The 115,343-nt window shown below is 71.8% G+C and carries 98 protein-coding genes, 2 tRNA genes and 1 pseudogene (1 of these 101 only partly in view); 40 read left to right on the top strand and 61 right to left on the bottom strand.

Annotated features, from left to right (window positions below; genetic code table 11):
* The first annotated feature begins 5 nt into the window (after window positions 1–5).
* Window positions 6–245 (top strand): antitoxin, encoded by a 240-nt coding sequence (locus ACF1G2_RS28330; protein WP_391801006.1) that lies wholly within the window; start codon window positions 6–8, stop codon window positions 243–245.
* A 131-nt stretch (window positions 246–376) separates the two neighbouring features.
* On the top strand, window positions 377–1,660 hold the full coding sequence (locus tag ACF1G2_RS28325) for an SGNH/GDSL hydrolase family protein (RefSeq protein WP_391801005.1): 1,284 nt from the start codon (window positions 377–379) through the stop codon (window positions 1,658–1,660).
* An 83-nt stretch (window positions 1,661–1,743) separates the two neighbouring features.
* Here ACF1G2_RS28325 and mfd read toward each other — a convergent pair whose 3' ends face one another.
* The 3 genes from mfd to ACF1G2_RS28310 form a co-directional block, all read right to left on the bottom strand.
* Complete coding sequence (mfd, locus tag ACF1G2_RS28320) at window positions 1,744–5,274, bottom strand: transcription-repair coupling factor (protein ID WP_391801004.1); 3,531 nt, start codon at window positions 5,272–5,274, stop codon at window positions 1,744–1,746.
* Between the two features lie 244 nt (window positions 5,275–5,518).
* The gene (locus ACF1G2_RS28315) at window positions 5,519–8,092 is read right to left on the bottom strand and encodes an ABC transporter permease (protein ID WP_391801003.1); all 2,574 of its coding nucleotides are present in this window, start codon (window positions 8,090–8,092) and stop codon (window positions 5,519–5,521) included.
* The gene (locus tag ACF1G2_RS28310) at window positions 8,089–8,877 is read right to left on the bottom strand and encodes an ABC transporter ATP-binding protein (protein ID WP_391801002.1); all 789 of its coding nucleotides are present in this window, start codon (window positions 8,875–8,877) and stop codon (window positions 8,089–8,091) included. The genes ACF1G2_RS28315 and ACF1G2_RS28310 overlap by 4 nt, the downstream gene beginning before the upstream one ends.
* Before the next feature lie 241 nt (window positions 8,878–9,118).
* On the opposite strand from ACF1G2_RS28310, the gene ACF1G2_RS28305 reads away from it, so the two are divergent.
* On the top strand, window positions 9,119–10,738 hold the full coding sequence (locus tag ACF1G2_RS28305; RefSeq protein ID WP_391801001.1) for an MFS transporter: 1,620 nt from the start codon (window positions 9,119–9,121) through the stop codon (window positions 10,736–10,738).
* Here ACF1G2_RS28305 and ACF1G2_RS28300 read toward each other — a convergent pair.
* From ACF1G2_RS28300 to ACF1G2_RS28290, 3 genes are all read right to left on the bottom strand, one after another.
* Window positions 10,726–11,661, bottom strand: a complete 936-nt coding sequence (locus ACF1G2_RS28300; RefSeq protein ID WP_391801000.1) for a cellulose-binding protein — start codon at window positions 11,659–11,661, stop codon at window positions 10,726–10,728. The two genes, ACF1G2_RS28305 and ACF1G2_RS28300, sit on opposite strands and share 13 nt — an antisense overlap.
* Window positions 11,662–11,767: 106 nt before the next feature.
* Window positions 11,768–14,500 carry an SUKH-4 family immunity protein gene (locus tag ACF1G2_RS28295; RefSeq protein WP_391800999.1) on the bottom strand — a complete coding sequence of 911 codons (2,733 nt, stop codon included), beginning with the start codon at window positions 14,498–14,500 and terminating at the stop codon, window positions 11,768–11,770.
* 7 nt (window positions 14,501–14,507) lie between these two features.
* Window positions 14,508–15,503 (bottom strand): SMI1/KNR4 family protein, encoded by a 996-nt coding sequence (locus ACF1G2_RS28290; RefSeq protein ID WP_391800998.1) that lies wholly within the window; start codon window positions 15,501–15,503, stop codon window positions 14,508–14,510.
* A 244-nt stretch (window positions 15,504–15,747) separates the two neighbouring features.
* Here ACF1G2_RS28290 and ACF1G2_RS28285 point away from each other — a divergent pair, with 244 nt between their 5' ends.
* Together ACF1G2_RS28285 and ACF1G2_RS28280 are read left to right on the top strand one after the other, a co-directional pair.
* Complete coding sequence (locus ACF1G2_RS28285; RefSeq protein ID WP_391800997.1) at window positions 15,748–16,257, top strand: YwqJ-related putative deaminase; 510 nt, start codon at window positions 15,748–15,750, stop codon at window positions 16,255–16,257.
* Window positions 16,258–16,267: 10 nt separating this feature from the next.
* Window positions 16,268–16,759: an SUKH-3 domain-containing protein gene (locus ACF1G2_RS28280; protein ID WP_391800996.1), complete on the top strand. Its 492-nt coding sequence runs from the start codon at window positions 16,268–16,270 to the stop codon at window positions 16,757–16,759.
* Here ACF1G2_RS28280 and ACF1G2_RS28275 read toward each other — a convergent pair.
* On the bottom strand, window positions 16,756–18,084 hold the full coding sequence (locus ACF1G2_RS28275; protein ID WP_391800995.1) for a sensor histidine kinase: 1,329 nt from the start codon (window positions 18,082–18,084) through the stop codon (window positions 16,756–16,758). The genes ACF1G2_RS28280 and ACF1G2_RS28275 overlap by 4 nt on opposite strands.
* Before the next feature lie 154 nt (window positions 18,085–18,238).
* On the opposite strand from ACF1G2_RS28275, the gene ACF1G2_RS28270 reads away from it, so the two are divergent.
* The 8 genes from ACF1G2_RS28270 (at window position 18,239) to ACF1G2_RS28235 (ending at window position 24,650) form a co-directional block, all read left to right on the top strand.
* Window positions 18,239–18,970: a hypothetical protein gene (locus ACF1G2_RS28270; protein ID WP_391800994.1), complete on the top strand. Its 732-nt coding sequence runs from the start codon at window positions 18,239–18,241 to the stop codon at window positions 18,968–18,970.
* Between the two features lie 13 nt (window positions 18,971–18,983).
* Window positions 18,984–19,055 (top strand) — tRNA-Gln (locus ACF1G2_RS28265).
* Window positions 19,056–19,160: 105 nt separating this feature from the next.
* Complete coding sequence (gene glmU, locus ACF1G2_RS28260) at window positions 19,161–20,609, top strand: bifunctional UDP-N-acetylglucosamine diphosphorylase/glucosamine-1-phosphate N-acetyltransferase GlmU (protein WP_391800993.1); 1,449 nt, start codon at window positions 19,161–19,163, stop codon at window positions 20,607–20,609.
* A gap of 121 nt (window positions 20,610–20,730) precedes the next feature.
* Window positions 20,731–21,705, top strand: a complete 975-nt coding sequence (locus ACF1G2_RS28255; RefSeq protein WP_352188491.1) for a ribose-phosphate diphosphokinase — start codon at window positions 20,731–20,733, stop codon at window positions 21,703–21,705.
* 243 nt (window positions 21,706–21,948) lie between these two features.
* Window positions 21,949–22,554 carry a 50S ribosomal protein L25/general stress protein Ctc gene (locus ACF1G2_RS28250; RefSeq protein WP_391800992.1) on the top strand — a complete coding sequence of 202 codons (606 nt, stop codon included), beginning with the start codon at window positions 21,949–21,951 and terminating at the stop codon, window positions 22,552–22,554.
* 127 nt (window positions 22,555–22,681) lie between these two features.
* Complete coding sequence (pth, locus tag ACF1G2_RS28245; protein ID WP_391800991.1) at window positions 22,682–23,278, top strand: aminoacyl-tRNA hydrolase; 597 nt, start codon at window positions 22,682–22,684, stop codon at window positions 23,276–23,278.
* A 39-nt stretch (window positions 23,279–23,317) separates the two neighbouring features.
* Window positions 23,318–23,761 carry a hypothetical protein gene (locus ACF1G2_RS28240; RefSeq protein WP_391800990.1) on the top strand — a complete coding sequence of 148 codons (444 nt, stop codon included), beginning with the start codon at window positions 23,318–23,320 and terminating at the stop codon, window positions 23,759–23,761.
* Window positions 23,762–23,900: 139 nt separating this feature from the next.
* Window positions 23,901–24,650 carry an LPXTG cell wall anchor domain-containing protein gene (locus ACF1G2_RS28235; protein WP_391800989.1) on the top strand — a complete coding sequence of 250 codons (750 nt, stop codon included), beginning with the start codon at window positions 23,901–23,903 and terminating at the stop codon, window positions 24,648–24,650.
* A gap of 66 nt (window positions 24,651–24,716) precedes the next feature.
* Here ACF1G2_RS28235 and ppc read toward each other — a convergent pair whose 3' ends face one another.
* On the bottom strand, window positions 24,717–27,446 hold the full coding sequence (ppc, locus tag ACF1G2_RS28230) for a phosphoenolpyruvate carboxylase (RefSeq protein ID WP_391800988.1): 2,730 nt from the start codon (window positions 27,444–27,446) through the stop codon (window positions 24,717–24,719).
* Window positions 27,447–27,670: 224 nt separating this feature from the next.
* Between ppc and ACF1G2_RS28225 the strand changes: the two genes are divergently transcribed.
* The 3 genes from ACF1G2_RS28225 (at window position 27,671) to ACF1G2_RS28215 (ending at window position 31,249) form a co-directional block, all read left to right on the top strand.
* Window positions 27,671–28,657, top strand: coding sequence for an acyl-CoA desaturase (locus ACF1G2_RS28225; RefSeq protein ID WP_391800987.1), 987 nt, complete (start codon window positions 27,671–27,673; stop codon window positions 28,655–28,657).
* On the top strand, window positions 28,657–29,331 hold the full coding sequence (locus ACF1G2_RS28220) for a TetR/AcrR family transcriptional regulator (protein WP_383178713.1): 675 nt from the start codon (window positions 28,657–28,659) through the stop codon (window positions 29,329–29,331). The genes ACF1G2_RS28225 and ACF1G2_RS28220 overlap by 1 nt, the downstream gene beginning before the upstream one ends.
* A gap of 211 nt (window positions 29,332–29,542) precedes the next feature.
* Window positions 29,543–31,249: an FG-GAP repeat domain-containing protein gene (locus ACF1G2_RS28215; RefSeq protein WP_391800986.1), complete on the top strand. Its 1,707-nt coding sequence runs from the start codon at window positions 29,543–29,545 to the stop codon at window positions 31,247–31,249.
* Window positions 31,250–31,345: 96 nt separating this feature from the next.
* Here the strand turns inward: ACF1G2_RS28215 and ACF1G2_RS28210 are convergent, their stop codons facing one another.
* Window positions 31,346–32,188 carry a trans-aconitate 2-methyltransferase gene (locus ACF1G2_RS28210; protein ID WP_391800985.1) on the bottom strand — a complete coding sequence of 281 codons (843 nt, stop codon included), beginning with the start codon at window positions 32,186–32,188 and terminating at the stop codon, window positions 31,346–31,348.
* 131 nt (window positions 32,189–32,319) lie between these two features.
* Here ACF1G2_RS28210 and ACF1G2_RS28205 point away from each other — a divergent pair, with 131 nt between their 5' ends.
* Window positions 32,320–32,817 carry a MarR family transcriptional regulator gene (locus ACF1G2_RS28205; RefSeq protein ID WP_352188481.1) on the top strand — a complete coding sequence of 166 codons (498 nt, stop codon included), beginning with the start codon at window positions 32,320–32,322 and terminating at the stop codon, window positions 32,815–32,817.
* On the opposite strand, the gene ACF1G2_RS28200 is transcribed toward ACF1G2_RS28205, so the two are convergent.
* From ACF1G2_RS28200 to rsmI, 17 genes are all read right to left on the bottom strand, one after another.
* Window positions 32,776–33,549 (bottom strand): response regulator transcription factor, encoded by a 774-nt coding sequence (locus ACF1G2_RS28200; protein WP_352188480.1) that lies wholly within the window; start codon window positions 33,547–33,549, stop codon window positions 32,776–32,778. The genes ACF1G2_RS28205 and ACF1G2_RS28200 overlap by 42 nt on opposite strands.
* Before the next feature lie 311 nt (window positions 33,550–33,860).
* Window positions 33,861–35,021, bottom strand: a complete 1,161-nt coding sequence (gene galK / locus ACF1G2_RS28195; RefSeq protein WP_391800984.1) for a galactokinase — start codon at window positions 35,019–35,021, stop codon at window positions 33,861–33,863.
* The gene (galE, locus tag ACF1G2_RS28190; RefSeq protein ID WP_391800983.1) at window positions 35,018–35,998 is read right to left on the bottom strand and encodes a UDP-glucose 4-epimerase GalE; all 981 of its coding nucleotides are present in this window, start codon (window positions 35,996–35,998) and stop codon (window positions 35,018–35,020) included. Before galE ends, galK begins: the two co-directional genes overlap by 4 nt.
* Window positions 35,995–37,038 (bottom strand): galactose-1-phosphate uridylyltransferase, encoded by a 1,044-nt coding sequence (galT, locus tag ACF1G2_RS28185; RefSeq protein ID WP_391800982.1) that lies wholly within the window; start codon window positions 37,036–37,038, stop codon window positions 35,995–35,997. Before galT ends, galE begins: the two co-directional genes overlap by 4 nt.
* A gap of 136 nt (window positions 37,039–37,174) precedes the next feature.
* Window positions 37,175–37,864, bottom strand: coding sequence for a LuxR C-terminal-related transcriptional regulator (locus ACF1G2_RS28180; protein WP_391800981.1), 690 nt, complete (start codon window positions 37,862–37,864; stop codon window positions 37,175–37,177).
* A 179-nt stretch (window positions 37,865–38,043) separates the two neighbouring features.
* A complete protein-coding gene (locus ACF1G2_RS28175; RefSeq protein ID WP_391800980.1) occupies window positions 38,044–39,792 on the bottom strand; it encodes a PQQ-binding-like beta-propeller repeat protein in 1,749 nt (582 codons plus the stop codon).
* 45 nt (window positions 39,793–39,837) lie between these two features.
* Window positions 39,838–41,400 (bottom strand): PQQ-binding-like beta-propeller repeat protein, encoded by a 1,563-nt coding sequence (locus ACF1G2_RS28170; protein WP_391800979.1) that lies wholly within the window; start codon window positions 41,398–41,400, stop codon window positions 39,838–39,840.
* Window positions 41,401–41,416: 16 nt separating this feature from the next.
* A complete protein-coding gene (locus ACF1G2_RS28165) occupies window positions 41,417–43,267 on the bottom strand; it encodes a PQQ-binding-like beta-propeller repeat protein (protein WP_391800978.1) in 1,851 nt (616 codons plus the stop codon).
* Window positions 43,268–43,402: 135 nt separating this feature from the next.
* Window positions 43,403–45,211, bottom strand: coding sequence for an ABC-F family ATP-binding cassette domain-containing protein (locus ACF1G2_RS28160; protein ID WP_391800977.1), 1,809 nt, complete (start codon window positions 45,209–45,211; stop codon window positions 43,403–43,405).
* An 80-nt stretch (window positions 45,212–45,291) separates the two neighbouring features.
* Window positions 45,292–47,133 carry a protein kinase gene (locus ACF1G2_RS28155; protein WP_391800976.1) on the bottom strand — a complete coding sequence of 614 codons (1,842 nt, stop codon included), beginning with the start codon at window positions 47,131–47,133 and terminating at the stop codon, window positions 45,292–45,294.
* Window positions 47,134–47,292: 159 nt separating this feature from the next.
* On the bottom strand, window positions 47,293–48,597 hold the full coding sequence (locus ACF1G2_RS28150) for an acyltransferase (RefSeq protein WP_391800975.1): 1,305 nt from the start codon (window positions 48,595–48,597) through the stop codon (window positions 47,293–47,295).
* A gap of 127 nt (window positions 48,598–48,724) precedes the next feature.
* Window positions 48,725–49,654: a 4-(cytidine 5'-diphospho)-2-C-methyl-D-erythritol kinase gene (locus ACF1G2_RS28145; RefSeq protein WP_391801080.1), complete on the bottom strand. Its 930-nt coding sequence runs from the start codon at window positions 49,652–49,654 to the stop codon at window positions 48,725–48,727.
* Window positions 49,655–49,674: 20 nt separating this feature from the next.
* Entirely contained in the window at window positions 49,675–50,547 is an 873-nt protein-coding gene (gene rsmA / locus ACF1G2_RS28140; RefSeq protein ID WP_391800974.1) for a 16S rRNA (adenine(1518)-N(6)/adenine(1519)-N(6))-dimethyltransferase RsmA, read from the bottom strand.
* Window positions 50,548–50,563: 16 nt separating this feature from the next.
* Window positions 50,564–51,826, bottom strand: coding sequence for a ubiquitin-like domain-containing protein (locus ACF1G2_RS28135; RefSeq protein ID WP_391800973.1), 1,263 nt, complete (start codon window positions 51,824–51,826; stop codon window positions 50,564–50,566).
* A gap of 85 nt (window positions 51,827–51,911) precedes the next feature.
* Entirely contained in the window at window positions 51,912–52,781 is an 870-nt protein-coding gene (locus tag ACF1G2_RS28130; RefSeq protein WP_391800972.1) for a TatD family hydrolase, read from the bottom strand.
* 72 nt (window positions 52,782–52,853) lie between these two features.
* Window positions 52,854–53,324, bottom strand: coding sequence for a hypothetical protein (locus ACF1G2_RS28125; protein WP_391800971.1), 471 nt, complete (start codon window positions 53,322–53,324; stop codon window positions 52,854–52,856).
* 138 nt (window positions 53,325–53,462) lie between these two features.
* A complete protein-coding gene (gene rsmI / locus ACF1G2_RS28120; protein ID WP_391800970.1) occupies window positions 53,463–54,350 on the bottom strand; it encodes a 16S rRNA (cytidine(1402)-2'-O)-methyltransferase in 888 nt (295 codons plus the stop codon).
* A gap of 52 nt (window positions 54,351–54,402) precedes the next feature.
* Here rsmI and ACF1G2_RS28115 point away from each other — a divergent pair, with 52 nt between their 5' ends.
* On the top strand, window positions 54,403–56,145 hold the full coding sequence (locus tag ACF1G2_RS28115) for a dolichyl-phosphate-mannose--protein mannosyltransferase (protein WP_391800969.1): 1,743 nt from the start codon (window positions 54,403–54,405) through the stop codon (window positions 56,143–56,145).
* A 48-nt stretch (window positions 56,146–56,193) separates the two neighbouring features.
* Here the strand turns inward: ACF1G2_RS28115 and ACF1G2_RS28110 are convergent, their stop codons facing one another.
* Window positions 56,194–56,493 carry a hypothetical protein gene (locus tag ACF1G2_RS28110; RefSeq protein ID WP_391800968.1) on the bottom strand — a complete coding sequence of 100 codons (300 nt, stop codon included), beginning with the start codon at window positions 56,491–56,493 and terminating at the stop codon, window positions 56,194–56,196.
* 122 nt (window positions 56,494–56,615) lie between these two features.
* On the opposite strand from ACF1G2_RS28110, the gene ACF1G2_RS28105 reads away from it, so the two are divergent.
* The 3 genes from ACF1G2_RS28105 (at window position 56,616) to ACF1G2_RS28095 (ending at window position 59,652) form a co-directional block, all read left to right on the top strand.
* Complete coding sequence (locus ACF1G2_RS28105) at window positions 56,616–58,250, top strand: penicillin-binding transpeptidase domain-containing protein (protein ID WP_391800967.1); 1,635 nt, start codon at window positions 56,616–56,618, stop codon at window positions 58,248–58,250.
* 62 nt (window positions 58,251–58,312) lie between these two features.
* Window positions 58,313–58,804, top strand: coding sequence for a YbaK/EbsC family protein (locus ACF1G2_RS28100; RefSeq protein WP_391800966.1), 492 nt, complete (start codon window positions 58,313–58,315; stop codon window positions 58,802–58,804).
* Window positions 58,801–59,652: an EamA family transporter gene (locus ACF1G2_RS28095; RefSeq protein WP_391800965.1), complete on the top strand. Its 852-nt coding sequence runs from the start codon at window positions 58,801–58,803 to the stop codon at window positions 59,650–59,652. The genes ACF1G2_RS28100 and ACF1G2_RS28095 overlap by 4 nt, the downstream gene beginning before the upstream one ends.
* Before the next feature lie 9 nt (window positions 59,653–59,661).
* Here the strand turns inward: ACF1G2_RS28095 and ACF1G2_RS28090 are convergent, their stop codons facing one another.
* From ACF1G2_RS28090 to ACF1G2_RS28070, 5 genes are all read right to left on the bottom strand, one after another.
* Window positions 59,662–60,234 (bottom strand): GNAT family N-acetyltransferase, encoded by a 573-nt coding sequence (locus tag ACF1G2_RS28090; RefSeq protein ID WP_391800964.1) that lies wholly within the window; start codon window positions 60,232–60,234, stop codon window positions 59,662–59,664.
* Window positions 60,235–60,312: 78 nt separating this feature from the next.
* Window positions 60,313–61,488, bottom strand: coding sequence for a serine hydrolase domain-containing protein (locus ACF1G2_RS28085; RefSeq protein ID WP_391800963.1), 1,176 nt, complete (start codon window positions 61,486–61,488; stop codon window positions 60,313–60,315).
* A gap of 76 nt (window positions 61,489–61,564) precedes the next feature.
* Complete coding sequence (locus ACF1G2_RS28080; protein WP_391800962.1) at window positions 61,565–62,311, bottom strand: energy-coupling factor ABC transporter ATP-binding protein; 747 nt, start codon at window positions 62,309–62,311, stop codon at window positions 61,565–61,567.
* Complete coding sequence (cbiQ, locus tag ACF1G2_RS28075) at window positions 62,308–63,072, bottom strand: cobalt ECF transporter T component CbiQ (protein WP_391800961.1); 765 nt, start codon at window positions 63,070–63,072, stop codon at window positions 62,308–62,310. The genes ACF1G2_RS28080 and cbiQ overlap by 4 nt, the downstream gene beginning before the upstream one ends.
* Window position 63,073: 1 nt before the next feature.
* Complete coding sequence (locus ACF1G2_RS28070; RefSeq protein ID WP_391800960.1) at window positions 63,074–64,105, bottom strand: energy-coupling factor ABC transporter permease; 1,032 nt, start codon at window positions 64,103–64,105, stop codon at window positions 63,074–63,076.
* Between the two features lie 133 nt (window positions 64,106–64,238).
* Here ACF1G2_RS28070 and ACF1G2_RS28065 point away from each other — a divergent pair, with 133 nt between their 5' ends.
* A complete protein-coding gene (locus ACF1G2_RS28065; protein WP_391800959.1) occupies window positions 64,239–64,598 on the top strand; it encodes an SsgA family sporulation/cell division regulator in 360 nt (119 codons plus the stop codon).
* A gap of 38 nt (window positions 64,599–64,636) precedes the next feature.
* Window positions 64,637–65,557 (top strand): endonuclease/exonuclease/phosphatase family protein, encoded by a 921-nt coding sequence (locus ACF1G2_RS28060; RefSeq protein WP_391800958.1) that lies wholly within the window; start codon window positions 64,637–64,639, stop codon window positions 65,555–65,557.
* Between the two features lie 166 nt (window positions 65,558–65,723).
* Here the strand turns inward: ACF1G2_RS28060 and ACF1G2_RS28055 are convergent, their stop codons facing one another.
* Both ACF1G2_RS28055 and ACF1G2_RS28050 read right to left on the bottom strand, forming a co-directional pair.
* A complete protein-coding gene (locus ACF1G2_RS28055; RefSeq protein ID WP_391800957.1) occupies window positions 65,724–67,886 on the bottom strand; it encodes an MMPL family transporter in 2,163 nt (720 codons plus the stop codon).
* A gap of 110 nt (window positions 67,887–67,996) precedes the next feature.
* The gene (locus ACF1G2_RS28050) at window positions 67,997–68,569 is read right to left on the bottom strand and encodes a TetR/AcrR family transcriptional regulator (protein WP_391800956.1); all 573 of its coding nucleotides are present in this window, start codon (window positions 68,567–68,569) and stop codon (window positions 67,997–67,999) included.
* A gap of 197 nt (window positions 68,570–68,766) precedes the next feature.
* Between ACF1G2_RS28050 and ACF1G2_RS28045 the strand changes: the two genes are divergently transcribed.
* The gene (locus ACF1G2_RS28045) at window positions 68,767–72,117 is read left to right on the top strand and encodes a S41 family peptidase (RefSeq protein WP_391800955.1); all 3,351 of its coding nucleotides are present in this window, start codon (window positions 68,767–68,769) and stop codon (window positions 72,115–72,117) included.
* Here the strand turns inward: ACF1G2_RS28045 and ACF1G2_RS28040 are convergent.
* The 5 genes and pseudogenes from ACF1G2_RS28040 to ACF1G2_RS28020 all read right to left on the bottom strand — a co-directional run.
* Window positions 72,102–72,581, bottom strand: a pseudogene (locus tag ACF1G2_RS28040) (GNAT family N-acetyltransferase); the annotation flags it as partial. The gene ACF1G2_RS28045 and the pseudogene ACF1G2_RS28040 overlap by 16 nt on opposite strands.
* Before the next feature lie 96 nt (window positions 72,582–72,677).
* Window positions 72,678–72,866, bottom strand: coding sequence for a hypothetical protein (locus ACF1G2_RS28035; protein ID WP_352188447.1), 189 nt, complete (start codon window positions 72,864–72,866; stop codon window positions 72,678–72,680).
* 109 nt (window positions 72,867–72,975) lie between these two features.
* Complete coding sequence (locus tag ACF1G2_RS28030; RefSeq protein ID WP_391800954.1) at window positions 72,976–73,857, bottom strand: SDR family oxidoreductase; 882 nt, start codon at window positions 73,855–73,857, stop codon at window positions 72,976–72,978.
* A complete protein-coding gene (locus ACF1G2_RS28025; protein WP_391800953.1) occupies window positions 73,854–74,870 on the bottom strand; it encodes an alpha/beta fold hydrolase in 1,017 nt (338 codons plus the stop codon). The genes ACF1G2_RS28030 and ACF1G2_RS28025 overlap by 4 nt, the downstream gene beginning before the upstream one ends.
* Window positions 74,867–76,411 (bottom strand): flavin-containing monooxygenase, encoded by a 1,545-nt coding sequence (locus tag ACF1G2_RS28020; protein ID WP_391800952.1) that lies wholly within the window; start codon window positions 76,409–76,411, stop codon window positions 74,867–74,869. The genes ACF1G2_RS28025 and ACF1G2_RS28020 overlap by 4 nt, the downstream gene beginning before the upstream one ends.
* Window positions 76,412–76,602: 191 nt before the next feature.
* On the opposite strand from ACF1G2_RS28020, the gene ACF1G2_RS28015 reads away from it, so the two are divergent.
* The 6 genes from ACF1G2_RS28015 (at window position 76,603) to ACF1G2_RS27990 (ending at window position 82,091) form a co-directional block, all read left to right on the top strand.
* A complete protein-coding gene (locus ACF1G2_RS28015) occupies window positions 76,603–77,220 on the top strand; it encodes a MerR family transcriptional regulator (RefSeq protein WP_352188544.1) in 618 nt (205 codons plus the stop codon).
* 182 nt (window positions 77,221–77,402) lie between these two features.
* A complete protein-coding gene (locus ACF1G2_RS28010; RefSeq protein WP_391800951.1) occupies window positions 77,403–77,999 on the top strand; it encodes a hypothetical protein in 597 nt (198 codons plus the stop codon).
* 6 nt (window positions 78,000–78,005) lie between these two features.
* On the top strand, window positions 78,006–79,382 hold the full coding sequence (locus ACF1G2_RS28005; protein WP_391800950.1) for a peptidoglycan-binding protein: 1,377 nt from the start codon (window positions 78,006–78,008) through the stop codon (window positions 79,380–79,382).
* Window positions 79,379–80,068, top strand: coding sequence for an ABC transporter ATP-binding protein (locus ACF1G2_RS28000; protein WP_391800949.1), 690 nt, complete (start codon window positions 79,379–79,381; stop codon window positions 80,066–80,068). The genes ACF1G2_RS28005 and ACF1G2_RS28000 overlap by 4 nt, the downstream gene beginning before the upstream one ends.
* Window positions 80,065–81,345: an ABC transporter permease gene (locus tag ACF1G2_RS27995; RefSeq protein WP_391800948.1), complete on the top strand. Its 1,281-nt coding sequence runs from the start codon at window positions 80,065–80,067 to the stop codon at window positions 81,343–81,345. Before ACF1G2_RS28000 ends, ACF1G2_RS27995 begins: the two co-directional genes overlap by 4 nt.
* A 383-nt stretch (window positions 81,346–81,728) precedes the next feature.
* On the top strand, window positions 81,729–82,091 hold the full coding sequence (locus ACF1G2_RS27990; protein ID WP_391800947.1) for a hypothetical protein: 363 nt from the start codon (window positions 81,729–81,731) through the stop codon (window positions 82,089–82,091).
* A 59-nt stretch (window positions 82,092–82,150) separates the two neighbouring features.
* Here the strand turns inward: ACF1G2_RS27990 and ACF1G2_RS27985 are convergent, their stop codons facing one another.
* The 3 genes from ACF1G2_RS27985 to ACF1G2_RS27975 all read right to left on the bottom strand — a co-directional run bounded on the left by ACF1G2_RS27985 (window position 82,151) and on the right by ACF1G2_RS27975 (window position 85,451).
* The gene (locus ACF1G2_RS27985; RefSeq protein WP_391800946.1) at window positions 82,151–83,806 is read right to left on the bottom strand and encodes a sensor histidine kinase; all 1,656 of its coding nucleotides are present in this window, start codon (window positions 83,804–83,806) and stop codon (window positions 82,151–82,153) included.
* Window positions 83,803–84,558 carry a response regulator transcription factor gene (locus ACF1G2_RS27980; protein WP_391800945.1) on the bottom strand — a complete coding sequence of 252 codons (756 nt, stop codon included), beginning with the start codon at window positions 84,556–84,558 and terminating at the stop codon, window positions 83,803–83,805. The genes ACF1G2_RS27985 and ACF1G2_RS27980 overlap by 4 nt, the downstream gene beginning before the upstream one ends.
* A gap of 95 nt (window positions 84,559–84,653) precedes the next feature.
* On the bottom strand, window positions 84,654–85,451 hold the full coding sequence (locus ACF1G2_RS27975; protein WP_391800944.1) for an exodeoxyribonuclease III: 798 nt from the start codon (window positions 85,449–85,451) through the stop codon (window positions 84,654–84,656).
* Window positions 85,452–85,493: 42 nt separating this feature from the next.
* Between ACF1G2_RS27975 and ACF1G2_RS27970 the strand changes: the two genes are divergently transcribed.
* Together ACF1G2_RS27970 and ACF1G2_RS27965 are read left to right on the top strand one after the other, a co-directional pair.
* The gene (locus ACF1G2_RS27970) at window positions 85,494–85,988 is read left to right on the top strand and encodes a GNAT family N-acetyltransferase (RefSeq protein WP_391800943.1); all 495 of its coding nucleotides are present in this window, start codon (window positions 85,494–85,496) and stop codon (window positions 85,986–85,988) included.
* A 98-nt stretch (window positions 85,989–86,086) separates the two neighbouring features.
* Entirely contained in the window at window positions 86,087–86,992 is a 906-nt protein-coding gene (locus tag ACF1G2_RS27965; protein ID WP_391800942.1) for a trypsin-like serine peptidase, read from the top strand.
* A gap of 103 nt (window positions 86,993–87,095) precedes the next feature.
* On the opposite strand, the gene ACF1G2_RS27960 is transcribed toward ACF1G2_RS27965, so the two are convergent.
* The 9 genes from ACF1G2_RS27960 to galU form a co-directional block, all read right to left on the bottom strand.
* On the bottom strand, window positions 87,096–87,377 hold the full coding sequence (locus tag ACF1G2_RS27960; protein ID WP_391800941.1) for a pyrimidine/purine nucleoside phosphorylase: 282 nt from the start codon (window positions 87,375–87,377) through the stop codon (window positions 87,096–87,098).
* A 94-nt stretch (window positions 87,378–87,471) separates the two neighbouring features.
* Window positions 87,472–88,641: an amidase gene (locus ACF1G2_RS27955; RefSeq protein ID WP_391800940.1), complete on the bottom strand. Its 1,170-nt coding sequence runs from the start codon at window positions 88,639–88,641 to the stop codon at window positions 87,472–87,474.
* Window positions 88,642–88,734: 93 nt separating this feature from the next.
* Window positions 88,735–88,808, bottom strand: a tRNA-Ala gene (locus ACF1G2_RS27950).
* Window positions 88,809–88,903: 95 nt separating this feature from the next.
* Complete coding sequence (glpR, locus tag ACF1G2_RS27945) at window positions 88,904–89,959, bottom strand: gephyrin-like molybdotransferase receptor GlpR (RefSeq protein WP_391800939.1); 1,056 nt, start codon at window positions 89,957–89,959, stop codon at window positions 88,904–88,906.
* 142 nt (window positions 89,960–90,101) lie between these two features.
* Entirely contained in the window at window positions 90,102–90,725 is a 624-nt protein-coding gene (locus ACF1G2_RS27940; RefSeq protein WP_391800938.1) for a GNAT family N-acetyltransferase, read from the bottom strand.
* A complete protein-coding gene (locus ACF1G2_RS27935; RefSeq protein WP_391801079.1) occupies window positions 90,722–91,237 on the bottom strand; it encodes a molybdenum cofactor biosynthesis protein B in 516 nt (171 codons plus the stop codon). Before ACF1G2_RS27935 ends, ACF1G2_RS27940 begins: the two co-directional genes overlap by 4 nt.
* An 83-nt stretch (window positions 91,238–91,320) precedes the next feature.
* Entirely contained in the window at window positions 91,321–91,812 is a 492-nt protein-coding gene (moaC, locus tag ACF1G2_RS27930; protein WP_352187188.1) for a cyclic pyranopterin monophosphate synthase MoaC, read from the bottom strand.
* A 57-nt stretch (window positions 91,813–91,869) separates the two neighbouring features.
* Window positions 91,870–93,261 (bottom strand): gephyrin-like molybdotransferase Glp, encoded by a 1,392-nt coding sequence (gene glp, locus ACF1G2_RS27925; RefSeq protein ID WP_391800937.1) that lies wholly within the window; start codon window positions 93,259–93,261, stop codon window positions 91,870–91,872.
* 4 nt (window positions 93,262–93,265) lie between these two features.
* Window positions 93,266–94,192, bottom strand: a complete 927-nt coding sequence (gene galU / locus ACF1G2_RS27920; protein WP_391800936.1) for a UTP--glucose-1-phosphate uridylyltransferase GalU — start codon at window positions 94,190–94,192, stop codon at window positions 93,266–93,268.
* 105 nt (window positions 94,193–94,297) lie between these two features.
* Here galU and ACF1G2_RS27915 point away from each other — a divergent pair, with 105 nt between their 5' ends.
* On the top strand, window positions 94,298–94,912 hold the full coding sequence (locus ACF1G2_RS27915) for a 5-formyltetrahydrofolate cyclo-ligase (protein ID WP_391800935.1): 615 nt from the start codon (window positions 94,298–94,300) through the stop codon (window positions 94,910–94,912).
* Here ACF1G2_RS27915 and ACF1G2_RS27910 read toward each other — a convergent pair.
* Window positions 94,902–97,625, bottom strand: a complete 2,724-nt coding sequence (locus ACF1G2_RS27910; protein WP_391800934.1) for a penicillin acylase family protein — start codon at window positions 97,623–97,625, stop codon at window positions 94,902–94,904. The two genes, ACF1G2_RS27915 and ACF1G2_RS27910, sit on opposite strands and share 11 nt — an antisense overlap.
* Window positions 97,626–97,894: 269 nt before the next feature.
* Here ACF1G2_RS27910 and ACF1G2_RS27905 point away from each other — a divergent pair, with 269 nt between their 5' ends.
* The 6 genes from ACF1G2_RS27905 to mscL all read left to right on the top strand — a co-directional run bounded on the left by ACF1G2_RS27905 (window position 97,895) and on the right by mscL (window position 103,861).
* Window positions 97,895–99,415, top strand: a complete 1,521-nt coding sequence (locus ACF1G2_RS27905) for a potassium/proton antiporter (RefSeq protein WP_391800933.1) — start codon at window positions 97,895–97,897, stop codon at window positions 99,413–99,415.
* 528 nt (window positions 99,416–99,943) lie between these two features.
* A complete protein-coding gene (locus ACF1G2_RS27900; protein WP_391801078.1) occupies window positions 99,944–101,152 on the top strand; it encodes an MFS transporter in 1,209 nt (402 codons plus the stop codon).
* Between the two features lie 68 nt (window positions 101,153–101,220).
* Window positions 101,221–101,550, top strand: coding sequence for an FmdB family zinc ribbon protein (locus ACF1G2_RS27895; RefSeq protein WP_391800932.1), 330 nt, complete (start codon window positions 101,221–101,223; stop codon window positions 101,548–101,550).
* Between the two features lie 90 nt (window positions 101,551–101,640).
* Complete coding sequence (locus ACF1G2_RS27890; protein ID WP_391800931.1) at window positions 101,641–102,492, top strand: S-methyl-5'-thioadenosine phosphorylase; 852 nt, start codon at window positions 101,641–101,643, stop codon at window positions 102,490–102,492.
* A 163-nt stretch (window positions 102,493–102,655) separates the two neighbouring features.
* A complete protein-coding gene (locus tag ACF1G2_RS27885) occupies window positions 102,656–103,210 on the top strand; it encodes a hypothetical protein (protein ID WP_391800930.1) in 555 nt (184 codons plus the stop codon).
* 147 nt (window positions 103,211–103,357) lie between these two features.
* Window positions 103,358–103,861 carry a large conductance mechanosensitive channel protein MscL gene (gene mscL, locus ACF1G2_RS27880; RefSeq protein WP_391801077.1) on the top strand — a complete coding sequence of 168 codons (504 nt, stop codon included), beginning with the start codon at window positions 103,358–103,360 and terminating at the stop codon, window positions 103,859–103,861.
* 19 nt (window positions 103,862–103,880) lie between these two features.
* Here mscL and ACF1G2_RS27875 read toward each other — a convergent pair whose 3' ends face one another.
* The 9 genes from ACF1G2_RS27875 to ACF1G2_RS27835 form a co-directional block, all read right to left on the bottom strand.
* Entirely contained in the window at window positions 103,881–104,102 is a 222-nt protein-coding gene (locus ACF1G2_RS27875; RefSeq protein WP_391800929.1) for a hypothetical protein, read from the bottom strand.
* A gap of 28 nt (window positions 104,103–104,130) precedes the next feature.
* Complete coding sequence (locus tag ACF1G2_RS27870) at window positions 104,131–104,571, bottom strand: hypothetical protein (protein ID WP_391800928.1); 441 nt, start codon at window positions 104,569–104,571, stop codon at window positions 104,131–104,133.
* Entirely contained in the window at window positions 104,568–105,224 is a 657-nt protein-coding gene (locus tag ACF1G2_RS27865; protein ID WP_391800927.1) for a Rieske (2Fe-2S) protein, read from the bottom strand. The genes ACF1G2_RS27870 and ACF1G2_RS27865 overlap by 4 nt, the downstream gene beginning before the upstream one ends.
* Window positions 105,221–105,820, bottom strand: a complete 600-nt coding sequence (locus tag ACF1G2_RS27860) for a 4Fe-4S dicluster domain-containing protein (RefSeq protein WP_352187176.1) — start codon at window positions 105,818–105,820, stop codon at window positions 105,221–105,223. Before ACF1G2_RS27860 ends, ACF1G2_RS27865 begins: the two co-directional genes overlap by 4 nt.
* An 8-nt stretch (window positions 105,821–105,828) precedes the next feature.
* A complete protein-coding gene (locus ACF1G2_RS27855) occupies window positions 105,829–108,147 on the bottom strand; it encodes a molybdopterin oxidoreductase family protein (protein WP_391800926.1) in 2,319 nt (772 codons plus the stop codon).
* Entirely contained in the window at window positions 108,144–109,217 is a 1,074-nt protein-coding gene (locus ACF1G2_RS27850) for an MFS transporter (protein ID WP_391801076.1), read from the bottom strand. Before ACF1G2_RS27850 ends, ACF1G2_RS27855 begins: the two co-directional genes overlap by 4 nt.
* Before the next feature lie 82 nt (window positions 109,218–109,299).
* Entirely contained in the window at window positions 109,300–110,085 is a 786-nt protein-coding gene (pflA, locus tag ACF1G2_RS27845) for a pyruvate formate-lyase-activating protein (RefSeq protein ID WP_391800925.1), read from the bottom strand.
* 25 nt (window positions 110,086–110,110) lie between these two features.
* On the bottom strand, window positions 110,111–112,381 hold the full coding sequence (gene pflB / locus ACF1G2_RS27840) for a formate C-acetyltransferase (protein ID WP_391800924.1): 2,271 nt from the start codon (window positions 112,379–112,381) through the stop codon (window positions 110,111–110,113).
* 219 nt (window positions 112,382–112,600) lie between these two features.
* Entirely contained in the window at window positions 112,601–114,025 is a 1,425-nt protein-coding gene (locus tag ACF1G2_RS27835; RefSeq protein ID WP_391800923.1) for an MFS transporter, read from the bottom strand.
* Between the two features lie 177 nt (window positions 114,026–114,202).
* On the opposite strand from ACF1G2_RS27835, the gene ACF1G2_RS27830 reads away from it, so the two are divergent.
* Window positions 114,203–115,343 carry the 5' portion of a low temperature requirement protein A gene (locus tag ACF1G2_RS27830; protein ID WP_391800922.1) on the top strand. It continues 62 nt past the right edge of the window, so the window shows 1,141 of its 1,203 coding nt (coding positions 1–1,141); the start codon lies at window positions 114,203–114,205; its stop codon lies off the right edge, out of view.

Below are 115,343 nucleotides of genomic sequence, written 5' to 3'. Positions count from 1 at the left end.
GCTGTATGCCCCCTTTCGAAGGAGTCGCGCAGATCATGGGGATCATGGACAAGCTCAAGGGCATGATGGGCCAGCACCCGGACAAGGCCCAGCAGGGCGTCGACCGCACTGGCGACATGATCGACCAGAAGACCGGCGGCAAGCACGCCGGCCAGGTCGACCAGGCCCAGCAGAAGGCTCAGGAGTACATCGACAGGCAGCGGGGCCAGGACCCGCAGCGGGGACAGGACCAGCCCCCGACCTGAGGCTCCTCCACACACGTCCGGCCGTGGGGTACGCGTCACGCGCGCCCCACGGCCGCGGTGCGTCCCGGGCGTCCCGGCGCCGTCCGGGTCCGCACGGAATAACCGGAGTGCCTCTCCGATTGTCTCCCTACATGACGACCTCGACCCGGATCACAACGCCCTTACGACGTACCACCGTTGCCGCACTGACCGCCGCCGCGCTCACCGCCCTCGCCCTCCCCGCCGGCGGTGCGGTGGCCGCCGAGGCACGGCACGACAGCGGCCCGTGGCGCGGCGCCTGGGCCGCCTCGCCGCACGCCCCGGCCACGCCCTTCGCCCCCAACTGGTCCCGACAGGGCTTCTCCGACCACACGGTCCGCCAGGTCGTCCGGGTCACCACCGGCGGCACCAGGGCCCGGATCGAACTCTCCAACCGATACGGCACGACCCCGCTGCGGATCACCGGCGCAACCGTGGCCCGCACGGACAAGGGCGCCTCGGTGAAGGCCGGTTCCGTCCGGCACCTCTCCTTCGGCAAGGGCCGCTCGGTGACGATCCCCGCCGGAGGAACGGCATCCAGCGACGGCGTGCCGTTCACCGTGAAGGCGCTGGAGTCGGTGACGGTCACCCTCTACCTCGCCGCGCCCACCGGCCCGGCCACGTTCCACCACTTCGCCTCCGCCACCAGCTACCGCGCGACCGGTGACCACCGCGCCGACCGCGGCGGGACCGCGTTCACGGAGAGCAGCGGCTCCTGGTACTACCTCTCCGGCGTGGAGGTCGGCGGCGGCGCTTCCGCCCGCAGGGACGGCATCGTGGCGTTCGGCGACTCCATCACCGACGGCGTCGGCTCGGGCCCGGACGCGAACAACCGCTACCCCGACGAGCTGGCGGAGCGCTTCGCCGCCGCCGGGAGGCCGCGAAGCGTCCTCAACCACGGAATCGGCGGCAACCAGGTCACCAACGACACGACCTGGGCGGGCGAGAAGGGCATCGAGCGCTTCAAGAAGGACGTCCTCACCGAGCCGGGCGTGCGGACCGTCATCCTCCTCGAAGGCATCAACGACTTCGGCGGCAGCCTCGCGAGCGGGGTCGCCGATCCCACCCCCGAGGTCTCGGTCGAGCAGCTCGCCGCGGGCCACCGGGCGCTCGTCCGCGAGGCCCACGCCCGCGGCATCAGGGTCGTCGGCGCCACCCTGACCCCGGTCAAGGGCTCCTTCTACGACACCCCGGCCGTCGAGGCCAAGCGGGACGCCTTCAACCACTGGGTCCGCACCTCCGGCACGTACGACGCCGTGGTCGACTTCGACCGCGCCGTCGCCGACCCGGCCGACCCGGACCGGATGCTCCCCGCCTTCGACTCGGGCGACCACCTCCACCCGGGCGACGCCGGATACCGGGCGATGGCCGAGGCACTGGACCTCGACACGCTCTGAGCACGTGCGGGGCGGGGCTCGGCCCCCGCCCCGCAGGCCTGCGCGCCTGCTGTCCGCTGACCGCTGACTGCGGACCGCGGACCCTACGACCCGAGGATCGTGGTCAGGAACTCGCCCGTCCACGCCAGCAGTTCGCGTCCCACCACCGGCTTCCCGCCGATCTTCCCACTCGTCGGGCGCGGCACCAGGATCTGATGGACGGCCGGCTTGATGACCGTCCGCGGGTAGAGCCGCTTCAGCCGCAGCTCCTGGGACTCCCGCAACTCCACCGGCGCGAAGCGGATGTTCGGCCCCTGCAGCACGATCTCGCCGACACCGCAGGCACGGGCCAGCATCCGCAGACCGGCGACCAGGAGCAGGTTCTCCACCGGCTCGGGCAGCTTGCCGTAGCGGTCGGTCAGCTCCTCCCGTACCGCCTTGACGTCCTCCTCCGTGTTCGCGGAGGCGATCGCCCGGTACGCCTGGAGGCGCAGACGCTCGCCGGGCGCGTAGTCGTGCGGCACGTGGGCGTCGACGGGCAGCTCGATCTTGACCTCCAGCGGCGGCTCCTCCTCGACACCGCCCTCCAGCGAGGCCCGGTAGTCGGCGACCGCCTCGCCCACCATCCGTACGTACAGGTCGAAGCCGACCCCCGCGATGTGGCCGGACTGCTCGCCGCCGAGCAGATTGCCCGCGCCGCGGATCTCCAGGTCCTTCATGGCCACGTACATGCCCGCGCCCATCTCGGTGTGCTGGGCGATCGTCGCGAGCCGCTCGTGCGCGGTCTCCGTCAGCGGCTTCTCCGGCGGGTAGAGGAAGTACGCGTACCCGCGCTCGCGCCCACGGCCCACACGGCCGCGCAGCTGGTGCAGCTGCGAGAGCCCGAAGTTGTCGCCGCGCTCCACGATGAGCGTGTTGGCGTTGGAGATGTCGATGCCGGACTCGACGATCGTCGTCGAGACCAGCACGTCGAACTTCTTCTCCCAGAAGTCGACCACGACCTGTTCCAGGGCCGACTCCGACATCTGACCGTGGGCGGTCGCGATCCGCGCCTCCGGGACGATGTCCCGCAGCCGCGCCGCCGCCCGGTCGATCGACTCGACCCGGTTGTGGATGTAGAAGACCTGGCCCTCGCGCAGGAGTTCACGGCGGATGGCCGCGCCGATCTGCTTCTCCTCGTACGGCCCGACGAAGGTGAGGACCGGGTGCCTCTCCTCGGGCGGGGTGGTGATCGTCGACATCTCACGGATGCCGGTGACCGCCATTTCGAGCGTACGGGGGATGGGGGTGGCCGACATCGTCAGGACGTCGACGTTGGCCCGCAGCTTCTTCAGCTGCTCCTTGTGCTCGACACCGAAGCGCTGCTCCTCGTCGACGATGACCAGGCCGAGGTCCTTGAACTTCGTCTCGGAGGAGAACAGGCGGTGCGTGCCGATGACGATGTCGACGGAACCGTCCTTCAGGCCCTCCATCGTCGCCTTCGACTCCGTCTCCGTCTGGAAGCGGGAGAGCGCACGGGTGACGACGGGGAACTGCGAGTACCGCTCCGAGAACGTGCCGAAGTGCTGCTGCACGAGCAGCGTGGTCGGGACGAGCACGGCGACCTGCTTGCCGTCCTGGACCGCCTTGAACGCCGCGCGGACCGCGATCTCCGTCTTGCCGTAGCCGACGTCGCCGCAGATCAGCCGGTCCATCGGGACCGTCTTCTCCATGTCCTCCTTCACCTCGGCGATGGTGGACAGCTGGTCGGGCGTCTCCACGTACGGGAAGGCGTCCTCCAGCTCCCGCTGCCACGGGGTGTCGGGGCCGAACGCGTGCCCGGGGGCCGCCATCCGGGCGCTGTAGAGCTTGATCAGGTCGGCGGCGATCTCCTTGACCGCCTTCTTCGCGCGCGCCTTGGTCTTCGTCCAGTCCGCACCGCCGAGCCGGTGCAGCGTCGGGGCCTCGCCGCCGACGTACTTGGTGACCTGCTCCAGCTGGTCGGTGGGGATGTAGAGCCGGTCGCCGGGCTGGCCGCGCTTGGCCGGGGCGTACTCGACGAGCAGGTACTCGCGGGTGGCGCCCTGCACCGTCCGCTGGACCATCTCGATGTACCGGCCGACTCCGTGCTGCTCGTGCACGATGTAGTCGCCGACCTCCAGGGTCAGCGGGTCGATCGTCTTGCGCCGCTTGGCCGGCATCCGCTGGCCGTCCTTGCCGGCCGCCTTCTGGCCCGACAGGTCGGTCTCGGTCAGGACGGCCAGCTTGAGCGCCGGGTCGACGAAGCCGTAGTCGATCGAGCCGGTGGCCACATGGACCACGGACGGGGTCACCTCGGCCAGGTCCGCGTCGAGCCGGGCCGCGATCCCCTCGCCGCCGAGGACCTCGACCGTGCGGGTCGCCGGGCCGTGCGCCTCGGTGACGTAGACCGTGCGCCAGCCGTCGGCCAGCCAGCCCTTGGTGTCGGCGAGCGCCCGGGCGGTGTCGCCGCGGTACGCCTCCGGCGCGTGCATCCCGAGCTTCAGGGTGTCGTCGTCGAGCGTCTCGTCCGCCGCGAACGGGGAGACCGACCACCACATCATGTCGAGCTCGCGCGCCCGGTCCCGCACGTCCGCGATCCCCCACAGGGAGGCCGCGCCCACGTCGATCGGCGCCTCACCGCCCCCCGCGGTCGCCGCCCAGGACGCCTGGAGGAACTCCTGCGACGTCGCGACCAGGTCGGCGGCGCGCGTACGGACCCGCTCCGGGTCGCACACGACGGCCATCGAGCCCTTCGGCATGACGTCGAGCAGCAGCTCCATGTCGTCCACCAGGACGGGCGCGAGGGACTCCATGCCCTCGACGGCGATCCCCTCGGCGATCTTGCCGAGCAGCTCGCCCAGCTCGGGGTGTTCCTCGGCGAGCGCGGCGGCCCGCTGCCGTACGTCGTCGGTGAGGAGCAGCTCACGGCAGGGCGGGGCCCACAGGCCGTGTTCGGCGACTTCGAGGGAGCGCTGGTCGGCGACCTTGAAGTAGCGGATCTCCTCGACGTCGTCGCCCCAGAACTCGATCCGGAGCGGATGCTCCTCGGTGGGCGGGAAGACGTCCAGGATGCCGCCGCGCACGGCGAACTCGCCGCGCTTCTCGACCAGCTCCACACGGGAGTACGCGGCGGCCGCGAGCCCCTCCACGACCTCGTTCAGGTCGGCCGTCCGCCCGGTGCGCAGGGAGACGGGCTCCAGGTCGCCGAGGCCCTTGACCTGCGGCTGGAGCACGGACCGTACGGGCGCGACGACGACGGAGACCGGGCCGGCGGACGGGTCGTCGGTGGACGGGTGGGCCAGGCGGCGCAGCACGGCGAGGCGCCGGCCGACGGTGTCCGAGCGGGGCGAGAGCCGCTCGTGCGGCAACGTCTCCCAGGAGGGGTAGTCGACGACCCTGTCCGGGTCGATGAGGGTGCGCAGGGCGGCCGCCAGGTCCTCGGCCTCCCGGCCCGTCGCGGTGACCGCGAGGACGGGACGCCCGGCGTCACGGGCGAGCGCGGCCACCGCGAAGGGGCGCGCGGCCGGGGGGCCGACGAGGTCCACGTGCGTGCGGCGGCCGTCGGACGCGGCCTTCACCGCTTCGGCGAGGGCCGCGTCCTTGACGACGAGGTCGAGCAGACCGTGCAGGCTCATGGAGCTTTCCATCCCGGGTTCGGACTACGGGGGCGGGCAACGCGAACAGCCCGACACGTCACACGGGCCGGGTGTTCCCGGCGCCGTCGACGGGCCGGGTGCTCCCCCAGCCTACGACGTGGCCGGCAGCCCGGCGCGAGGGAATCGGCGCCCGCGCCGGGGGGAGAACGGCCGCGGCCCCCGGCGGACCATGTCCGCCGGGGGCCGGGCAGCCCGTGGGAGCACCCCCGTGGCGCCCTCGGGACTACTCGCTGGCGATCGCGTTCAGGACGTTCATCCGGCCGGCGCGGAACGCCGGGACCAGTGCCGCGAACAGACCCACGAACGCCGACCCGACGAAGACCGTCAGGATCGTCGGCCACGGGATCTCCAGGACGCCGAGACCCTCCAGGGCCAGCAGCTTCTGGGCCGCCGTGCCCCAGCCCATTCCCAGGGCGAGGCCGAGCAGGGCGCCGAAGAGGGCGATGACCACCGACTCCAGGCGGATCATGCGGCGCAGCTGACGGCGCGAGAGGCCGATCGCCCGCATCAGGCCGATCTCCCGGGTCCGCTCCACCACCGACAGCGCGAGCGTGTTCACCACACCGAGCACGGCGACGATGATCGCGAGCGCCAGCAGGCCGTAGACGATGTTGAGCAGCTGGCCGACCTGGTCCTTCAGGTCCTGCTTGTAGTCGGCCTGGTTCTGCACCTTGTACTGCGGGTAGGCGGCGAGCGAGTCCTTGAGGGCCGCGTACGCCTCCGTCTCCTTGCCGTCCACCGCCGTCGCGAACATGATCATGCTCCGCGGCTGCTTGGCGGCCGGCAGGTACCGCTCCATGGTGGTGATGTTGGTGTACATCACGCCCTTGTCGACGTTGTTCTCGTCCGAGGTGATCGCCGCGACCTTCAGCTTCGCGCTGTCGCCGCCCTTGAAGGCGACGGTCAGCACGTCGCCGACCTTCACCCCGTGCTCCGTGGCGTAGTCGCTGCCGACCGACATCGCGTTCGCCCCGTACGCGGCGGTCAGCTCGCCCGCCGTCGTGTCACGGCGCAGGTCCTGCGCGTACGACGGCTCCGCGGCGACGAGCCCCTTGTCCACGGCCTTGCCCGCGGGGTCGGTGATCTTCGCCTCGACCCACCGGTACTCGGTGACGTGGGTGAGGCCCGGCGTCTTCTCCAGGGCCGCCTGGGCCTGCGGCATGATCGGCTGCCCGTTGGTGGACTGCACGATGAAGTCCGCGCCGACCGAGCGGTCCAGCTCCTCGGTCGCCGAGGCGACCATCGACGAGCCGACCACCGACAGACAGGCCACCAGGGCGAGCCCGATCATCAGGGCGGCGCCGGTCGCTCCCGTACGGCGCGGGTTGCGCAGCGCGTTGCGCTCCGCCATCCGCCCGACCGGACCGAAGACCCTGAGGACGACGACACCGAGGGCCTTCACGACCCCGCCCGCGAGCAGCGGTCCGACGACGATGAAGCCGATGAGGGAGAGGAGGATGCCGAGGCCGAGCCAGAGGGAGCCGGCGGAGGCCTTCTCCGCCTGGGTCGCGGTCCACAGCGCCGCTCCGCCGCCGAGCGTGAGGAGCAGGCCGAGCCCGCCCCGGATCAGGCCGGCCCTGCCGTCGGCGGGGGTGCCGGCGTCGCGCAGGGCCGCCATCGGGGAGACCTTGCCGGCCCGGCGGGCCGGGATGTGGGCGGCGAGGACGGTGACGACGACGCCGAGCAGGAGGCTGACGGCGGGCGTCGTCCACTTCACGGTCAGATCCTCGGTGGACAGCTCCATGCCCATGGAGGACATCAGCTCCATCAGGCCGACGGCGAGTCCGACGCCGGCCGCGACACCGGCGATCGAGCCGACGACACCGAGGAGGACCGCCTCGACGAGGACGGAACGGTTCACCTGCTTGCGGCTGGAACCGATGGCCCGCATGAGGCCGATCTCGCGGGTGCGCTGGGCGACCAGCATGGAGAAGGTGTTGACGATGAGGAAGATGCCAACGAGGAAGGCGATTCCGGCGAAGCCGAGCATCGCGTACTTCATGACGTCGAGGAACCCGGCGACGTCCTCGCGGCCCGCGTCGGCGACCTCGGCCGCGGTCTGCAGCGTGTAGCCGGTGCCGACCGCCGCGGCGATGCCGCCCTTCAGCTTCTCGTCGCTGACCCCGGGCACGGCGTCGGCCGTGATCTGGGTGAACAGGCCTTCCTTGCCGAGGAGTTCGCGCTGCGCGGTGGCGGTGTCGAAGTAGACGACGGTGGCACCGGGGTTGGTGACCTTGAACTCGACGATGCCGGAGATCTTCGCCTTGAAGTCGCCGGTGACGGCGATGGTGCGCAGCTCGTCGCCGATCTTCAGCCCGTGCTTCTCGGCGGTGCCGGCGTCGACCATCACCTCGGTGGGGCCGCGCGGCTCGTGACCGGAGGCGATGTCCACCGAACGGAGCTCGTTGGCACTCCAGTTGGCGGCGATCGTCGGGGCGCCGCTGGTGGGTCCGACGTTCTCGTCGTCGGAGTCGACGACGGTGACGCTCAGCGAGATGACCGAGCCCTGGGCGGCCTTGACGCCCTCGGCCCTGCGGACCTGCTCCACGAGCGAGGCGGGCAGGGTCTCGGGGCGGCCGGACTGCGGGGTCTCGTCGTCGACCGCCGCGTCCTTCGGGCTGAGCGTGACGTCGGAGGCGGTCGAGGCGAAGAGCTTGTCGAAGGTGGTGTTCATGGTGTCCGTGAAGACGAGGGTGCCGCTCACGAACGCCACGGAGAGCAGGACGGCGACGGCGGAGAGCGCCATGCGGCCCTTGTGCGCGAAGAAGTTGCGCAGGGAGGTCTTGAGGACGGTCATGACGTCCGCCCGCGCGCGTCGAAGTCCTTCATACGGTCGAGGACGGCGTCGGCGGTGGGACGGAACATCTCGTCGACGATCCGCCCGTCCGCCAGGTAGAGGACGCGGTCGGCGTAGCTGGCGGCGACCGGGTCGTGGGTGACCATCACGATGGTCTGGCCGAGCTCGTCCACGGACTGCCGCAGGAAGCCGAGGACTTCGGCGCCGGCGCGGGAGTCGAGGTTTCCGGTCGGCTCGTCGCCGAAGATGATCTCGGGCCGGGCGGCCAGCGCCCGGGCCACGGCGACGCGCTGCTGCTGACCGCCGGAGAGCTGCGTGGGCCGGTGCCCGAGACGGTCGGCGAGACCGACGGTCGACACGACCCGGTCGAGCCACTGCCGGTCCGCCTTGCGGCCCGCGATGTCCATCGGCAGGGTGATGTTCTCCAGCGCGTTGAGCGTCGGCAGCAGGTTGAACGCCTGGAAGATGAAGCCGATCCGGTCGCGCCGCAGCTGCGTCAGCCGCTTGTCCTTCAGGCCGGTGATCTCGGTGTCGTCCAGGAAGATCTGGCCGCTGGTGACGGCGTCGAGTCCGGCGAGGCAGTGCATCAGCGTCGACTTGCCGGAGCCCGAGGGGCCCATGATCGCGGTGAACTGCCCGCGGGCGATGTCCACGTCGACGTGGTCGAGCGCGACGACCCGGGTCTCGCCGGCTCCGTACGCCTTGACGACCTGCCGCGCCCGCGCGGCGACGGCCGTCCCCCCTGCGGTCTCCCCGTGCTGGGGGATGGTCACAGCCGAAGTCACGGTATGTCTCCTATGTCTGGTACGGATCCGACTCGTGTCCGAGTCTGCGAGAAGGAGGGCGGCGGATCACTGGTGCTGGGCGCACTCTTCGCCCTGGGGTTTTCCGTAAGACCAAGCTAAAGACGGAGGGGGTCGCTCCTCGTCCTCCGCCGGAACGAACGGCCCCTGCCCTCTATGGGGGAGAGACCCCTAGGGGTTCTCCACCCGAGGTTCGAGTGGGAGGCTAGGCCGACGTAACTAGATGTACGACCCATCAGACGGAGGGGCCGGGGTGTCACGGACGACGACGCGACAGGCGGCGGCATCGGCGACGGCTCCGCGCGGGCGGGGCCCGGTGGTCGCCGCCCTGATGCTCGGCATGGCGCTCGCCGCGCTCGACGGCACGGTCGTCTCGACCGCCGTACCGCAGATCGTCGGCGACCTCGGCGGCCTGTCCGTCTTCTCCTGGCTGTTCTCCGGCTATCTGCTCGCCGTCACGGTCACCCTGCCGGTGTACGGAAAGCTCTGCGACACCTTCGGCCGCAAGCCGGTCCTCATCGCGGGAACGATCCTCTTCCTCATCGGCTCCCTGCTGTGCGCGGCCGCCTGGAACATGGGCTCACTCATCGCCTTCCGCGTCGTGCAGGGCCTCGGCGGCGGCGCGCTCCAGGGCACGATCCAGACGATCGCTGCGGACCTCTACCCGCTGAAGGAGCGGCCGAAGATCCAGGCGAAGCTCTCCTCGGTCTGGGCGACGGCCTCGGTCGCCGGCCCGGCGGCCGGCGGCCTCCTCGCCGGATACGCGGACTGGCGCTGGATCTTCCTGATCAACCTGCCGGTCGGCCTGGTGGCGCTCTGGCTCGTGGCCCGGTACCTGGTCGAACCGGAGCGGACGGCGCGGGCGGAGGGGGCGACGCCGGCGGCGGGAACGGCACCTGCGGAGGGGACGGTACGGGCGGCGCGCGGCGAGGGGCCGGTCACGCGGAAGGTGTCGGTCGACTGGGCCGGTGCGCTCACGATCTTCGCGACGGGGACGCTCCTGCTCACCGCCCTCGTCCAGGGCGGCGTCGCCTGGCCCTGGCTCTCCGCGCCCTCCCTCGGCCTCTTCACGGGCGCGCTCGCCCTCGCCGGAGTCACCGTCCTCGTCGAACGCCGGGCCGCCGACCCGATCATCCCGGGCTGGATCTGGCGCCGCCGCACGATCTCCGCGGTCAACCTTGCCCTCGGCGCCCTCGGCCTGCTCATGGTCGCCCCGACGGTCTTCCTGCCCACCTACGCCCAGTCCGTCCTCGGCCTCGGCCCGATCGCCGCCGGCTTCGTCCTCTCCGCGATGACCCTCAGCTGGCCGGTGACCGCCGCCCTCTCCAACCGGGTCTACAACCGCATCGGCTTCCGCCTCACCGCCGTCGTCGGCATCACCCTCGCCCTGCTCGTCCTGCTCGCCTTCCCCTTCCTCCCCTTCCCCGGAGAGCCGTGGCAGCCCGCCCTGCTGATGCTCCTCCTCGGCGGTGCGCTCGGCCTCTTCCAGCTCCCGCTGATCGTCGGCGTCCAGTCGACCGTCCCGTACGAGGAACGCGGCACGACGACCGCCTCGGTCCTCTTCTGCCGCCAGGTCGGCCAGAGCGTCGGCGCGGCCCTCTTCGGTGCGATCGCCAACGGCGTCCTCGCCTCCCGCCTGGGCACCGGCACCGATCTGGACAGCCTCGCGTACGCCCTGGACCACGCCGACGACACCCTGCGCCGCGCCGTCGACGCGGCCGTCGACTACGTCTACCTGGGTGCGGCGGGCGCCGCCGCGCTCGCCCTGCTCGTCCTGCTCACCCTGGCCCCGCGCCGCTTCCCGGTCCTGACGGAACACCAGGACCGCGGTCAGTCGGCCTGATCCCGGCCGCCGGCCCTCCCGTCGCCGTCGCTCTCCTTGTCGCCGCCCTCGGGGTCGTCCTCGGCGGCGCCCCGGCCCGTGAGCGACGCGAGCGCGGCACGGATGTGCTCCATGTGCGCGTGGATCTCCTCACGCGCCTCCTCGTGCTCCCGCACCACGCGCTCCGTCTCCCGCTCCACCCGCTCCCGCCGCGTCCCCGCCTCCACCAGGAGCTCCGCCGCCCGCGCCTCCGCGTCCTCCTGGCCGTGCCGGGCCTCCTCCTGCGCCCGCGCCAGCTCACGTTCGGCCTCGGCCACCCGCGACCGCGCCTCCACCACCAGCTCCTCGTGACGGGCGTCCAGCTCGGCCGCCCGGGACACCGCCGTCCGCTCGGCCCCCTCCCGTACCCCGGCCTGCTCCACGCGCTGGGCCTCCAGCAGCGCCGCCGTCCTGCACACCGTGTCGTCGAACACCACCTGCGCGGCCGCCCGGCGCGCAGCCGCCTCCTCGCGCGCGACCGACCGCAGCGCCTCGGCCTCCGCGCCCGCCTCCGCCAGCGTCTCGGCGGCCGCGGTCTCCGCCTCCGCGAGCAGCGCGTCCGCGTACTCCCGGGCTGACTCGGCCGCGGTACGCGCCGCCTCCTCGGCCTCCTCCGCCAGGGACTGCGCCTCCGCCTCGGCCTCGCGTACGAGACTCTCGTCCACCGCCTCCGCGAGCTCCAGGATCTTCCGCGCCCGACCGCCCAGCGACTCGAACCGCTGCGGTGCCAGCGCGTCGACCTCCGCCCGCAGCCGGACCGCCTCCTCCTCCATCTCCCTGGCGAGGACCGTCAGCCGGGCCGCGCGCTCCCATCCGGCGTCGCGTTCGCCGGAGAGCGCGGCGAGGTGGCGGTCGACCTGTCGCGGGCGGTATCCGCGCCCTCGTGCGACGACGGCGAAACTCATCCCTGACGCTCCTTCCATAACGGCTCAAAAGCCAGGATGCGCCATCAGACACGACAAAAGGCGCCCGACGTGTCGTACACGTCGGACGCCTTCGGTCACACGCGGCCTAGAGCAGGCCGTCCCACATCTGCTCCAGGAGCACCGACCACCAGTTCTCCGGCGACGCCAGCGCCGCCGGGTCCAGCATCGCCAGCTGCGCCTGGAAGTCGACCGTCCAACGACCCGCCTGCTCGGGGTTGAGCCCGAACCGCAGACGCCACATCCGGCCCAGCAGCGCCATCGAACGGGCGAACTCCGGCAGCCCGCTGTTCACGAACTGCGGGGCCACCGGCGCACCGCCCGGACCGGCCTCCACCGGCACGGCGACGATGTGCGCGGTCCCGTACTGGACACAGATCGCCCGCCCGAAGTCCGAGCCGACCACCAGGTACGAGCCCGCGTCCGACGCCGGCTGGACCTGACGCTGCGCCGCGAGCTCGGCCAGCGTCGGCACCACCGGCTGCGCCGGCTGCGCCCAGAAGAACGGACCGAAGTCGGCCGGCAGACCGGCCCATACGAGGGTCAGCGCGACGACCTCCGGCACACCCTGCCGGGACACCGCCCGCTGGTCGAACCGGCAGATACCGGGCCCGAAGGCACCCGCCATCTCCTGCGCGATCCCGTCCGGGGGGATCGGCGGAGCCGGCTGCACCGGCGGCAGCGGAGCACGCACCGGCGCCGGGCGCGCCGGACCGTCCGCGACCTGATGCAACTCACCCTGATGGGTCAGGAGTTGCCGCATGCCCTGCTGACGGCCCGCGTGATCCCGGCCGTACGGCGCGATGTTGGTGATCCGCGCCTGCGGCCAGGTCTCCCGGATCATCCGCGCGCAGTAACCGCCCGGCAGCTCACAGGACTCCAGCTCCGTGTGCAGTTCGAGCACCTGCTGCGGCGGCACGTTCATGGCGCGCAGCTCGTGCAGGATCTGCCACTCCGGGTGCGGAGTGCCCGGGGCGGACCGCCGGATGATCTGCGCCTCGGAACCGTCCGGCGCACGGTAGCGCAGCACCGCCTGGTAGCCGGGGCCGACGGTCGGCTGACCGGCCGGCTGCTGCGGGTACCCGTACGCCGGCGGGGCGCCCTGCACCGACGGCGGCGGCATCGGCGGAGCCGGCGGCCCGCCCGGACCGGGCTGCGCCAGCATCGTCGCCGCGTGGTGCACCCCACCGGGCGGAGTCCCGGGACCACCCGGGGCGCCGGGAGCACCGGGAGGCCCGGGCGGCGCCACGGGGGCACCGGGCGCACCGGGAGGCCCGGGCGGGGCGATGCCGCCCGGCCCGGGGTGGGCCAGCATCGTCGCCGCGTGCGCGACACCCGCACCGGCACCGTCGGACCCACCGGGCACACCGGGCGCACCCGGCGGCGCGGGCGGAGGCACCGGCGCACCGGGCCCGCCCTGGTTCGGGTGCGCCAGCATCGTCGCGGCGTGGTGCACGGGCTGCGGAGGCGTCGGCGGACCGGGAGGCCCGGGCGGCTGAGGCCCGTCGGGCCCGAGCTGCGACACCAGCTGCGTCGCCACGTACCCCCCGGCGGGCGCACCGGGAGCCCCCGGCGCCTGCGGCGGCGGAGGGGGATTCCCACCACCCCCGCGCCCGGCCCGCGGAGGCAGCGCGGCCTTGCTGGTCGCGGCATCCGCGATGTCCCCGGCCCCCGGAGCCCGCGGCGCGGGCGGAGGCGTGGGGGCGCCGGGCACACCCGGCGGAGGCGTGGGGGCGCCGGGCACACCCGGCGGAGGCGTGGCTCCGGACGCTCCGGGAGCCCCCGGGGCACCGGGCGGCGGACCGGCGGGCCCACCGGCCGGCGCACCCGTACCGCTCGGGCCGCCGCTCGACGCCGGGCCGCGCGGCGCGAACGGGTCGTCGGCACCGGGCGGCGGAGGGGCGCTCGGGTCGAGCGCCCGGGCGATCGCCGTCGGAGGAAGCGCACTGCCGCCCGACATCAGGGCCGTCGGAGCGTCCGCACCCACCACGGGAAGCGGCGTGTCCTCGTCGTCCGCGCCCGACAGCGGCGGCGCGAAGACCGTCGCGGGCAGCGGCACCGAACCGTCCGCACCGCCCGAACTCGCATTGGCGTCCGCCCACGGGCTGCTCGACGGCGTCTCCGCCGGAACGCCGTCCGAGGCCGTCGGCTCGTAGTCGGCCGACCGCCCCTCCGAACCGCCCACGGAATCGGCGGCCGCACCCGAAGGCGCCCCACCGGAAGCCATGGAACCGGAAGACACGGGATCCGAAGACGCGGGCCCCGAAGACACGGGTCCCGACGACACGGGCCCCGAAGACTCCGGCCCCGAGGACACCCCGCCGGAAGGCGCCCCGCCCGAAGAAGGCACGCTCACCGGATCCACCGGCGGGGCACCACCGCCCGTCGCCTCCGGCGTCGACGAACTCCCGCCCGCCTGCGACGCGTTCGGTCCCTTCGGCGGCAGACCCAGCTTGTCCGCCGCGTCCTGCAGCCATTCCGGCGGCGTCAACAGGAACGACGTCGCGTTCAGATCGACCCGCTCCGGCGGCGCGGGCGCCGCGGCACCCGCCTCGTCGGCGACGGACCCGTACTCCTCCTCGTACCGCCGGATCACCTCACCCACCGGCAGCCCCGGCCACAACGTCGCCTCGCCGCTGTCCCGGGCGATGACCAGACGCTGCAGACCACCGTCCGAGGTCGGGCCCTCCTCGCGGTCCTCCGCCCACACGACGAAACCCAGCCCGAACTCCCGTACCCGCACCTCCCGGTGCTGGTACGCCGGCACATCACCGTTGATCCATTCCTCGGCGCGCTCCTGCGCCTGCGCGAACGTCACCACAACCAGTTCACTCCCCCACCGGGACCACGGGCACAGCGCGCGCGAAGCCGCCGTCCACCATCAGGTTCGCCACCGTCTCCAACTCCGGCGGATTGCCGGCCAACCGCTGGAGGAACGCGTCGAAGTCCTCACCGCACGGCAGCAACAGCCGCTCCACGCGCTCCCCCACGCTCCACCCGGCCGCCGCCTCACCGGCGTCCCGCGCGTCGTCGTACGCGCAGAACCACACCGTCCCGACCCGGTCGCCCTTCACCTTCACCGCCAGGATCCCGCCCTGGACGAAACCCACGCCCAGGTAGTCCTTGGTCAGATGGTCACGCAGACACTTGTTCACGTACACGAGGTCGTTGACACCCGCCTCGTCGCGCACCGTGAAGAACGGCTGGTCGACCAGGAGACCGAGCTCCGCGTCCAGCGCCGCACCCACCGGCGCACAACCGCCCGCCGCCTTCAGGAAGGAGCGGTACGCGCCCGGCAGGCGGTACCCGAGATCCTCCTCCACCCCGAGCAACTGCTGCTCGGTCACCGACACCAGCCCCTTGGGCACCCCGAAATGCGCCGGCCGGGTCTCCTGCAGCGGACGCGTGCCCCGCTTCGTGTGATCGACGGCAGCCGTCGCGACACCACCGTGATGACGCAGCAACGCCTTCACCTCGACCGGGACCAGCTCCATCCGCCGACCGCCCGCCACGTGGTGCCAGGTCCAGCCGTGCGGCGTCGCCACCGACGGAATCGTGTCCCACAGCTCGTGCCCCGTCGCCGCGAGCGCCGCGTTCGCCGACACGTAGTCCGTCAGCCGCAACTCGTCGACACCGAAACCCTCGGGCGGATCGGCGATTTCCGCCGCCGCCCGGGCGTAAGGTGAGAAGTCCGGATATCCGTGTTCGTCCACCCGCACCCCTCTGGGGTGCCGGGAGGCGCGGACCGGGTCCGGAAAGTGCACGACCTGCCCGGCGTAAGCCGCGTTCGGCGGTGCGGCCTTCCCGAGCCGACCTGTCGTCATGGCGGTTGCCCCCTGCGCTGGCTGCTGGCTGATTCCGCACAGCCTATGCGCTGCCACAAGCCCACCACCCGGCCCGATGCGGCCACGACCACACTCCGTGACCAACTGTCACGAGCGGATGACGCACCGGCGATAGTTACGACACACCGACACCCCGTTTGTGTACCCCGCTTCCACATGAGGCGTCCCATTTGGCACTCTGTTCCAGCAACTCGGGGGATTGCAGGAGGGGAAGACACGCACCATGTACGCACCACCGACGCCCACGCAGGGTGACCCACGCCTCAACTGGAGCAGCACCGAGCCCTCCCACGCCCCGTTACTGCGCTTCCGCAGGGACGGCATCCTCCCCACCGTCGGCGCCGCGCTCTCCGTACGTGGCGAAACCCTCACCTGCACCGCGGGCCGCGGAGACCGACCGCCCACCCTGCATCCACTCGTTCAGGACTTTCTGGACACCCTCACCAGTGGACAGCGCGAACGCTTCACCGGGCGCTGCCCCGAAGCGATCCTGCTCTCCCGCCACCTGACCGCCACCGACGCGAGCCGCTCCAAGCGCGCCCAGCGCAAAGCACTCACCCACGGCGAAGCACGCCGCTCGCTCAAGCACGCCAAACTGACCGCTCGACGCATCCGCGAGGACGGCGACCCGCTGCACGGCAGCTACGCCGCCCCCTGCCGCTCCTGTACGGCGATGCTCGCGCACTTCGGTGTACGCACCGTGGACCCCACCTCGACTGTCGAGAACGGCTGACCGCACCTCCATGCCCGACCACCTGAGCACCACCCGGTTCCCGGTCAACGTCGACGCCGCCCTCCGCGAGGCGGGATGGCAGCCGGGCCGCTGGGACATCAAACTCGCCGAACAGTGGGCCGACGCCCTGCGCGCCCACGTCTCACCCGGCGGCCACCGGCACAGCGTCTTCCCCGCGGCCGTCGAGGCATGGGCCGAATTCGGCGGCCTCCACATCACGGCCCCCGGCGCCGGCCGCCAGATCGCCCCCGCGACCCTCCGCTTCGACCCCCTCGCCGGCCTGCACCTGGCCCGCACCCTGGCGGACCTCGGACGCGCGCTCGACACGGAGATCTCCCCCCTGGGAGAGGAGGTCGAACAGCAGGCGGTCCTCGCCATAGACCTGGAGGGCCGGGTCTACGGCCTGGACCACACCGGCGACTGGTTCCTGGGCCAGGACATCGACGCGGCACTGGCGACGCTGATCACCGGGGTACAACCGACACGACTGGTGACGGGCTAACGCTCCCCCAGCGGCAACACCGCTGACACCCTGAACCCGCCCGCATCCGTCGGCCCCGACACGAACACACCACCCAGCCGCGTCACCCGCTCACGCATGCCCACCAGACCGTTCCCCCCGCTCGGAAGATGCGCGTCCGCAGCCTCCGCGTCCGAAGGACCGTTCTCCACCTGCATCGCGACCTCGGCCTCCCGATGCGCCAGCCGGACCACGACCTTCGCCCCCGCCGCATGCTTGTGCACGTTGGTCAGCGCCTCCTGCACCACCCGGTACGCCGTCCGCTCGACCTCCGCCGCATACGCGCGCACCTCACCGAGCACCGTCAGCTCGACCACCGCACCCGCCTGCCGGGACTGCTCGACCAGACCCTCCAGCGCATCCAGACACGGCCCGTCCTCCGAAGCCGCCTCCGCCGCCGCGGCCGCCGCCCGGCCCACCGCCGCCAACGGAACCGGAGAATCCGAAGACCCCACGGCCGGCACCGCGTCCTCCCGCAGCACACCCAGCATCTCGCGCAGCTCCGTCAGCGCCTGCCGGCCCATGTCACCCACAAGCGCCGCGTTCTTCACCGCCTTCTGCGGATCCTTCAACGCGACCGCCTGCAACGCCGCCGCGTGCACCACCATCAGCGACACCCGATGCGCGACCACATCGTGCATCTCCCGCGCGATCCGCGTCCGCTCCTCCTGCCGCGCCCACTGCGCCCGCTGCTCCGCCCGGTCCGCGAGCAGCGACAGCTCCTGCTCCAGACTGTCGGCACGCTCCCGGAGACTCTCCATGAGCCGCCGCCGGGCCCCTATATAGAGACCGGAGAGAAGCGGAGGCGCGTTGAGGCCCAGCGTGAGGAAGACCGCGAGGACCGGCGCGTACCAGCTGCTGGGATCGGAACCCGGCTGATCGGCGTCGGCCTGCGCGAGGTCCTGGCGGACCCGCACCATCGTCACGACGAAGACGGCGACCGTCGACATACCGGCGAGCGCGGCCGTGATCCGCCGGGGCACCTCGGAGGCGGCGAGCGAGTACAGCCCGACGATCCCCATCAGATAGCCCATCTCGGCGGGCGTCACGGCGATCGAGACGAGAACGACGACGATCGGCCACCGCCGCCGCACGAGCAGCACGGAACCGACCATCAGCCCGAACAGCACCCCCACGGGCACGGGCAGCCCCGCCTTGTCGGCGAAGCCGACACCTTCGAGCCCGCACTCCAGCGCGGACACCGCCGCCAGCCCGACGTCGAGCACCGCACTGCGCCGTCTCCCCCACCACCACAGGCCACGGGGCGTCATGCCCGTCGCGTCCTGGTGTGCCCCCGTTGTGGTCATGCCCTCCAGCGTACGGGCGGGGGCGAATCATTTTCCGAAGACCACGGGACCCGGAAGAACCGCACGTCAACACCGCGCACACGCCAGTCCCTCGAACAGTTGAATCGCCCAGGCTTTCGACCCGGACGTCCGCATTCCGGACGATGGTGTTCGTATGACATCCACCACGGGCAGGTACGCGGACTTCGAGAGCCTGCGCGAACAGGCGATCGCGTTACGCCGCGAGGGCCTCAGCCGGCGCCAGATCCGCGACCGCCTCCGCGTCGACAACAACGACATCCTGAACCGCCTCCTGGAAGGAGAACCGGCCCCGGACTGGACGAAACGCCCCAACGCGAAGGACGACCTCCGGGCCCGCGCGCGCGAGATGCGCGCGCAAGAGTGGGATCACGAGCTCCAGGTGCGAGACGCCGTGCGCCGCAAGACCAAGGACGACGCCGCTCTTGAGGTCGGAGCGCTGTCCGCCCGGGAGCTCTTCCTCGTGGGCGTCTCCCTCTACTGGGCCGAAGGCTCCAAGGACAAGCCGTACGACCGTCGGGAGCACGTCATCTTCGTGAACAGCGACACCGACGTGATTCGGGTGTACGTCGCCTGGCTCGATCTCCTCGGAATCGAGCGGGAGTGCATGCGGTTCCGCGTCATGATCCACGAGTCGGCGGACGTGGCCGCCGCCGAGCTCCACTGGGCGGAGGTTGCGGGCATCGACACATCGCGTCTCAGCCGGACGACGCTCAAGAAGCACAACCCCAAGACCGTCCGCAAGAACGTCGGCGAGGCCTACCGAGGCTGTCTGGTCATCTCCGTTCTGCAGAGCGCTGAGCTGTACCGACGCATCGAAGGATGGTGGAGGGGCATCGCGTCCGATGCCCAAGCCCGGCTCGGGTAAGGTCTGGTGTAGATCCGCCGTGGGGTAGCGGCATCCCGCAGGCCTTTGGAGCCTTGAGACGCTGGTTCGAATCCAGCCGGCGGAGCACACCTCGGGTCCCGACCGGTCGGTCGGGACCCGCACTCATTTCTGCTCCAGAACCCCCCGGTATCCTGCGGGTGTCCACCACCCGAAGCCGAAGGGCATTCCCGTGAGCGCCAACCGCCCGGCCGCCGTCGTCGTCCTCGCAGCGGGTGAGGGCACCCGCATGAAGTCGAAGACCCCCAAGGTCCTGCACGAAATCGCCGGACGTTCCCTTGTCGGGCACGTCGTGTCCGCCGCGCGTGAGCTGGAGCCCGAGCACCTCGTCGTGGTCGTCGGGCACGCCCGCGAGAAGGTCACCGCGCACCTCGACGCCCACTACGCCGGCACCCGTACCGCCGTCCAGTACGAGCAGAACGGCACCGGTCACGCCGTCCGCATGGGGCTCGAGGAGCTGGGTCAGGCCCCCGACGGCACCGTCGTCGTGGTGTGCGGCGACACCCCGCTGCTGTCCGGGGAGACCCTGAAGGCCCTCGCCTCCACCCACGCCGCCGACGGCAACGCCGTCACCGTGCTGACCGCCGAGGTGCCGGACTCCACCGGCTACGGGCGCATCGTCCGTGACGCCGCGACCGGTGCCGTGACCGCGATCGTCGAGCACAAGGACGCGACCGACGAGCAGCGCGCGATCATGGAGATCAACTCCGGTGTGTTCGCCTTCGACGGCCGGCTGCTCGCCGACGCCCTGGGCAAGGTCCGGACGGACAACAGCCAGGGCGAGGAGTACCTCACCGACGTGCTGTCGATCCTCCGTGAGGCCGGTCACCGGGTCGGCGCGTCGGTCGCCGGTGATCACCGCGAGATCCTCGGGATCAACAACCGGGTGCAGTTGGCCGAGGCTCGCGCGCTGCTGAACCGGCGGCTGCTGGAGGCCGCGATGACGGCCGGTGTGACGGTGGTCGACCCGTCCTCGGTGTTCATCGACGTCACGGTGACGTTCGAGCCGGACGCGCTGATCCACCCGGGTACGCAGCTGCTGGGTGCGACGCACATCGGTGAGGACGCCGAGGTCGGCCCGAACACGCGCCTGAAGGACACGACGGTGGGCAAGGGCGCGCGGGTGGACAACACGGTCGCCGACTCGGCTGTGATCGGCGAGAGCGCGTCGGTGGGTCCGTTCGCGTATCTGCGTCCGGGCACGAACCTGGGCCGCAAGGCCAAGGCGGGTACGTATGTGGAGATGAAGAACGCGGCGATCGGTGAGGGTACGAAGGTCCCGCATCTGTCCTACGTGGGCGACGCGACGATCGGTGAGTACACGAACATCGGTGCGGCGAGCGTCTTCGTGAACTACGACGGTGAGGCGAAGCACCACACGACGATCGGGTCGCACTGCCGTACCGGGTCGGACAACATGTTTGTGGCACCCATCACGATCGGGGACGGTGCGTACACGGCTGCCGGGTCTGTGATCACCAAGGACGTACCGGCGGGTTCGCTGGCCGTCGCCCGTGGCCAGCAGCGGAATATCGAGGGTTGGGTGGCGCGGAAGCGGCCTGGCAGTGCTGCTGCGCAGGCGGCTCAGGCGGCTGCCGAGGAGCCTGCCGGCGAAAGCTGACCGGAAACGGGTGCGTCGAACTCGGCGTACCGTGATACGTGCACATAAATTCGGCTGGCTCGCACACGCGCACGGGAGCGTTGTGGTGGCGACCAGAGGACACGTCTGAGGAGACAGTGCTGTGACCGGGATCAAGACGACCGGCGAGAAGAAGCTGATGCTCTTCTCCGGCCGCGCCCACCCCGAGCTGGCCGAGGAGGTCGCGCACCAGCTGGGTGTCGGTCTCGTGCCGACCAAGGCTTTCGACTTCGCGAACGGTGAGATCTACGTCCGTTTCCAGGAGTCGGCTCGTGGCGCGGATTGCTTCCTGATCCAGAGCCACACGGCTCCGATCAACAAGTGGATCATGGAGCAGCTGATCATGATCGATGCTCTGAAGCGGGCTTCCGCGCGGAGCATCACCGTGATCATCCCGTCGTACGGTTATGCCCGTCAGGACAAGAAGCACCGTGGTCGTGAGCCGATCTCGGCGCGTCTGGTCGCCGATCTGCTGAAGACGTCGGGTGCGGACCGTATTCTCACGGTCGATCTGCACACGGACCAGATCCAGGGCTTCTTCGACGGTCCGGTGGACCACCTGTCGGCTCTGCCGGTGCTGGCGGACTACGTGGGCAACAAGGTCGACCGTACGAAGCTGACGATCGTGTCTCCGGACGCGGGTCGTGTGCGGGTGGCGGACCGGTGGTGCGACCGTCTGGACGCGCCGCTGGCGATCGTGCACAAGCGCCGTGACAAGGACGTCGCCAATCAGGTGACGGTGCACGAGGTCGTCGGTGACGTGAAGGGCCGGGTCTGTGTCCTGGTCGACGACATGGTGGACACGGGTGGCACGATCTGCGCCGCGGCGGACGCGCTGTTCGCGCACGGTGCGGAGGACGTCATCGTGACGGCGACGCACGGCATTCTCTCGGGGCCGGCTGCCGATCGTCTGAAGAACTCGAAGGTGAGCGAGTTCGTGTTCACGGACACGCTGCCGGTGCCGAGTTCGCTGGAGCTGGACAAGATCACGGTTCTGTCGATCGCGCCGACGATCGCGCGTGCGGTGCGTGAGGTGTTCGAGGACGGTTCGGTGACGAGCCTCTTCGAGGAGCACTGAGCCGTAGCCGGATCGACGGAGAGGCCCGCTTCCCTGCTGGGGGGCGGGCCTTTCCGTCTGCTCCGGGGAGTGCCTGGTGATCCAATTGGGTGGGGCGGCGGGTGGCGAGTAGACTGCCGTAGTTGCTCGGCGAGGGAGGCCGTACCGGTGAGGTGCGGCGGTCCGTTATCGACGCGCTCTTCGTAGCAGGCCAGTCGTGGCCGGGTAGCCACACTGTTCCGTTTCTGCTTACGAGGAGTGCATATGTCCGAGGTGAAGATCTCCGCCGAGATCCGTTCCGAGTTCGGCAAGGGTGCCGCCCGCGCCGTCCGCCGCGAGAACAAGGTTCCCGGTGTTCTCTACGGTCACGGCACCGAGCCGGTCCACGTGACCCTTCCGGGCCACGAGCTGCTGCTGGCGCTCCGTACCCCGAACGTCCTGCTGGCCCTGGACGTCGACGGCAAGAGCGAGCTGGCGATCCCGAAGGCCGTCCAGCGTGACGCGATCAAGGGCTTCCTGGTCCACGTCGACCTGCTGCTGGTCAAGCGTGGCGAGAAGGTCACGGTCGAGATCCCGGTCCAGGCCGAGGGCGAGCTGGCCGCCGGTGGCAACCTGCTGGAGCACGTGCTGAACACGCTCTCCGTCGAGGCCGAGGCCACCCACATCCCCGAGGCCGTCTCGGTCTCCGTCGAGGGCCTGGAGGCCGGTGCCTCCATCCTCGCCCAGGACATCGCGCTCCCGAAGGGCACGAGCCTGGTGACCGACGCCGACGCCGTCGTGCTGCAGGTCCTGGCCGCGCAGGCCGAGGAGCCGGCCGCCGAGGGTGAGGGCGAGGCCGGCGAGGCCGCCGCCGAGGGCGCCGAGGCCTGAGCCGTAGGCTCTGCCTGACGCGGACGGGGTGGTGGGCTGCGGCCCGCCACCCCGTTCCGCTGTTCCGCTGTTCCGCGCCCGGTGCGCGGACGATCCGAGTAGTACGCAGACGAGGAGACGCCCCACGATGACGGACGACGCGAACGCCCCCTGGCTGATCGTCGGTCTCGGCAATCCGGGCCCCGAGTACGCCGCGAACCGCCACAACGTGGGTTTCATGGTGGTGGATCTGCTCGCCGAGCGCATCGGCGGGAAGTTCAAGCGGGCGCAGAAGGCGCAGGCGCAGGTGGTGGAGGGCCGGATGGGTCCTCCGGGGCCGGCGAACCGGCGGGTGATCCTGGCGAAGCCGATGTCGTACATGAATCTGTCGGGTGGCCCGGTGACGTCGTTGCGGGATTTCTACAAGGTGCCGACGGCGCACGTCGTGGCGATCCATGACGAGCTGGACATCGATTACGGTGTGCTGCGCTTGAAGGTCGGCGGGGGCGACAACGGGCACAACGGCCTGAAGTCGATGACGAAGGCGATGGGCGCGGACTATCACCGGGTGCGGTTCGGTATCGGGCGTCCGCCGGGGCGGATGCAGGTCGCGGACTTCGTGTTGAAGGACTTCTCTTCGTCGGAGCGCAAGGAGCTCGACTATTTCGTGGACCGGGCGGCGGATTCCGTCGAGTGCCTGGTGGCGGAGGGTCTGGAGCGGGCGCAGTCGGCGTACAACTCCTGACGGTTCCCTCGTCGCGGTACGACTGTACGATCGCGGGTCATGACGCACGCCCGTAACGCCGCCATGGCCCTGATCGCCCTGCTGCTCCTCGTCGCCGGAGCCTGGTCGTCGTGGGGTACGGCGCAGCACGTCCTGCTTCCGAAGGGCCGTGAGCACGGCACGTTGACGGTGACCGGCTGCAACGACGAGACGTGCAGCGGCCGTTACGTCCCGGAGGGTTCGCCGTCGCCGCATGCCACGCTGACGATCGCCCGTTCGGTCGCCGCCGACAAGGGGCAGACGCTGCCCGTGGTGGTGAAGCCGGGGACGAGCGAGGCGGTGCGTACGGGCTGGGGCGGCGGTCTGCACGCCTGGCTGCCGCTGGGCGGGGCGCTGTTGTTGGCGGCGCCGCTCATCGGGGGTGGGCTGCGGCTGACGAGGACGGCGTGGTCGATGGCGGGCGTGGGCGGGGTGTTGTTGCTAGGGGCGTTCTTCGCCCTCTGACCGGCCATTTCCGGTCGTCGTGGCGTGATCCGTCCGGATCGTTATGAGCCTTTGGGTTAAGGGTGACTTAAACGTGCGGATAGGCTGCCTCCGCCACCTCCCACGGCGACCCTCTCAACTCCCAGATGGACGACTGCACATGCGACGATCCCTCATCCCCGCAGCCGCGCTTGTCGCGGCCATAGCGGGCTCCCTGGCTCTTGCCCCGGTGGCCTCGGCCTCCGACGGCCCGACGGTCCTTCCCCTGCACCAGGCGAAGGACCTTCCGCTGACCGCTTCCGGGTGGACCGGCGACAAGGAGAAGGTCTGTGGCGACATCCCCACGGGCCAGGACGGCTGGCACTTCGTGCTGCCGGGCAGCGGCAAGGGCGACAGCGCCGTCTTCACCAAGCTGACGGTGGAGTTCAAGCCGGGCGGCGTACAGACCATCACGGTCTTCGGCCCTCCGTCCGACAAGCACGCCTACGTCGGCTCCGCGCCGGGCGCCGAGCTCATCTCGGCATCGGCGGAGGTCAAGGGCACCTTCAAGAAGGAGTGGTTCAACCTCTCCCACACCTGCCCTGCCAGCACCACCCCGACGCCGACGGACACGCCGTCCGAGACCCCTTCGGGCACCCCCTCGGAGACCCCGTCCGAGACGCCGTCGGAGACGCCCTCCGGCACGCCGAGCGAGACTCCCCCGACCGGTACGCCGAGCGATTCCCCGTCGTCCTCGGAGTCCCCGTCGACGGGTGCGACCCCGTCCGCCTCCACCGGCAGCTCCGACGGTGACCTCGCCGAGACGGGCTCCAGCGCCCCCGTCGGCATCATCGCCGCCGTCGCCGTCGCCCTCGCGGGTGCCGGCTCCGTCCTGGTGATGCGCCGCCGCAAGGCGACCCAGCAGCACTGAGGCCGGTAGGAACGAAGTGCCCCCGTCGGTCCGGCCGACGGGGGCACTCGTGTCTGTGCGGCGGCGTCAGCCGGTGTTGCGCAGGCCCGCCGCCACGCCGTTCACCGTGAGCAGCAGGGCTCGGGCGAGCAGCGGGTCCGGGTCCTCGCCGCGCTCGGCGGCGGCGCGCTGGCGGGCGAGGAGGGCGACCTGGAGGTAGGAGATCGGGTCCAGGTAGGCGTCGCGGATGGAGAAGGTCTGCTGGAGCACCGGGTTGGAGTCCAGGAGCTTCTCGCCACCGGTGATCTTGAGGACCTCGGCGACGGTCAGCGCGTGCTCGGCCTCGATGGTGTCGAAGACGTGCTTGAGCTCGTCCGGCACGAGGGTGTCGACGTAGTGGCGGGCGATCCGCAGGTCCGTCTTGGCCAGCGTCATCTCGACGTTGGAGAGGAAGTTGCGGAAGAAGTGCCAGCGCTCGTGCATCTCGCCGAGGACCGCTTCGAGGCCGGCCTCGCGGAGGGCCTTGAGGCCGGAGCCGACGCCGAACCAGCCGGGGACGATCTGGCGGGACTGGGTCCAGCCGAACACCCACGGGATGGCGCGGAGTCCGTCGAGGGAGACGCCGGAGCCGGGGCGGCGCGAGGGCCGTGAGCCCAGGTGCAGGTCGGCGAGCTGGTCGACGGGGGTGGAGGCGAGGAAGTACGCCGGCAGGCCGGGGTCCTCGACGAGCTTGCGGTACGCGGTGTGGGCGGCCTCCGAGACGGTGTCCATGGCGGCGTCCCAGCGGGCGAGGGACTCGTCGGACTGGCGCGGCGCGGTGTGCAGGGCGGAGGCCTGCAGCGTGGCGGCGACGGTCAGTTCGAGGTTCTCCCGGGCCAGGGACGGGATGAGGTACTTGTCGGAGATGACCTCGCCCTGCTCGGTCACCTTGATCTCGCCCTCCAGGGTGCCCCAGGGCTGGGCGAGGATGGCGTCGTGCGAGGGGCCGCCGCCGCGGCCGACGGTGCCGCCGCGGCCGTGGAAGAGGCGGAGCCGTACGCCGTAGCGGTGGGCGACGTCGCGGAGCCGGCGCTGGGCGCGGTGGATCTCCCACTGGGAGGTGGTGATGCCGCCGAACTTGGAGGAGTCGGAGTAGCCGAGCATGACCTCCTGGACGTCGCCGCGGAGGGAGACGAGGCGGCGGTAGGAGGGGTCGGCCAGCATGTCGTTGAGGATGACGTCGGCGGCCTTGAGCTCGTCGGTGGTCTCCAGGAGCGGCACGATGCCGATCTTGGCCCAGCCGGCGTGCAGGTCGATGAGGCCGGCCTCGCGGGCGAGGACGGTGGCGGCGAAGACGTCGTCGGCGCCCTGGCACATCGAGATGATGTACGACTCGATGACCTCGGGGCCGAAGCGCTCGAAGGCCTCCTTGACGGTGGCGAAGACGCCGAGGGTCTTCTGTCCCGCGGCGTCCAGCGGTGCGGGCGTCGGGCCGAGGGGGCGGCGGGAGCGCAGTTCCTTGGCGAGGAGCTTCTGCCGGTAGTCGCGGGGCATGTCGGCGTAGCGCCAGGACTCCTCGCCGAGCCGGTCGAAGAGCTGGCCGAGGGCGTGGTGGTGGGCGTCGGCGTGTTCGCGGACGTCCATGGTGGCGAGCTGGAGGCCGAACGCGGACAGGGTGCGGATGGTGCGGTCCATCCGGCCGTCGGCGAAGAGCGCGCCGCGGTGCTCGCGCAGCGAGGTCTGGATCAGGGCGAGGTCCTGGACCAGCTCGGAGGTGCCGAGGTAGTCGCGGCCCTCCTGGTGCTTGGTGCCCTTGGCGAGGCGGTCGCGGGTGTTGACGAGCTTCTGGCGGATGCAGGTGGCCTTGAGCCGGTAGGGCTCCTCGGCGTTGAGCCGCTTGTAGCGGGGGCTGATCTCCGGCAGGGCGTCCAGGTCGCGCTGGAGGGAGGCGAGGAGCTCCTCGGTCGCGCCCGCGTAGCGGATGGAGTTGGAGAGGAAGCCGCGCAGCTCGTCGACGAGTTCGAGGGCGTCGGTGATGCCGTGCTCGTGCTGGAGGATGAGGACGTCCCAGGTCACCTGGGGGGTGACGTTGGGGTTACCGTCGCGGTCGCCGCCGATCCAGGTGCCGAAGGTCAGCGGGCGGGTGCCGGCGGGCAGCTCGACGCCGACGCGTTCCAGTTCGGCGGCGAGGTCCTCCAGGACGTCGCCGACGGCGCCGGCGTGCAGCTCGTCGAGGTAGTAGATGGCGTTGCGGGCCTCGTCGGCGGGCTCGGGGCGGACGACCCGGAGCTCGTCGGTCTGCCAGATGAGGTCGATGTTCTCGGCGAGCCGCAGGTCGTGGCGGCGTCGGTCGGCCTCGATGACCGGCGTCTCCAGGAGGGCGGCGATCCGGCGCAGCTTGTTGAGGACCGAGCGGCGGGCGGCCTCGGTCGGGTGCGCGGTGAAGACGGGCCGTACGTTGAGGTTCCGTACGGTGTCGCGGACGTGCTGCGGGTCGCCGTCCTTGAGCATGTCCGCAGTGCGGGCGAGGAGGCCGCCCTCGGCGGCGCGCTTCTCGCGCATCTCACGGCCGCGGTGGACCTGCTCGGTGACGTTGGCCAGGTGGAAGTACGTGGAGAAGGCGCGGACCAGCTTGGTCGCGGTCTCCAGGTCGGTCTCCCCCAGCAGCTCGGCGGCGGCCTCGCCGTCCTCGCGGGTGAGCGAGCGGACCTTCTCGACGAGGTCGAGGAGCTCGTGGCCCTCCTGGCGGACGAGTGTCTCGCCCAGCAGATCGCCCAGTCGGCGGATGTCGGAACGCAGCTCGGCGTTGTCGGTGGGGGTCTGGTCGGCACTGCTCACAGGTGCGGCTCCTTGCAGTGTTCGGGCACATCTGGAGGGGTACTGAAGGCTTGCGGACCGCGCTGTCCGACGCGAACAGGATAGGTGTCCATCCCTTGGACACTCGCTAGCCCCTCGTGTGCCCTCTTGCCGCGCGCCACGGCGCTGCCATACTTACGTCGCCGTAGGTTACGGTCCCGTAGGCTCGGCTCCATTCCCTCACCCTCACCCCCCAGGGGACGCCCATGACCTCCAGCCCCGAGGTTCTCGAACCCGCCGGCAAAGACCTCAAGGACCGCTCGGTTCCGCCCTCCGCCACGCTCGGCGGGGACAACAAGCGTTCGATCGAGCAGATCACGCTGCTGCTGTTCATCATGGTGCCGTTCCTGGCGCTGCTGGCCGCGGTGCCGCTGGCCTGGGGCTGGGGGGTGAGCTGGCTCGATCTGGGCCTGCTGGTGGCGATGTACTACATCGGCTGTCACGGCATCACGATCGGTTTCCACCGGTACTTCACGCACGGCTCGTTCAAGGCGAAGCGTCCGCTGCGGATCGCGCTCGCGGTCATGGGCTCGCTGGCGGTGGAGGGCCCGCTGGTGCGGTGGGTGGCGGACCACCGCAAGCACCACAAGTTCTCCGACGCGGAGGGTGATCCGCACTCGCCGTGGCGGTTCGGCGAGTCGGTGCCGGCGCTGATGAAGGGCCTGTGGTGGGCGCACATCGGCTGGATGTTCGACGAGGAGCAGACTCCTCAGCACAAGTACGCGCCGGATCTGATCAAGGACCCGGCGATCCGGGCGATCTCCCGCCAGTTCGTCTACTGGACCATCCTGTCGCTGGCGATCCCGCCGCTGGTCGGCGGTCTGGTGACGATGTCCTGGTGGGGTGCGTTCACGGCGTTCTTCTGGGGTTCGCTGGTCCGGGTCGCGCTGCTGCACCACGTCACGTGGTCGATCAACTCGATCTGTCACGCGGTGGGCAAGCGGCCGTTCAAGTCGCGTGACCGCTCGGGCAACGTGTGGTGGCTGGCGGTGCTGTCGTGCGGCGAGTCCTGGCACAACCTGCACCACGCGGACCCGACGTCGGCGCGCCACGGTGTGCTGCGCGGCCAGGTCGACTCCAGCGCGCGGCTGATCCGCTGGTTCGAGCAGCTGGGCTGGGCGTACGACGTGCGCTGGCCGAACGCCTCGCGGATCGAAGCCCGGCGCCGGGGCGAGCCTGTCGACGCGGCATGATGGAGAGCGTGGCGATCGACGGCAGTACCAGCGGCAGCGAGAACAAACCACGGCGTGGACGCCGGGTGAGGATGACGGGCGCGGAGCGCCGCGAGCAGCTGCTGGACATCGGCCGGACCCTCTTCGCCGCCAAGGGCTTCGAGGGCACGTCGGTGGAGGAGATCGCGGCGAAGGCCGGGGTCTCCAAGCCGGTGGTGTACGAGCACTTCGGCGGCAAGGAGGGGCTGTACGCGGTCGTGGTCGACCGTGAGATGCGGCAGCTGCTCGACATGGTGACGGGGGCGCTGACGGCGGGCCATCCGCGGGAGCTCCTGGAGCAGGCGGCGTTCGCGCTGCTGGACTACATCGAGCGGTACACGGACGGTTTCCGGATCCTGGTCCGTGACTCGCCGGTGGCGCAGTCGACGGGCACGTTCGCGTCGCTGATCAGTGACATCGCGACGCAGGTCGAGGACATTCTGGGTCTGGAGTTCAAGGCCCGGGGTTTCGATCCGAAGCTGGCGCCGCTGTACGCGCAGGCGCTGGTGGGCAGTGTGGCGCTGACGGGTCAGTGGTGGCTGGACGTCCGCAAGCCGAAGAAGGCGGAGGTGGCCGCGCATCTGGTGAACCTGGCGTGGCACGGTCTCGACGGTCTGGAGCAGAAGCCGCGCCTGATAGGGCACCGCAAGAGCTGAGTCCGGCCGCGGCTCCGGTCGGTCCCGGCAGCGTGGGCGGGGTGATCGCTGCCGGGGATATCCGTTGAGCTCCTGTCGGTGATCGGCGGTATGCTCCGCTCCACATCCGGGGGGGTGTTCGCCCTTCGTAAGCGCTTGCGCGCGGAGGTGTCGCGGACCCTGCCCCCGGTCCTATGTTTCTCTGATCCCTGGGGGGGATCTCTTGCGTTCTGTGCACACCAGGCGTGCGCGCCGCATCGCGGCATGCACCGCTCTCGTCCTCTCCGCGGGCGTGCTGCTCGCGACCCCGGCCTCGGCCGACCAGCCCGTGCCCGGGCCGGCCGTCGAGAAGCCGGCCCCTGTCTTCACCCCGCCGGCGCTCACGCGGCCCCAGCCGGACGGCCTGCGCGCGGGTACGGCCCAGGCCTCCGGTGTCGGTGCCTCTCCGCGGCTGTCGGACTTCGACGGCGACGGCATCAGCGACCTGATCTACCGCTCGTGGAGCGGCGACATCTACACCGCGACGACGACGGGCGCGGGCGGTCTCTTCGCCGGGAACCTGTCGGAGACCGCGAAGGACGTCATCCCGATCGGCAACCAGGACGGGGACGCCAGCGGTCCGGAGGTCCTGACGCTCACCGAGCAGGGCTCGCTCCAGCTGTACGCGGACGCCACGCCCACCGGTGCGTGGCACGCGTGGACGGGTGGCGGCTGGCAGATCTACAACAAGATCGTCGCACCCGGTGACGTGAACGACGACGGCCGTGCGGACCTGGTCGCCCGTGACCACAGCGGCAACCTGTACCTGTACTACGCCACCGGCAACCGCAACGCGCCGTTCTCGGCCCGTGTGCTGCTCGGTGGCGGCTGGAACATCTACGACCAGCTCCTCGGCATCGGCGACAACAACGGGGACGGCTGGGCCGACCTGATCGGCCGCGACACGGCCGGCACCCTGTGGTTCTACGCCGGGCGCGGTGACAAGAGCGCGCCGTTCGCCGCGCGGGTGAAGATCGGCAGCGGCTGGAACATCTACAACCAGATCTTCCCCGTGGGCGACGACAACGGCGACGGCAACGGCGAGCTGATCGCCCGCGACTCCGCCGGAACGCTCTGGTACTACGCGGGCAGGGGCGACGGCACGCTGGCGGCCCGGGTGCAGTCCAGCGACCCCGGCGGCTGGGACGGCGTGCCGCAGTTCGGCGGCGCGGGCAACAACCCGGTGGTGGGCAACAAGGAAGGCGTCCTCGCCCGGGACAAGGCCGGCACGCTGTTCTGGTACGGCAGCCGGACCACCGGCAAGCTCGCCGCGCGCGCCCAGATCGGCGACCCGGGCGGCTGGGCGGGTGCCGACTTCACGCACCTGTCCTCGCTGAACCCCGACGGCTCGTCCGACATCGCGCAGATCTTCCAGGGCGGGCTCTACGTCGAGGGCAACTACGTCGGCGGCGGCTGGAGCGGGTACAACACGCTCGTCGGGCCGGGCGACCTGACCGGCGACGGCAGGGGCGACCTGCTGGGCCGTGACGGCTCGGGCACGCTCTACCTGTTCCGTGGCAACGGGCAGGGCACGTCGTTCGCGGCCCGGATCAAGGTCGGCACCGGCTGGGGCACCTACAACAAGATCGTCGGCGCGGGCGACTACACGGGGGACGGGCGCACGGACATCGTGGCCCGCACCTCGGGCGGCGACCTGTACGTGTACGCGGGCACGGGTGTCGCGGCCACGCCGTTCAAGGCGCGGGTGAAGGTCGGCAGCGGCTGGAACACGTACGCCAAGCTGGTCGCTCCCGGCGACCTGAACGCCGACGGCAAGGGCGACCTGCTGGGTGTGACCTCGTCGGGCGATCTGTACGGCTACCTGAACAGCTCCGCGGGCAAGTTCACCGCGCGGGCCAGGATCGGCTACGGGTTCGGGATCTACAACACGATGTCCTGACGCCTCCAGGGCGGACAGGGCACGCGAAGGCGCCCCGCACCGGTTCTTCCGGTGCGGGGCGCCCGTGCGTCACGGCGCCGTTTCACCGCGCCGCCGTCACAACGGCTTCGTCGCCATCGCGAAGATCCGCCGGAACGGGAAGACGGTGCCGCGCGGTCCCGGCGGATAGGCGGCGCGCAGCAGGTCGCGGTACTGGGCGAGGAAGGCGTCCGTCGCCGCCCGGTCGCCTTCCAGGGCCGTCAGGACGGGCCGGAGCGCCGTGCCCTTGACCCAGTCGAGGACGGGGTCCTCGCCCTGGAGGAGCTGTGAGTAGGTGGTCTCCCAGACCTCGGTCACGCAGCCGAGGTCGGTGAGGCGCAGGAGGTAGTCGGCCGGGTCGAGGATGTGGACGAAGCGGCGCCCCTCGCCGGCGAGGCGGGCGCGCCACTGGGGCATGTCGCAGAGTTCGCCGAGCAGTGCGTGGCTGGGCGCGGTGAAGTTGCCGGGGACCTGGAAGGCGAACGTTCCGCCGGGCTTGAGGGCGTCGATCCAGGCGGCGAACGACTCGGGGTGGTTGGGGACCCATTGCAGGGCGGCGTTGGAGACGATCAGGTCGTAGGGCTCTTCCGGGGTCCAGTGCGCCGCGTCGGCGGGACGGAAGTCCAGCCAGCCGCCGCCGGCCGTGGTGCCGGCCCAGTCCTTCTCGGCCCGTTCCAGCATGTCGGGAGAGAGGTCGAATCCGGTGATGTGGGCGTCGGGCCAACGGTCGGCGAGGAGCGCGGTCACATTGCCGGGACCGCAGCCGAGGTCGGCGATCCTGGCCGGGCTGCCCACGGAGGGAAGACGCGGTATTCGGGAGAGCATGTCGAGAAACGGACGGGTGCGGTGGCCGGAATGCCGCAGGTACTGCTGCGGATCCCACGTTGGCGCCGCGGAAGCGGAAGATGGTGCGGAATGCATGTTCGAGCCCCCTTGCTGGAACGAGCTGCCGAAGCGGAACTAGGTCCCGGGCCGGTCCTTCCCCATAGTCCATCCGAATATATCTTGACGTCAAGAGACTTTATGTCAACAGACCCTCTACACTGATCGTCATGGAGGACGAGGTCGACCGGTTGGTCGCTGCATGGCGCCGCGAGCGCCCGGACCTCGACGTGGAGCCGCTCGAGGTGCTCAGCCGCGTCTCGCGGCTCGCCCGCCATCTCGACCGCGCCCGTCGGCTCGCCTTCGCCGAGCACCAGCTGGAGCCCTGGGAGTTCGACGTCCTCACCTCGCTGCGCCGCGCGGGAGCCCCGTACCAGCTCTCCCCCGGCCAGCTCCTCACCCAGACTCTGGTCACCTCGGGCACCATGACCAACCGCATCGACCGGCTCACCAAGAAGGGCCTGGTGGAGCGGCTTCCCGACCCCAGCGACCGGCGCGGGGTACTCGTCCGCCTGACGCCCGAGGGACGTGACCGGGCCGACCAGGCGCTCGCCGGACTGCTCGCCCAGGAGCGGGCCATCCTGGCCCAGCTCTCCCGCGGCGAGCGCGGCGAACTGGCGGCGCTGCTACGCCAGCTGACCGCCCCGTTCGACAACATCCCCGGATAGCTCGGCGGGTCCGACCCCTGCGCGGCGCGCCAGCGCGACCGCGGCGAGCGTGGAGTGCACGCCCAGCTTCCCGAGCACGTTCTGCATGTGCGTACGGACGGTGTGCGGGGAGAGGAAGAGGCGCTCGGCGACGGCCTTGCGGCCCAGGCCCGCCACCATGCAGCGGAGCACCTCGCGCTCGCGCGGGGTCAGCGACTCCACGAGCTGCTCGCTCTCGGTGCGGTGCTTGCGGGCCGCCGTCAGCTCCCGCAGCACGCCGGTCAGCAGCGCGGGCGGCAGATGCGTCTCGTCGCGCAGCACCCCGCGGATCACGGCGAGGAGCCGCTGCAGGGAGCAGTCCTTGGCCACCCAGCCCGAGGCCCCGGCCTGCAGCGCGAGCGCCGCCCGGTGCGGGTCGTCCTTCTCCGCGAGGACGACCGTGCGGACGGCTGGCTGGGTCGAACGGACCCCGGCGACCAGCGAGATGCCGTCGACGACACCCCCGCCGTCGTCCGGCACGGCCTGGGCGACCGTCAGGGAGGCGGCGGGGCCGGCGACCGCGCCCAGGTCGGCGTCGACCAGCATCACGTCGTACCGGCGTCCCTCGGCGACCGCGCGGTCCAGACAGCGCACGGCGGCCGGACCGCTGCCCGCGGCGGACACGTCGACGTCGGGCTCCGCCGCGAGCGCGGCGGCCAGCGACTCGGCGAAGATGCGGTGATCGTCCACCACCAGGACCCGGATGCGAGCCACGGACACCCCCAAGTGTCGAGGAACGGACCGGCGCGGGTACGGCGCCGGGGACGAGGGTCCGTCGATCGCGCGGCCGCCGCCGTGCAGTGACTGTTACCCCGTCCCGGGCGCCGTACCCGACTGGTCACGCCCCCTGATCAGCACCGGCCCCCACCGGCGCTGTGCATCAGAGTACGGGCGGGGGGCCGCCGGTGAAGGCGATTGGGAGAAGTGACCGAACACGGTGGGTACTCCTGTGTCACCAGAGCACGGTCGGGACAGAAGTCGACAATTCCGAAGGATTCCCGCGCTCAGGGGTTCCCGGCGACGCGCTACGCCTCCCTGCGGGCCCCCTGGGACGGCACGGCGGGAAAGACGCGCGGCGCGGCGAACCCGGCCCCGGCGAAGGCCTTCTCGACGGCCGCGGCCACCGCGTCCGCCCGCTCGCGGGCCACCAGCACGATCGCCGAGCCGCCGAACCCGCCGCCCGTCATCCGCGCCCCCAGCGCGCCGGCCGCGTTCGCCGCCTCGACGGCGAGGTCGAGCTCGGGGCAGGAGACACGCAAGTCGTCCCGGAGCGAGGCATGGCCCTCGGTCAGGACCGGACCGACGGCCGCCGCGTCCCCGGCGTCGAGGAGGGCGATCGTCCGTTCGACCCGGTGATTGTCCGAAACCACGTGCCTGACATAGCGAAGAACCGATTCCTCGCTCAAACGCGCGAGAGCGTCGAGCAGGTGCACGTACGGGACTTCGCGCAGCGTGCGCACACCGAGCGCCCGCGCGCCTGCTTCGCAACCGGCGCGCCGCTCCGCGTACGCGCCGTCTCCGAGCGCGTGCTTCACCCGGGTGTCCACCACGAGGAGCCGCAGCTCCTGCGCGGCCAGGTCGAAGGGCACCTGCCGGTACGAGAGGTCGCGGGTGTCCAGGAAGAGCGCGTGGCCCTCGATCGCGCACGCGGACGCCATCTGGTCCATGACCCCGCACGGGACCCCGACGAAGGCGTTCTCCGCGCGCTGGGCCAGGACGGCGACCTCGGGGCGGGAGAGCCCGAGACCGAACAGCTCGTTCAGGGCGAGCGCGCAGACGACCTCCAGGGCGGCGGAGGACGACAGGCCCGCACCGGTGGGCACGGTCGACGCCAGGTGGATGTCCGCACCGGTGACCGGGTGGCCGGCCTCGCGCAGCGCCCAGACGACGCCGGCCGGGTACGCGGCCCAGCTCGCTCCGGCACCGCCCGCGAGCGGGGCGAGCGGTTCCAGCGCGTCCAGGCCGAGCCGGACGATCCCGCCGGGGACGTCGGCCGAGTGGACCCGCAGCACCCCGTCGTGGCGCCGGGAGACGGCGGCGACGGCCGTGTGCGGCAGGGCCAGCGGCATGACGAAGCCGTCGTTGAAATCGGTGTACTCACCGATCAGGTTGACCCGCCCGGGGGCGGCCCAGACGCCCTCCGGGGCCGCCCCGTACAGCGCTTCGAACTCGCCCGCCACGCTCATCCGCGGTCCCGCTCCCTCTCTCTGGCGAACGCCCAGGCGTCGCGCACGATGTCCGCCAGGTCCGGGCGGGACGGATTCCAGCCGAGCCGCTCGCGCGCGGCCTCGGCCGAGGCGACGAGGACGGCGGGGTCGCCGGCCCGGCGCGCGGCCGCGATCTCGGGGACCGGGTGGCCGGTCACCTCGCGGACGGTCTCGACGACCTCGCGCACCGAGAAGCCGTTGCCGTTGCCGAGGTTGCAGATCAGGTGCTCGCCTGAGGTCATGGCGTCCAGGGCGAGGAGGTGGGCCTCGGCGAGGTCGGCGACATGGATGTAGTCACGGACGCAGGTGCCGTCGGGGGTCGCGTAGTCGTCCCCGTACACGCTGATCGCCTCGCGCCTGCCGAGGGCGACGTCGAGGACGAGCGGGATCAGGTGCGACTCGGGGTCGTGGCGCTCGCCGCACGCGCCGTACGCGCCCGCCACGTTGAAGTACCGCAGCGAGACCGCGGCGAGGCCGTGGGCGGCGCACTCGCCGCCGATCATGTGGTCGACGGCGAGCTTGGAGGCTCCGTAGGGGCTCGTCGGGGCGGTCGGCGCGGACTCCGTGATGGGGACGGACTCCGGTTCGCCGTAGGTGGCGGCCGTGGAGGAGAAGACCAGCTTGCCCACGCCCGCGGTGCGCATGGCGGCGAGCAGGGCCATCGTCCCGCCGACGTTGTTCTCCCAGTACTTCTCGGGCTCGGCGACCGATTCGCCGACCTGGGAGAAGGCGGCGAAGTGCAGCACGCCGTCGTGGGAGCCGTCCAGCCACTTCGCGGCGTCCTGGACGCGGCCCTCGACGAACTCCGCGCCGGCCGGGACGCCTTCGGCGAAGCCGGTGGAGAGGTCGTCGAGGACGGTCACCCGGTGGCCCGCCTCGATCAGATGGCGCGCGACCGTGCTCCCCACGTATCCCGCGCCGCCGGTCACCAGGTACTTGAATGTCGCGGCCGTCATCGGGTCGCCACCTCTCGGAGTCGTGCGGCCGCCGCCTCCGGCGGTACGTCGTTCATGAACGCGCCCATGCCGGACTCGGTGCCCGCGAGGTACTTCAGCCTGCCAGGCGCCCTTCGGACGGTGAAAAGCTCCAGGTGCAGTCCGAACTCCTCGCGGTCCTCACCGGTGAACGGCGCCTGGTGCCAGGCGGCGATGTACGGCGTGGGCGGCTCGCCGGGTCCGAAGATCCGGTCGAAGCGCCTCAAGAGTTCCAGATAGATCTGTGGGAAGTCTGTGCGGGCCCCCTCGTCCAGCGCGCGCAGGTCGGGCACCCGGCGCGTCGGGTGGAGGTGGACCTCGTACGGCCAGTGCGCGGCGTACGGCACGAAGGCGATCCAGTGCTCGCTCTCCAGGACCACGCGGACGCCGTCCTCCCGCTCACGGGCGACGACGTCGTCGAAGAGGTTGCGTCCGGTGCGGGCGCGGTGCCCGGCGGCCTGGCGCCGCATCAGGGCCGTACGGGGGGTGACGTACGGGAAGGCGTAGATCTGGCCGTGGGGGTGGCCGAGGGTGACGCCGATCTCGGCGCCGCGGTTCTCGAAGCAGTAGACCTGCGCGACGCCGGGGCGTTCGGCGAGTTCGGCCGTGCGGTCGGTCCAGGCCTCCAGGACGAGCGCCGCCCGCTCTGGGGTGAGGTCGGCGAAGGAGGCGTCGTGGTCGGAGGTGAAGCAGACGACCTCGCACCTGCCGTTCTCCCCCGCGAGCGAGGGGAAGCGGTTCTCGAAGACCGCGACGTCGTAGTCCGGCGACGGGATCTCGCTGAGCCGGCCGTCGCGGGACGGGCAGAGCGGGCACGCGTCGGCCGGCGGGTGGTAGGTCCGGCTCTGTCGGTGCGAGGCGACGGCGACCGAGTCCCCCAGCAGCGCGTCGTAGCGGATCTCGGAGGCGGAGGAGACGGGGTCCAGCGGCCGGGCGTCGACGGCGTCGCGGACCGCGTCGTCCCGCGCGTCGTAGTAGATGAGCTCGCGCCCGTCGGCGAGGGTGGTGACGGTCTTCTTCACGGGGTGTCCTCAGCGGGGAACCGAACAGAACCACGCACAAGGAACCACAATCAAACATCGACAGTCAACGGTGAGAGAGCCCCGTGCAGGTTGACGTCGGATGTGTCCGGGCCGCGGAGTCCGGCGGCGCGGCGGGTCAGGGGTACTCGGTGCGGGCCCCGGGCACCGGCGCGTGATCCAGCAGACCCGTCCGCGCGGCCAGGGCGGCGGCCTCCAGCCGGGAGCCGACCCCCAGCTTCATGAGCACGCGCTGCACATGGGTGCGCGCCGTGCTCGGCGCGATCCCCATCCCGGCGGCGATCAGCCGGGTGTCCTCGCCCTCCGCCACCCGGACGAGTACCTCGACCTCGCGCGGCGTCAGCATCCGCAGCAGCCGCTGCCCCTCGTCGTCGGGCTGCGCCGCCGGGTTGAGCAGCTCCGTGAACGCCCCCTGGAGGAGCTGCGGCGCCACCGCCGACTCCCCGGCCCGCGCCTTGATCAGCGCCCGCTCGACGCCCTCGATGCGCTCGTCGTGCCGTACGTATCCCGAGGCGCCGGCCGCGAAGGCCGCCGCGATCCCGCGCGGCGAGGGCACCGGTCCCAGCACGACCACGGCCACCTGCGGCCGCTCGCGCTTGATCCGTACGATCGGGTCGAAGGCACCCGGCTGGGCCGGGGCGGCCGTGCCGAGCAGGCACACCTCGGGCGCCCGGCTCACCACCAGCTCCGCGGCGCCCGCGACCGGGGCCGCCGCCGCGAGCACACGGTGCCCGCGCAGTTTCAGTGCCGAGGCCAGCGCCTCGGCGAGCAGTCGGTGGTCGTCGACCACCATGAGCCGCACGCCCATCGAGCAACCCCTCAGTTCCCCCCTGAGGCCGTCCCCCGGCCCCAGTCACTCCGATGACCCGGCAAACTACACGCTTGTCCCCCCGGACTGTCGAATACTCACCCAACTGCGCCCCACGCAAACGGCCCGGCGCGTCGAGTGCGTCGACGCGCCGGGCCGTTGCCGGGTACGGGCGTGGGTCAGCCGGTGCCGAACGCCAGTGCCAGGTACTCCTTGTCGCTCGTCGAGGACGACTCGCGCGGCTTGCTCAGGTTGACGGCGGAGATGAACATCCGGCCGTTCGCGTAGAGCATCTCGGAGTAGTCCGCCGAGAAGCTGCCCTCGGCGTCCCGCACCGTCTTGTCCGACGGGTTTTCCAGGAGCAGCGTCGGCTTCATGGTGCCGCCGTCGATGGAGACGATCTGCCCGCCCTTGTCGTACGGCGGGGCCTTGTACGCGATGATGTTGCCGCCGTCCATGCGCAGCGGGAACAGCGTGTACCGGTCGCCGGCGTCGGCCTTCTCGGGGTTCTGCTTGCCGGTGGTCAGGTCGAACGAAAGGATCTCGTTCGTCTCGTCGCCGTACTCACCGGTGGAGCCCTCGTGCTCCTCGGTGGGCAGGTAGAGCCGGCCGTTGCCGACGACGATCTTGCTGCAGGTCTCGACCTCGGTGGAGCGGCAACGGCCCGCGAAGCGGTCCGCGTTCGCCGCGATCTTGGCCTTCAGCTTGCCGGTCTTCTCGTCGATGGAGAAGAAGTCCGAGATGCCGCTGCCGTCGCCCGCGGTGTCGCCGACGTCGGCGGCGACCACGAGCGGCTTGGTCGAGACGACCGCCGCGTACTCCACGCCCGTGGGCATCTTGTACTGGGAGATGGGCTGGCCGGTCGTCGGGTTGAGGTTCTGGATGACGACGTACTGGCTGCCGTAGGAGCCGCACTTGCGCGCCGCGACGAGGCCCTCGCCGCCGCCGTAGCCCATGTCGTAGCAGTCCTGGGCGTTGGCCTGGGGCTTCCAGCGCGGGTTGCCGTTGGCCAGGTCGAAGGCGGCGCCGCCGTCGGTGCCGCCGGCCGCGACGGTCGTGCCACTGAGGGTGACCTCGCTGAACTTGGCCTTGCCGTCACCCGCGTTGCCGCCGGAGACGGAGGTGGACCACACCAGCTTGCCGGTGGTCAGGTCGACCACCCCGACCTCGGTGCACGGCTGGTAGAACCTCGGCCCGACGCGCTTGGTCGCCTCGAAGAGGATGGCGGTCTTGTTGTCGGCGGTGGTGTGGCGCGAGGTGCCGCAGACCTGACCCGGCAGGGGCAGGGTCCAGACCGGGGTGCCCTTGTCGAGGTCGTAGCCGACGATCGAGTTGACGCCCGTCTTGACGTACGCCTTGTCGGTGATCCAGGAGCCGCCGACGTCGGTGATGTCCTCGACCTTGGGCTCGGGGAGCTGGAACTTGAGCGTGGCCTGCGTGTTGCCCGGCACCTTCTCCTTGCCGTTGCCGCCGAGGCCGTTGCCCTTGTCCTTGTCCTGGCCCTGGCCCTGGGTCGAGCCGGTGGTGCCGCCCGCGGTGTCGTTCTCGTCACCGCCGCCGGAGCTCGCGTACCAGATCCCGCCGCCGACGATCAGGGCGACGGCGACGACGGCGGCGATGACGATCTGCATCTGCGCGGACAGCTTCCTGCCGCCACCGGGGGCCACGGGCGCGGGCTGCTGCGGATAGCCGTACGGCTGCTGCGGCTGGGTGGGGTACCCGTAGGGCTGCTGCGGCTGCTGCGGGTAGCCGTACTGCGGCTGGGTCGGCGGCTGCTGGGGGTAGCCGTACGACGGCTGGTTCGGCGGCGGCGTGGGCGCGCCGAACCCCCCGGGCGGCGGGTCCTGCGGCGCACCGAACCCGCCCTGCGGCGGCTGGTTCGGCGGTGGGCCCGGGGGCTGGTTGGGCGGGGGCGGCGGCTGCGTCATGGTGTGGATACCTCTGAGGTGTGGGAGGACGGGCGGGGGTCGGTGTCACTTGCCGAAGGCCAACAGCGTCTCCCTCTTCATCTCCTCGGAGTCGTTCGCACCCACGACGAGCTGCTGCACAAGGATGTACCGGCCGTCGACGTACAGCGCCGGGGAATCGTGGAAGCGCGACTCCAGGCGCCCGGTCACACGCGGCAGCCGGAGCGTCTCGACGGGCTCGGTCGCGCCGGGCGCGACGGTGGCCAGCGAACCGGGCTCGTCGAGCAGCGCGGCCCTCCGGACGACCAGTGAGCCGCCCTCCATCCGCAACGGCCAGGACCTGCGCCCCTCGACTCCCCCGATGCGCCGCACGATGGTGCCGGTGTCGAGGTCGAAGGCGGCGATCTCGTTGCCCTTGCCCTTGGGCGCTCCCTCGATCGCGATGTAGACGTGGGTGTCGTCCGCGACGACCTGGCATCGCTGCAGGTTGCCCTGCTGGGCTGTGTCGTCGTCGCACCCCTCGTCATAGAAGCCCGGGCCCTTGAGCGACGTCCGCTTCGTGCCGTCCTCGTTGAGGACGACCATGCCGTGGGTGCCCTGGGCACGGTTGTCGGCCGAGACGACGAGCGGGCGCACGGACAGGACGTGGTCCACCCGGTAGCCGACCGGGAGCCGGTACTTCCAGCGGGACTTCCCGGTCACAGGATCGACCTCGTGGATCTCCTCCTGCGGCTTGTTCACGTCCTTCGTGCAGGAGACCGCGGCGATGAGCTTCGGGCCTCCGGCGTACGCGTACGGCTGGCACTCGCTCTTCTCCCACCGGCCGAACAGCTGCTTGCCGTCGCTCAGGCGGTACCCGGTCGAGTAGAGGTCCCGGCCCGCGGTGACGGTGCCGCCGCTGATCGCCAGCGAGAAGTCCGTACCGAAGTCGAAGTTGCCTTCCTTCGTGATCTTCCGCTGCCAGCTGGACCTGCCGGAGCGAAGGTCGATCGCCTGGAGCTGACGGCACTCGTCGACGTCCGCGTGGAGACGGTCCTTGCGGGCGAGGACGATCTTCCCGTCGGCCGAGACGTCGTGCGACGCACGGCAGATCTCCGTGTCGAGCGTCATCCGCCACTTCACCGTGCCGTCGACGACCGAATGGGCCGTGACCGTGCGGTACATGGCGGTGACAAGGGTGTCGCCGACCAGCCAGGGCCCGAAGACGTCCCCGGTGAGCGTGGTGACGTCGATGTCGTTCTTCCGGACCCACAGGACGGAGGCCTCGCCGGGAGCGCGGCCCGCGTTGTAGCGGGCCTTGTCGGCGGCGTCCGGGGCGGGGGGACCCGAGGGCCCGGCCGTCGGGGCCCCCGTCCCGGAGACGGTGGGGCTCGTGGACGGCTTGGCGTCGGTGCCCCGGGAGCCCTCGTCACGGTCCAGGGCGTACCAGGTCCCGCCGCCGACGGCGAGGAGCGCCGCCACGACCGCCGCGATCACGGCGGTCGTGCGGCGCTTCCCGCGTCCGGGCGGAGGCGGCGGCGGTGCCGACGGAGGCACCACCGTGCCGGGGCCCCCGCCCCCGTGCGGGTTCAGGCTTCCGTACGGTCCGTACGTCGGCGGGGGCGAGCCCGGTTGCTGCGGTGTCGTCATCGGATTCGGCCGACCCTCACTTGCTGAAGGCCATCATCGTCTTGGTCTCCTTCTCCTCCGCGTCGTTGCGGGCGCTGACGCGCCCCGCCGCGACGACGAAGGTGCCGCCCGAGTAGACGTAGGCCGGGTCGTAGTAGTCGTCCTCGATCTCGGCCGTCGCCAGCGGGTGCTGCTGGAGGATCTTCGGGGTGCCGCCGGTGGGGGCGATCGTGGCGACCGCACCGCCCTTGTCGTACATCGCCTTCATGTAGACCACGACCTCGGAACCCTCCATGCGCAGCGGGGTGATCGAGCGCTCGGCGGGGGCGGCGGCACGCCACTTCTGCTTGCCGGTGTTCAGGTCGAACGCGACGACGGCGTTGGCCTGGCGGTACTCGGAGTCCGTCGCCATGTAGAAGGTGTTGGCGTCGGCGGCCACACCGTGGCAGCCCTGGAGGTTGCGGCCGAAGATGACGAACGCGCCGCCACCGCAGTCGGGGGCGTACTTGTCGTTGCCGCCCTGGATCTGCGAACGGAGCTTGCCGTCCGGGGTGACCGCGAAGACGGTCCACTTCTTCTCGTCGCGCTGCTGCGCGGAGACGACGAGCGGGTTCACCGAGTAGACCTTGTCGACCTCCCAGTTGGGCTGGAGCTTGAAGGTCCACCGGGGCTTGCCCGTGTTCGGGTCGACCTCGCTGATCTGCTCCTGCTTCTTGTTGACGTCGCTCGTACGGCAGCTGGCCGCGGCGATCAGCTTCGCGCCGCCCGCGAAGGCGTACGGCTGGCACTGGCCGGCGGCCGGCTTGCCGAAGAGCTGCTTGCCGTCGGTGAGCGAGAAGCCCCAGGAGTTGTTGGTCCCGGAGGCCGTCACGGTGGTGCCGCTGATGGCGAGCGTGATGTCGGAGAGCGAGCTGAAGCCGGTGCCCTTGTCGAGCGTCTTCTTCCATCCCGCCTTGCCGGTCTTCAGGTTGACCTGCTGCAGGACGGTGCAGTCGGCGCGGTCGCCGGCCTTGTCGTTGATGCCGATGACGGTCGTGCCGTCGGCGGCGGGCTCGGGGGCCGCCGCGCACACCTCGAAGGGCAGGTCGAGGTGCCACTTGGAGGCGCCGTCGCTGAGGCCGAAGCCGCTGATGCCCTTGTACATGGCCTTGGCGACGACATCGCCGGTGACCCACGGACCGAAGACGTCGGCGCCGTTGCGGGGCAGGTCGACGTTGTTCTTCAGCAGCCAGTTGATCTTGGCCTCGCCGGGCTTGCGGCCGGCGTTCAGGTCGTCCTCGCCGTTGCGGCCCCCGCCGTCGCCGCTCCCGTCGCCCTGGTCGACCGACTCGGAGGGCTTCGGAGTGCCGCTGGTGGCGGTCGGCTTGGCGACCGGCTTGTCCTCGTCGTCACCGCTGAGCGCGAACCAGGTGCCGCCGCCGATGACGAGCGCGGCGGCCACGGCCGCGGCGACGATGACGCCCGGCTTCCCCTTGAACGGGTTCTTGCCGCCGGGGGCGGGCGCCGTAGCGGGGTAGCCGTACTGGCCCGGCTGCTGGCCGTAGGGGCCGGGCTGCTGGCCGTACGGACCGGGCTGCTGGGGGTAGCCGTAACCGGGCTGCGGCGGCTGGTTGTACGGACCCGGCTGCTGGGGATAGCCGTAACCGGGCTGCGGCGGCTGGCCGTACGGGCCGGGCGCGGCGGGCGGGGGCGTCTGAGGGGCCTGCGGAGCCTGCGCCGGGGCCGGCGGAGCCTGGGGCGGCATCGGCGGGGCCTGCGGCGGCATCGGCGGCGGGTTCGGAGCCGGGTTCTGGGCCGGGCCCGACGCCGGGTTCTGGGCCGGGTTCTGATTCGGATCCGGGTTCGGTGCGCCGAAGCCCGGCGGCTGGTTGCTGGGCGGCTGGGTCATCAGCGCGTTCCCCCTTGGTGTGAGCGGGTTTTCTTTCTACCACTCACGGGATGGCGCAAAAGCGACCGGTCCACCCCTTGTGCCCAAGGGAGGACCGGCCCGTGATGCCCTCGTTACGCGTTTCGCACGGCTTCTCTACGCATCCTCCGCCAATTCCAGCCAACGCATCTCCAATTCCTCGCGTTCCCCCGCGAGTTCCCGGAGCTCGGCGTCCCACTTCGCGACCTTCTCGAAGTCGGTGGCGTTCTCGGCGATCTGGGCATGGAGCTTGGCCTCCTTCTCGGAGACCTTGTCCAGCTGGCGCTCGACCTTCTGCAGTTCCTTCTTCGCGGCGCGCGCGTCGGCGGCCGAGAGGCCGGGCTTCGCCTGCGCGGTCGTGGCGGCGGCAGGAGCGGGGACCGTGGCCTCGACCATCTTCTGCCGCCGCTCCAGGTACTCGTCGATGCCGCGCGGCAGCATCCGCAGCGTCGCGTCGCCGAGCAGCGCGAACGTGCGGTCGGTGGTGCGCTCGATGAAGAACCGGTCGTGGGAGATGACGACCATGGAGCCCGGCCAGCCGTCGAGGAGGTCCTCCAGCTGGGTCAGGGTCTCGATGTCCAGGTCGTTGGTGGGCTCGTCGAGGAAGAGGACGTTGGGCTCGTCCATGAGGAGGCGCAGCAGCTGGAGCCTGCGCCGCTCGCCGCCGGAGAGGTCGCCGACGGGCGTCCACTGCTTCTCCTTGGAGAAGCCGAACTGCTCGCAGAGCTGACCGGCGGTCATCTCGCGGCCCTTGCCGAGGTCGACCCGGTCGCGGATCTGCTGGACGGCCTCCAGGACGCGCAGCGTCGCGGGCAGTTCGGTGACGTCCTGCGAGAGGTAGGCGAGCCGTACGGTCTTGCCGACGACGATCCTGCCGTCCGCCGGCTGCTGCTCGCCCTGGCTGACGGCCGCGTCGGCGAGCGCCCGCAGGAGGGAGGTCTTGCCGGCGCCGTTGACGCCGACCAGGCCGATGCGGTCGCCGGGACCGAGCTGCCAGGTGAGGTGCTTGAGCAGCGTCTTGGGGCCGGCGGTGACGGTGACGTTCTCCAGGTCGAAGACCGTCTTGCCGAGGCGGGCGTTGGCGAACTTCATCAGCTCGGAGGTGTCGCGCGGCGGCGGCACGTCGGCGATCAGCTCGTTGGCGGCCTCGATGCGGTAGCGGGGCTTGGAGGTACGGGCGGGGGCGCCGCGCCGCAGCCAGGCCAGCTCCTTGCGCATCAGGTTCTGCCGCTTGACCTCCTCCGTGGCCGCGATGCGCTCGCGCTCGGCGCGGGCGAAGACGTAGTCGGAGTAGCCGCCCTCGTACTCGTGCACGTCACCGCGCTGCACGTCCCACATGCGGGTGCAGACCTGGTCGAGGAACCAGCGGTCGTGGGTGACGCAGACGAGCGCGGAGCGGCGCTCCTGGAGGTGCTTGGCGAGCCAGGCGATGCCCTCGACGTCGAGGTGGTTGGTGGGCTCGTCGAGGACGATCAGGTCCTGGTCCTCGATGAGGAGCTTGGCGAGCGCGATGCGTCGCCGCTCGCCGCCGGAGAGGGGGCCGATGACCGTGTCGAGGCCCTGCTCGAAGCCGGGCAGGTCGAGGCCGCCGAAGAGCCCGGTGAGGACGTCGCGGATCTTGGCGCTGCCGGCCCACTCGTGGTCGGCCATGACGCCGATGACCTCGTGCCGGACGGTGGCCTTCGGGTCGAGGGAGTCGTGCTGGGTGAGCACCCCGAGCCGCAGCCCGCCACTGTGCGTGACGCGGCCGGTGTCGGCCTCCTCCAGCTTGGCGAGCATCCGGATGAGGGTGGTCTTGCCGTCGCCGTTGCGGCCCACGACACCGATCCGGTCACCCTCGGAGACGCCGAGCGAGACGCCGTCGAGCAGGGCACGTGTGCCGTACACCTTGCTGACGGCCTCGACATTGACCAGGTTGACGGCCACTTTGACTCCTGTACGGGGGGATGGATCGACGTCCAAGGGTAGACGGCCGGGCCGGTGGGGCGGAGCGCGTCGTCCCCCGCCTAGCAGCGGGCGAGCGAGCCGCCCTTCGTGGTGACCTTCTCGCTGAACAGCCAGCCCTCGGTCTCGGTGCCCTGGATGCGGGCGTAGATCCACTTGTTGCCCTGGGCATTGGTGACGTAGCAGTGGTAGTAGACCTTCGTGCCGGTCTTGATCACGGTCACGTAGGAGCACACCGAGTACGGCCCGGTGTACAGGTGGGAGTTCTGCGACATGTCTCCGTAGCCGTCGCTGCGGTTCGAGTGGGCCCAGCCGGTGCACGCCGTCGAGACGGGGCTGGGCTCCTTCACCGTCGCGCTGGGCGTGGTCCTCGGCGGAGTGGGGGTGGCGGACGGCTTGTCGCCGGCGCCGGGCGTCTTCGTGGGGGTCGGCTTGGCCGTGGGGGCGTCCGTGGGGGCGCTCGCAGGCGTCTCGCCGGGGCCCATCGACGTCAGGTCCCCCGGGGAGGTCGGGCCGTCGCCGCCGTCGCCCGGGCCGCCCGCGGACAGGTCGTCGTCGGCCGGGGCGGTCGAGGTGGGCGGTGCCGCCGCCGAACCACCGGCCGGTTCGTTCTCCGTCATCAGCCCGTAGGCGACTCCGCCGCCGATGAGCACGGTGGCGACGGCGGCCGCGACGACGGTACGGGTCCGGCGCCGTCCGGCCCGGACGGTCGCGGTGTCGGCGCGGCTTCCGTGGCCGGCGGGTATGCCGGGGTGCTGGGAGGCGTGCTGCTGGGCGGGGTGCGGTGCGGCGTGCTGCTGGGCGGCGTGCGGGAACTGCTGTGGGACGGGCTGCTGGAACGGTGCCGTCGCGGCCGGACCGAAGGCGCCGGGCGGGACGGCGGGACCGGTGGGCGGCGCCTGGACGGGAGCGGAGGGCTGAGCCTGCACAGGAGTCGGTACGGGGGTGTGTACAGGAGTCTGTACGGGGTTCGAGGGCTGGGCCTGCGCCGGGGCGGGCGGCGGAAGCGGCGTCCCGCCCGCGGCGACCGCCTCCAGCATCTCGCGGGCCCGCGCGGCGTCGGGGCGCTGCTCCGGCTCCTTGGCCATCAGCGCCTGCAGCACGGGAGCGAGGGGCCCGGCGCGGCGGGGCTCGGGCAGCGGCTCGCCGACGATGGCCGCGAGCGTGGACCAGACCGAGGTGCGGCGGAAGGCGGAGGCGCCCTCCACGGCCGCGTACAGCGTCATGCCGAGCGCCCAGACGTCCGAGGCGGTCCCCGGCTGCCGGCCCTGCGCGCGCTCCGGCGGCAGGTAGTCGAGGGAGCCGACGATCTGACCGCTCTGGGTCAGCTTGGCCAGCGCCTCGTCGCCGGAGCGCTCCATGCTGGCGATGCCGAAGTCGGTGAGCACGACCCGTCCCCAGCCACCGGCCGGGGAGAGTCCCGGGCCGCTCTGGACGGCGCGCTCCAGGAGCACGTTCCCCGGCTTGACGTCCCGGTGCAGGACCCCGGCCCGGTGCGCCGCGTCCAGGGCGTCCATCAGCCTGGCGCCGATCGCGGCCACCTCGCGCGGGTCCAGCGGTCCGTGCTCGGTCAGCACCTCGTCGAGGGAGGGGCCTTCGACCAGCTCCATGACGATGACGGGCAGCCCGCGCTCCTCGACGACGTCGTGCACGGTGACCACGCCGCTGTGCCGGATCCGGGCGGCGGCCTGCGCCTCGCGCTCCATCCGGACCCGCAGGTCGGCCAGTTCGGCGGGGGAGGCGTCGGTGTAGGCCCGCAGGACCTTGACGGCGACCTCGCGGTTCAGCACCTGGTCCACGGCCCGGGCGACCACGCCCATGCCGCCGCGCCCGATCATCGCGGTCACGCGGTAACGCCCGCCCAGCACCTCGCCGACCAGCTCCGCGCCGTTCGCCCCCGTCACGTGTCACGCTCCGATCCGTCGTACGCCGTCGATGTAGCCCCGTGGAGGGACCAGCGTAGGCCTACGCGGAGGGCCGCCCTCCGACGGCCCCGGACCGGTACCGGCGCAGTCCCCCGCGCGGGCCCCCGGACGGTGACGCTCCGTCAGTACGGCACGGCGTCAGGGCGTGCGCTGTCCCGGGATCCGTGCACGGCCCGCACGTTCGACGAGCAGCCAGCCCACGAGGGCCGTCGCGACGGCGGCCGGGGCCGTGACGCGGACGGCGATCAGGGTGGCCGCGTGGCCCTCCAGAAGACCGCCGAAGCCGGTCATGGACAGGCCGAGCACGCCGAAGAGGGCGAGGGTGACGCCGAGGGCGGCGAGCGGGGCCGAGCCGGCGGACGGACGGCGGGCGGCGGGGCGTTCGAAACGGCGGAAGGCGGCGACGAGCAGGCCGGTGACGACGGCCGCGGCGGCGATGCGGAGGGGGACCTGGGCCCACCAGGCACCGGTCGCGGGCGCGGGCAGCGTCATGTCGAGCGCGAGGAGCGCGCCGTACACACCGAGCATCGCGGTCAGATGCCACAGGAACGCGGTCATGGCGATCCCGTTGGCGGCGACGACCTTCCGCCAGACACCGGCACGGGCGGCGAACCGGGCGCCCGGGCCCTTCAGCAGCTCCACCGCGCCGACCAGCCAGATGCCGTGCGCGAGCAGGGCCAGGGTCGGCGGGGCCATGTTGGAGACCTTCTCGCCGGGCATCCCGACCATGGAGAGCGGGTACGGCCCGAGGGCGACGAGGAGACCCGCGCCGAGCAGGCCGCCCGCGGCGAGCGCGCCGGGGAGGCGGATCATGCCGTCGGCCCTGAGGAAGCCGAGCTGATGGACGGCCAGCCAGACGAGGGCGAAGTTGAGGAACTCGACGAACGGCATGCCGAGCGCGAACCGCAGCACGTCCACGGCGACCGCCCCGCCCGCGAGCACGGCGAACGCGCCCCAGCCCCACCGCTCGTGGAGCTTCAGGAGCGGTGGCGTGAACGCCACCATGGCGAGGTAGATCCCGATGAACCAGAGCGGCTGGGTGACGAGCCTCAGCGCGACCGCGGTCAGCCCTCCGTCCGCGCCGAGCAGCTGGATCACGAGTGCGGCGCTCCCCCACACCGCGACGAACACCATCGTCGGGCGCAGGAGCCGCTGGAGCCGGGCGCGCAGGAAGGCGGCGTAGCCGGGGCGGGAGCGGTGGGCGAGGGCGTGGGAGAAGCCGCCCACGAAGAAGAAGACCGGCATGACCTGCAGCACCCAGGTGACGACCTGGAGTTCCGGTACGACGGCCAGCAGGTTGCCCACCTGTCCGTCGGTCCCCACGGCGGCCATCAGCCAGTGGCCGAGGACCACGACCCCGAGCGAGGCGACCCGCAGCAGGTCGACGTACCGGTCCCGCGTCGCGGGGGTGGCGGCGGCGAGTTCCCGAGCGCTGATTCCCATGCGGGTACGGTCCCGCCCGGGGGCGGGCCACCGGCAGCGCTCGGATACTCAACTCGGCTCTGAGTACGGGCCGGCCGGCCCGTACTCAGTCGGCCGGGGCCACGCCGCGGTGGCGCCGGCGGAGGCGCTAGCGGACCGTCGCGCCCGGCGCCGGTGACGTGGCGACACGGGCCGTGCGGCAGGTGCCGGAGGCGATCAGGGCGTCGGCGACCTCGCGGGCCGCCTCCTCGTCCTTCACCAGGAAAGCGGTCGTCGGCCCCGAGCCCGACACCAGGGCCGCCAGTGCGCCTGCGGCCGTGCCGGCCTCCAGGGTGGCGTTCAGGGCGGGCTTCAGGGAGACGGCGGCCGGCTGGAGGTCGTTGGCCAGGGCGCCGGCCAGCGCGGTCGTGTCGCCCGTGCGCAGGGCGTCCAGGAGCGCCGGGGAGGCGGCGGGCTCGGGGACGGGGACCCCCTCGGTGAGGCGGTCGAACTCGCCGAACACCACGGGCGTCGACAGCCCGCCGTCGGCGACGGCGAAGACCCAGTGGAAGGTGCCGCCCACCGGCAGCTCCGTCAGCCTCTCGCCGCGGCCGAGTCCGAGCGCCGCGCCGCCGACCAGGCTGAACGGCACGTCGCTGCCGAGTTCGGCGCAGATCTCCAGGAGTTCGGCGCGGGAGGAGTCCAGGCCCCACAGCGCGTCGCACGCGAGCAGCGCGCCCGCGCCGTCCGCGCTGCCGCCCGCCATGCCGCCCGCGACGGGGATGTCCTTGGCGATGTGGAGGTGCACGTCCGGGGAGATGCCGTGCCGGGCGGCGAGCAGCTCCGCCGCGCGCGCGGCCAGGTTGGTCCGGTCCAGCGGCACCTTGTCGGCGTCGCGGCCCTCGCAGGTGACGGTCAGCTCGTCGGCGGGCGTCGCGGTGACCTGGTCGTACAGGGAGACGGCGAGGAAGACGTTGGCCAGGTCGTGGAAGCCGTCGGGGCGCGCCGCGCCGACCGCCAGCTGGACGTTGACCTTGGCCGGCACCCGCACGGTGACGCTCCGCCCGGCGGCGGAACCCGCAGCCCGGCTCGCGCTCACGCCTTCGCTCACGTCGCCGCTCACGCCTTCGCCTCCGCGATCCTCGCGAACTCCTCCACGGTGAGGGCCTCGCCCCGGGCCTGCGGGGAGATGCCCGCCTCGACCAGGGCCTCCTCCGCCGCCGCGGGGGAGCCCGCCCACCCTGCGAGCGCGGCCCGCAGGGTCTTGCGGCGCTGCGCGAACGCCGCGTCGACCACGGCGAAGACCTCCGCCTTCGACGCGGTCGTGGCGACCGGCTCCGTTCGCCGGACCAGCGAGACGAGGCCGGAGTCGACGTTCGGGGCCGGCCAGAAGACGTTGCGGCCGATCGCGCCGGCCCGCTTCACCTCGGCGTACCAGTTCGCCTTCACCGACGGCACGCCGTACACCTTGTTGCCGGGCCTGGCCGCAAGCCGGTCCGCGACCTCCGCCTGGACCATCACGAGCGTGCGCTCGATCGTCGGGAAGCGGTCGAGCATGTGCAGCAGGACCGGCACGGCCACGTTGTACGGCAGGTTCGCGACCAGCGCCGTCGGCGCGGGGCCCGGCAGCTCCCGGACGTCCATCGCGTCGGAGTGGACCAGCGCGAAGTGGTCCTTCTTCGCCGGCAGCCGGGCGGCGATGGTCGAAGGCAGCGCGGCCGCCAGGATGTCGTCGATCTCGACGGCCGTCACCCGGTCCGCCGCCTCCAGGAGCGCCAGGGTCAGCGAGCCGAGCCCGGGGCCCACCTCCACGACCACGTCGTCGGGGCGCACCTCGGCCGTGCGGACGATCCGCCGCACGGTGTTGGCGTCGATGACGAAGTTCTGGCCCTTCTGCTTCGTGGGGCGCACGCCGAGGGCGGCGGCCAGTTCACGGATGTCGGCGGGGCCGAGGAGGGCGTCGGGGCCTTCGGGGCCGGTGGTGGTGCTCACCGGTACAGCCTACGGCTCACTGGTGGAGCCTTCGGCCGCAGTGCGGCCAGGGGCTCGCGCCGCGCTGCACGTAGAGCTTCTTCGCCCGGTACGTCTGCTCCGAGGCCGGCGCGTTCTGCGCGACCCCACTGCCGCCGAGCGAGCGCCAGGTGCCGGGGTCGAACTGGTAGAGCCCGCCGTACGTCCCCGACGGGTCGACCGCGTTCGGCCGGCCGCCGGACTCGCAGGCGGCGAGCGAGCCCCAGTCGAGCCCGTCCGCGCCCGCGACCGAGGTGGGCAGCGGCCGGGTACCGACCCTCACCTTCCTGCTGACGGGCTCGCGGACGATCTCCTCGCCGGTCTTCCTCGGCTTCTGCCGGACGCCGTTGACGGTCCGCAGGCTGTACGTGACGCGGCGCACGCCCTGGACGCCCTGCCGCTCGACGACCTCCATGCCGGCGAAGAGCTCGGGGTCACGGCTCCGCTCGACCGCGTACGGGATCGGCTCCTCGCGGATCTGCCGGGTGCCGGTGATCCGCAGGACGGTGATCGTCTGGCCGTCGCGCGGGAAGGAGCCGGGCGGCACGGAGGTGGTGTCCTGGCCGGAGAGGGTGATCCCGGCCTCCTCGACGGCCTCGCGGACGGTGGCGGCGTTGGTGCGCAGGGTCCGTTCGCGGCCGTCGGCGAGGAGGGTGACGGTCCGTTCGGTGCGGACGTCGAGGGCGAGGCCCCGGCGGGAGATGGGCGCCGTACGGGAGACGGAGAGGTAGGCGCCCTCGGCCCGTACGCCGAGCTGGCGCAGCGCGCCGTCGACGGTCCTGGCGGTGGTCCACACCTGGCGGCGCTGCCCGTCGAGGGTGAGGGCGACGGGCCGGCCGTAGCGGACGACGACCTCGTCGCCGCTGGTCAGGGCCGCGCCCGGGGCGGGGGCCACGATGTCGTGCGAGCCGACGGCGAGGCCCTCGTCCGCGAGCAGCTCGTCGACGTCGTCGGCGAAGGTGTGCAGGGTGCGCGGGACACCGTCGACGGAGAGCCGGATCGCCTTGTCGTTGGCGACGAAGGCGCTGGTGCCGCCCGCCAGGAAGGCGACGACGAGGGCCTGCGGGACGATGCGCCGCAGGCTCTCGCCGGGGCCGGGCCTGGCCTTGCGGCGGCGGGCCGCACGCCGGGCCTCGGCGCGCGGGCCCTGGCCCGGTACGAGTACGGCCGCCTGTGTCGGCTGCTCGTGGACGGGCACGGGCGGCGGCCCGCTGGGCGCCGACCTCCGCCCGGCTCGGTGACTGCCCTGGGAAGTGCTCACGAGGCCGGGACCCTAACCCCGGCGGTGATCACTCTCCAAAACGACCCGACTACTACACGTAACCGTTATGCATCGGTGACCGAAATCAGTAGTCGAAGGCGGTCGCCGTGTTCACGGCGATCGCCTCGCAGAGCTCCTCCTCAGTGATCCCGCGCACGGCGGCCATCGCCCGGACGGTGACCGGGATGAGGTACGGCGCGTTGGGCCGTCCCCGGTACGGCGCCGGGGTCAGGAACGGGGCGTCCGTCTCGACCAGGACGAGGTCCAGCGGGGCGACGGCGAGGGCGTCGCGCAGGGGCTGCGCGTTCTTGAAGGTCATGTTGCCGGCGAAGGACATGTAGTAGCCCTTCGCGGCGCAGATCTCCGCCATCTCGGCGTCGCCGGAGTAGCAGTGGAAGACGGTCCGCTCCGGCGCGCCCTCCTCGTCGAGGACCCGCAGGACGTCGGCGTGGGCGTCGCGGTCGTGGATCACGAGCGCCTTGCCGTGGCGCTTGGCGATCTCGATGTGCGCGCGGAAGGAGCGCTCCTGGGCGGCCATGCCCTCGGGGCCGGTGCGGAACCGGTCGAGGCCGGTCTCGCCGACGGCCCGCACGTACGGCAGGGCGGCGAGGCGGTCGATCTCGGCGAGCGCGTCGTCCAGGGCGGCGTCCCCGCCCGCCTCGCGGGCCCCCTGCCGCGACCAGCCGTCGGGGTCCCCGAGGACGATCCTGGGGGCCTCGTTGGGGTGCAGGGCGACGGCGGCGTGCACGTTGTCGTGTGCGGCCGCGGTCTCGGCGGCCCACTGGGAGCCCTTGATGTCGCAGCCGACCTGGACGACGGTCGTGACCCCGACGGCGGCGGCCTTGGTGAGGGCCTCCTCGACGGTGCCGGACTGCATGTCCAGGTGCGTGTGGGAATCCGCCACCGGTACCGGGAGCGGTTCGGGCAGCGGCGGCGGGGCGTCCTTCGAACTCATGGCCCCGATCGTACGAGGGGCCATGGGTTCACGGGCGGACGGCCGGTGCTCACGCGGGACGGCCTGCCCGGGTCAGTGCTCGCCCCGGAACCGCTGCATGAAGCTCGACAGCCACCCCCGGGACTCCGCCGTCACGTGCACGGGGCCGGGAACGTCCGCCGCGCCGGGCGCCGGACCCTCCTCGCGCTCCAGGTCCTGCCCGATCGGACCCGCGAGGCCGATCGGTCCGGCCGGGGTGGCCGGCCTGTGCGGCGTTCCCGGGACGTTCCGGTGCTGGGCCTGCTCCCACGAGTTCAGGACCGAGGAGACCTGCCCCGCGCGCATGATGCGCACGACGTGTCCGCCGCAGTTCATGCAGGTCGGACTGGACAGCGGTGAGGGAACCCGCTCACCACCGGCCTTGTAGACGATGAATTCATGGCCGGCGGCGTCGACGTGGTGCTCGATGTCGTACGCCTGCTCCCAGCCGTACCCGCAGCGCATGCAGGCAAAGGCGTACGCCTCGTGGGCGACGGGTATGCCGGTGCCGGTGATCTCGCTCATGCCAGCTCCTCTCCACCGACCAGTGGACGCCTTTTCGGGCCGGAGCGCATCAACGCCGGACGAACCATGGAACGTCCTTTTGCGTTCCCTTGCCCTCAGGCCCTCAGGAGGCCCGCCGCGCGGGTTCGGCTTTGCTTTTCACGATAGCTCTTTACCTTTTACGGGGCCTGTCCCAGCCGCGTTCTTTGCCGCGACGACGGCATCGAACACCTCGCGCTTGGGCAGGCCCGCGTCGGCGGCGACCGCCGCGATGGCCTCCTTGCGCCGCTCCCCCGCCTCCTCGCGCACCCGCACCCTGCGCACCAGCTCCTCGGCGTCGAGTTCGGCGGGCCCGGCCTCGGGGGCGCCCTCGACGACGACGGTGATCTCACCCCGTACGCCCTCGGCGGCCCACGCCGCCAGTTCGCCGAGGCCGCCGCGCTTGACCTCCTCGTACGTCTTGGTCAGCTCGCGGCAGACGGCGGCGCGGCGTTCGGCGCCGAAGACCTCGGCCATCGCGGCGAGCGTGTCGTCGAGCCGGTGCGGGGCCTCGAAGTAGACGAGGGTCCTGCGCTCGCCGGCGACCTCGCGCAGCCGCCCGAGCCGCTCACCGGCCTTGCGCGGCAGGAAACCCTCGAAGCAGAAGCGGTCCACGGGCAGCCCGGAGAGGGCGAGCGCGGTCAGCACGGCGGAGGGGCCGGGAACGACGGTGACCTTGATGTCCTGCTCGACGGCGGCGGCGACCAGTCGGTAGCCGGGGTCGGAGACGGACGGCATGCCCGCGTCGGTGACCAGCAGCACCCGCGCGCCGCCGGCGAGCGCCTCGACCAGCTCGGGCGTACGGGCGGACTCGTTGCCCTCGAAGTACGACACGACCCGGCCCGAGGTGTGCACGCCGAGGGCGCGGGTCAGACCGCGCAGCCGCCGGGTGTCCTCCGCCGCGACGATGTCGGCGGTCTCCAGCTCGGCCGCGAGCCGCGGCGGGGCGTCCGCGATGTCCCCGATGGGAGTCCCTGCAAGTACCAGCGTTCCTGTCACATGGGTCATCCTCGCAGCCCGGAGAGGCGACGCGCACAGGCGCGTTCCCTACGATGGCGCGGTGACCAGTACCGCACCCGAGACCCTGCAGGGTCAGCGCGCCGTGGAAGAGCCTCCGTCGTGGCAGCAGCGTCTGCGGCGCTTCGGCTACACACCCCCCGCCGGGCGCGCCGCCGGACCGGGGCTGCGGGAGCGTCTCGTACCGCCGTACACGCGCCCCTCGCAGCGGATGTGGTCGCTGCTCGGGCTGTCGCGGGGCGCCGGTGACCGGGTGTGGCGGCTGGCCGCCTGGGGCGGTCCGCTGCTCGTCGCGCTGCTCGCCGGCGTCTTGCGGTTCTGGAACCTGGGCAAGCCGCATGCGGTGATATTCGACGAGACGTACTACGCCAAGGACTCCTGGGCGCTGATCAACCAGGGCTACGAGGGGGCCTGGCCGAAGGACATCGACAAGTCGATCCTGGCCGACCCCGGCTCCGTCCTGATCCCCACCGAGCCGGGCTACGTGGTCCATCCGCCGATGGGCAAGTGGGTCATCGGCCTCGGTGAGAAGATCTTCGACTTCACGCCGTTCGGCTGGCGGTTCATGGTGGCGCTGCTCGGCACGCTGTCCGTGCTGATGCTGTGCCGGATCGGGCGGCGGCTGTTCCGCTCGACGTTCCTGGGGTGTCTGGCCGGTCTGCTGCTCGCGGTCGACGGCCTGCACTTCGTGATGAGCCGGACGGCGCTGCTCGACCAGGTCCTGATGTTCTTCGTGCTCGCCTCGTTCGGCTGCCTCGTCGTGGACCGCGACTGGGCGCGCCGGAAGCTGGCGGGGGCCCTGCCCGTGGACGGGGAGGGAGTCCTGCGGCCGGACGCGGCGGTCGCGGAGACCCTGCGGCTCGGCTGGCGGCCGTGGCGGATCGCGGCGGGGGTGTCGCTGGGGCTCGCGGCGGGGACCAAGTGGAACGGTCTGTACGTGATGGTCGCCTTCGGGCTCCTCACGGTGCTGTGGGACGTGGGCGCCCGGCGTACGGCGGGCGCGTTCCGCCCGTACGCGGCGGTGCTGAGGCGCGACCTGATCCCGGCGTTCGTCTCGGTGGTGCCGGTCGCGATCGCCACGTACCTCGTCACGTGGACGGGCTGGATCGTCACGGACAAGGGGTACTTCCGCAACTGGGCGGCGGAGCAGGACAAGGTGAACGGCGGCGGCTTCTGGTCGTGGCTGCCGGACTGGCTGCGGAGCCTGTGGCACTACGAGAGCGAGGTCTACACGTTCCACGTGGGCCTGAACTCGCCGCACACGTACGAGTCGAACCCCTGGAGCTGGATCGTCCTGGGCCGCCCGGTCTCGTACTTCTACGAGTCCCCGGCCCCCGGCCAGGCCGGCTGCCCGGCGTCGGCGACGGAGAAGTGCGCCCAGGAGGTCCTGGCCCTGGGCACGCCTCTGCTGTGGTGGGCGGCGTGCTTCGCGATCCTGTACGTCCTGTGGCGCTGGTTCTTCCGCCGTGACTGGCGCGCGGGCGCGATCGCGTGCGGAATCGCGGCGGGCTGGCTGCCGTGGTTCCTCTACCAGGAACGCACCATCTTCCTCTTCTACGCGGTGGTCTTCGTCCCGTTCCTCTGTCTCGCGGTGACGATGATGATCGGCGCGATGATCGGCCCCGCGGGTTCCTCGGAAAGGCGCCGGACGTTCGGGGCGGTGGCGGCGGGAGTTCTCGTTCTCCTCATCGTCTGGAATTTCATCTATTTCTGGCCGCTGTACACGGGAACGGCGATTCCGCTGGAGCAGTGGCGCAACCGGATGTGGCTGGACACGTGGGTCTAGCGGGGCGGTAGCGGGGAAAGGGCGCGGCCGACCGGCCGCGCCCTTCTTCTATTCCGCCTGGGCCCACCGCACGGCGGTGCCGTAGGCGAGGTACAGCTCGGGATGCGCTCCGATCGCGATGATCGACACACCCAGCACCCCGTCGGCGCCGTAATGACTCGCCCGATTCTGCATGCTCAGCACGGCTTCCATCGGGGTCCCCCTCTTCTCTCCGGCGGCTATGCCCAGGACGGTGTGGGGATGGGGCGGTGCGTCCAGCGTCGCCGAGTAGAAGCCGATGGCCGTTTCACCGGCGGTCAGCTCCCTCTGCTGCCGTTCTTCGTGTTCCCTCTTCATCTTCCGGTCCATGCCGCCATCCTCTCGCGACGCGCACGCGTGTTCGGCGGATGTCGAGTGACAGCGCCCGGGCCGAGTGCTTGACTGAACGAACCTGTGGGGCTACTGGGGCTTCTGGGGAGGGGACCACAGAGATGCGCAGCGGTGCGAAATTCGCGATCGTCGGCGGAGTCTTCATCGTCGTGGCGGGCGGTGTCGGCTACGGGGGCTACAACCTCTGGCAGGGCGTCAACGGAGGGACCGGCGGGGGTGTTTCCGCCGCCTCGTCGGAGGAGAGACGCTCCGGCCCCGTCACGGAGGACGAAGTCACCGACACGGCCAAGGACTTCCTGGCCGCGTGGGCGGCCGGGGAGTCCGAGCGGGCCGGGCAGCTGACCAACAACCCGGTCGACGCCGGGCCCGTCGTGGCCGGCTTCGCGGAGGGCGCGAAGGTCTCCGAGGCGGAGATCACGCCCGGCGCTCCCGTCGGCCCGAAGGTGCCGTTCACGGTGAAGGCGACCGTCACGTACGACGGGCAGTCCAAGCCCTGGACGTACACCTCCGAACTGACCGTGGTGCGCGGGCTCTCCACCGGGCGGCCGCTCGTGGACTGGAAGCCGGCCGTCATCCACCCCAGGCTCACCAAGGGCGGGACCGTGCGCACCGGCCCCGCGAAGACCGGCGCGATCCAGGCCGTCGACCGCAAGGGCGCCGAGCTGACGGCGGAGAAGTACCCCTCGCTCGGGCCCGTCCTGGAGCAGCTCCGCGAGAAGTACGCGGCGCGGACCGGCGGGGAGCCGGGTGTGGAGACCTGGATCGAGTCGGAGACGGAGAACGTCCCGGACATCACCCTCGTCACCCATGTGAAGGGCAGGCCCGGGCGCCTGGAGACGACCATCGACGCCGCGGCGCAGGCGGCGGCCGAGCGGAGCGTGAAGCAGTACGAGCAGGCGTCGGTGGTGGCGGTCCAGCCGTCCACGGGCGAGATCCGGGCGGTGGCCAACAATCCGGCGACCGGCTTCAACGCGGCGTTCGAGGGCAAGCAGGCCCCCGGTTCCACCCTGAAGATCCTCACCGCGGCGATGCTCCTGGAGAAGGGGCTCGTGACGGCGGACGGGCCCGCGCCGTGCCCGCCGGAGGCCCGCTACTACACCCGTACGTTCCACAACCTCGACAACTTCGCGCTCGGGACCGTCCCCTTCAAGCGGAGCTTCGCCAAGTCCTGCAACACGGCCTTCATCAAGCTGATCGACGACGTGGACGACGACTCCGCGCTCGGCAAGGAGGCCCGGGACGTCTTCGGGATCGGCCTCGACTGGAAGACCGGCGTCGTGACCGCCGACGGGTCGGTCCCCGAGGAGACGCAGGGCGCGGCGGCGGAGCAGTACATCGGTCAGGGCACCGTGCAGATGAACGCCCTCAACATCGCCTCGATCACCGCCACCGCGAAGTACGGCACCTTCAAGCAGCCGTATCTGGTGTCGAAGGAGCTGGACGGGCGGACCTTCGCCCAGGCCTCGCGCTCCCTGCCGGAGTCGGTGTCGAGCCAGCTGCGCGCCATGATGCGGGCGGCGGCGACCGGTGAGGGGACGGCCGCGAAGGCGATGGCCTCGGTCGGCGGGGCCAAGGGCGCGAAGACGGGCTCGGCGGAGGTCGACGGCCAGGCCACCTCCAACAGCTGGTTCTCCGGCTACTCGGACGACCTCGCGGCCGCCGCCGTCGTCCAGTCCGGCGGCCACGGCGGCGACGCGGCGGGGACGGTGGTGGCGAACGTGCTGCGCGCGGGGTGAGACTGCACACCCTCGGGGAATGCAGTCGCGTGGCCCATACACCGAACGCTAGCGTGCGGGCCATGAGCTCTCAGGAACCCCAAGCGCACCCCCGGTTCGCCGACGCCCTGCGGGAGCTGGGCCTCGACGTCGAGATCCGTGGTTTCCCGGACGAGACCCGCACGGCCGCTCAGGCGGCCGAGGCGATCGGCTGCGAGGTGTCCGAGATCGTCAAGTCGCTGATCTTCGCGGCGGACGGCGTCCCCGTACTCGTGCTGATGGACGGCTCCTCGCGGGTCGACGTGGAACGCGTGCGCGCGAAGCTGGGCGCCGGGGCGGTGACGCGGGCCGACGCGAAGGTCGTACGGGAGACGACCGGGTACGCGATCGGCGGCGTCCCGCCGTTCGGGCACCTCACCCGGACACGGGTGCTGGCCGACCGTGGGCTGCTCGACCACGGCGTGGTGTGGGCGGCCGCGGGCACCCCGCACACCGTGTTCGCGCTGGACCCGAAGTCCCTGATCGCCCACGCGGGCGGGGCGCTGGTGGACGTGCGCGAGAGGCCGGCCGCGTGACGCCGCTGGTCGTCACGGCCGTCCTGCTCGCCGCCGTGACGCACGCCGCCTGGAACGCGATGGCCCACACCATCCGCGACCAGCTGCTCTCCTTCACGCTGATATCCGGCGGCGGCGCGCTGATCGGCGGTGTCGCGGCCTTCTTCGTACCGCTGCCGGCGGCCGGGGCGTGGCCGTACCTGGTCGCCTCCGCCGCGCTGCACGTGGGCTACATGGTCCTGCTCATGCGGTCGTTCACACTGGGCGACTTCGGGCAGATGTACCCGATCGCCCGCGGTACGGCTCCGCTGGCCGTGACCGTGCTCGCGGCGGTCTTCGTCGACGAGATCCCCGACGCGTGGCAGCTCACCGGGGTGGCCGTCGCCTGCGCGGGCCTGACGGGCCTGGCTCTCTGGGGCATCCGGGGCTCCGGCCGGCGCCCGGACTGGGCGGCGCTGCTCGCGGCCGGGGCGACGGGCCTTGCCATCGCCGGCTACACCGTCGTCGACGGCGTCGGGGTGCGCGCCTCGGGCACCCCGCTCGGCTACATCGCCTGGCTGATGCTCCTGGAGGGCCTGGCCATCCCGGCGTACGCCCTGTGGACCCGGCGCGCCGCCCTGCTCCCCCAGCTCCGCCCGTACGCCGCGCGGGGGCTCCTCGGCGCGGGCCTGTCGGTCACCGCGTACGGACTGGTCCTGTGGGCCCAGACGAAGGCGCCGCTCGCCCCGATCGCGGCGCTGCGGGAGTCCTCGATCATCGTCGGGGCGGCGATCGGGGCGGTCTTCCTCAAGGAGCGCTTCGGGGGTCCGAGGATCGCGGCGGCCGGGCTGATGGTCGTGGGCATCGGGCTGATGCTGACCACGGCCTGACGCCGGCTGTCAGTGCAGGTCGTGCCGCATCAGGATCCGGGGGTGACCGGCCAGCGCCGAGGCGGTGTCGGCGGCGTGGACGAACCCGGCCCGCTCGAAGTTCTTCCGCAGCCCGGCGTACGCCATGGTCAGATCGACCTTGGCGTCCCCGTTGTCGAGGGGGTACGCCTCGACCGCCGGCGCGCCCTGGGCGCGGGCGAACTCGACCGCCCCGGCGATGAGGGCGTGCGAGATGCCCTTCTTCCGGTGGCCGGGGCGTACCCGCACGCACCAGATCGACCAGACCGGCAGATCGTCGACGTGCGGGATCTTCCGGCTGCGCGCGAACGAGGTGTCCGCCCGCGGCGCCACGGCGGCCCAGCCGACCGGCTCGTCCCCGTCGTAGGCGACGACCCCGGGGGGAACCTTGTCACGGCACAGCCCGGCGACGTACTCGCCCCGGGCCGGCCCGCGCAGCTCGTTGTTGAGCTTGGACGGGATCCGGTAGCTCAGACACCAGCAGACGTTGGACCCGGGCGACTTCGGACCGAGCAGCGTCCGGACGTCCTCGAAGACGGACGCCGGACGAACGTCGATGCTCATGTCTCCACGATGGCACGGTGCACGCGCCGGTGTGGCGCGTACCGCCCCGCGACGGCTCGTCCCTCGGTCGAGGGCGGCTCAGGCCCCCTGGTCGAGGGCCGTGCGGACCGCGCGGACCAGGGCCTGGGCCCGGGGGTCGGCCGTGACGGTCTTGCGCATGCCGTTCGTGACGTAGCCGAACGCGATCGACGACTCCGGGTCGGCGAAGGCCAGGGAGCCGCCCCGGCCCGGGTGGCCGAAGGAGGTGGGGCCGAGGAGCGGGGAGGCCGGGCCGTGGAGCATGTGGCCGAGGCCGAAGCGGGTGCCCACCATCAGGACCCGGTCGGGGCCCGCGGACTCCTCGGTGCGGGCGAGGGTGAGGGTCGCCGGGGCGAAGAGGCGGCGGCCGCCGTCGACCGGGCCGAGGGTCGAGGCGTAGAAGCGGGCCAGCGCGCGGGCCGTGGAGACCCCGGCCGAGCCGGGCAGTTCGGCCGCGCGGTACGCCGGGTCGTTCTCGTCGGGCTTGGGGTCGATCGCCCCGAAGGCGCGCCGGGTCAGGGAGTCGGGGTCGCGGTAGGCCTCGGTGACGGCGCGCTTGGGGCGGAGCTTCAGGGCGCCGCTGTCGGCGGGTTCCCGCTCCTCCACCGGGCCGATGCGGCCGACCCGCGCCTCCTCTTCGGGCGGCAGGCCTATCCAGAGGTCGAGGCCGAGGGGGCGGGCCACCTCCTCGGCGACCCAGCGGCCGATGGTGCGGCCGGTGACCCGGTGGACGAGACCGGAGAGCAGCCAGCTGAAGGTGTGCGCGTGGTAGCCGTGGGCCGTGCCCGGCTGCCAGGCCGGTGCCTGTGCGGCGATCGCCGCCTGGGCGACGGCCGGGTCGATCGCCTGGGGGAGCGTCAGCGGCCGGTCCAGGACCGGTACGCCCGCCCGGTGCGCGAGCAGCTGCCGTACGCTCACCCGCTCCTTGCCGGCGGCCTTGAACTCCGGCCAGTACGTGCCGACCGGCGCGTCCAGGTCGAGCTGGCCGCGCTGGTGGAGCAGCAGCGGTACGGCGGCGGCGACGCCCTTGGTGGCCGAGCGGACGACCTGCGCGGTGTCGACGGCCCACGGGACCTCGCCGTCGACGTCGCGGGTCCCCGCCCACAGGTCGACGACCTTGACGCCGTCGCGGTAGACGGCGACCGCCGCACCCCGCTCGCCGCGCTGCTCGAAGTTGCGCAGGAACGCGTCCCTGACCGGCTCGAATCCCGCCGCCACCGTGCCCCGGACGTCCACGTCCCACACTCCTTCTCGCTCGTACCCCCATGGTGCAACGTCGGTCCCAGGCCGCCGATTCCGGGGGTGGGAACGGTCAGGCGACGGAGCGGGGCACGAAGCCGTACGGGAGTTCCAGGCGGTTGCGCGCCATCAGCTCCTCGTCGGCGAGGACGTCGGCCGTGGGGCCGTCCCCGGCGATCACGCCCTCGCTGAGGATCACCGAGCGCGGGCAGAGCTCCAGGGCGTACGGCAGGTCGTGGGTGACCATGAGGACGGTGACGTCCAGGGAGCGCAGGACGTCCGCGAGCTCGCGCCGGGAGGCCGGGTCGAGGTTGGAGGAGGGCTCGTCCAGGACGAGGATCTCCGGCTCCATCGCGAGGACGGTCGCGACCGCCACCCGCCGCCGCTGCCCGAACGACAGATGGTGGGGCGGCCGGTCCGCGAACTCCGCCATGCCGACGCGTTCCAGAGCCCTGACCACCACCGCCTCGAGGTCGGCGCCCCGCAGCCCCGCGGCCGCCGGGCCGAACGCGACGTCCTCGCGGACGGTCGGCATGAAGAGCTGGTCGTCCGGGTCCTGGAAGACGATCCCGACCCGGCGCCGGATCTCGGCGAGGTTCCGCTTCTCGACCGGCAGCCCGGCGACGGCGACCGTGCCCGCGCCGCCGGTGAGGATGCCGTTGAGGTGGAGGACGAGGGTCGTCTTGCCCGCGCCGTTGGGGCCGAGCAGCGCGACCCGCTCACCGCGTTCGACGGTCAGGTCGACGCCGAACAGGGCCTGGTGGCCGTCGGGGTACGCGTACGCGAGGCCACGGACGTCGAGGGAGGGGGCGGTGGTCATCGGAGGGTCCATCCCAACAGGCAGATCACGAGTGCGGCGGCGGGCAGGGCGGCCGCCCGCGCCCACTGGGTCCGGGTGGCGGTCACCTCGTCGATGACCGGCATGGAGCCCGCGTAGCCCCGGCTGACCATCGCGAGGTGGACGCGCTCACCGCGCTCGTACGAGCGGATGAAGAGCGCACCCGCGGACTTGGCGAGGACGCCCCACTGGCGCACGCCCTTCGCCTCGAAGCCGCGCGAGCGGCGGGCGACGGACATCCGGCGCATCTCGTCCGTGATGACGTCGCCGTACCGGATCATGAAGGAGGCGATCTGGACGAGCAGCGGCGGGAGCTTCAGCCGCTGGAGGCCCAGCAGCAGCTCGCGCAGTTCGGTGGTGGCGGCGAGGAGCACGGAGGCGGCGACACCGAGGGTCCCCTTGGCGAGGACGTTCCAGGCGCCCCACAGGCCGGGGACGGAGACGGAGAGGCCGAGGACCTCCGTCTGCTCTCCCGGGACCACGAAGGGCATCAGGAAGGCGAAGGCCACGAACGGGATCTCGATGAGGAGGCGGCGCAGGACGAACCCGGCCGGGATCCGGGCGTACGCCGCCACGCCTCCGAGCAGGACGGCATAGCCCCCGAAGGCCCAGACCGCCTCGCGGGGCGTGGAGACCACGACCACCACGAAGACGAGGACGGCGGCGAGCTTGGTGTGCGGGGGCAGCCCGTGCACCGGCGAGACCCCCCGCCGGTACAGCTTGTGCGCGTGCCCCGCTCCCATGTCAGACCTGGGCTCCCGAGGAGTTCCTGCGGCGGCGCACTGCCCAGAAGGCCCCGGTGCCGACCGCGAGCGTCACGCCGACGCCGATCACGCCCGCCAGGCCGCCGGACAGCCGGGCGGTCTCGATGCCCTTGACGCCGTAGTCGGCGAGCGGGGAGTCGGCGGCCGCGTGCTCCTCGACGTTCTTGTCGAAGCCCTTGTCGGCGGCGACCTTCTCCAGGCCGTCCGGGCTCGCGGAGGCGTAGAAGGAGACGACGCCGGCGAGGAGCAGCGCGGCGGCCACGCCGCCGAGCCAGAACCTCTTCGGCGAGCGGGCGGCGACCGGCGCGAAGTCGCGGGCCGGCGCGTCGACCAGCTCGCCGCCGACGCGCAGCTTGAGCGGGGCGGTGAGCCCGCGGGCGCCGTACACGAGGTCGGGTCGGACCGCCACGACCGCGCCGACGGTCAGCATGGTGATGGCGGCCTCGCCGATGCCGATGAGGGTGTGCACGCCGACCATGGCGGTGAACACCTTGCCCAGCGGTACGTCGGTGGTGCCGCCGATCGCGTAGACGAGCGTGAAGGCGGCGGCCGCGGCCGGCACGGAGACGAGCGCGGCCACGAAGGAGGCGACGGTCACCGAGCGGCGGGTGCGGGGCAGGACGAGGACGAGTCCGCGGAAGAGCGCGTACGCGACGACGACCGTGACCACGCCCATGACGGTGATGTTCACGCCGAGCGCGGTGAGTCCGCCGTCCGCGAAGAGGATGCCCTGCATCAGCAGGACGACGGCGATGCAGAGCACGCCGGTGTACGGCCCGACGAGTATCGCGGCGAGGGCGCCGCCGAGCAGATGTCCGCTGGTCCCGGCCGCGACCGGGAAGTTCAGCATCTGTACGGCGAAGATGAACGCGGCGACGAGCCCGGCCAGCGGGGCCGCCCTGTCGTCCAGCTCGCGGCGCGCTCCGCGCAGGCTGACGGCTACGGCGCCGGCGGCGACGACACCGGCGACGGCCGATACGGGGGCGTTGATGAATCCGTCAGGTACATGCACGCCCCGAATGATGAATGCTCCTGCAAAGGACTTGCAAGAGCGCACAGGTCACAGAAGAGCGGCTTCCCCCGCGCAGATGAGTGAGAATATGGGACATTAGGGGATACATGAGACGAGTGTGAGGAGTGGCTCGATGTCCCCCACCGCGGAAGGCCATGAGATCCAGGACCACGCCAAGGGCCGGATCATCAGCGACGCCCCTCTCTCCCGCCCCGTCCCGGTCGCCCTCCGCTACGACCCCGGATCCGGCCCCGCCACCGTGCGCTTCGTCTTCCCCGGCAACATCGAGTGGTCCTTCCCGCGCGACCTGCTCGAAACGGGGATGCGGGCCCCGGCCCGCCTCGGCGACGTGAGCGTCTGGCCCTGCGGCCGGGTGCAGACGGTCGTCGAGTTCCACACCGCCGACGGGGTCGCGGTCGTCCAGTTCGACACCACCGCCCTGCTCCGCTTCCTGAAGCACACCTACGCGGTCACCGCCTCGATAGCCCCGTAGAGTTCGGTCGTCATTCCTGACGATCATGGGGGATCCACTTGAGGAAGAGACTGTGGGGGGCGCTGGGCGCCGCCCTTCTGGCCCTGTCCGGGGCATCGGTGTCCGGCACCACGGCGCAGGCCGCGCCCGCCGCGGCGACACCACCGCCGGGAACCAACCTGCAGGTCATGAGCTGGAACATGTGCGGCGTCGAGCGGTGGGGATGCACCGGCACCGGCACCGCCGCTGAGAAGTCCGACGTGGTCAAGCAGTACGTGCAGAGCCACTACGTGCAGGCCGTCCTGCTCCAGGAGGTCTGCGCGAGCGGCCTCGACGACCTGATGACCAAGCTCGGCCCGGGGTGGAGCAAGAGCTTCGCGCCGTACCACTGGTCGCAGAACGGCGTGCGGACCCCGAGCCCCTGCGCGACCGGCGCCGGCTCCGACCCGAACGACCTCGTCGGCACCGCGATCGTGGCCAAGGCCGGTCTCACCGACGCCCAGCAGTACCCGACGACCCAGCCGTGGACCGGTCTGACCCGGCCGTTCCAGTGCGCGACGGCGACGTACTTCGGCGTACGGCTCTGCACCGTGCACGTGTCGACGAAGAACGCCAACCCCGACCACCCCGACTGGGACTACCGCGACGACCAGCTCGCGGAGATCAAGCAGGTCGTCTCCGGCTTCCCGAAGGTGGTCTTCGGCGGCGACTTCAACGCGAGCCCGCCGGACCGGCCGGGCAACCCGGACGTCTGGATCTGGCCGGCCGGCCTCTACTCCCAGGGTGAGGGCACCCCGGGCTACCGGGAGTGCGACCAGCAGGGGGCGGTCCGCGACGGCCGCGACACCCACGACGGCGGCTGGAAGCTCGACCACCTGTTCAGCAGCGAGGCGCGCCGCTGGTGCCTGGTCGCCGACACCCCGCGCTCGGACCACCACGTCCTCGTCGAGAGCGTGACGATCACTCCCCCGGCGGCCTGAGGACCGGTCCGCGGTAGCGCCGAACGCAACCGCGCCGTCATCGTGTCGGTGTCGACACGATGACGGCGCGGTGCCGCGTCGGCTCCCCGTCCCCACAGGTCCCGGCGCGGATCCGGGGCGTCCTCCTCCGCTCAAGGAGTTGTCGCCCCGGAGTTCCTCAGGGGGCTCAGACCCTCACGAGCTCGCGCTCCGGGTCCTGCGGCCCCTCGGCGTCCTTCGCCGCCAGGCCCTCGCCCTCCACGTCCACGTTGGGCAGCGCCCTGTCCAGCCACTTGGGCAGCCACCACGCCTTGTGACCGAGCAGCGCGAGCACCGCCGGCACGATCGCCATGCGGACCACGAACGCGTCGAAGAGGACGGCCACGGCGAGACCGAAGCCGATCATCTTGATCATCTGGTCGGTCATGCCGATGAAGCCGGAGAAGACCGCGATCATGATCACCGCGGCGGCGGTGACCACCCGGGCGCTGTGCCGGAAGCCGGTCACGATCGTCTCGCCGGGCCGCTCCCCGTGGACGTACGCCTCGCGCATCCGGGTGACGAGGAAGACCTCGTAGTCCATGGCCAGACCGAAGACCACACCGACCATGAAGATCGGCATCATCGACATGATCGGGCCGGTCTGCTCGACCCCGAACAGCGAGCCGAGCCAGCCCCACTGGAAGACCGCGACGACCGCGCCGAGGGCGGCGACCACCGAGAGCAGGAAGCCGAGGGCCGCCTTCAGCGGAACGAGGATCGAGCGGAAGACCACCATGAGGAGCAGGAAGGCGAGCCCGACGACCAGCGCCAGGTAGGGCACGAGGGCGTCGTTCATCTTCTGCGAGAAGTCGACGTTCATCGCGGTGGCGCCGGTGACCAGGACGTCGTCGCCGGTCGCGTCCCGGATGTCGTGGACCAGGGTCTCGGTCTCGACCGAGGAGGGGCGGTCCTTCGGGATGACCGTGATCATCGCGGTGTCGCCTGCCTTGTTCGGCGTCGGCTTCGTTACCGCCACGACCCCGTCCAGGCCCTTGATCTCCTTCACGGCGGACTCGGCCGCGGCCTCGTCCCCGTCGACGACGACCATCAGCGGCCCGTTGAATCCGGGGCCGAACCCGTCCGACAGCAGGTCGTACGCCCGGCGCTCGGTGGCGGAGACCGGCTTCGCGCCGTCGTCCGGCAGGCCCATCTCCAGGGAGGCGGCCGGCACGGCGACCGCGCCGAGACCGAGGACACCGACGAGCAGGACCATGACCGGGCGGCGGATGACGAACCGGGCCCAGCGGGTGCCCATGTTGGGCTTGTCGTCGGCCTTCTTCAGCCCCTTGCGCTCCTTGCGGCCCACGACCTTGGTGCCGGCGAAGCCGAGCAGCGCCGGGATCAGGGTGAGCGCGATGAGGACCGCGATCACGACCGTGCCGGCCGCGGCGAAGCCCATCTTCGTCAGCATCGGGATGTTGACGACGGCGAGGCCGACCAGCGCGATCACCACGGTGAGACCGGCGAAGACCACGGCCGAGCCGGCCGTGCCGACCGCACGGCCCGCGGCGTCCTCGCGCTCCCGGCCCTCGGCGAGCTCCGCGCGGTAGCGGGAGACGATGAAGAGGGCGTAGTCGATGCCGACCGCGAGGCCGATCATCATCGCGAGGGTGGAGGTGGTGGAGCCGAGGTCGAGGACGTTCGCGAGCGCCGTGATCGAGGAGACGCCGATGCCGACGCCGATGATCGCGGTGAGCAGCGGAAGCCCCGCGGCGACCAGCGAGCCGAAGGTGATGACGAGCACGATGCCGGCGATGACCACGCCGACGATCTCGCCCGCGCCGGTCTCCGGCATGGTCTGGAGGGCGTCACCGCCGATCTCGACGGTCAGCCCCTTCCCCTGCGCGTCGTGCCCGGTCTTCTGCAGCGCCTCACGCGTCGCGTCGCTCAGCTCCATGCCGGAGACCTTGTAGCTGACGGAGACGTAGGCGGTCGAGCCGTCCTTCGAGACCGCCTGGGCGGTGTACGGGTCGACGACGGAGGCGACCTCGTCGGAGCCGGCCTTCAGCTCGTCGACGACGTCCTGGACCTTGGCCTTGTTGGCCGCGTCGGTCATCTTCTGGCCCTCGGGGGCCTTGAAGACGACGCGGGCGGTGGCCCCGTCGGCGTTGCCGCCGGGGAAGCGCTGCTCAAGAAGGTCGAAGGCCTTCTGGGCCTCGGTACCGGGAATCGAGAAGGAGCTGGAGGTCGCGGCGGGCGCGGTGGCCGCGCCGACTCCGGCGAGCGCGAGCAGCGCCACCCAGAGCAGGGCGACGAGCCGTCGGCGCCGGAAGGCGGAGCGACCCAGCTTGTAGAGGAACGTGGCCACGGGGGCTTACTCCCAATTCGTGGTGGGACAGGGCATGGGGAGCCGGCCCGACGGCGTGAGCGGTTCGACGTCAGGTGGTGCGGGCGGTGCGGGTGGTGCTGTGGGGAGTGTCAGACGCCGAGTGAGGGGAGCACGACGGCGTTGACGTAGTCGGTGATGAAGGCGCGGTCGATCGGCTGGTCCTCGATCAGCGGACGGGCGACGAACGCCCCGATGATCATGTGCGGGACGAATTTCAGTGCCGGGTTGTCGGCCCTGATCTCGCCCCGTGCCACCGCTCGCTCCAGGGTGACGCGCAGGTTGCTCATCTCGGGTTCGATGAGCAGTTCGCGCAGCGCCTGGTGCAGGTCGGGGTTGGCGTGGACCGCCTGGGCGAGGCCGCGCATCAGCGCGGTGTCCTTCTCCATCTGGCAGTCGTCGGTCAGCTCCATGATCGCCTGGAAGTCGCCGCGCAGGGTGCCCGTGTCGATCTGGGCGAGCTTGATGGGCTTGTTGTCGCGCAGTGCCGTGGCGACCAGCTCGGGCTTGCTCCCCCACTGGCGGTAGAGGGTGGCCTTGCTGGAGCGGGTGCGGGCGGCGACGGCGTCCATGGTGAGGGCGTCGTAGCCGACCTCGCGCAGGAGGTCGAGCACGGCTCCGTACAGCTCGGACTCACGTTCTGGGGTGAGCCTGCTGCCTGCCATGACCGGTCTCCATCCGAACGAAACGGTTTCGTACACCTCGAAGGTACCCCGGCCCTCAGCGAAACGAAACCGTTTCGTACGTGTCCTGCACCACAGCGCCCCAGGGCCATCGGCCCCGGACCGCGCGAACCAAGCCGACCGGGAGGCGAAAGCCCGTACGAGTTGCCGCACCCCATCAGGGTGGAAAGCATTGGGGGGTGAGTGACGACGCCGCGTATCTCCGCTACCCGCACCTCCACGACGACCTGCTGTGCTTCGCGGCCGAGGACGACCTCTGGGTCGCACCCCTCGTGCCCGACGGCCACCGCCCCGGCCGGGCCTGGCGGGTCACCGTCGACCGGACCCGGGTCGGCCACCCCCGCTTCTCGCCCGACGGCCGCCACATCGCGTACACGACCTGGCGCAGCCTCGACCCCGAGATCCACCTCGCGCCGGTCGAGGGCGGCCCCTCACGACGGCTCACCTACTGGGGTTCCACCGACACCCGGGTCTGCTCCTGGTCCCCGGAGGGCGACATCCTCGCCGTCTCCTCGCACGGCCAGCCCTTCTCGTACTTCTCCTGGGCCTACACCGTCCCCACCGACGGCTCCCCCGGCGGCCGGATGCCCTGGGGTCCCGTCTCCGACATCGCCGTGGCCGACCTCGACGGCGAGCGCCGCACGCTCCTCCTCACCGGCAAGCCGCCGCACGAGCCGGCCTCCTGGAAGCGCTACCGCGGCGGAGCCACCGGCCGGCTCTGGCTGCACGGCGAGCAGCTGCTGCCGGACATCGGCGGTCACCTCGACGCGCCGATGTTCGTGGCCGGCCGGATCGCCTTCCTCTCCGACCACGAGGGCGTCGGCAACCTCTACTCCTGCCTGCCCGACGGCACCGATCTGCGCCGCCACACCGACCACGACGCCTTCTACGCCCGGCACGCCTCCAGCGACGGACGGCGCGTGGTCTACCAGTGCGCCGGCGACCTGTGGATCGTCGACGACGTGACCGCCCCCGACTCCGTCCCGCGCAGGCTGGAGGTGCGGCTCGGCGGCCCGCGCGCCGGTCGGCGGCACTACCAGGTCCCGGCCGCCAACCACGTGGACGCCCTCTCCGTCGACGAGACGGGGCGGGCGAGCGCGGTCTCGGTCCGCGGCAGCCTGTACTGGCTCACCCACCGCGACGGCCCGGCCCGCACGATCACCGACACCCCGGGCGTACGGGTCCGGCTGCCCGAGATGCTGGGCAGCAGCGGCCAGGTCGCGTACGTCACCGACGCCGAGGGCGAGGACGCCGTCGAGATCGCGTACCTGCCGCGTGCGAGCGGGGAACGGGAGCCGCGCCGGCTGGCCTCGGGCGAGCTGGGCCGGATCGAGGAGATGATCTCCGACCCGGAGGGCGAGCGCCTCGCGATCGCGTCCCACGACGGCCGGCTGCTGCTCCTCGACACGGCCGAGGAGTCCACCGGCGAGGTCACCGAGCTGATCCGCTCGATCAACGGACCGGTGCGCGATCTCGCCTTCTCCCCCGACGGGTCCTGGCTGACCTGGGCACACCCGGGGATCGGCCGTTCGCTGCGGCAGATCAAGATGGCCCGGATCGCCGGCCCGGGCCCCCGGACGATCGTCGACGTCACCAACGGCCGCTTCGAGGACGAGAATCCGGTCTTCACCCGCGACGGCCGCTACCTCGCCTTCCTCTCCTGGCGAGGCTTCGACCCGGTGTACGACGTGCACACCGGCGACCTCTCCTTCCCGCTGGGCTGCCGCCCCTATCTCGTACCGCTCTCCTCCGCCACGCCCTCCCCCTTCGCGCTGCTGCCGGACGGCCGGCCCGCGGCGGGCGGGCTCGACCCGACCGAGACCGACGCCGAGGTCGCGGACGGCGAGGGCACCACGATCGTGGAGGTCGAGGGGCTCGCGGACCGGGTCACGCCCTTCCCCGTCTCCGCGTCCAAGTACTCGGCGATGCACCCGGTCAGCGGCGGCGGCCTCGTCTGGCTGCGCTGGCCGATCTCGGGCGCGCTCGGCGAGACCTTCGCCAATCCGGCCGACACCACGGGCCGGCCGACGCTGGAGTACTTCAACATCACCAAGGCCCGCAAGACCGAACTGGTGCAGCACCTGGACTGGTTCGCGGTCAGCGGCGACGACTCACGGCTCGTCGTGGTCGACGAGGGCGAACTGCGGGCGGTGCCGGCGACGGAGCCCGGGGACGGCGACTCGACCGTCTACATCGACCTGCGGCGGATCCTGCACGAGGTCGACCCGGAGGCCGAGTGGCGGGGTGCCTACGACGAGGCGGGCCGGATCGTCCAGGCCTACTTCTGGGACCCGGACATGTGCGGCGTGGACTGGCCGGGCGTGCTCGACCAGTACCGTCCGCTGGTCGAACGGGTCGCCTCCCCCGACGACTTCACCGATCTGCTGCGCGAGGTGATGGGCGAGCTGGGCACCTCGCACGCCTACGTGACACCCGCGCGCCGCAACGAGGGACCGCCGCACTACCAGCGACCGATGGGTCTGCTCGGCGCCAACCTCGTCCCCCGGGACGGGGGTTGGATGGTCAAGCGGATCCTGCCGGGCGACTCGTCGGACTCCAAGGCCCGGTCGCCGCTCGCGGGCACGGGGATCCGCGAGGGCGCGGTCCTCACCCATGTGGACGGCCGCCCGGTGGACCCGGTGACGGGACCGTACCCCCTGCTGTCCTCCTCGGGCGGTACGACCGTCGAGCTGACGTTCCGGCCCGCGGAGGGCGAGGGACGCGCGCGCCGCGTGGCGATCGTGCCGCTGATCGACGACCGCCCGCTGCGCTACCAGGACTGGGTGGCCAAGCGGCGTGCGGTGGTACGGGAGGTCAGCGGCGGCAGGTGCGGCTACCTGCACATCCCCGACATGGGCGGCTCGGGCTGGGCGCAGTTCAACCGCGACCTGCGGATGGAGGTCTCACGGCCCGCCCTGATCGTGGACGTGCGCGGCAACGCCGGCGGCCACATCAGCGAACTCGTCGTGGAGAAGCTGACCCGCAAGATCCTGGGCTGGGACCTGACGCGCAACGCCCAGCCGGTGTCGTACTCCTCGAACGCCCCGCGCGGTCCGGTCGTCGCGCTCGCGGACGAGGCGACGTCCTCGGACGGTGACATGATCACGGCCGCGTTCAAGCTGCTCGGGCTGGGGCCGGTGATCGGTCAGCGGACGTGGGGCGGGGTGGTCGGCATGACGGGCCGGCACCGGCTGGGCGACGGCACGCAGATCACGGTGCCGATGAACGCGGCCTGGTTCCCCGAGTACGGCTGGTCGGTGGAGAACCAGGGCGTGGCCCCGGACCTGGCGATCCTGCGGACCCCGCTGGACTGGGCCGAGGGCCGGCACGCCCAGCTGGACGACGCGGTCGAGGTGGCGCTCGCCCTGCTGGCGGAGACCCCGGCCGCGACTCCGCCCGGCTACGACGACGTGCCCGACCGCTCCCGCCCGAAGCTCCCCCCGAGGGACGCCGGGGCCGGGGGCAGGGACGGGGACGGGGGCAGGGACGGGGACGGGGACGGGACCAGCACGCCCAGGTCCAGCTCGTAGGCGATGCCCCGCAGGCCGCCGTCGAGCGTCACGCCTCCCACGGCACCGAAGCCGACCCGGGCGAGCACCGCCCGGGACGGCACGTTGTCGAGCGCGGCCGTGGCGATCAGCCGCCGCAGCCCGTACTCCTCGGCGGCCAGCCGGCACACCTCCCGTACGCCGCGGGTGGCGAGCCCGCGCCCGGTCGCCTTCTCGGCCACCCGGTAGCCGAGTTCGGCGCCGCCGTCGGCCACGTCGACGAGGTTGAACCGTCCGAGGACCTCGCCGCCGTCCCCCACGAGCACATGGAAGAGGATTCCCCCGGTCCGCTGCTCGTCCAGGAGCGCCTGGTGGCGCGCGGCGAACTCCTCGAAGTACGCGTCGCCCCGGTCGGGCACATGGGCGGCGAAGTACGCGCGGTTCTCCCGCTCGAACGCGAGGAGCGCGGGCGCGTGGTCGGCTCGGAGCAGCTGCAGTAAGGGCATGGGATCACCGTACGGTGCAGCTCCGCGCGACCGCCCGGAATATGGGAACGCGAAAGGCGCACCCGGCGTCCCGGGTGCGCCTTCGGAGGACGGACGTCAGGCGTCGTAGTCCATGTCGAGGCGGTCCTGGCCCTCCTGCTGGGACCGGCGCTGCTCCTCCTCGGAGGGGCGGCCCTTGGCCCGGGAGGCGCGCTCGGACGCTTCGTCCCTCGCCCTGCCCATCTTCTGCTTCGCCTGCTCGGCGGCCTGCTTCGCCTTGTCCTCGTACTGGTCTCGCATGCCCATGAAGGTTCACTCCTAGAAGGGTGTGAGGGGAACGGGGCGGCTCGCCCCTTGGGCCTCGACCAGCGTGGCATGACGGAACATTCCGCGCATTTCGATCAGTTACGGACCGTCACACCCTTCCGGAGCGGGCCTGTTCGTCCGCCGCGCCGCCTGCCCCGACGAGGCCCTTGGAGACCCCCGCGAGGCGGGGTTCGAAGTGCTTCATCTCGCGCTGCCCGACCGTGGCGATGATCCCGGGCAGGTAGCCGCGCGTGGACTGCATCCCGCGAAGCCACCACTGGGCGTACACATGCGCCGAGCGGCGCTCGATGCCCGCCACGATCCGGTCCACGGCCGGGCCCAGGGGGTACGTGCGGTTCGACGGCCAGGGCAGCCGCTGCCGGAGCTCCTTCATCACGTCGTCCTGGTCCGCGCCCCGCACCATGTCGGTGTCGGTCCAGGAGAGGTAGCCGACGCCGACCTTCACTCCCTTGTGGGCGACCTCGGCGCGCAGGCTGTGGGCGAAGGCCTCGACGCCCGACTTGGAGGCGCAGTACGCCGTCATCATCGGCGCCGGGGTCATCGCGGCGAGCGAGGCGATCTGCAGGAAGTAGCCGCGCGACTCCATCAGGACGGGCAGGAACGCCCGCCCCGTCACCGCGCCGCCGATGAGGTTGACCTCGATGACCCGCCGCCAGGCGACGGGGTCGGAGTCCACGAACGGACCGCCCGCGGCGACCCCCGCGTTGGCGACCACGATGTCGACCTTGCCGAAGCGCTCCTTGACCTCGGCCGCGACCGTGGCCATCGCCTCGTGGTCGGTGACGTCCGCGTGCCACCAGTCGGCCTCGGTGTGCAGCCGGCCGGCGACCTGCTTCAGCTCCTCCGGCTCCAGGCCGACCAGCGCGATCTTCGCGCCGCGCGCGGAGAGCTTGCGGGCGAGGAGTTCGCCGACCCCCCGGGCCGCTCCGGTCACGACGGCGACCTGGCCCTCCAGACTGACCCTGCTCATGCCGCACCCTCCTTCTGGTCCCCGTGCGCCTGAGCCGGGACCTGGACCTGTTGCTGCGCCTGTTCCTGGGCAGGTACCCGATCCTGAGCCGGTACCTGTTCCTGCGTCTGTTCCCGTACGTACGTGGTGACGAGTTCCCTGATCCGGGCCGTCACGACCTCCGGCGCCTCCACCGGTGTCATGTGGCCCATACCGGCCAGCTCGTCGAGCCCCACGCACCGCGGCAGCGCGGCGGCCAGGGCACGGGAGTGCACGGGCGGCGTGAGCCGGTCGGCCGTTCCGGCGATCACCGCCACGGGCAGCTCCAACTCCCGTACGTCCGCGTCGAGATCGAGCTCGGCGAGGACCTGCGACCAGGCCACCCGCGGGCGGCGCGGGCAGGCGTGCACGATCCGGGCACAGGTGTCGACCCGCTCGGGCGCGGAACCCGGCCCCATCGTCGCGTACTTGAGGATCTTCCGGGAGACCGGAGTGACCGGTCCGAGCGGCGCCCTCGCTCCCAGGATCCACCCGGTCAGCCTGGTCCGCAGTCCGCCGGCCCGCAGCGGGACGACGAGGGACTCCGCCACCAGCCGGGACGGCCCGGTGGAGCAGAGCAGGGCCGCGGCCGCGTGCTCCCGGAAGGCCGGGCGCGTGGCGGCCGCCATCAGGGTCATGCCGCCCATGGAGTGCCCTGCGAGGACCGCACGCTCGCCCGGGTGGAGGGTCGCGCCGAGCACGGCCTCCAGGTCGTCGGCGAGCGCCCGCGTCGAGTAGCCGGACGGGCCGGCCGGGGCGGGGGTGCGGCCGTGGCCACGCTGGTCGTAGGCGATGACCTTGTGATCCCGGGCGAGCTCCCGTATCTGCTCGGCCCAGAATCCGATCGAGCAGGTCCAGCCGTGGGAGAGGACGACGGCCGGGGCGTCCTCGGGGCCGTACACCTCGGCGTGGACGCGGGCGCCGTCGGCCGAGACGGCGACGACCTCGCGCGGATGCGGCAGCGATCCCGTACGGGACCCGAAGAGGCGGCTCACTTCACCGTCTCCTTCTTCCGCGACGCGGACCCGGACGCGCCGCGGCGCCCCGCCGGAGCCTTCTCGGCGACCGCCGGCCTCAGCACCTCGTACTCCGCGAGGTCCACCCGACGCGTCTCGCGCCGGAACTCACCGGTCGTGCCCGGCCAGAGCGTCGTGTTGCGGCCGTTGGCGTCCAGGTACCAGCTGTCGCAGCCGCCCGACTTCCACACGGTCCGCTCCATCCGGTCCTGCACCTTGCGGTTCCAGGCGCCGACGGCGGACGGCCGGGCGGCGAGGGCGGCGCGCCCTCCGAGGACGTCGAGCTGGCGCAGATAGTCGGCCATGTAGTTCAGCTGGGACTCGATCATGAGGATCATGGAGGAGTTCCCCAGGCCCGTGTTGGGCCCGATGATCGTCATCCAGTTGGGGAAGCCGTCGACGGTCGCGCCGCGCAGCGACTGCACCCCGTCCTTCCACGCCTCGGAGAGCCGGACGCCGTCCGCGCCGACGACGCGGTCGGCGATCGGCATGTCGGTCACGTGGAAGCCCGTACCGAAGACGATCGCGTCGACCTCGGTCTCCGTCCCGTCGGCGGCCACGACGGTCGAGCCGCGCACCTCGCGCAGCCCGGAGGCGACGACGTCCACGTTGGGCTCGGCGAGCGCCGGGTAGTACGCGTTGGAGAGCAGGATGCGCTTGCAGCCGATGCGGTACGACGGGGTCAGCTTGGCCCGCAGCGCCGGGTCCTTGATCGACTTGGCCATGTTGGCCTTGGCGAGCGACTCGACGAGGCCGAGCTCGCCCGGGCGCTTGGTGAAGGCGCTGACCTGGAGCTCACGGATGCCCCAGAGCAGCCCGCGGCGCGCGGTCCCGGTGAAGGGGAGGGTGCGGTGGAGCCAGCGCTCGGCGCCCGTGATGGCGCGGTCCATGCGGGGCATGACCCACGGCGGGGTGCGCTGGAAGAGCGTCAGCCTGCCGACCTGGGGCTGGATCGCGGGGACGATCTGGATGGCGGAGGCACCGGTGCCGACCATCGCGACGCGCTTGCCGGCGAGGTCGTAGTCGTGGTCCCACTGCGCGGAGTGGAAGACCTTGCCGGGGAAGTCCGCGAGTCCCGGGATGTCGGGGATCTTCGGGTCGGAGAGCGGGCCGGTCGCCGAGACGATCACGTCGGCGGTGAAGGCGCCCTGGCTGGTCTCGATCTCCCAGCGCAGTCCGTCGGCGTCCCAGCGCATCTCCGTCACCTCGTGGTTCAGCCGCAGGTGCGGGCGGAGCCGGAAGGTGTCGGTGACGTGCTCCAGGTACGCGCGGATGTGGCGCTGTCCGGAGAAGGTGCGGGGCCAGTCGGGGTTGGGCGCGAAGGAGAAGGAGTACAGGTGGGACGGGACGTCGCAGGCGCAGCCGGGATAGCTGTTGTCGCGCCAGGTGCCGCCGACGGAGTCGGCACGCTCCAGGACGACGAAGTCGGTGATCCCCTCGCGGCGCAGCCGGACGGCCGCCCCGAGTCCACCGAATCCCGATCCGATCACCACCACGCGTACGTGCTCGTGCTTCGCCATGCCGCCTCCTGTGCGCCCGGCCCGTGCCTACGACCAAGATTCCGCCAGCAATCACTGGCACAGTCGGGACTGTAGAGCAGCGGCATACCGAGCGGTAGGGGGCGGACGAGGGAAAGTTACCGGCGGTACAACATAGGCTGGCGGGCGTGGCAGACCGATCGGAAGACGTGAAGGGCGTACGCGAGTACCGCATGGACGAGCTCGCGGCGGCGGCCGGCATCACCGTGCGCACCCTGCGCTTCTACCGCGAGCGCGGGCTGATCGCGCCGCCCCGCCGCGAGGGCCGCATCGCCTGGTACGACGACCACCACCTGGCCAAACTCCGCACGATCAGCGCCCTGCTCGAACGCGGCCACACCCTCAACGGCATCGCCGACCTCAACACCGCCTTCGAGAGCGGCAAGGACGTCAGCGAGGTCCTCGGCCTCGGCGAACCGACCGAGGAGGAGCCGATCCGGCTCACCCCCCAGGAGCTGGCCGACTACTTCACGGACGAGGTCACGCCCGAGAACCTGCTCGCCGCCCTCGACCTCGGCTATCTCGCCACCGACGGCGACGCCATCGTCCACATCAGCCGGCGGCTGCTCGACGTCTCCGCGGCCCTGGTCAAGGAGGGCATCCCGCTCGCCGCCGTCCTGGAGGCCGGACGGGCGGTCCGCGAACACGCGGACGCGCTGGCAGGACTCTTCACCGAACTCCTGCGCGCCCACGCGGAGGAGAAGGACATCCAGCGGCTGCGCCCGCTCGCCAAGAGCGTGGTCGAGGCCGAACTCTCGATGGCCCTGGACCGCCGCCTGCGCGAGCCCTGATCCCGCCCCTGTCTCCCCCGTGGCCTCCCGTCCGGGCTCCTTTCGGACCTCCGCCGGGCTCCCGTCCGGGCTCCCTCATGACCGGGTGACAGGTTCTTCGACAGTTCTTCACGACCTCCGTCCTACGGTCGGTCCGCCCACCGCGCCCGCGGCCGGGCGCGACAGGAGGAGCGGGAGAACCGATGAGGACGACGAACCGGGTGCTGACGGCCGCCGCCGCATCCGTCATGGCCCTCGCGCTGACCGGATGCGGCAGCGACGACGGAGGGTCGAAGGTCCCGACCGCCGGGGGCGCCACCACTGCGTCCTCCGCGAGCGGGGGTGGCGCAGACGGCCAGGGTCCGGGCGCCGCGGACGGCGAACTCGCCGCCTACCTCGACGGCAAGCGCGCCTTCGTGAAGTGCCTGCGCGAGAACGGGATCGACGCGCCCGACCCGGACGCGAAGGGCCGGATCGACTTCGGCGACACCGCCGCGCTGAAGAAGAACCCGGCGTTCCTGAAGGCCTCGCAGACGTGCGCCCCGCTCAACCCGCCCGTGCCCGAGAGCGTCGAGAAGAGCCTCGCGCCGAAGCTCTCGCCGGAGCAGATCGAGGTACGGCGCGAGTACGCCGACTGCATGCAGAAGAACGGCGCACCCGACTTCCCCGAGCCCGGACCCGACGGGAACGTCTACGGCGACGCCCAGTGGGACCAGACGTCGGCGGCGGCCAAGCGGGCCACCCGCACCTGCGCCCCGATCATCGGCGCCCCGGCCGACCAGGGACCGGGCAAGGGCTGACCGCGGATGACGGGAACGGAGACGTACGAGACGGAGGAGACCGAGGCCGCCCGGACACCGGATACGGTGCGGCGGCGCCGGACGCGGACGCTGCTCGTGACCGCGGGCTTCACGGTGGTCACGGCGGTCGCCATAGGGGGCGCGCTCGGTCTGGGGGGCGGCGGGGACGAGACTCCCGGCGCCCCCGACCGGGCCGGCTCCACGGTCCGGGTCACCCGTGCCACCCTCGTCGAACGGACAAAGGTGGAGGGCGAGTTGGGGTACGGGGCGGAGATACCGCTGCCGGTCAAGGCGACCGGGACGGTGACCTGGCTGCCGGAGCCCGGCGCGCGGATCGAGCGGGGGGACGAGCTGCTGCGGGTGGACGACCGGCCGGTGGTGCTGCTGCACGGCACCCTGCCGATGTACCGCGAGCTCGGCCTCGGCACCGCTGAAGACGTCCGGCCCTCCGGGCCACCGACGCCGGGGGGCGCCGGTCGCCCGGGAGGGCCGGACTCGGGGACTGCGAAGGGTGACGCGCCCGGAGCCGGAGCGACGGCCGGAACCGGAGCGACCGCCGGAACCGGAACCGGAGCGACCGCCGGAACCGGGACCACCGGAGGGGCCGGAGCGACCGGCGGATCCCCGGCAGAGGCACCCGCGGCGCCGACGGCCTCCGTACCGATACGCGGCATGGACGTCCTGCAGTTCGAGTCGAACCTCTCCGCGCTCGGCTACCGCGGCTTCACGGTGGACGAGCGGTACACCTCCGGCACCGCCCAGGCGGTCAGGCGCTGGCAGAAGTCCCTGGGCCTCCCCCAGACCGGCCGGGTCGGCGTCGGTGACGTCGTCTACTCCTCCGGGACGGTACGGATCGGCCACGCGGGCGTCCGCCTCGGCGCCGCGGCAGGCGAGAACGCCCTGACGTACACCGGCACGTCCCGCAAGGTCGTCGTCGACGCCTCGGCCCTGGAGGCGGCCTGGGCCGTACGGGACACGGAGGTCACGGTGCACCTGCCCGACGGGCGGCCGGTGCGGGGGAAGGTGGCGTCCGTGGGGCAGCGGGCGACCGCGCCCGAGGGGGGCGGCGGGGACGGCGGCTCCGCTTCGGGTTCCGGTTCGGGCGGCGCCGCGACCGTACCGGTGACGGTCACCATCGCGGACCAGCGGGCCATCGGCCGGCTGGAGAGCGGCCCCGTCACGGTCGAATACGTCGGGCGTGAGCGCAAGGACGTCCTGACGGTCCCGGTCGCCGCCCTCGTCGCGCTCGCGGAGGGCGGCCACGGCCTGGAGACCGCGGACGGCCTCTTCGTCGCCGTGAAGACCGGGCTCTTCGCGGACGGCCGGGTCGAGGTGGGCGGTGCGGCGGTCCGCGAGGGCCTGAAGGTGAGGATTCCGCAGTGACGGCGGCGGTCGTGGAGTTCGAGGGCGTCTCGAAGACGTACCCGGGGGGCGTCGCGGCGGTACGGGACGTGAACCTGCGCGTCGAGCGGGGCGAACTGGCCGCGATCGTCGGCCCGTCGGGCTCGGGCAAGTCCAGCATGCTCAACCTGATGGGCAGCCTGGACCGGCCGTCCGCCGGCCGGGTCCTGGTCGACGGCCACGACGTGGCCGCCCTGACCGACCGTGAGGTCTCCGCGCTGCGGGCCACCCGGATCGGCTTCGTCTTCCAGCAGTTCCACCTGGCGGTCGGCGTACCCGTCCTCGACTCGGTCGCCGACGGTCTGCTCTATTCCGGCGCCCCGCTGCGCCTGCGCCGCGGCCGCGCGGCCGCGGCCCTGGACCGGGTCGGCCTCAGCCACCGCGTGCACCACCTGCCCCACCAGCTCTCGGGCGGCGAACGCCAGCGGGTGGCGGTGGCGCGCGCGGTCGTCGGAGAACCGGCGGTCCTGCTCGCGGACGAGCCGACCGGCAACCTGGACACCGCCTCGGGCGCGGCCGTCCTCACGCTCCTCCGCGAACTGCACGCCTCCGGCACGACGGTCGTGATCATCACCCATGACCGCGACATCGCCGGGGCGCTCCCCCGCCGCATCGAGATGCGCGACGGCCGCGTGATCGCGGACACGGCGACGGAGGCACTCCGATGAGACGACGGCCCCGTGGCGGCCCCGGGCACGGCAGGGCGACCCACCCCACCGGAGCGACCCACCCCACCGGAGCGGCCCTGCCCGCCGGACCATCCCTGCGTGCCGCACGGCTCCGGCCCGCCGATGTCGTACGCCTCGGCGGTACCGGACTGCGGACCCGGCCACTTCGCGTGTTCCTCTCCGCGCTCGGGATCGCGATCGGTGTCGCCGCCATGATCGCGGTGGTCGGGATCTCCGGCTCGGGCCAGGCCGAGGTGGACCGCCGGCTCGACGCGCTGGGGACCAACCTCCTCCGGGTCGCCCCCGGCAACACCCTCGAAGGCGGCAGGGCACGGCTGCCCGCCGAGTCCGTGGCCATGATCGGCCGCATCCCGCCCGTACGGCAGGTCGCCGCGACCGGCGCGACGAGCGCCCACGTCTACCGCAACGAGCGCATCGCCGTCGGCCGCACCGGCTCCCTCGACGTGCTCGCCGCCGGCCGCGACCTGCTCCCCGCCGTCGGCGGCCGGCTCCACCGGGGCCGGTGGCTGGACACGGCGACCGAGACCTACCCGGCCGTCGTCCTCGGCTCCACCGCCGCCCAGCGCCTCGACGTCTACACCCCCGGCACCCGCGTCTGGCTCGGCGGCCGCTGGTTCTCCCTGGTCGGCGTCCTCGATCCGGTCCCCCTCGCCCCCGAGCTGGACAACGCGGCGCTCGTCGGCTGGCCCGCGGCCCGTACGTACCTCCGTTTCGACGGCCGGCCGTCGACCGTCTACGTACGGACCGAGGACACCCAGGTCGCCGCCGTACGGTCCGTCCTGGCGGCGACCGCCTTCCCCGAGAAGCCCGGCGAGGTCCGGATCTCGCGCCCCTCCGACGCCCTCGCGGCACGCGAGGCCACCGAGTCGGCCCTGACCGGACTCCTCCTCGGACTCGGCGGCGTCGCCCTGCTCGTCGGGGGCGTCGGGGTCGGCAACACCATGGTCATCTCCGTCCTGGAGCGCCGGCCCGAGATCGGCCTGCGCCGCGCCCTGGGCGCCACCCGGGGCCAGATCCGCACCCAGTTCGTGACGGAGTCGCTGCTCCTCTCCGTGATCGGCGGCCTGGGGGGCACCGTCCTCGGCACACTGATCACCGCCGTGTACGCGACGTCCCGGGGCTGGCCCACGGTCGTGCCGGTGTGGGCGACCGCCGCCGGAATAGGGTCCACGCTCGTGATCGGGATGATCGCCGGTCTGTACCCGGCGGTCCGGGCGAGCCGGCTGTCCCCGACCGAGGCCCTGGCGAGTACCTGACGGGGTGCCTGACCGGCGACCGGAGGCATCTGACGGGCCGACAGAATGCGGCCAACGTGCGCCGCCGCCCGCCCGCCGGACCCTGGCCGCTTTCGCCCGTCGGGAATGCGAGCCTCCGTCGGGACCGGAGCGGCCGCCCGCCCGCGGGGCCCGCAGACGGAACACGCGGAATATGCCCGACCGGAATTCCGGCCCACTCCCGAGAACAGCGCGACAACCGGCCGGAATCACCCGGGAAGACCACTCGAACCCCACCGCAGAAAAGCGGCCGAGCATCACGTCCGCCATTGAAGGACCCGTACGGTCCGGGCAATTCTTTCTCCGCACTCGAACGAACCGTCCCGCTCACCGAGTGGGAATTCCCAGGAGTTCAGGAGAGATTGATGCGTCTTCGGACGAAGCTCGCCGCGGTGGCCATCGGCGCCGTCGCGGCCACCGGTGGACTTGTCCTGCCCACCACCGCCGTCGCGGCACCCGGCGAGGCCGCCGCGTGCACCTCGCCCGGCTGGTCGAACAAGGACAACAGGGCGGGCGGCGTGAACACGAACGCCGTGAACATCCGCTCCGGCCCGACGACCGAATGCGTGTCCCACGGCCAGGCGCAGATGAGCCACAACCTCACCCTGCACTGTTTCGTGAGCGGCCAGGGCGGCACGTGGTCCCATGTACGGGACAACAGCACCGGCGTCTCGGGCTGGATCAAGGACAGCCTGCTCAACAACAACGGCGCCCCCAGCCTCTGCTGACCGCGCACGACGCGGCCCCCCGCCCACCCCGACGGGCGGGCGGGGGGCCATCCCGGCGCTCAGCCGTCCGCCGGCCGCTCCGGCGCCGGCAGCACGATCGTGAAGACCGTGCCGACGCCCACCTCGCTCGTGACCTCGATGGCCCCGTGGTGGTCCGCCACGATCTGCCGGGCGATCGACAGACCGAGCCCGCTGCCGCCGGTGGCCCGCCCTCGCGCCGCGTCCGCCCGCCAGAAGCGGTCGAAGAGGCGGGGCAGATCGTCCGCCGGGATCCCGCTGCCCGTGTCCCTGACCGCGATCCGCACCATCTCGTCCCGCTCGTCCAGCTCCAGCCGCACGCCACCCCCGGGAGCCGTATGCCGCACCGCGTTGCCGACCAGGTTGCTCAGCGCCTGCCGCAGCCGCCCGGGGTCGCCGTACAGCCGTACGGGACCCGGCGCGTCGGCCGTCAGCCGCACACCGGCGGCCGAGGCCAGGGCGCTGTGCGCGGTACGGCAGGTCTCCACGAGCTCGCGGGCGTCCAGCTCACCGCGGTGGTAGGTGAGGGCTCCCGCCTCCGCGAGCGCGAGGTCCTGGAGGTCGTCGACGATCCGCTGCTGGAGCAGCACCTCCTCGTGCAGCGAGTCGAGCAGCTCGGTGTCGGGCTCCAGGACCCCGTCGCGCAGCGCCTCCAGATAGCCGCGGAGGTTGGCCAGCGGGGTGCGCAGCTCGTGGGCGATGTCCCCGACCAGGCGGCGCTGTCGCTCCTCGCTCGCCTGCAGCGAGGCGGCCATGCGGTTGAAGGACCGGCCCAGCTCGGCGATCTCGTCCTTGCCCGCGCCGGGGACGCGCCGCCCGAGATCCCCCTCACCGAGGCCGCGGGAGGCGGCGGTGAGCGCCCGTACCGGCCGCAGAACCGTCCGGCTCAGGAGCAGCGTGCAGACGATCGCGGCGGCGACGACCCCGGCGGCCCCGGCCACGACCGGGCCGACGGCGGGCGTGGTGTCCCCGGCCTCGTCCAGGGCGCCGAGGCGGACGCTGAGCGGCTGGGGGGCGACACCATCCGTCCGCTCGTGGAAGACCCGCTGCATGCAGGCGCCGCGTGCGTCCCGGCGCACCACCTCGCAGGCGAGCACGGCGTCGAGGTCGCTGCCGCCGGCCTTGATGCGCTCCTGCCTGACGCAGGCGTCGCCCCGGCCGGTCTCCGGCCCCCGCGCCCCCGCGTCGTCGAAGACGGGGACCCCCAGGTGCCCGGTGCGGGTGGTGACGGTGTGTCCGGCGCGGGTCAGACAGGCGGCGTACGTGACGCCGTTCGCGTACTGGTCGATGGCGCTCGCGGTCACCTTGGCGACCGAGGGGAAGTGGTCCCAGGCCGGGAACGTCAGGGTGGGCCGGGGGTCGACGAGGAGGGGCGGCGCCGTGCCGCCGGGGCGCGGTTCGCGGCCGAGGACGGTGTCGGAGTCGGCGATCTGCCCCTGGTCGGCGGTACCGATCCGGATGCGCTGCCCGGTGTCGGCGGAGAGGGTACGGACGGTTCCGGCGACGCCGTCCCAGGTGCCGTGGGTCTGGCCGTAGCGGAGCAGCTCGCCGGTGATCCGGGCGGCGACCTGCCGGTCGGCGGCGGCCGACTCGTGGAGCTGGCTGGTGGCCTGCCGCAGGGTCAGCCAGGCCGTCGCGACGGTGGCGGCGACGGCGACGAGCAGCACGAGGGCGAGGACCCGCACCCGGAAACTCACGCCCGCCCCTCGCCCGCCCGCCCGCCGGAGCGGGACTCGCCGGGCGTCTCGCGCGTCTCGCCGTCCGCGAGCCGGTACCCGCGCCCGTACACGGTCTCCAGGTACCGGGGCCGGGTCGGCTCGGCCTCCACCTTGAGGCGCAGGTTGCGTACGTGCGCGTCGACGGTCCGCTCCAGCACGTCCCGGTCGAAACCGAAGACCCGCTCGATGATCTGGGCCCGGGTGAAGACCCGGCCCGGCTCGCGCGCCAGGGTCTCCAGGATGGCGAACTCCTTCGAGGTCAGCGCCACCGGCCGCCCCGCCACCCGTACTTCGAAGCGCGCGGTGTCCAGCTCCACCTCGCCCACCCGCAGCAGGGCGTCCCCGGCGGCCGCCGCCGCGCCCCGGCCGGAGCGGCGGAGCAGGGCGCGCACCCGGGCGGTGAGTTCGCGGGGGCTGTACGGCTTGGTGAGGTAGTCGTCGGCGCCGAGGTCGAGGCCGAGGAGCATGTCCTCCTCGGTGCTGCGGGCGGTCAGCAGCAGAATCGGTACGTCGGAGGCTTCGGCGCGCAGAATGCGGCAGATGTCGAGTCCGTCGACGTGCGGAAGCATCACATCGAGCACGATGAGATCCGGCCGGGTGGAGCGGGCCTTTTCCAGCGCCGTCCGTCCGTCGGGGACGACGGACACGGCGTGACCCTCACGTTCCAGATAGATCCGGATGAGCCGCGACTGTTTCGCGTCGTCCTCGGCGACCAGAATGCGAGCGCTCAACGATTCCCCCCGGCACGGCGCTTGCGGAATTCCTCAGCACCGTATTACAGATTCGACCGGGCGATGTCCGCCCGGCCGAAATCCACCGGCGGCACCTACAGTTCGTAGACCGCCGTGACGGGCGCGTGGTCGCTCCACCGTTCGGCGTGCGTGGCGGCCCGCTCGACGAACGCCTTCACGGTCTTCCCGGCCAGTCGCGGGGTGGCCACCTGATAGTCGATGCGCCAGCCGCTGTCGTTGTCGAAGGCGCGTCCGCGGTAGGACCACCAGGAGTACGGGCCCTCCTGGTCGGGGTGGAACTCGCGGACGACGTCGACGTACCCGGCCTCGTCGAAGACGCGGCCCAGCCACTCCCGCTCCTCGGGGAGGAAGCCGGCGTTCTTCCGGTTGGCCTTCCAGTTCCTGAGGTCGGCCTCGCGGTGGGCGATGTTCCAGTCGCCGCAGACGACGACCTCGCGGCCGTCGGCGGCGGCGCGCTCCTTGAGCTCCTTCAGATACGGCAGGAACTCGTCCATGAAGCGGATCTTCTCGTCCTGCCGCTCGGTGCCGACCTCGCCAGAGGGGAGGTAGAGGCTGGCGACGGTGACGCCGGGCAGGTCGGCCTCGATGTACCGACCGCTGCCGTCGAACTCGCTCGACCCGAAGCCGACGCGCACGGCGTCGGGCTCGCGCCGGGTGTAGAGGGAGACGCCGGCGCGCCCCTTGGCGGCGGCGGGTGCGTGGGCGGTGAACCAGCCCTCGGGCGCCCGCACCTCGGCCGGGAGCTGGACCTCCTCGGCGCGCACCTCCTGCAGGCAGACGGCGTCGGCGGACGTGCCGGCGAGCCACTCCACGAACCCCTTCTTGGCGGCGGCTCGGAGTCCATTGACATTGACGGTCGTGACAGTGAGCATCCGGGGAGAATACCGACACCGCAAGGTCCGCATACACATACAATGACCGACATGCTTATACGACCCGTACCGTACGACCACCCCGATGCGGCCAAGCTCGACGCCGCCGTCCAGCTGGAATACGCCGCCCGCTACGGCGAGGGCGACGACACACCGCTCGACCCCGGGATGTTCGTGCCGCCGCGTGGCCTCTACCTCCTGGCGTACGACGCCGATGACCGCCCCGTCGCGTCCGGCGGCTGGCGCACCCAGGACAGGAACGACATGGGGTACGCGGACGGCGACGCCGAGCTCAAGCGCATGTTCGTGGCGTCCGAGGCGCGCGGCCTGGGCCTCGCCCGTCGCATCCTGGCGGCCCTGGAGGAGGACGCGCGGGCGGCCGGGCGGACCCGGATGGTCCTGGAGACGGGCACGGCGCAGCCCGAGGCGATGGCGCTGTACGCCTCCAGCGGTTACGAGCTCTGCCCGAAGTTCGGCTACTACCGGGACTACGACAGCAGCCGTTGCTTCGCGAAGCCGCTGACCGAAAATCTCTGACGCGCCCCTGACATTCTCCGCACTGTCTGGCACGCTGCCCACGCTCGTCGATCCGCACCGTTCTCATCCCCCACCTGCCTCGGCAGAAGGAGACATGCGTGAGACGCCATCGCACAGTCGCAGCGGTCCTGTTGTCCGTCGGAGCCCTGCTGACCGGAGCACTGACCGCGACCACGGCGCAAGCCGCGGAGAAGCCCGCCTTCTGGACCGCTGAGCGGATGCGCTCGGCGGTCCCGCTGGACCTGGAGGTCACCCCGGGGGCCCTCAAGACCCTCAAGCGGGTCGCCGGCTCGGCCGCCCCCACCACGATCGCCCCCACGGCCTTCCCGCAGCCGGGCGGCCCCTGGACGAGCGGCGGCGCGGTCGTGAAGACCTCCGGCCGGGTCTTCTTCACCTTCCAGGGCCGTACGGCCTCCTGTTCCGGCAACGCCGTCACCAGCCAGAACCAGAGCACGGTGATCACGGCCGGCCACTGCGTGAAGTACCAGGGCGCGTGGCACACGAACTGGGTCTTCGTCCCGGCGTACGACAACGGCAACGCGCCGTACGGCCAGTGGGCGGCGACGAAGACGCTCACCACCCCGCAGTGGGAGGCGAGCGAGGACATCAACTACGACGTGGGCGCGGCGGTCGTGGCCCCGCTGAACGGCCGCACCCTCACCTCGGTCACCGGCGCTCAGGGCATCCAGTTCAACGGCGGCTACAACAAGCCGATGTACGCCTTCGGCTTCCCGGCGGCGTCCCCGTACGACGGCTCGAAGCTCGTCCACTGCGCGGGCAACTCCTCGAAGGACTGGCTGTTCTCCCAGGACCACAGCCTCGGCTGCAACATGACGGGCGGCTCCAGCGGCGGCCCGTGGTTCTCCGGCTTCAGCGAGGCCACGGGAACGGGCCTCCAGGTCTCGGTGAACAGCTTCGGCTACACGTTCCTGCCCAACCGCATGTTCGGCCCCTACTTCGGCAACGACGCGAAGGCCCTGTACGACCGGGCCCAGGCGTCCTGACACCCACGAAGCCCCGCCCGGCACCTCCCGCCCGGGCGGGGCCTTCGTACGCACGGGCGGGGTCGACCTGCGGTCGGGGAATCGCGCCCAGGGCGACGAGCGGTCAGCGGTACTCGCAGAGGTACGCGGTCTCGACCGCTACCTCGAGCTGGAACGTGCTGTCGCCCGGCACGTCGAACCGGCTGCCGGCGGAGAAGGTCTGCCAGTCGTCGGCGCCGGGGAGCCTGACGGTCAGGGCGCCGCTGATCACGTGCATGATCTCCGGGGCCGCGGTGCCGAACTCGTACGCGCCGGGCGCCATGACGCCGATGCTCGCCGGGCCTTCCTCCTGGGCGAAGGCGATCGACTTGACCGCGCCGTCGAAGTATTCGTTGACCTTGAACATGGGCGTCCTCGTGGTGCGTGTACGGAGATGGAGAGCGGCCTGCCCGTCGCGCGCTGGATCCAGGCGGGGCAAGGCTACCGGCAGCGACCGTCCCTCACGGAGCGGACCGGGTGGCGCGGACGGCGAGGTCGGCGAGGTCCAGGAGTTCTCTCTCGCGGTGAGGCCGGGCCACGAGTTGGAGGCCGACGGGCCGCCCCTCGCGGGTGTTTCCGGCCGGAACGCTGATGGCGGGATGCCCGCTGATGTTGAACGCCCAGGTCAGCGCCACGTTCATCCGGGCGCCCGGGCCGTCGTGGCCGTGCGGTGGATACGGCGTGGTGGGCGTGAGGATCACGGCGGCCCGTTCGAAGCAGCCGGCGAGCCGTGCGTCATTGACGGCGGTGATCGCCCCGATGCCTTCGGCGTCGGCAGTCCCCGCGCGGAGGGCCGTCCACGCCGGCGCCGGGTCGACGAGGTCCAGGTGTATGCCCTCGTCCAGGGTGACCAGCCCGCCCTCCGCGAGCCTGTCCGCGGCGCGGCGGGCGACGGCGACGACGGAGGGGTCGGTGTCCGCATGGCCCAGGGTGGCCGACCAGACCGCAACGGGCGGCGCCACCGAGCCGGAGACGGCCACCCGGGGCGCGCCGTCGACGACGGCGTCGAGGTAGGCGCGGGCGTCGGCGACGGTGCGGGCGAGGACCCCGGGCGAGTTCAGCCCCGCGCGGTCCCTGGCGGGCAGGAGGCCGTTGGTGGGTTTGAACCCGACGACGCCGCACCAGGCGGCGGGGATGCGCACCGATCCGGCCCCGTCGGACCCGCTCGCCAGGGGCACCATGCCCGCGGCGACCGCAGCCGCCGAACCGGCGGAGGAACCCCCGGGAGACCACGCCGGGTTGAACGGGTTGAGCGTGGGCCCCCGGTCGGTGTGTCCGTAGGTCTGCCAGCCTCGTCCGCCGCGCGGCATCGACGTGGCACCGACCGGCACGCATCCGGCGGCCGCCAGGCGCGTGTTCTGGTACGAGTCAGGCCCTTCCCCGGCCTTGACCCCGATCGGCACCCCCGCGAGCGGCAGCCGTACTCCCTCGGCGACCTGCGCATCCACCCAGGCAGCCTGGGCAAGGGCCCGCTCGCCCCACACCTCGGTGAACGCCCGCACGCCGGCATCACGCTCCCCGATACAGCCGAGCGCGGCACCGGCGACATCGACGGCCGTTCGCCGGCCGTTCCCCACCAGCCGAGCGATATCCAGCGCGGACAGCCTCGCGTACTCGGACGTGCTGATCACAGACGCTCCTCGAAACGACGAGATCCCGCCCGATCTTTCGATCGGACGGGATCTCGTCAACATTCCTGAGAGCTACTCAGGAACTGTCGTTTGTGGACCTGTGGGGATTTGAACCCCAGACCCCCTCGATGCGAACGAGGTGCGCTACCAGACTGCGCCACAGGCCCTTGCGACGTGTGAAACATTAGCATCCCGATCGGGGTGCAAGGAAATCCGTTCCCCCGCAGGTCAGCCGAGGGCTCCGGAGAGCCCCCGGCCGGGGTCATTCGTTGGCCGCGCGCGGGCGGTCGTCGTCCGCGTACTGGTCGAAGAGCGGCGTGCGGCCGTGGTCGCGGCGGGCGCCGCGGGGCGGGGCCGTGCGCTGGCGCGGCGCCGGGTCCGGGGCGGCGGGCGGTGCCGCCTCGGTGGCCGCCGTGGACGAGCGGGCCGAACTCCAGGTCTCCGGGTCCGTGATGTCGATGCCGCTCGTGGCGCGCGGGGCGACCGGGGCGGTGACGTACGTGGGGAGCGGGACCGGGACCGGTTCCCAGCTGTCGCCGCGGGCCGGGCCGCGCTCGCGCTGCTGGTCCACCCACTCCGCGTGGTCCGTCTGCTCGACGAGCGCGCGGCGGCCGGCCTCCTGGGGCGAGACCGTGGGGGCAGGCTCGGGTTCGGGTCGGGCCGGCTGCTCCTCTTCCGGCTCGGCGGGCGCCGCCGGGCGGCGCGGGCGGCTCTCGCGCAGCCGTGCCGCCGCGGCCTCGGCGCGCCGGCGGTCCATCACGTACACGAAGCGCCGGCGCTCCGTCGTCCGCAGATGCACGATGTACGCGCTCAGCAGCACCGCGGGGACGCCCGGCGCCCACAGGAACGCCAGGCCTCCGACGGCGGCGACGACCGCGCCGAGGGTGAAGGCGAGGAAGAGGACGACCGTCGTCCGGCGGCGCCGGGCGAGGACCTTCCCCCGGCGGGCGCGCTCCGCGGCCGCCTTCGAGGGGCGCCGCGCGGGAGCCGGCTCGCGCTTGCGGTCCGGTTCGGGGTCCGGTTCCGGAACCTCCAGGCGGGCTTCCGTCCTGGCCGCGGGCGCGGAGAAGGCCCGGACGTCGACCGAGCTGAGATGCTCGGTCTCCACGTCCGGGTCCACGTCGGGCTCCCGGTCCTTCAGCTCCTTGGCGTACCGGCGCTCCATTCCCGCCCGTCCGGACAGCAGCCGGATGGCGGTGCTGAAGCGTTCCGTCGGGCGGGCCTCGTTGAGCTCGTCCTGCCTGCGGAGCCACATCGGCACCAAGTAGGCGGCCCAGGCCCCGACGATGACTGCGTAGATGAGGCCGCTGCTGCTCACGCCTCACACCGTAGAGGGGTTCCGTTCCGGGCATCGGCCAATTGGCCCGGTGTGTCGCACGATCTGGCTGATATCACTGAACTTTTTTGTGATTGTTCAGATCGATTGGCGATCAACTGCTGATTGAATTCGAACATTTATTTCATTGGGCGGGATGGGCGGGACGTGCCTGGTGCCAGCGGTTCAGCAGTCCGTCGGGGACTTCCTCCGCCGTGAGGGCGAAGACGAGATGGTCCCGCCACGCCCCGTCGATGTGGAGGTAGCGCGGCCGCAGCCCCTCCTCCCGGAATCCCAATTTCTCCACGACCCGGCGCGAGGGGCCGTTCTCCGGCCGAATGCAGACCTCCATCCGGTGCATCCCGACCGTACGGAAGCAGTGGTCGACCACGAGCGCGACCGCCGTCGGCATCACACCCCGGCCCGCGACCGCGCTGTCCACCCAGTACCCGACGTGCCCCGAGCACATCGAGCCCCAGGTGATCCCCGCCACCGTCAGCTGACCCACCAGCTCCCCGCGGTACTCGATCACGAACGGGAGCATCCGGCCCGCGTTCGCCTCGGCCCGCAGATGGCGGACCATCTGGCGGTACGTCGGCCGCTGCGCGACCGGCCCGCCGGGCGCCGGGGGCGGAATCGTCGCCTCCCAGGGCCGCAGCCAGTCGCGGTTGCGCCGGTTCACCTCGCGCCAGACCCGCTGGTCGCGCATCTTTATGGGCCGCAGCACGACGTCGCCGTCGGCAAGGACCACGGGCCAGATCGGGATCATGACGGTCTCGGATGGTCGCCGCCGCGGATCTGATCGACCGCGTGCACGAGGAGCGGCTCCAGGACGGCGAGGCCGTCACGGACCCCGCCCGCGGAACCCGGCAGGTTCACGATCAGCGTCCCTCCCGCGACCCCGGCGAGCCCACGGGAGAGCGCCGCCGTGGGCACCTTCTCCCGGCCGTACGCGCGGATCGCCTCGGGGATGCCGGGGATCTCGTGGTCGAGGAGCTTGCGGGTGGCCTCCGGCGTGGCGTCGGTGGGCGAGATGCCCGTGCCGCCGGTGGTGAGGACGACGTCGTACCCGGCCGCGATCGCGGCCCGCAGCGCCGCCTCGACGGGTGCGCCGTCCGGCACGACCTGCGGGCCGTCGACCGCGAAGCCCATCCGGGACAGGCCCTCGGCGATCAGCGGACCGCCCTTGTCCTCGTACACCCCGGCCGCGGCCCGGTTGGAGGCGGTGACGACGAGGGCGGAGTAGGGGGAGGACAGAGCCCCGCCCGCATCGGCGCCCAGCGCGGCGGGCGCCTCTGCGGCTGCGCCGTCGCCCGCGGCGTGGTCCCCGTGCTCGTGCACCCCGGTCACCCGGCCGCCGCGCGTCACGACCCGGCCCCTTCCCGGTTCCAGTCGCCCGACTTGCCGCCCGTCTTCTCCTCCACCCGCACGTCGGAGATGACCGCGCCCTTGTCGACCGCCTTGATCATGTCGACCACCGTCAGAGCCGCGACCGAGACCGCCGTCAGGGCCTCCATCTCGACGCCCGTGCGGTCCGTCGTCTTCACGGTCGCCAGGATCTCCACCGCGTCGTCCGCGACCGTGAGGTCCAGCTTCACGCCCGAGACCGCCAGCGGGTGGCAGAGCGGGATCAGGTCCGGGGTTCTCTTGGCCCCCATGATCCCGGCGATCCGGGCGGTGGCGAGAGCGTCGCCCTTCGGTACGCCCTCGCCCCGCAGCAGCTCGATCACGCGCGGCGAGACCAGGACGCGGCCACTGGCGCGCGCGGTCCGCGCCGTGACGTCCTTCGCGGAGACGTCGACCATGCGGGCCGCCCCCGCCTCGTCGATGTGGGTGAGTCCTTGCTGCGTGCTCATGGCCGTGACACTCCCGGTCGCTGTGTGGGACGCCACGGTACCGCCACCAGGCCCTCTTCAGCCGAGGAGGACCACGTCCAGCTCGGCGCCGGGCGCCACCTCCATCGTCTCCTCCGGTACGACGAGCAGCGCGTCGGCGTGTGCCAGCGCCGCGATCAGGTGGGAGCCCGCGCCGCCCACGGGGGTGACGGTGCCGGACTCGGCATCGTACGTACCGCGCAGGAACTGCCGGCGGCCCGACGGGGAGCGCAGCGGCCTGTCGGCGGCGAGCTCGGCCCGGACCTTCGGCCGGTGGAGGTCGGCGAGGCCCATCAGGGCCCGGATCGCGGGCCGTACGAAGAGCTCGAAGGAGACGTACGAGGAGACCGGGTTGCCCGGCAGGGCGAGCAGCGGGGTGTGGTCGGGTCCGATCGTGCCGAAGCCCTGCGGCTTCCCCGGCTGCATGGCCAGCTTGCGGAAGTCGACCTGGCCCTCGAACTGGCCGTCCGTCGTCAGCGCCTCCTTCACCACGTCGTACGCGCCGACGCTCACCCCGCCCGTGGTGACGAGGAGGTCGGCGCGGATGAGCTGGTCCTCGATGGTGGCGCGGAGCGTGTCCGCCTCGTCGGTGACGGCGCCGACCCGGTAGGCGATGGCGCCGGCGTCGCGCGCGGCGGCCGCGAGCGCGAAGCTGTTGGAGTCGTAGATCTGCCCCTCGCCCAACTCCTCGCCGGGCTGGGCCAGTTCGCTGCCGGTGGAGATCACGACGACCCGCGGTCGGGGGCGGACGCGGACGGTGGCCCGGCCGATCGCGGCGAGCAGTCCGATCTGCGGCGGCCCGAGGACCGTGCCCGCCTCCAGGGCCAGGTCGCCGGCCTGGACGTCGCTGCCCCGGGCGCGGACGTGCGCGCGGGCCTCGGCGGCCCGGTGGACGCGGACCTCGCCGCCCGCGCCCTCGGGGTCGGCGCTGGCGGCGCGCATCCCGCTCGCCGCGCCCCCGCCCGTCCCGCCGTCGGTCCATTCGACCGGGACGACGGCCTCGGCGCCGGGCGGCAGCGGGGCGCCGGTCATGATCCGGGCGGCCTGGCCGGGGCCGACGACCGGCAGGCCGCCGGCACCCGCGGCCACGTCGCCGATCACGGTCAGGACCGCGGGGAACTCCTCGGTGGCACCGGCGACATCGGCGACGCGGACCGCGTAGCCGTCCATGGAGCTGTTGTCGAACGGGGGCAGCGCGACCGGCACCGTGACGTCCTCGACCAGGACGCAGCCCTGGGCGTCGGGCAGTTGCAGCTCGATGGGTTCGAGCGGGGTGATCGCCCCGAGGACGTCGTCCAGGTGCTCGTCCACCGACCACAGGCCACGCGAGGGACCCGCGCAGGGGTCGCCGGACCCGCCGCCGGCCGGATCGCCGGACCCGCCGTCGGCCGGATCGCCTGACACCGGTGCCGTGCCCGTGCTGCTGCTCAAGGTGCTACATCTCCTCGCTGACGTAACTGCGGAGCCAGGACCGGAAGTCCGGGCCCAGGTCTTCACGTTCGCACGCCAGTCTGACAATGGCACGCAGATAGTCCCCGCGGTCGCCGGTGTCATAGCGCCGGCCCTTGAAGACCACGCCGTGGACCGGACCCCCGATCTTCCCCTCGCCGCTCGGCGCCGACTGGTACGTCTTGGCCAGCTTCTGGAGGGCGTCGGTCAGCTGGATCTCACCGCCGCGCCCCGGCTCGGTCTCACGCAGTATGGCGAAGATGGCCGGATCCAGTACATAGCGGCCGATGATCGCGTAGTTGCTGGGCGCCTCGTGCGCGTCCGGCTTCTCGACGAGGTCCGTCACCTTCACGACGTCGGAGTCGTCCGTCGCCTCCACCGCCGCGCAGCCGTAGAGATGGATCTGCTCGGGCTCGACCTCCATGAGCGCGATGACGCTGCCGCCCTCACGCTCCTGGACGTCCACCATCCGGGCGAGCAGCGGGTCGCGCGGGTCGATCAGGTCGTCGCCGAGCAGCACGGCGAAGGGCTGGTCACCGACGTGCGGGGCGGCGCAGAGCACGGCGTGCCCGAGGCCGCGGGGGGCGCCCTGACGCACGTAGTGCATGGTGGCGAGGTCGCTGGACTCCTGCACCTTGGAGAGGCGGTCCTCGTCTCCCTTGCGGGCGAGCGCCTCCTCCAGCTCATAGTTCCGGTCGAAGTGGTCCTCCAGGGGACGCTTGTTCCGACCGGTGATCATGAGGACGTCGGAGAGTCCGGCCGCTACGGCCTCCTCGACGACGTACTGGATCGCGGGCTTGTCGACGACCGGCAGCATTTCCTTCGGGGTGGCCTTGGTGGCCGGGAGGAAGCGAGTGCCGAGACCGGCGGCCGGGATGACAGCCTTGGTGATCCTGGAAGGCGACTGAGTCATGCGGAGCACCATAGCCGCTCGGAATGAGAGGAAGATGGGGCTCCGATTAACTTCCTGTGCATAAAGACTGGTACGAGAGGGTTGGTACGCCCCCATGATGTCCCGATGACCGACGACATGTCCGACAAGGCAGCACTGCGCAGCCAACTCCTCGCCGCTCGCGCCCGGCTGACCAGCCATGATGTCGAAGCCGCGGGCGAGCTGCTCGCGCGGGGTGCGCGGGAGCTGGCCGAACTGGCGGAGGCCTCGACCGTCGCCGCGTACGTGTCGGTGGGCCGCGAGCCCGGCACGCGCGCGTTGCTGGACACCCTGCGCGCGGGCGGCACCCGCGTCCTGCTCCCCGTCCTGCTGCCCGACAACGATCTCGACTGGGCCGCCTACGAGGGCGCGGAGCACCTGGCGAAGGCCGGCCGGGGCCTCCTGGAGCCGACCGGCCGGCGGCTCGGTCCCGAGGCCGTGTGCGCGGCTGACGCGGTCCTGCTGCCGGGCCTCGCGGTCGACGGCCGCGGGATGCGGCTCGGGCGCGGCGGCGGCTCGTACGACCGGGTCCTCGCGCGGCTCGCGCGGGCCGGCGCGGACCCCGCCCTCGTGGTGCTCCTGTACGCGAACGAGGTGGTCGCGCGGGTCCCGGAGGAACCGCACGACCACCCCGTGCACGCGGTGGTGACCCCGGAGGGGGTCAGGCGCTTCGAGCGCCCTCAGGAGCCTTCTACGGCTTGAGGGTCAACGTCTCCTTCGTCGAGGCGTCGACCGCCGCCTTGCCGAAGGACCAGTCGAGCAGCTCGCCCTTGACCCACTTGTCGGTCTGGTCGGTGTAGTGGTCGTGGTACGCGTGACCCGAGGCGCCGGACAGGTTGATCCAGCGGGACCTGTCCCAGTCGCCGACGTTGACGACCATCCGCATCGACGGCACCCAGACGACCTCGTAGCCGCCGGCCGCGTTCCAGCCGGTCGCGTTGACCGCGGCCTCGCCGCCGCCCAGGTTCCACGGACCGCGGTTGAGCATGGACTGGACGAATCCGGGTCCGGCGGTGCCGAGCGTCTGGTTCTGCAGGGTCAGCTGGTGCAGCCGGCCCCAGCTCCAGGTGGAGACGTCCTTGCCGAGCTCGGCGGTCAGCTCCCAGCGGGCGTCCTCCATGGCGCGGGCGAGGAGCTGGTCACGGTTCTCGGTGGCCTGGTCGGTCCGGTTGGCCTCGGTCTTCCACCACGCGCTGTCCTCCTGCTTCAGCAGCGGGCGGACCACCTCGTACCAGCGGTCGCCGCCGTCCGGCTGCGCCGTGTCACCGTCGCGCTCGCCGCACTCCCGTACGCGCTTGTTCTGCTCGTCGACCGGGAGGCCGGTGGAGTCGGCCGGGCGGACGCTGATGCAGTCGCCCTCGGCCCGCAGCTCCTTGGGCAGCTTGTCGCCGAAGGCGAGCTTGAGGACGTTGCGCCAGACCGCGTTGAAGTACGCGGCGGCGGCCGAGTCGGGCTCCTGGGTGTAGTCCCAGCCCTCCAGGAGCTTCTGCGCCTCGCGGACGTACGGGTCCGAGATGTCGATCTTCAGCAGGAGCGGGTTGAGCAGGGTCGCGATCTCGCTGCGGTTGTCCATCTGCATGGTCCGCATGTCGTCGGGCGAGATCTTCCCGCCGTCCTTGAGCTTCGACTCGATGAGGTCGTTTATCCGCTGGCTCCGCGAGCCGTAGCCCCAGTCCTCCGTCAGGAGGTAGGGGTACTTGTCGGCGTCGACGACGGCCTGGTTGGCGGTGACGATGTAGCCGCGGTCGGGGTTCTGCTCGTACGGCAGCTCGTCGTACGGGATGTAGCCCTTCCACCGGTACGAGGAGTCCCAGCCGGGCGCCGGGACGGTGCCGTCGCCCTTGGCGCGCCGCGGGATCTTGCCCGGCGCCTGGTAGCCGATGTTCTCCGCGTCCGCGTAGATCAGGTTCTGCGAGGGGACGGTGAAGTCCTCGGCCGCGGCACGGAACTCCTTGAAGTTCTTCGCGCGGTTGAGCCGGAAGACGGCGTCCATGGACTTGCCGGGCTGCAGAGCGGTCCACTGGAGGGAGACGCCGTAGCCGGTGCCCCGGTCGGGGGCGACGTTTCCGACGGGGGCCCTCTGGCCGACCTTCTCCAGCTCGGAGGAGCGGTCGGAGACCAGCGGGCCGTGCTCGGTCGAGCGGACCGTGATCTTCCGGCTGCCGCCGCCCGCGACCTTGATGGTCTCCTCGCGGGTCGTGAACGGCTTGGTCCTGCCGTCCACGACGTAGCCGTCGTCCCCGACCTTCTCCAGGTACAGGTCGGTCACGTCGGCGCCCAGGTTGGTGAAGCCCCAGGCGATGTTGTCGTTGTGGCCGATGATCACGCCCGGCATGCCGGAGAACGTGTAGCCGGCGACGTCGTAGCGGCAGGTCGCCGAGACGGAGCGGCAGTGCAGGCCCATCTGGTACCAGAGGGACGGCAGCATCGGGGCGAGGTGCGGGTCGTTCGCGAGGAGCGGCTTGCCGGAGGTCGTGTAGCGGCCGGAGACGACCCACGAGTTCGATCCGATGCCGTTGCCGTTGGGGCCGAGCAGCGCGGGGATGTCGTCGAGGGAGTCGGAGAGCGCGCCCAGCTGGGACTGCATGCCCTCCAGGGCGCCGCCCGGCGTGGCCCCGGTGCCGTCGTCGTTCTTCTTCGCCTCGCCCTTCGGGTCGAACGCGTCGGTCGCCTTGTCGACCGCGCCGTTCTGCACGATCGGCTGGTGCAGCTCGTACGGGTACCCCGGGTAGAGGTCCTGGATCTGCCGCGCGCTGAGCCGGCTCGTCAGCAGGGAACGGTCGATCTCGTCCTGCATGTTGCCGCGCAGGTCCCAGGCCATGGCCTTGAGCCAGGCCACCGAGTCGACGGGGGTCCAGGGCTCGATCGCGTAGTCGTTGGAGAAGGCGAGCGCCGCGTACTCGACGGAGACGTCGGCGGAGTCCTTGCCCTTGAGGTAGGCGTTGACGCCTTCGGCGTAGGCCTGGAGGTTCTTCTTCGTCTCCGCCGACAGGACCTTGTCGTACTCGTCCTGCGCGACCTGACGCCAGCCCAGGGTGCGCAGGAACGCGTCGGTGTCGACCTGGCTCTTGCCGAACATCTCCGAGAGGCGGCCGGCCGTCATGTGACGGCGCACGTCCATCTCGTAGAAGCGGTCCTGCGCCTGGACGAAGCCCTGCGCCCGGAAGAGGTCGGCCTCGGTGTCGGCGTAGATCTGCGGCACCCCGTAGGCGTCACGCTTGACCTCGACCTCGCCGGAGAGGCCGTCGAGCCGGAGTTCGCCCGTCGTCTGCGGGAAGGAGGCGCGGACGGTGCTGACGCCCCAGTACCCGCCGAAGCCGACGCCCGCGACCAGTGCGAGGGCCAGGACGAGGACGATCAGGCGGGCGCGCCGCCCCTTCTTCTTGGCGGGAGGCGCGGTCGTGTTGGAGGGCATCGCTGTCCTTCGAGGGGCAGGGTGGTCCTGGAGTACGGGAGCAACCTTAGGCGCAGCGTCCGGACGGCCCGGACGCGGTGTCACCAAGAAGGCCACCCAAGATCGCACTGACGATCGAGGACAAGCGGGAAGCGCGTCAAGAACGCGTTAAAGATTAGGTAAGGTAACGAAGTACCGGCTGCTGGAGGAACGATCCGGCCGCACGCGAGGGGAAGGATCGGCCACTGACTGTCCACGAGCTCAATGAACTCCTGCTCATCTGCTCGCTCGTGCTGCTCATCGCTGTCGCGGCGGTGCGGATCTCGTCCCGGAGCGGGCTCCCCAGCCTGCTGCTGTATCTCGGGATCGGGGTCGCGATCGGGCAGGACGGGATCGGCAACGTCGCCTTCGACAACGCCGAGCTGACCCAGGTGATCGGCTATGCCGCACTTGTGGTGATCCTGGCCGAGGGTGGCCTGGGCACCAAGTGGAAGGAGATCAAACCCGCGTTGCCCGCGGCGGTCGTGCTGTCGACCGTCGGCGTCGCGGTGAGCGTGGGCGTCACGGCCGCGGCCGCCCACTACCTGGTCGGCCTGGACTGGCGCCAGGCGCTGATCATCGGCGCGGTCGTCTCCTCGACCGACGCCGCCGCCGTCTTCTCCGTCCTGCGCAAGGTGCCGCTGCCCTCGCGCGTGACCGGTGTCCTGGAGGCCGAGTCCGGCTTCAACGACGCCCCGGTCGTCATCCTCGTCGTCGCCTTCTCCACGGTCGGGCCGATCGACAGCTGGTACGTCCTGGTCGGCACGATCGCCATGGAGCTGGCCATCGGCGCCGCCGTCGGCCTCGGCGTCGGCTTCCTCGGCGCCTTCGGGCTGCGGCACATCGCCCTGCCCGCCTCCGGTCTCTACCCGATCGCCGTCATGGCCATCGCCGTCACGGCGTACGCGGCGGGCGCCCTGGCCCACGGCTCCGGGTTCCTCGCCGTCTACCTGGCCGCGATGGTCCTCGGCAACGCGAAGCTGCCGCACGCCCCCGCCAACCGCGGCTTCGCCGAGGGGCTCGGCTGGATCGCCCAGATCGGCATGTTCGTCCTGCTCGGCCTGCTGGTCACCCCGACCAAGCTGGGCGACGACTTCTGGCCCGCCGTCGTCATCGGCCTGGTCCTGACGGTGGTGGCGCGGCCCATGGAGGTCTGGGTCAGCCTGCTGCCGTTCCGCATCCCCTGGCAGGAGAAGGCCCTGATGTCCTGGGCCGGCCTGCGCGGAGCCGTCCCCATCATTCTCGCCACGATCCCGATGGTGTCCGGGATCGAGGGCAGCGAGCGGGTCTTCAACATCGTCTTCGTGCTCGTGGTCGTCTACACCCTCGTCCAGGGTCCGACGCTGCCCTGGCTGGCGAAGGCGCTGCGACTGGGCGGCTCCGACGAGGCCGCCGACCTGGGCGTCGAGTCGGCGCCGCTGGAGCGGCTGCGCGGACATCTGCTCTCCATCGCCATCCCGGCGGGCTCGAAGATGCACGGCGTGGAGGTCGCGGAGCTGCGCCTCCCGGCCGGGGCCGCCGTCACCCTCGTCGTACGCGACGAGAAGAGCTTCGTGCCGGGCCCGGCGACCGTGCTGCGGCACAGGGACGAGCTCCTCGTCGTCGCGACCGACCCGGTGCGGGACGCCACCGAGCGGCGGCTGCGGGCCGTCGGACAGGGCGGAAAACTGGCCGGCTGGCTGGGCACGGCGGGCTCGACGGCCGTCTCCGAGCGGGGCCGTCGGCAGCGCGCGCTGCCCCACATTCCGTTCGGAAAGCGAACGTCCGGTTAATCACAGGCGCAGTTTCGAATGGAAGGGCGTTTTCCCAGGCGGGAGGACGCCCTTCCCTGTACCATGAAGGCACACTTGATCGAACCAACTCTGCCTGACGCAGAGCTGGCGCGACCGTATGGCGGCCGACACGCCCTCCGCAGTGGGGCCCGGTATCTACCGCAGTTCCGCGCATGAGGACAGCTCTCGGCAGCGCCCGCACCACCGTGCAGGGGCGCGCTACCAGGCGGCAGAAAGGCAAGGACCGTGGTGTCCACGGTCACTTCTGACACGCCTACGGCGCCCGGTACCTCGGGTACGTCCGGCATCTCGGGCTCGCTCGGCACCTCGAGCACGCTCGGCACCTCGGGCACGTCCCGTACGGCCGGCACGACCGGCACCCCGGGCTCGCACGGCACCTCGGGCACGTCCCGTACGGCCGGCACGTCCCGGACGGTCGGCGCGTCCGTCCCGAAGCCGGGCAAGGCGGCCGGGAAGGCAGCCGGCAAGCGCGCCGGGTACGGACAGCTCCTCCGCACCCCGGGAGCGCTGTCCTTCCTGCTCCCCGGGTTCGCCGCCCGGCAGCCCTTCGCGATGCTGACGATCGGCATCGTCCTGCTCGTCCAGCACACCACCGGCTCGTACGGCAGCGCCGGCGCCGTCGCCGCCGTCACCGGCGTCTCGATGGCGCTGTTCGCCCCGCAGAGCGGCAAGCTCGCCGACCGCTTCGGCCAGCGCGCCGTCCTGGTCCCCGGGGTGCTGGTCCACTCCACCGCCGTCTCCCTGCTCGTGGTGCTCGCCCTGGCGGGCGCCCCGATGTGGGCCCTGTTCCTCGCCGCCCTACCGGCCGGTGCCTCCGTCCCGCAGGTCGGGCCGATGGTCCGTGCCCGCTGGGCGGCGAAGCTGGAGAACTCCCCGCTGATGCCGACGGCCGCGGCCTTCGAGTCGGTCACGGACGAGTTCACCTTCGTCGTCGGTCCCGTCCTCGCCACCGCGCTCTGCACCGGCGTGCACCCCGCTGCCGGTCTGATCGCCGAGGCGGCGCTCACGCTCTTCGGCGGCCTGTTCTTCGCCGCCCAGCGCAGCACCCAGCCCGCCCACGGCCTCGTCGCCGCCGCCGGCGGCGGTGAGGCGCGCGTCTCGGCCCTGTCGATCCCCGGCGTACGGGTTCTGGCCGTCGCCTTCCTGGGCATCGGCTCGGTCTTCGGCGGTATGCAGGTCTCGCTGACCGCGTTCTCCGAGGAGATCGGCAACCCCGGCGCCAACGGTCTGCTGTACGGGATCTTCGCCGCGGGCAACATGCTCGCGGGCATCGCGTGCGGCGCGATCGCCTGGAAGATCGGCCCGCGCAAGCGTCTGATCCTGGGCTACGCCGGACTGACCGTGGCGGCCTCGCTGCTCTGGTCGGCGCACTCCGTGGTGCTGCTCGGCGCGCTCGGCCTGATCGTGGGTCTGTGCATCGCCCCGGCCCTGATCACCGGCTACACCATCGTCGAGACCCTGGTCCCGGCCTCCGCCAGGACCGAGGCCTTCACCTGGCTCACCGGCGCCGTGGCGCTGGGGCAGGCGGCGGCCGTGACGGTCGCCGGCCGCCTCGCCGACGAGCACGGCGCGAGCACCGGATTCCTGGTGCCGCTGGTGGGCACGGCGCTCGCGCTGGCCACGCTCCTGGCGCTGCGCTCGCGGCTGACCCCCCAGGCGTCGGGCCGGGTCCGCGCACGTGGTATCGGTCACCGAGTGCCGGTGACGGTGGACTGATCCCGCGGAATACGTCACTATGGATCGTCGTTAGCACTCGATGAGTGTGAGTGCCAGGAGGAAGACAAGTGCCGACCTACCAGTACCAGTGCACCGAGTGCGGCGAGGGCCTCGAGGCGGTGCAGAAGTTCACCGATGACGCGCTGACCGAGTGCCCGAGCTGCAAGGGACGCCTGAAGAAGGTGTTCTCGGCGGTCGGCATCGTCTTCAAGGGTTCCGGCTTCTACCGGAACGACAGCCGCGGCTCGTCGAGCTCCAGCTCGCCCGCCTCGTCGTCGAAGTCCGCTTCGTCGCCGGCCTCCTCGTCGTCGGCGTCCTCGGACGCGAAGCCGGCCGCTTCGTCGAGCTCGTCGACGTCCTCGGCGTCGAGCGCGTCGAGCTCCACCTCGGCCGCCTGATCCGGGTCTCCCGACCTCTGTTCTTACGGAAGCCTTACCGCTGTGCGCGGTGGGGCTTCCGCCGTTTCTCGGGCCGATAATGTGACCGGCATGGCGACCAACGCGTTTGCGGACATCGGTGTGATCGGCGGCTCGGGCTTCTACTCCTTCCTGGAGGACGTGACGGAGGTGTCCGTCGACACCCCGTACGGCAGCCCCAGCGACCGCCTCTTCCTCGGTGAGGTCGCGGGACGGCGGGTCGCGTTCCTGCCCCGGCACGGCCGGAGCCACACGCTGCCGCCGCACCGGATCAACTACCGCGCCAACCTGTGGGCGTTGCGCTCGGTGGGCGTACGGCAGGTGCTCGGGCCGTGCGCGGTGGGGGGTCTGCGGGAGGAGTACGGGCCCGGCACCCTCGTCGTACCGGACCAGCTGGTCGACCGTACGAAGTCGCGGACGCAGACGTACTTCGACGGGGAGCCGCTGCCGGAGGCCTGGGGCGGGGCGGTCCCGAACGTCGTGCACACGACCTTCGCCGACCCCTACTGCCCGGACGGGCGGCGAGTGGCCCTGAAGGCGGCGCGGGCGCACGGCTGGGAGCCGGTGGACGGCGGAACGATGGTCGTCGTCGAAGGACCTCGGTTCTCCACGCGCGCGGAGTCGCGCTGGCACGCGGCGGCCGGCTGGTCGGTCGTCGGCATGACCGGGCACCCGGAGGCGATCCTCGCCCGCGAACTGGGCCTCTGCTACACCTCGCTCGCCCTCGTCACGGACCTGGACGCGGGCGCGGAGACGGGCGAGGGCGTCACCCACACCGAGGTCCTCCAGGTGTTCCGCGCGAACGTGGGGCGGCTGCGGGAGGTGCTCTTCGACGCGGTGGGCGCACTGCCGGACACGGCGGACCGGGACTGCCTGTGCACGCACGCGCACGACGGCTGGGACCTGGGGATCGAGCTTCCGTAGTCCTGTCGTCGATCCCCCTGGGGAGTGAGGGAGTTGTCCACAGGCGGCGAGTGATCCACAGGCCGCGGCGGGATGTTCGCGGAGACGGGATGGTGGGAGCGGTTCTCCGGACGGCCGGAGGACGGTACGACTCCCTACTCCCCTCCGGACAGGCGGTGCTGCCATGACGACCTCGGCTCTCCCCGGCCCTCTTCCGTACGCCGACCACTCCCCCGTTCCCGCGACGTGCGCGGTCCCGCCGTTCGATCCGTTGCGGGTACGGGGCGGGCGGCAGCGGCTGCGACGGGCGCTGCGGCGTCGGCGGCGGGCCCCGGCGGCGATCCTCGCGATGAGCGTGGCCGCGTTGGCGGTCGCGGGCGGAGGCGAGGTCTCCGCCGGCCATCCCCCGCCCACGGAGGCGCGGGAGCGGCACCGGCCGCCTGTGGTGCGGCTGGTGTCGGCGCCGGTACGGATCGCCGACGCGGAGGCCGTGCGGCTGCTGCGGCCCGGTGACCGGGTGGATGTGATCGCGGCCCCCAACTCTCCGATGGGCGGGAGCAGTAGCGGGGGCGGTGGGGCGCGTGTGGTCGCCAGGGGTGCTCGAGTGGCCGACGTTCCGGCCATGGGCGAGACTCGTTCGGACGGTGGGGCGTTGGTCGTCCTGTCCGTTCCACGGTCGACGGCTACGGCTCTGGCGGGCGCGGGTGTCACGTCCCAACTGGCGGTGACATTGTGCTGATTCGCACGGACGGCCTGTCAAGTAACCGTTTCGTGTGCACGGATTGGACGCATCTGCGTCGTTCGCTGCCTAATGGCAGCGCTACTTGCACGGCTTCTTGCACAAGCGACGAAAGGCACCCTGGTGAGTCCGAAGAACGAAGGCGTGGTGGCAGGCTTCAAGGCCTTCCTCATGCGCGGCAATGTGATCGACCTCGCGGTGGCGGTGGTCATCGGTGCCGCGTTCACCAACATCGTGAACTCGGTGGTGAAGGGTGTCATCAACCCGCTGGTCGGCGCCTTCGGTACGAAGGACCTGGAGAGCTACCGGTCCTGCCTCAAGGGTCCGTGTGTGGTCGACGACGCGGGCAACGCGGTCTCCGGCATCCCGATCATGTGGGGCCTGGTGCTCAGCGCCGTCCTCAGCTTCCTGATCACGGCGGCCGTCGTCTACTTCCTGATGGTGCTTCCCATGGCGAAGTACCTGGCCAGGCGGGCCGCCCACGACAAGGCGAAGGAGGGCGTCCAGGAGACGCTGGAGATCAGCGAGCTGGAGGTCCTGAAGGAGATCCGCGACCTGCTCGTCGCCCAGCGCGGCCCGAGCACGGGAAGCGGTACGGGTGCGGGCCCGGGTACGGGTTCCGGCGGGAGCGGGTCGCACCCCACCCCCTAGCCGGCGACTCGCACCGGCGTCAGAGGTGGTGCGGCGGCTTCTCTTCGAGGAAGCGCGCAAGATCGGCGGCACTGTCGCTGCCGCTCTGAGGCCGCTCGCCCCACCCGCGGTCCGTATCGTCCGCGGACTGCTGGTCCAGCGGATCGTCGAAGACCAGCTTCGGCTCCGTGGTGTTCTCGGGGATCGACTGACTGCCGGGCTGCTTCGGGTCTCGCGGGCCGTGGGCGGGGGCGGTGCTCATCCCACCAGCCTACGCCGGGTGCGGGGCGTCAGCGGTCCTTCGGGTCGATCAGCCACAGGCCCAGGACGACGAGGAACGACAGGACGAGGAAGCCGGCCCCCCACCAGGCCGTGCCGGTGTCCCCGGCCATCCACTCGTCGACCACGATCGTCAGCCCCCAGAGCTGCCCGATGACGACCGTGAGGGCCAGGGTCAGGCGCGCGCTCAGCTTCGACGAGCGTTCGGGCTCCTGCTCCGTACCGGCACCGGGGCCCGGGCCCGTGTGGCGGACCCGGGGGTCGCCGTAGCCGCTGGTGGGCCGGATCTGCGGGTAGCGCTCGTGCACCGGCCGGTTCAGCCGGGGCTGCGCGCTCCCGGGGGTGTAGGCGGGGCGCGGCGGAGGCTCGGGCGGCAGGACGGGGCCCGGGTCGGGGGTGCCCGGGGCCCGGCCGGGGACCTCGGGGTCCCGGGGGAAGGGTGCGTCGGTCATGTGCGCTCGCTCCTCGTGACGGCCCCGTCCGCGGAGGCGCCCGGGCAGTTGAGGCGCTCGGCCAGATCGGGACGCTCGGCGCCGAGCTGCCGGCACAGGCTCTCCTGGACGCTCTCGCCGGAGCGGGTGGTGCCGACGGCCCAGACGCTGCCGTCGGCCTCCTCCACCAGGAGGACCTTCGGCAGCGCCCGCGGCGGCGGGCCCGCGGTCACCTCTCCCGTACGGGCGTCGAAGACCCCCTCGTGGCAGGGGCAGTACAGCTCGCCCTCGGTGCCGCGGTCCTGCCGCCAGAGCACGGCACAGGCGAGGTGGGTGCAGACGGCCGAGTAGCCGACGAGGGTCCCGTCCTCCAGGCGGACGGCGACCGCGCGGTCCGCCTGCTCGGGGTAGCGGAAGGCGAGGGACTCGCCGGGCAGCAGCTGGTCGGCGATCTTCTTCGGCTCGGGTGTCCCGTCGGTGTCGCCGTGGCGGTGCAGGATCCCTGAGGCGACGCCGATGCCGCCGATGGCCAGGCCGCCGGAGACGGTGGCGACGATCCGGAGGTAGTCGCGCCGGGTGGTGAGCGAGTCGGCGGCGATCCGGTCGTGCAGCGCCTCCTGGGCGGCGTCGGCCGCACCCTGGCCGTCGGCGGGCGGCTGCTCGGTGACGCTCATCGGACCGCCTTCCCGTTGATCTCCACGACGGGGAGCCCGCCGGGGACCGGCCACTGGACCTTGTCGGCGGGGACGACCATCGCCACTCCGGTGGAGACGGTCGTCGAGCCGAAGGTGAAGGAGTCGGCGACCTGGACGCCGGGGCGCTCGCTCTGGAGCTCCTCGAGGGTTCCGTAGAAGAGGGCGCCGGTGGGGCAGACCGTGGCGCACATCGGGGCGAGTCCGTAGGCGGTGCGGTCGTAGCAGAGGTTGCACTTCATCTGCAGCTTCGCCTGGAGGTCGATCTTCGGGACGCCGAAGGGGCAGGCGTTGACGCAGTTGGCGCAGCCGATGCAACGGGTGGTGTCGGCCTGCTGCACCACACCGTCGGCGGTGACGAGGATGGCGTCGGCCGGGCAGACCTCGGCGCAGGGCGCGACCGGGTCCTCGCAGTGCATGCAGACCGTGGGAAGGGAGGCGACGGAGTGCCCCTCGTCGGGGTAGTCGAGGTGGATCATCGACTTGCCGCGGTGCGAGTCGCACTCGCGGCAGGCCGAGACGCACGCCTGGCAGCCGATGCAGCGCCCGGGGTCGATGAAGATCGTGCGGCCCATCATGAGCGGCGTCAGCTCCTCTCCGCGGTGCCACGGCCCTGCGGGGACGTGGGCGGCAGGGGGTCGGTACGGGAGACCTGCGTCTCGGGGTAGGCGTGCTGCCCGGGGGCGGTCGGGGGTTCGGGCACCTCGTCGATCCGCTCCGCGGCCTCGATGCGTGCCGCGCAGACCTTGTACTCGGGGATCTTGGAGCGGGGGTCGAGGGCGTCGACGGTGAGGGCGTTGGCGGCGGTGGGGACCGGCCAGTGGTACGGCACGAAGACGGTGTCCGGGCGGATCGCCTCGGTGACCAGGGCGGGGAAGACCTCGCTGCCGCGGCGGGTGACGACGCGGACGGGTTCGCCGTTGCGGAAGCCGTGCGAGGGGTGGACCTCGACCCAGGGCCTCGGGGTCTGTTCGACGAGGGCGCCAAGGCGCCGGGTCTGGTTGCCGGAGAGGAAGTGGGCGACCGTGCGGCCGGTGGTGAGCGAGAGGGGGTACTCCTCGCTGTACGGGTCCATGGGCGGGTGCCATTCGACGACCTGCATATGGATCTTGCCGTCCGGGTGGTAGGTCCTGCCGTCCTCGAAGAGGCGGGGGGTGCCCGGGTGATCGGTGGAGGGGCAGGGCCAGGCGATGCCGCCGGTCTCCTCCAGGCGTTCGTAGGTGATGCCGTAGTAGTCGTTGACCGTTCCGGCGGACGCGACGCGGAGCTCCTCGAACACGGACCGGGAGTCGGGGAAGTCGAACTTGTCCCCGGCGCCGAGGCGCCTGGCGAGTTCGCAGATCACCCAGGTGTCGGTGCGGACCCCGGCGGGCGGCTCCTGGGCCTTGTTGTGCTTGACGACCCGGGCCTCGGCGTTGGCCATCACGCCTTCGTCCTCGGCCCAGACGGTGACCGGGAAGACCACGTGCGCGTTGGCGGCGGTCTCCGACAGGAAGAAGTCGAACTGGGCGTGGAACTGGAGGGTGTCGTAGCCGTTCTTGACGGTCGCGTAGTTGGGGAGGGAGACGAAGGGGTTGTTGCAGATGCCGATCAGTCCGCGGATCTCCTCGCGCTGCATCTGCCAGACCATCTCCATCATGGAGGTTCCGGCGGGCGGGAGTTCGGACTCGTCGATGCCCCAGATCTCGCAGATCTGACGGCGGTGCTCGGGGTCGGTGATGGAGCGGCCGCCGGGCAGCAGGTCGGACTTCTGGCCGTGCTCCCGGCCGCCCTGACCGTTGCCCTGGCCGGTGATGGTGCCGTAGCCGGCGCCCGGCCTGCCGATGTTCCCGGTGGCGGTGCACAGGTTGATGATGGTCAGGCAGTTCTCGACGCCCTGGGAGTGGTGCTCGACGCCGCGGGCGTGCCAGGCCATGGCCCGCTCGGCGCCGGCGAACATCCGGGCGGTGCGCACGATCTGTTCCTCGGGCACGCCGCAGATCTCGGCGGAGCGGGACGGCGGGTACTCCTGGACGGTCCTCCTGACCTCGTCCCAGCCGGTGGTGTGTGCGGCGAGGTAGGCCTCGTCGGTGAGGCCCTCGGCGACGATCACGTGCAGGACGGCGTTGAAGAACGCCGAGTCGGTGCCGGGCTTGAGGGCGACATGGAGGTCGGCGGTGCGGGCGATGGCCGTCTCGCGGGGGTCGACGACGATCAGGGACGCGCCGCGGTCCCGGGCTCCCCACAGGTACTGGGTCATCACGGGGAAGCACTCGCCGACGTTGGAGCCGGCGATGAGGAGGCAGTCGGTGAGGAGGATGTCGGAGAACGGGTTGCCGGCCCGGTCGATGCCGAAGGACAGCTTGTTGGCTCCGGCGGCGGAGACCATGCACAGGCGCCCGTTGTAGTCGACGTGCCGGGACTTCAGGGCCACGCGGGCGAACTTGCCGACGAGATAGGTCTTCTCGGAGTAGAGGCTGGCCCCGCCGAGCAGGCCGAAGGAGTCGTTGCCGTGCTCGGCCTGGATGCGGCGGATCTCGGCGACGGTGTGGTCGAGTGCCTCCTCCCAGCTCACCTCGCGGAACTCCTCGTCGCGGCTGCGGCGCATGAGCGGGGCGGTGAGCCGGTCGGGGTGGTTGACCTGCTGGTAGGCGTTGATGCCCTTGGGGCAGAGCCGCATCCGGTTGATGTCGTGGTTGCGGGGTTCGACGCCGAAGACCTTGCCCGCGCGGTCGACGCGCAGGTACATGCCGCACTGGACGCCGCAGAAACAGCAGTGGGTGGGGACGAGCGTCTCGCCGTTCTGGTCGGCGTGCCAGCGGTCGGCGGGGATGCCGCCGGCGTCGCGGAAGTTACGGGTGCCGGGCGGGGCGATCGAGGGGTCGAGCGGGAGCTGGTGGTCGCGGCCCACGTGCTGCTGGGTCACTTGAAGCCCTTCTTGACGTGGGTCAGGTAGGCGTTGCCGCGCATCACGCGCTTGCAGCGGGGGCAGTACTCGGGCCCCTGGTCGAAGCCGAGCTTGAGGTCGCGCATGGTGCCCTGGAGGTTCTCGACGTAGGGGGCGGTGTCGATGGGCTCCTCGCAGCGGCGGCAGGCGAGGACCTCGTCGCCGTCCTTGCGGCGGGAGGTGTACTTGAAGAGCTGCATGCCGACGGCGGCGGGCCGCTGCACGATGTGGAAGAACTTCCCGAACGGGATGTAGATGAGGGTGAAGACCACCGACACCATGTGCAGGATCGCCAGGAACTCGTAACCGCCGCCGTGCAGGAAGATCGACGAGAAGGTGAGCAGGAGCCCGGTCACGGAGATGACGATGAGGGCGATCAGCGGGACGAGGTCGTAGGCGAAGCGCTGGCCGGTGATGGCCCCGCGGTCCTTCATCCGGCGCCACAGGAAGTAGCAGGCGCCGGGGATGACGAGGACGGCGGCGATGTCGAGCCCGTGGAACATCAGCCAGCCGACGATGTTCAGGGAGTCGAAGCCGAGGACCTTGAAGCCCCAGATGCGCATCTCGTAGCCGGGCCCGGACCCGGTGGACGAGGTGAAGGTGAACCAGCCCCAGGTGAGCGGGAAGGTGATCAGGGCGGCCAGGATGCAGCCCCAGAAGATCAGCTGGTGTGCCGCCCAGCGGGCGTGGGACCGGGCGCCGAGGAACTTCTGGAAGCCGAGGTAGGTGGCGATCATCTTCGGCAGCGCGGTGGGCGCCCTGCGGAAGTTGGCGGCCGAGAAGAACGAGCGCCAGCCCTGCTTGAAGAGACGGCGCGCACCGGGCGCGGAGATCCAGACGGTGTAGCGGTAGGCCACGCCGAAGGCCAGGAAGACGGTGGCGACGGCGTACGGAAGGAGCGCCGAGTCGAAGTCGCGCAGCAGCCGGCTGCCGAGGACGATCGCGACGATCAGCAGCACGGAGACAGCGGTACCGGCGAGCGCGGCCCGGCGGCGTACGTCGGCGGGTGTCTGGACGACGGGCGTGAGGTCCTGCGGTTGCTCGCTCACGGGTGGCTCGGTCACGCGCACACGCTAGGGCGATATGCCGGAATTCAACCTGTTTTGCGGGCCGGGCGGGTGAGCGTGTCGCTCAGATGGCGTTCAGGCCGTGGACGCGGAAGACGGCGCGGGCCTCGTCGAGCTGATGCGCTGTCGGAGAGGGGGTGTCGTGGAGCGTGAAGGGCATGGCGAGTGCCTGCCACTTCGCTTCGCCGAGCCGGTGGAAGGGGAGGATGTCGACGCGCGAGACATTGCCCAGCCCGGCGGCGAAGGAGGCGACTCCCTCGATGTCGGCGGGGTCGTCGGTCAGACCGGGGACGAGCACGAAGCGGACGTGGACCTCCTGGCCGAGGTCGGCGAGGCGGCGGGCGAAGTCCAGGGTCGGCCGCAGCGGGCGGCCGGTGACCTTCCTGTACGTCTCCTGCTCCCAGGCCTTGATGTCGAGGAGGACGAGGTCGGTGTCGCGCAGCAGGGCGTCGGTGGCGCGGGCGCCCAGGAAGCCGGAGGTGTCGAGCGCGGTGTGCAGTCCCAGCTCGTGCTTCATCCGGTGGAGCAGCTCCCCGGTGAAGACGGGCTGGAGGAGGGGTTCGCCGCCGGAGACGGTGGCCCCGCCTCCGGCGGCGGAGATGAAGCGGGTGTACTTCCGCGCTTCGGCGATCACGTCGTCGGCGGAGGTGCGCGTGCCGCTCCGCATCCGCCAGGTGTCGGGGTTGTGGCAGTAGAGACAGGTCAGCGGGCAACCGGAGAGGAAGGTGACGAAGCGGGTGCCGGGGCCGTCGACGCCGGTCGACAGGTCCCAGGAGTGCACCGAGCCCTCGGAGGGGCGGCGGGTGACCGCGGCGGCCGGTGTCACGGGCGCGGGCATGATCGTGGTCATGACGGGACCTCTCCGTCCGGGGCTCCTACAGCGAGCCGTGGAAGGTGCGGTTGAGGACGTCCAGCTGCTGGTCGCGGGTGAGACGGACGAAGTTGACCGCGTATCCGGAGACCCGGATGGTCAGCTGCGGGTGGTTCTCCGGGTGCTCCATGGCGTCCATCAGCACATCCCTGTCGAGCACGTTGACGTTCATGTGGAAGCCGTCGCTCGCCATGTAGCCGTCGAGGACACCGGCCAGGTTCCTGATCCGCTCCTCCGGGGTCCGGCCCAGACCGTCGGGGGTGACGGTGCTGGTCAGCGAGATGCCGTCCTCGGCGTCCTCGTACGGCAGCTTGGCGACCGACAGCGCCGAGGCCACATAGCCGTGGGTGTCGCGGCCGTTCATCGGGTTGGCGCCCGGGGAGAACGGCTCGCCGGCCCGGCGCCCGTCGGGGGTGTTGCCGGTCTTCTTCCCGTAGACGACGTTGGAGGTGATGGTCAGGACGGACTGGGTGTGCTCGGCGTCGCGGTAGGTGGGGTGCCTGCGCACCTTCCTCATGAACTCCTCGACCAGCCGGACCGCGATCTCGTCGGCGCGGTCGTCGTTGTTGCCGTACGCCGGGTAGGCGCCCTCGATCAGGTAGTCGGTCGCGAGACCGGTCTCGTCCCGGACCGGGGTGACCCTGGCGTACTTGACGGCGGCCAGCGAGTCGACGGCGACCGCCAGGCCGGCGATGCCGCAGGCCATGGTGCGGCGCACGTCGCGGTCGTGGAGCGCCATCTCGATCCGCTCGTAGGCGTACTTGTCGTGCATGTAGTGGATGACGTTCAGCGCGTGGACGTACGTGGCGGCGAGCCACTCCATCTGCTCGTCGAACCGGGCCATCACCTCGTCGTAGTCCAGGACGTCGGAGGTGATCGCCCCGGTGGCCGGACCGACCTGGGCGCCGGACCTCTCGTCGCGACCGCCGTTGATCGCGTAGAGGAGGGTCTTGGCGAGGTTCACCCGGGCACCGAAGAACTGCATCTGCCGGCCGACGGGCATCGCCGAGACGCAGCAGGCGATGGCGGTGTCGTCCCCGAAGCGGGGCCGCATCAGCTCGTCCGACTCGTACTGCACGGACGAGGTGTCGATGGAGACCCTGGCGCAGAACTCCTTGAAGCCCTGGGGAAGGCGGGGCGACCAGAAGACGGTCATGTTCGGCTCGGGCGCCGGGCCGAGGTTGTAGAGGGTCTGGAGATAGCGGAACGAGGTCCTGGTGACCAGCGGACGGCCGTCCTCGCCCATGCCGGCGATGGACTCGGTGACCCAGGTCGGGTCTCCGGAGAACAGCTCGTCGTACTCGGGGGTGCGCAGGAAGCGGACGATACGGAGCTTGATGATGAAGTCGTCGACGAGTTCCTGCGCCTGCTCCTCGGTGAGGAGTCCGGCCTCGATGTCGCGCTGGAGATAGACGTCCAGGAAGGTGGAGGTCCGGCCCAGGGACATCGCGGCGCCGTTCTGCTCCTTCACGGCGGCGAGATAGGCGAAGTACACCCACTGGACGGCCTCGCGGCCGGTCGTCGCGGGGCCCGAGACGTCGTGGCCGTAGGAGCGCGCCATCGCCTTCAGCTCGCCGAGCGCGCGGATCTGTTCGGCCAGCTCCTCCCGCAGCCGGACGGTCTCCTCCAGCGAACGGCCGCCGGCGGGGAGGGAGTCGAGCTCCGCCTTCTCCTCCCGCTTGGCCGCGATCAGCCGGTCGACCCCGTAGAGGGCGACGCGTCGGTAGTCGCCGATGATGCGGCCGCGGCCGTACGCGTCGGGGAGACCGGTGATGACGCCGGCCTTGCGGGCGGCGCGGATCTCAGGGGTGTAGGCGTCAAAGACACCGGCGTTGTGGCTCTTGCGGTACTCGGTGAAGACCTTCTCCAGCTCGGCCGAGACCGGGTAGCCGTAGGTCTCGAGGGCGCCGGCGACCATGCGCCAGCCGCCGTACGGCATGATCGCGCGCTTCAGCGGGGCGTCGGTCTGCAGGCCGACGATCAGGTCCTTGTCGCGGTCGATCCAGCCCGGGGCGTGGGCGGTGATGCTGGAGGGGATGTCGTACGCGACGTCGAGGACGCCCTTGGCGCGCTCCTCGGGGAAGCGGTCGGTGACGGCCTTCCACACCGCGGTGGTGCGCTCGGTAGGACCGGCGAGGAAGGAGTCGTCGCCCTCGTACGGCGTGTAGTTCTGCTGGATGAAGTCGCGGACGTCGACGGCGTCGCGCCAGAGTCCGCCCCGGAAGCCCTTCCAGGCCCGCTCGTTCACCGTTGCCTCAGCAGGGGTCGCCGTCATGGCCCGCACCGCCTTCTTCGATTCGTTCGATCGCGTCGTTTCCTGTCTCCATTGCACTCCTCCCGACCGGCCGTCCGGGTCGGCAATGGTCACCGGTCGACGGTCTTTGGTCCCGTTCCGGGCATGCGGAAAGACCCCGCCGGAGCGGGGTCTTCCGGGAGCTCGGTGACCTGTCGGAGAGCGCGGTGACCGTCCGGGACAGCGCGGCCGGTACGCCGGTCAGCTGGGCGCCTCCGCGCCCTTGCGGGCGTAGAACCACCAGGTCACGACCGTGCAGCTGGCGTAGAAGGCGACGAAGCCCCACATCGCGCTGGTCACGGCCACCGAGCCGAAGAGGGCCGGGATGAAGAAGAAGCCGTAGGCGGCGATCGCCGAGGTGAAGCCGGTGACCGCACCGGACTCCATCTCCGACTGCTTCAGCGCGCGTGCGTACTCCGGGGTGCCCTCCGTCAGCCCCTTCAGATGGGTGGAGCGGAAGATCACCGGGATCTGGCGGAAGGTCGAGCCGTTGCCGATGCCCGAGAAGAAGAACGCCGCCAGGAAGCAGAAGAAGAAGCCGTAGAAACCGCCCGTGTCCGACCCCGACGGGAGGAAGGAGATGACGCCGATGATCGAGGCCGCCATGCCCACGAAGGACAGGATCGTCACCCGTGCGCCGCCCAGCTTGTCCGCGACCCAGCCGCCCGCCCACCGGGCCAGGGCGCCCACGGCCGGGCCCATCCAGGCGTAGGTGGCGACGGAGTAGTCCGGGAACGTGGTCTTGATCAGCATCGGCAGGGCGGCCGCGAAGCCGATGAAGGAGCCGAAGGTGCCGACGTACAGCCAGGTCATCAGCCAGTTGTGCTTGCGCTTGAAGATGATCTTCTGCCGGCTGAAGGGGGTGGAGGCGACCTTCAGGTCGTTCTGGCCGAACCAGGCCACCGCCGCGAGGACGAGCAGCACGGGGACCCAGATGAAGGCGGCGTTCTGCAGGTGGACCGGGGTTCCGTCGGCCCTGTGCTGGGCCGTGCCGATCGCGATCGTCGACCAGGTGATGACGATCGGCGTCAGCAGCTGCACCGCCGAGACGCCCAGGTTTCCCAGGCCCCCGTTGATACCGGTCGCGCTGCCCTTCTTCGCCTTCGGAAAGAAGAAGCCGATGTTCGCGAGCGAGGAGGCGAAGTTCGCGCCGCCGATGCCGCACAGGGCCGCGATGGCCACCATGACGACGTACGGGGTCGACGGGTCCTGGATCGCGACGCCCAGCCAGATCAGCGGCACGATCAGCACGACGGTCGACAGCGCCGTGAAGCGGCGCTGACCGATCCTCGGGCCGAGGAAGGTGTAGAGGATCCGGGCGGTGCCGCCCGTCAGACCGGGGATGGCCGTCAGCCAGAACAGCTGCGAGGTGGAGAAGCCGAAGCCGACGTCCTGCAGGTTGGTGGCGGTGACGCTCCACACCTGCCAGACGACGAAGGCCACCAGGAGCGCCGGGACCGCGATCCACAGATTGCGGCTCGCGACACGCTTCCCGATCGACTTCCAGAAGAGCTCGTTCTCCGGCTCCCAGTCGGTGATCGGCCGGCCCGGGCGGTACTGCTCCGCGTCGTACGAGGGTGCCGGCCCGCTCGTCGCCGCTCTGGTGTCCTGGAGTACGGAACTCATGGCGCTTCCCTGGGATTGGGGCTGTCCTTTGCCCTTCCAGGCTGCGTCCGCGCCCAGGGGCCGGGTCAGAGGCCATGGTCGTGACCCCGGCGGGCAGAGGTCCCGCCCCTCCCGGGCCCTAGGGACCCCGCGTGCCGAAGGACCCGGCCCGGGCCCGGCTCTGATGTCCTGTGGCGCATGACGCAACCGTTCCTGCCCCTCACCGCGCGGTCCCGTGCCGAGGCGCACCGCGCCGCCACACCGCTCGAGCTCTTCTTCGACCTCTGCTTCGTCGTCGCCGTCGCCCAGGCCGGCGCCGAGCTCGTGCACGCGGTCGCCGAGCACCACGCCGCCGAGGGCGTCGGCCACTACGCGATGGTCTTCTTCGCGATCTGGTGGGCCTGGATGAACTTCACCTGGTTCGCCTCCGCCTACGACAACGACGACGTCCTCTACCGCGTCGCCACCTTCGTCCAGATCGCCGGCGTCCTCATCCTCGCCGCCGGGATCTCCCGCGTCTTCGAGGACGACTTCCTCGTCACGGTGCTCGGCTACGCGGTCATGCGGCTCGCCCTCTCGTTCCAGTGGCTGCGCGCCGCCCACCACGCGACGGACGCCGCCGAGCGCACGATGTGCCGCCGGTACGCGGCGGGGGTGATCCTCTGCCAGATCGGCTGGACCGCCCTCCTCTGGGCCCCCGAGTCCGCCCGCACCTGGATCTTCGTCGTCATGATCGTCGCCGAGCTGGCGGTCCCCGCGATCGCGGAGAAGGACACCCACACCCAGTGGCACGCGCATCACATCGCCGAGCGTTACGGCCTCTTCACCATCATCGTGCTCGGCGAGACCGTCGCGGCCGCGACGGTCGCCGTGAAGACGGGGGTCAGCGAGTACGACGCCCTCGACGAACTGCTCCCGATCGCCGCGGGCGGCCTGCTGATCGTCTACGCCGCCTGGTGGATCTACTTCGCCGCGCCCGCCCACGTCCGCCTGCGCTCCAACCGGCAGGGCTTCCTCTGGGGCTACGGCCACTACCTGATCTTCGCCTCCGCCGCGGCCATCGGCGCCGGGATCGAGATCGCCGTCGAGCAGGCGGTGGGCAAGGCCCACATCTCCACGCTCGCGGCCTCCTCCGCCGTGACGATCCCCACCGCGCTCTTCCTGCTCTGCGTGTGGCTGCTCCACGCCCGGTACTTCAAGGTCGGCATCGCACAGCAGCTCGTCCTGCCCGTCTCGTCGCTGGCGATCCTCATGTGCACGTTCGCCGGCCGCTGGGCGGTCCTGCTGGCCGGTCTCGCCGCGGCGGCGACGGTGGCCGTCGGGGTGACGCTGTCCGCGC

The organism is Streptomyces sp. NPDC013457 (assembly GCF_043089925.1).
In the GTDB taxonomy this organism is placed as follows: domain Bacteria; phylum Actinomycetota; class Actinomycetes; order Streptomycetales; family Streptomycetaceae; genus Streptomyces.
This window is presented reverse-complemented; position numbering and strand designations above follow the sequence as displayed.

Coding starts and splice junctions, on each gene's coding strand:
- ACF1G2_RS28330 (WP_391801006.1), top strand. CDS start 6: ATGCCCCCTTTCGAAGGAGTCGCGCAGATCATGGGGATCATGGACAAG.
- ACF1G2_RS28325 (WP_391801005.1), top strand. CDS start 377: ATGACGACCTCGACCCGGATCACAACGCCCTTACGACGTACCACCGTT.
- mfd (WP_391801004.1), bottom strand. CDS start 5,274: ATGAGCCTGCACGGTCTGCTCGACCTCGTCGTCAAGGACGCGGCCCTC.
- ACF1G2_RS28315 (WP_391801003.1), bottom strand. CDS start 8,092: ATGACCGTCCTCAAGACCTCCCTGCGCAACTTCTTCGCGCACAAGGGC.
- ACF1G2_RS28305 (WP_391801001.1), top strand. CDS start 9,119: ATGTACGACCCATCAGACGGAGGGGCCGGGGTGTCACGGACGACGACG.
- ACF1G2_RS28300 (WP_391801000.1), bottom strand. CDS start 11,661: ATGAGTTTCGCCGTCGTCGCACGAGGGCGCGGATACCGCCCGCGACAG.
- ACF1G2_RS28290 (WP_391800998.1), bottom strand. CDS start 15,503: ATGACGACAGGTCGGCTCGGGAAGGCCGCACCGCCGAACGCGGCTTAC.
- ACF1G2_RS28285 (WP_391800997.1), top strand. CDS start 15,748: ATGTACGCACCACCGACGCCCACGCAGGGTGACCCACGCCTCAACTGG.
- ACF1G2_RS28280 (WP_391800996.1), top strand. CDS start 16,268: ATGCCCGACCACCTGAGCACCACCCGGTTCCCGGTCAACGTCGACGCC.
- ACF1G2_RS28275 (WP_391800995.1), bottom strand. CDS start 18,084: ATGACCACAACGGGGGCACACCAGGACGCGACGGGCATGACGCCCCGT.
- ACF1G2_RS28270 (WP_391800994.1), top strand. CDS start 18,239: ATGACATCCACCACGGGCAGGTACGCGGACTTCGAGAGCCTGCGCGAA.
- ACF1G2_RS28250 (WP_391800992.1), top strand. CDS start 21,949: ATGTCCGAGGTGAAGATCTCCGCCGAGATCCGTTCCGAGTTCGGCAAG.
- pth (WP_391800991.1), top strand. CDS start 22,682: ATGACGGACGACGCGAACGCCCCCTGGCTGATCGTCGGTCTCGGCAAT.
- ACF1G2_RS28240 (WP_391800990.1), top strand. CDS start 23,318: ATGACGCACGCCCGTAACGCCGCCATGGCCCTGATCGCCCTGCTGCTC.
- ACF1G2_RS28235 (WP_391800989.1), top strand. CDS start 23,901: ATGCGACGATCCCTCATCCCCGCAGCCGCGCTTGTCGCGGCCATAGCG.
- ACF1G2_RS28225 (WP_391800987.1), top strand. CDS start 27,671: ATGACCTCCAGCCCCGAGGTTCTCGAACCCGCCGGCAAAGACCTCAAG.
- ACF1G2_RS28220 (WP_383178713.1), top strand. CDS start 28,657: ATGGAGAGCGTGGCGATCGACGGCAGTACCAGCGGCAGCGAGAACAAA.
- ACF1G2_RS28210 (WP_391800985.1), bottom strand. CDS start 32,188: ATGCATTCCGCACCATCTTCCGCTTCCGCGGCGCCAACGTGGGATCCG.
- ACF1G2_RS28205 (WP_352188481.1), top strand. CDS start 32,320: ATGGAGGACGAGGTCGACCGGTTGGTCGCTGCATGGCGCCGCGAGCGC.
- galK (WP_391800984.1), bottom strand. CDS start 35,021: ATGAGCGTGGCGGGCGAGTTCGAAGCGCTGTACGGGGCGGCCCCGGAG.
- galE (WP_391800983.1), bottom strand. CDS start 35,998: ATGACGGCCGCGACATTCAAGTACCTGGTGACCGGCGGCGCGGGATAC.
- ACF1G2_RS28180 (WP_391800981.1), bottom strand. CDS start 37,864: ATGGGCGTGCGGCTCATGGTGGTCGACGACCACCGACTGCTCGCCGAG.
- ACF1G2_RS28175 (WP_391800980.1), bottom strand. CDS start 39,792: ATGACGCAGCCGCCGCCCCCGCCCAACCAGCCCCCGGGCCCACCGCCG.
- ACF1G2_RS28170 (WP_391800979.1), bottom strand. CDS start 41,400: ATGACGACACCGCAGCAACCGGGCTCGCCCCCGCCGACGTACGGACCG.
- ACF1G2_RS28165 (WP_391800978.1), bottom strand. CDS start 43,267: ATGACCCAGCCGCCCAGCAACCAGCCGCCGGGCTTCGGCGCACCGAAC.
- ACF1G2_RS28150 (WP_391800975.1), bottom strand. CDS start 48,597: ATGGGAATCAGCGCTCGGGAACTCGCCGCCGCCACCCCCGCGACGCGG.
- ACF1G2_RS28130 (WP_391800972.1), bottom strand. CDS start 52,781: ATGAGTTCGAAGGACGCCCCGCCGCCGCTGCCCGAACCGCTCCCGGTA.
- ACF1G2_RS28125 (WP_391800971.1), bottom strand. CDS start 53,324: ATGAGCGAGATCACCGGCACCGGCATACCCGTCGCCCACGAGGCGTAC.
- rsmI (WP_391800970.1), bottom strand. CDS start 54,350: ATGACCCATGTGACAGGAACGCTGGTACTTGCAGGGACTCCCATCGGG.
- ACF1G2_RS28110 (WP_391800968.1), bottom strand. CDS start 56,493: ATGGACCGGAAGATGAAGAGGGAACACGAAGAACGGCAGCAGAGGGAG.
- ACF1G2_RS28105 (WP_391800967.1), top strand. CDS start 56,616: ATGCGCAGCGGTGCGAAATTCGCGATCGTCGGCGGAGTCTTCATCGTC.
- ACF1G2_RS28100 (WP_391800966.1), top strand. CDS start 58,313: ATGAGCTCTCAGGAACCCCAAGCGCACCCCCGGTTCGCCGACGCCCTG.
- ACF1G2_RS28090 (WP_391800964.1), bottom strand. CDS start 60,234: ATGAGCATCGACGTTCGTCCGGCGTCCGTCTTCGAGGACGTCCGGACG.
- ACF1G2_RS28080 (WP_391800962.1), bottom strand. CDS start 62,311: ATGACCACCGCCCCCTCCCTCGACGTCCGTGGCCTCGCGTACGCGTAC.
- cbiQ (WP_391800961.1), bottom strand. CDS start 63,072: ATGGGAGCGGGGCACGCGCACAAGCTGTACCGGCGGGGGGTCTCGCCG.
- ACF1G2_RS28065 (WP_391800959.1), top strand. CDS start 64,239: ATGTCCCCCACCGCGGAAGGCCATGAGATCCAGGACCACGCCAAGGGC.
- ACF1G2_RS28050 (WP_391800956.1), bottom strand. CDS start 68,569: ATGGCAGGCAGCAGGCTCACCCCAGAACGTGAGTCCGAGCTGTACGGA.
- ACF1G2_RS28035 (WP_352188447.1), bottom strand. CDS start 72,866: ATGGGCATGCGAGACCAGTACGAGGACAAGGCGAAGCAGGCCGCCGAG.
- ACF1G2_RS28030 (WP_391800954.1), bottom strand. CDS start 73,857: ATGAGCAGGGTCAGTCTGGAGGGCCAGGTCGCCGTCGTGACCGGAGCG.
- ACF1G2_RS28020 (WP_391800952.1), bottom strand. CDS start 76,411: ATGGCGAAGCACGAGCACGTACGCGTGGTGGTGATCGGATCGGGATTC.
- ACF1G2_RS28015 (WP_352188544.1), top strand. CDS start 76,603: ATGGACGAGCTCGCGGCGGCGGCCGGCATCACCGTGCGCACCCTGCGC.
- ACF1G2_RS28010 (WP_391800951.1), top strand. CDS start 77,403: ATGAGGACGACGAACCGGGTGCTGACGGCCGCCGCCGCATCCGTCATG.
- ACF1G2_RS28005 (WP_391800950.1), top strand. CDS start 78,006: ATGACGGGAACGGAGACGTACGAGACGGAGGAGACCGAGGCCGCCCGG.
- ACF1G2_RS27995 (WP_391800948.1), top strand. CDS start 80,065: ATGAGACGACGGCCCCGTGGCGGCCCCGGGCACGGCAGGGCGACCCAC.
- ACF1G2_RS27990 (WP_391800947.1), top strand. CDS start 81,729: ATGCGTCTTCGGACGAAGCTCGCCGCGGTGGCCATCGGCGCCGTCGCG.
- ACF1G2_RS27975 (WP_391800944.1), bottom strand. CDS start 85,451: ATGCTCACTGTCACGACCGTCAATGTCAATGGACTCCGAGCCGCCGCC.
- ACF1G2_RS27970 (WP_391800943.1), top strand. CDS start 85,494: ATGACCGACATGCTTATACGACCCGTACCGTACGACCACCCCGATGCG.
- ACF1G2_RS27960 (WP_391800941.1), bottom strand. CDS start 87,377: ATGTTCAAGGTCAACGAATACTTCGACGGCGCGGTCAAGTCGATCGCC.
- ACF1G2_RS27940 (WP_391800938.1), bottom strand. CDS start 90,725: ATGATCCCGATCTGGCCCGTGGTCCTTGCCGACGGCGACGTCGTGCTG.
- moaC (WP_352187188.1), bottom strand. CDS start 91,812: ATGAGCACGCAGCAAGGACTCACCCACATCGACGAGGCGGGGGCGGCC.
- galU (WP_391800936.1), bottom strand. CDS start 94,192: ATGACTCAGTCGCCTTCCAGGATCACCAAGGCTGTCATCCCGGCCGCC.
- ACF1G2_RS27915 (WP_391800935.1), top strand. CDS start 94,298: ATGACCGACGACATGTCCGACAAGGCAGCACTGCGCAGCCAACTCCTC.
- ACF1G2_RS27910 (WP_391800934.1), bottom strand. CDS start 97,625: ATGCCCTCCAACACGACCGCGCCTCCCGCCAAGAAGAAGGGGCGGCGC.
- ACF1G2_RS27890 (WP_391800931.1), top strand. CDS start 101,641: ATGGCGACCAACGCGTTTGCGGACATCGGTGTGATCGGCGGCTCGGGC.
- ACF1G2_RS27885 (WP_391800930.1), top strand. CDS start 102,656: ATGACGACCTCGGCTCTCCCCGGCCCTCTTCCGTACGCCGACCACTCC.
- ACF1G2_RS27875 (WP_391800929.1), bottom strand. CDS start 104,102: ATGAGCACCGCCCCCGCCCACGGCCCGCGAGACCCGAAGCAGCCCGGC.
- ACF1G2_RS27870 (WP_391800928.1), bottom strand. CDS start 104,571: ATGACCGACGCACCCTTCCCCCGGGACCCCGAGGTCCCCGGCCGGGCC.
- ACF1G2_RS27865 (WP_391800927.1), bottom strand. CDS start 105,224: ATGAGCGTCACCGAGCAGCCGCCCGCCGACGGCCAGGGTGCGGCCGAC.
- ACF1G2_RS27860 (WP_352187176.1), bottom strand. CDS start 105,820: ATGATGGGCCGCACGATCTTCATCGACCCCGGGCGCTGCATCGGCTGC.
- pflA (WP_391800925.1), bottom strand. CDS start 110,085: ATGACCACGATCATGCCCGCGCCCGTGACACCGGCCGCCGCGGTCACC.
- pflB (WP_391800924.1), bottom strand. CDS start 112,381: ATGACGGCGACCCCTGCTGAGGCAACGGTGAACGAGCGGGCCTGGAAG.
- ACF1G2_RS27835 (WP_391800923.1), bottom strand. CDS start 114,025: ATGAGTTCCGTACTCCAGGACACCAGAGCGGCGACGAGCGGGCCGGCA.